The organism is Micromonospora vulcania, assembly GCF_042658605.1.
Classification (GTDB): domain Bacteria; phylum Actinomycetota; class Actinomycetes; order Mycobacteriales; family Micromonosporaceae; genus Micromonospora; species Micromonospora vulcania.
Genome location: NZ_JBHSQS010000019.1, coordinates 1 through 97,220 on the forward strand (window position 1 = coordinate 1; position 97,220 = coordinate 97,220).

Genomic DNA, 97,220 nt, shown 5'->3' on the forward strand with positions numbered 1-97,220 from the left:
CGGGGGGCGCGACGCGGGGGGCGCGACGCGGGGGGCGCGACGCGGGGGGCGCGACGCGGGGGGCGCGACGCGGGGGGGCGCGACGCCGGGGGGGAGGGAGAGAGTCAGGGGCTATGGCCCTGTGCGGACGGACGGGCCCACCCAGGCGAGCAGAGGCGAGGGCGAGGCAGACGCGGCACCCGACTGAGCCCCGACGGCCGGCCGACGGAACGTCGTGAGCGACACCGGCACCGCGGGGAGTTACCCTGATACCATGCAGGCCCTCTCCCCCACCACGACCGGCGTGGCCTTCCTGGCCCGACCGGGTCGTCCTGCCGTGGTGGCGCGGACACTCGCCGAGTTGGCCGGTCCCACCCGGGGCCTGGTGGAGCTACCGGTACGACTGATGTGGAACGCCGAACGCACCTTCGATCTCGGCGACCCCGACCAGTTGCTCTGGATGTACGAGAACGTGCTGCGGGAGACCACCCGCTCCGAGGATCTGCGGGTCCTGATCAACGGGCGCGTCCTGCGCCGAGTGTGGCGCCTGCTCAACCTGCCTCGGGGCGTACGCCAGGCGTGGGAGAGCCGCCACCGGGGCCTACGCGCCGCGTGATCGCACCACACCTGCACGAGTTCTACCGCGAGGTGGCCCGGGTGGCGCTCGCCGCGGCCGGGCCACACCGGTTCGTGCTGGGCGGCGGGGTGGCCTGGGCCGCGCATGGGCTGGTCGCCCGCCCCACCGAGGACGTGGACCTCTTCGCCGACGTGGAAGGCGCCGCCGCGGCGGCCTCCACGGGGGTACGGCTGGCGCTGGAGCGGGCCGGGTTCACCGTCACGGACGCGGACCCGGACAGCGACCTCGCCGACCTGTTCGACGGCTACGGCCGGGACATGAAGGATTTCGTGGTGGGCCGGGACGGGCGGCAGATCCGGCTCAGCCTGGCCCGGCTCGACCGACAGCAGAGCCCGGTGGTGATGGACCTCGGCCCGGTGATGGACGTCCGCGACCTGGTCGCCAACAAGGTCGCGGCGTTGGTCAACCGGCGGGAGGTCCGGGACTACATCGATGTCGCGGCAGCCCTGGAGCAGTACGACGTGACCGAACTGCTGGTGCTGGCTCGGCAGGTCGACCCGGCGTTGGACCCGGCGGACGTCCGCGCCGCCGGCCGCTACCTGGACCGGCTGCCGGACGAGCGCTTCGGCCGCTACGGCCTGGGACCCACCGACGTCGTCCGGGTACGCGAGCGACTCGCCGCCTGGCCACGCTGAGCTGGCCTCCGGCCGGGCCGGCGGAATCGGCGACAACAGTCGGTGCAATCGGCGACAACGGTCGGGGCTGGCGTGGCGGGAGTGAACGGCGCTGGTTATGGTGCGCGAGGCGCCCACGAGGCGCGTCCACCCCCATGGAAAGGCACCTCATGACCTCTCCCTCCGGCCCGTCGCGCCGCCAGGTGCTCGCCGCCGTGACCGCGGCGGCGTCCGCCCCGCTGATCGCCGCCGCGCCCGCGCAGGCAGCCGGCGCGAACCGGTCACGCACCTGGGACCTCACCCTCCTGGGCACGTCGGACACTCACGGCAACGTCTACAACTGGGACTACTACCGCGACGCCGAGTACGACGACAGCAAGCAGAACGACATCGGCGTCGCGAAGCTGGCCACCCTGATCAACAAGATCCGTGCCGAGCGGCGCGGCAAGGCGACGCTGGTGCTCGACGCCGGCGACACCATCCAGGGCACGCCGCTGGCCACGTACTACGCCAAGCAGGAGCCGATCACCACCACCGGCGCGAAGCACCCGATGGCGCGGGCGATGAACATCATCGACTACGACGCGGTGACGCTGGGCAACCACGAGTTCAACTACGGCCTGCCGCTGCTGGACCTGTGGATCCGCCAGCTCGGTTTCCCAGCGCTCGCCGCGAACGCGGTCAACGCGAAGACCGGCAAGCCGGCCTTCCTGCCGTACATCATCAAGAAGGTCTCCCTCGGCTTCGGTGCGCCGACCCTGCGGGTCGGCATCCTGGGTCTGACCAACCCCGGCGTGGCCATCTGGGACAAGGGCAACGTCGAGGGCAAGCTGCGGTTCGACGACATGATCGCGACCGCCGCGAAGTGGGTGCCGATCATGCGGGCGCGCGGCGCGGACCTTGTGCTGATCTCCGCGCACGGCGGTGACAACGGCACCTCCAGCTACGGCCCGGAGCTGCCGAACGAGAACCCGGTCGCGCTGATCGCCCAGCAGGTGCCGGGGATCGACGCGATCCTCTTCGGTCACGCGCACAACGAGGTGGTCGAGCGGTTCGTCACCAACGAGCGGACCGGCGCCCAGGTGCTGCTCTCCGAGCCGTCGAAGTGGGGCCAGCGGCTCACCCGGATGGACTTCACCCTCACCCGCGAGCACGGCCGGTGGACGATCACCAAGAAGGCCGCCACCATGCTGAACACCAACACCGTGGTGGAGGACCCGAAGGTCCTCGCCGCCGTACGGGCCCAGCACCAGAAGACCGTGGCGTACGTCAACCAGGTCGTGGCCAGCGCCACCGTGGAGATGTCCGCCGTCGAGTCGCGGTACAAGGACACCCCGATCCTGGACTTCATCAACCACGTCCAGGCCGAGGTGGTCACCAAGGCACTGGTCGGCACGGCGTACGCCGGTCTTCCGGTGCTGTCGCAGGCCTCGCCGTTCAGCCGGACCGCGGTCTTCCCCGCCGGGGACGTCAAGATCCGCGACGTGGCCGGGCTGTACGTGTACGACAACACCCTCGAAGCGGTCGTGCTCAGTGGCGCCGAGGTGCGGGCATACCTGGAGTACTCGGCGAAGTACTTCCGCACCCTCGCGCCGGGCGCTCCGGTCGACCCGGAGCAGATCAGCGACCCGGCGGTGCCGGACTACAACTACGACGTGATCTCCGGCCTGGACTACGACATCGACATCGCCAAGCCGGTCGGCCAGCGGATCACCCGCCTGGTGCTGGCCGGCACCGACACCCCGGTGGCGGACAACGCGCAGTTCGTGGTGGCGGTGAACAACTACCGGCGCAGCGGCGGCGGCAACTTCCCCGGCATCGTGAAGACCCAGGTCTACAACGCGCAGCAGGAGATCCGCCAACTGCTCATCGACTGGGCGCAGGCCAAGGGAACGATCGACCCGGCCGACTTCTTCCAGCCCAACTGGCGGCTGGTACGCGAGGGCGTGCCGGTCTTCTGACCGAGCCGTACCGGTCGGCTGACCGGGCAGCACCGCAACGGGCCGTGGGTGACGACACCTGCGGCCCGTTGCGCGTTCTCAGGCGCCGTGACGCAGGTGCCACTGCACGGGGTCGTCGTACGGCTCGGGCCGGTCACCCCGCGCCTCGGTCTCGGTCAACTCGACCCGCTCCTCGGGGCGTACGCCGGGCGGCAGCTCGCCGAAACGGACGTGGCGCAGGAACGCGTACTCGTCATCGGTGAACGGTTGCCCGGCCATCGCCACCACCCCCCTGCTCCCCCGCCATTGTCCGGTGTCCGGGCCACCCGGCACCACTGGATCGATCGGCGGGATCGCTCCGCCGTTCGGCATGGGCCGTCACGCCGCGTAAGGCATCCTAGGATCCTGGGTGAATGGTGGAACGGCTGTGCCGCCACGACGCGAGCCGACGGAACCAGGGACCGGCCGCAGACGTGATCGGGGAACGGGCTGCGGCGTGATCAGGAACAGGCCGCAGCGGAGTCAGGGGCGGGCCGGCGTTGGCAGAGCCGGCCGGCGAGGACTGGGCAGCCGGTCCAGCACCGCGAGCGCCGCCCGGATCGGCCAGCGTTCCAGCATCTCGTCGAAGCTCGCCCGGCCCTGACAGAACCGCACGAACATCCGGAACCCGGGCGGCGTCGCCAACAGGGCGTGGAACACCCCCGGGCGGCGGATGAACAGGTCGAGCAGCCGGTACCCCGCCCGCATCGACGGCACGAGGCGCTCACCCACCGCCCGCTCGTACCCGGCCAGTTCGCCGGCGGCGACCGCCGCCCCGGCCAGCTCACCGGAGCGCAGCGCGAAACTGATGCCCTCCCGGCTCCACGGCTCCAGCAGCCCGGCAGCGTCCCCCGCGACCAGCACCCGGCCGTTGCGCAACGGCGAATCCTCCTCGCGACAGCGGGTCAGGTGACCGGAGTCGTGCTCCGCGGGCAGGCCGGTCAGACCCAACCGGTCGACGAACCGTCGCAGGTAGTCCCTCGTCCCCTCCCCCGCGCCCCGGGCCGCGATCACTCCCACGGTCAACCGGTCGCCCTTGGGAAAGACCCATCCGTACGAGCCCGGCATCGCACCCCAGTCCAGCAGCAGCCGCCCCCGCCAGCGCTCCTGCTCCGCGGGCGGCACCGCCACCTCCAACTCCAACCCGAGGTCCACCTGCCGGTAGCGGACCCCGACGTGCCGGGCGGTCACCCCCGAGGAGCCGTCCGCGCCGATCACCGTACGAGCCTCGATCGTCGTACCGTCGGCCAGCCGCAGGCGTACCCCCTCGGGATCCTGCTCGATCGCGCGGACCGCGACCCGCTCGCGCATCTGCGCGCCGGCGGCGACGGCCGCCGCGCGCAGCCGGTCGTCGAACTCCTCCCGGCGCACCATGGTCACCACCGGACTGTCGTGCCGGCGGGTGAACTCCTGGCGGCCCTCCCGGGTGAACGTCACCCGGTCCACCCGGTCGTGCGCGGGCACCTCGATCCGGTCCCGCACGGCGGCCAGCGAGGTGCCGATCAGGCCACCGCCGCAGGTCTTGTACCGCGGGTGCTCGGCCCGCTCGACAACTAGTGTGCGGACGCCAGCGCGGGCGGCGGTGTACGCGGCGGAGAGCCCGGCGGGGCCGGCGCCGACGACGACGAGATCCCAGACGATCACGGGTGCAGCCTAGACGAGTAATTCCTAACCGTGGTTAGTGGTCGTAGGCGATGAGTGACCTGGTCACGGGCTGGCCGGTGGTCCGGTTGTGCCAGATCGCGGCGGTCAGTGCGAGGAGGCGTTGAGCGATGCGGGCGCCGACACCTTCAATCGTGCGGCCGCCGTGCAGTTCGAGGTCGAGTTGGCCTTTCAACGTGTCGTTGACCGACTCGATCAGCTGCCGGACCGGTTTGAGGAGATGTTCGTCCGGCCGCGGGGTCCGGTTGCGATACGACGGCCGCAGCAACCGGACCCCGCGGTCGGCCAGCCACCGGTCAAGTTCGGCGGAGATGTAGCCCTTGTCCGCGATGATCAGCTGCCCGGTCCGGGCCGCGACCAGGCCCGGGTTTTCTTCCAGGACCGCGGTAAGGACTTGCCGGTCGTCGACGTTGGGGCTGGCTAGGCTCCAGGCGATCGGTAGTCCCGATGGCGTGCACACCAGATGCAGGCGCAGGCCCCAGAACCAGCGTGAGTGCGACGCGCAGTAGCCGTATCCCGCCCAGCCGGCCAGATCCGAACGTTGCACGGTCGGTCGTGACCGGCCGCACTCCACGGGGGGTGGAGTCGGTGACCCACACGTCGTCGTGCCACAGATCGGTGTCTGCGGCGACGATTCGGATAGCGGCTTTCAACAGCGGTAACGCCGAACGCAGGCGTTTGTTATAGCCGGACTGGCCCGGCAGATACGGGAACGCGCCGGGCAGGTGTGCGGGCAGGAACCGCAGCCAGCGGGCCTCGGAACGGACCCCGAGCAACGCCTAGGCCACCGCGACCGTCAAGAGTTCGGCATCCGAGAGCCGTGGTGGGCGCCCGGCCCGCCGAGGCCGTCCGAGCCAGTCATCGATCTTCACGTAAAGTGCGGTCAGAAGGGTGTTGATGTCTGTCGTCACAAACGGATCATCGACACCCTTCGTCATGCCCACGACTCAGGGGTAGTTAGGACTTACTCGTCTAGGGCACCACCGGTCACCCGCCCCGGCCACGACCCCCTGCGCGCGCCCACCCGACCGCCCGATCGAGTGGGCATCTTCGGTCAGGCAGGGGGTAACCGGCGGAGCGCAGCCGCCGGCGTGCGGGGCGAGAGGCGGACGAACCAAGGAGGAGATCATGCCGCAGGTGCAACTGTCGGAGGTCGAGCAACGCGTGTACGAGGCGGTCACCACGCTCGAAGTACGCGGACATGTGCCGTATCCGGACCTGATCGCCGAGGAGTGCGGGCTGACCCCGGAGCAGGTCAACGGCCCGCTGCACCTGCTCACCGAGAAGGGCCTGCTGCACCGCGAGGATTCACCGATGGCCGGTCTCGACTTCGGCCCCCGGTTCTGCGCCCGCCAGATGGCGTGAGCCGGAGAACTCCCCGCGACGATTCGCCTTCCGATGACCGGGGTAGCGGTCAGAAATGCATGATCGACGGTCGACGGGAGGGTCGATGAGCGCGGCGCAGACGCCGCAGCCGGTCGACGCGGCGGAGAATCGGCGACGCTGGCAGGCCGTCGGTGTCGGACTGGTGGCCGCGTTCATGACGCTGCTCGACGTGAGCATCGTCAACGTCGCCGTACCGTCGATCGACCGCGCGCTGCACGCCACCCCGAGCGACCTGCAGTGGGTCCTCTCCGGGTACGCGCTCACCTTCGGCCTGGCGCTGGTGCCGGCCGGTCGTTTCGGTGACGCCCGTGGCCGGCGCAACGCGTTCGTCTTCGGCATCGTGCTGTTCACCGCGACCAGCGCGCTCGCCGGCCTGGCCACCTCTCCGGCCTGGCTGATCGCCGCCCGGCTGCTGCAGGGTGCCGCCGCCGGGGTGGTCAATCCCCAGGTGATCGGGATGATCCAGCAGCTGTTCCGTGGGCCGGAACGGGCCCGCCCGTTCGGGCTGCTCGGCGCCACCATCGGTATCTCCACCGCGGTCGGGCCACTGCTCGGCGGCCTGCTCATCGCCATCGGCGGCGAGGAACACGGGTGGCGGTGGGTCTTCTTCGTGAACGTGCCGGTCGGCATCGTCGCGGCGATCCTCGGCTGGCGGCTGCTGCCCGGCCGCCCCCACGGCCAGCCGGGCTGGCGCCGACTCGACCCGGTCGGTGTGCTGCTGCTCGGCGTGGGAGTGGTGCTGATCCTGCTGCCACTCGTGCAGGAACAGCAGTGGCGTACCCCGTGGAAGTGGGCGCTCATCCCCGCTGGCCTCGCCGTCCTGGTCGCCTTCGGGCTCTGGGAGCGGCGGTACGCACAGCACCGCGAACCGCTGTTCGACCTGCGGCTGTTCAGCTTCCAGTCGTACACCCTGGGTTCGCTCATCGCGCTGGTCTACTTCGGCGGATTCACGGCGATCTTCTTCATCTTCACCCTGTTCCTGCAGAACGGCCTGGGCTACAGCGCGCTGATCGCCGGACTGGCCATCACCCCGTTCGCCCTGGGTTCGGCCGCCACAGCCGTACTGGGCGGACGGATCGTCAACCGCTTCGGCCGTCCACTGGTCGCCATCGGCCTGTTCGGCGTGGTGCTCGGGCTGGCCGGAACAGTCGCGGCGCTGCACCTCGCACCGCACGCCCCGGCACCCTGGGTCACCGCCGGGCCGCTCCTGGTTGCCGGCCTCGGTAGCGGACTGGTGATCGCCCCCAACCAGACGCTCACCCTCGCCCAGGTGCCCGTACCGCAGGCCGGCAGCGGCGCCGGCATGCTCCAGACCGGTCAGCGGATCGGAGCCGCAGCCGGCATCGCCGCCGTCGGCTCACTGTTCTTCTCCTCGCTGGCCGACAGCCACGGCAACTGGACCACGGCCTTCGAACAGTCACTCATGCTGGCCACCGGCGTCATCGCGCTGGCGTTGATCGCCGCGCTGGTCGACATCCTGCGCACCCGCAACCACGCCGAACACTGACAAACCCCAGGGTGTACGCCGCTGGCCGGCACCCCTGGGGGTGCCGCCGGCCAGCTTGGTGTGTGGCTTCTAGTGCTGTGGTCAGCTGTTCCAGTGCTGGGCGACCAGGTCGGCGGCCTGCTGTTCCCACTGGGCGTAGGCGTCGGGGTAGGCCGAGACCTGCACGGTCTGCGCGGCCTGGGTCAGCGGCATGTCCTGCCAGCCGTCAACCTGCTTGAGGCCCTTGAGGAACGCGGAGGTGGCGTAGGCGGGGTCGGTGATCTGCTCCGGCGTACCCCAACCCGAGCTGGGGCGCTGCTGGAACAGGCCCAGCGAGTCGTGATCGTTGGCGTCGCCGAGGTGGCCCAGGTTCTCCAGCTTGGATTCCTGCAGGCTGGTAGCGATGGAGATGACCGCGGCCCGCTCGGGCAGACCGGCCTTCTTCGTGGCCGCGATGATGGCCTTGGCGTCATCGGTTCGGTCGGCGGCCTGCGAGCGGGGGAGCTCGTGGCGCCGGGTCCATGTGTAACGACCGCGGGCCGGGGATCATTCCGGGGTCGGCCCATCCGCTAGCAGCCTGTCGGTCGAGGCCGGGGGCCGGGGGCGGGTCGCCTGGGGGCGGCCGGTGGTGCTGCGATCGTCAGGGTATGTAACGCTGCCCGGCGAGCCCCGATTCCAGCCCCCGAGTGCACCCGACCACAGGACACACCACCCCATACCGGGCATCCGGCCGCCGCGTGACGCAGTTCCCCGAGGCCAAACCGAACAGCGGGCCGATGATCGACACGAGGTCACTGATATCGCGGCAGCCGGGCGGCTCGGACATCACGGCATCGCGGCCTTCGTGTCGATCATGCGACCGTGGCCGGTCCGCAGAAGGCAGACGCCGGGCGCAGAGAGCCACAAAGCACGCATACCCGCCCCAGAAAGCCCCAGGACGCTGTGGACCCCTCCTCCCCACCCCGCCCCCGCCCCCTTCCCCGCCCCCAGCCCCGTCGATCTAGGGCATATCGTCGCTAGTTGATCTCCGATCACAGCGATATGCCCTAGATCGACGGGGCTGGGGGCGCGCCGACGCGGCCGGGGGCACGCCGACGCGGCCCGGGGGCACGCCGACGCGGCCCGGGGGCACGCCGACGCGGCCCGGGGGCACGGCGACGCGGCCCGGGGGCACGGCGACGCGGCCCGGGGGCACGGCGGGCTCCACCTCACCCGGCACGGACCTGACACCGAACAACGCACCCCGCACAGGACGGCAGGGCACGGCAGGGCACGGCAATGGGCTGACGCCCGTCGGAGTGGTCCGACGGGCGTCAGCCTTGAAGCGATCCGGGCCCTGCCCGGTGGTGCGGTTAGTTCGCGGTACCGCCGAAGCGCTGGCGGCGGCGCCAGGCCAGGGTCAGCAGCAGCATGACCGCACCGGCGGCGACCAGGCCACCGCCGAGCTTCATGGGCGTGCCGAGGCTGTCACCCGTGACGGGCAGCGGCTGGCGCTTGGGCAGCACCCGCAGTTCGGTGCTGGCGACGCGGCCGGACTCACGCCCGGTGGCGGTGAAGGTCAGCAGACCCGTCACCGACGGCTTGTAGTTCTTGGAGAACCGTCCCTGCGCGTTGGTGAACGCCGTGAAGTTCACCGGCGCGCTCGCCTGGAAGGCGACCGGCGCCATGGCGACGGTGCTGCCGTCGCTGCGGCGGGCCGGCGCCTGGCCGGCGGCCGGAGCGGCCAGCGGAGCCACCGTGACCGCGATGTCGACGGTCTCGGTCGGACCGAAGCCGGTGCCGGTCAGTACGACCGTCTCGCCGAGGAAGATGGTCGGCTGGCTGACGACCAGCGCCGGAGGCTGAGGTGTGTACGGCGGCGGCTGGGTCGGGTCCGTGGTCGTGCTGGGCGTCGGCTGCGGCTGTGCCGCCCCCGCTGCCGTCGGCACGGCCACCACGGCCAGTCCGACCGTGAGCGCCATGATGATGCGGGATAGCCGCATGATTGGTTCCCTCCTACTGGTCACAGCTTGGTGCGGAATGAACTTGGGTGGTCCACGGGCTGGCGGTGGGGGTCAGCCACAACTCGGCCTGCCCGGCGCCGGTCTTGGCGGTCAGGGCTCTGACCTCCAAGACCCGTTCGGCGCCGGGGCCGACGTCGACGCTGGCCGTGGCGACCTGGCGGCGGCGTTCGGTGCCGCTGCCGAGCGCCGTCTCGGTCCCGTCGAGTCGTGCATCGAGCACCGACCCACCGGCCGGGCTGTAGACCGACACCAGCGTGCGAACCGTGTACGGGTCGCCCGCCAGGCCGAGGCCGAGGACCGACTTGGAAAGACCGGACTTCGGCGCCGTGGAGCGCAGGGTCACCCGCAGCCGAAGCTCGCGGCGTCCGTCGGAACGGCATTCGCCGACCGACAGGCTCGCCGCCGGCCGCAGGTAGAAGCCGAGCTTCGCGCCGCTGCCGTCGTTGAGGAACACGCCGACCGTTGGCACGGTGTCCTGCTCCGGAAGCGCTCCGGCCATCCGACTGCTGTCGAATGTCCGTTGCTCTTCCGGTCGGGCACTCCAGAACAATATCCGGCGTTCGGTGATAGCACGGTCAAATGCGGACAACAACACTCGCGAGTTGACATTCTTCTTGAAAAAGGCATCAAACACCGCGGCCGCAGAGGCGGCGAAGAAGTCGTCCTGCTGCTTGAGGTCGAGCCGCTGGTACGTGTCGTTGAGCAGGGTCTGTACGACCTTTTCGCTGGCCAGCGGGACGCCACCGGGTACCAGCACCGGCCCGGTCGCCTTGAGCAGATACGACAGGACCACCGGGTCGACCGCGAGCACACCATCGACCGTGGTGCCGGTCTTGCGGCGGAACATCTCCCGGTACAACGCGGCGGCGGTCGGGAAGTGCGGGGTCAGGTTGACGTCGGCGGGATAGATGCCCGGCAGGTCGGTCCAGATTCTCCGGATTTCGGCGGGCACCTTCAGCGCCGGGGTGAATCGGCCGAGCGAGGCGCTGCTGCCCTGCTGCCCCATCCGGACCTGGCCATTCTCCGCCTCGATCAGCGCGTACGCGCCGAACATGCCGCCGGTGGCCCGCAGCTCGGCGAGATTCTGCGAGACCAACAGGTACCGCCGCGAGCCGCTCGCGCCCAGAAGTGGCGGCAGTAGCCGGGCGCCCTGGTCGGCGGCGGTGGTGAGGCTGGCCAGTCGGTCGATCTCGCCGCGCAGGTCGGTCAGCGCCTGCCGGACCTGCTGGACCAGCCGGTCGGCAGGCACCGCGGCCAGGTCGCGCCGGGTGCGCTGCACGGCGTCGTCCACCTGGGACAGCTCGGTGGAGACGGCGGTGAGCCGGGCCAGGTCCAGCCGGCCCTCGGTCGGCACCAGACTGGTCAGGTCGGTCCGCAGCAGGGCCGGGAACGCCTGACGGGCCAGTTCGTCGATGGCGACGGCGATCTGCCGGACCGCGTCCAGGTCGTCGCCCGCGATCGGGGTGTGCCGGCCGAGCCGCCAGCCCGGACCGGCGGTCGCGGAACGTGCCGCGCTGGCCTGCTCTTGAAGAGCGGAGAGGGTACGCAGGGCACGCTCGGTGTCCCCGCTGACGACCTGTGCGCTCAGCTCCCGGGCCAACCCGGCGGCGTTGAGCAGATGGGCCCGCGCCTGCCAGCCGCGAAAGCCGATCCACCCAGCGGTCGCCAGCAGGAGCGAGCCGACCACCAGCGCACTGAGGAGGGCACGCCGCAGGCGGGCACGTCGACGGCGTCGGGATCGACGCCGTCGCCCACGCGGCCGTTCGCTCTCCGTCACTCCCACACTCCTGTCCCGGAACCCGACAACATGTCTGATTCCCCCTGACGTTCTAGCACGTCTCGGGGTCTCTCGTGCCGTTTTGGCGTGTCGAGTCCCTTACGCGAGGTTTCCTCGTGGATCGGCTGACTCGGTGACCCGGCCGGCCGCCTCGTGCAGCAGCCGCTCGATCCGGTCCACCCCGGTCGGCAACGACATCTCCCGCAGGTACGTCTGCCGGCCACGGCGACCCATCTCGGTACGCGTCGGCGGCGGGATGGTGGCGGCCAACCAGAACCGGTCGGCCAGCGCGGCCCAGTCCTCGGGCGCGCAGGACAGCCCGGCCCGGGCGCGCTCGACCAGCTCGGCGGTGTCCCCGCCGGCCGAGGCCACCACCGGCGCGGCGCAGGAGAGCGCGGCCTGCAGCTTGCCGGGCACCGTGCCGCGCAGCTCCGGCAGGTCGCGCAGCATGATGAGCTGGTAGTCGGCGGCGGCGTACAGCTCGGGCATGTCGACCGGGGACCGTCGCTCCACGAAGCGGACGTTCTGCGCACCCAGTTCGGCGGCGAGCCCCCGTACCCGTCGTTCCTCGGCACCCGAGCCGACCAGGAGCAGGTCCATGGTCTGGTCCAGCGCCGCGGCGGCCCGTACCGCGGTCTCCAGCCCCTGCCGGGCACCGATGGTGCCGGCGTGCATCACCACGCACCGCCCGTCGCGGCGGACCAACTGGCGGGCCGCCCGGCCGGGCGTCGCCGGATGGAAGATCCGCTCGTCGGTCCAGTTCAGCACCAACCGGACCCGGGCCGGATCGGCGCCGGCCGCGACCACCAGGTCCCGCATGGACGGAGCGGCGACGGCGATCCGCGCGGCGGCCCGGTAGATCCGGGTCATCGCGGAGCCCATCCGCGTCACCCAGCGAGCGTGACCGGCTTCGTCGGCGCCGTCACGCGACCAGACGTCCTGCACGTGCAGCACCGTCGGCACCCGGCCGAGCAGCCGCAGCACACCGGCGGCGGCGAACGTGGTGGCGGGCAGTTGAAAGACGTAGAGCGCGTCGACGTCGTCGAGGTACCGGCGCGCGGTCAGCGTCGCGCTGCCGGCGAAGGAGAGGTAGCTGGCCATCCGTGCGCTGGTGGAGGCGCCGCCGGACAAGCGCGGCACCCGCCGGACGGTCAGCCGTTCGCTGTGCGTCTCGTGGTGCCAGCGCTGCCGCCAACCTGGATAGACGTGCCCGCCCGGGTAGTCCGGGAACCCGGTGAGCACCCGTACCTCGTGCCCGCGCGCGGCCAGCTCCTCGGCGAGGCTGCCGGGGATGAACGCCGGTTCCGGCGGGAAGTGGTACGACAGGATGCCGATCTTCACCGGGCCACCGCCGTACGCCGCGGATCGGCGCCGGACGGCGCGGCATCGCGACCGCTGGCCGCCCGGCCCGCGTACGATGCCGGCAACCCCTCTCCGCGCGGCCAGCGGTGACGACGTACCGCCCTCGCGGTGCGCCGAACCGCGTCCGCACCGACGATTGGGGTACCGATGCTCGACCGCGTGCTGTTCGTCTGCCACGCCAACCTGTGCCGGTCACCGATGGCCGAACACCTGGCCCGCAGGATGCTGTCCGACCGTCCGGTCCTGGTGGCCAGCGCCGGCACCGACGCGATGGACGGGCTGGCCATGCACCCGTACGCCAACGAGATCGTGGCCGAGAGCGGCGCGGACCCGGCGGCCTTCCGCAGCCGGGCGTTGCTCCCCGAGCACCTGGCCGACGCGACGCTGGTGCTGACCGCGACCCGGCGCCAGCGCTCGGTGTGCACCGCGCTGGCGCCGGCGGCGCTGCATCGGACGTTCACCCTGCGCCAGTTCGGCCGGCTGGCCGCGGCGGGCGAACCGGCGCCCGAACTGCCCGCCGAGTCGGCCGCCGACCCGCTGCGGGCCGCGATCGCCGCCGCCGCCCAGGCCCGGGGGCGGTTGCAACCCGCCGCCCCGGACGCGGACGACCTGCGGGACCCGATCGGCGGCACCGCCGACGACTTCCGACGCTGTGCCGAGGAAATCGAGCGGTCGCTGCGACCCCTCGCCGCGCTCATCGGTGCAGCCGGGTGAGTTCCTGGGTGCGGTCGCCGTTGACCCCGGTGCTCTCGCCGTGCCGGGCGGTCGTGGCCCGATCGGCCGGTACGGACGGCGTGGCCAACGAGGCGGCCACCCGGTAGGCCTCGTACTGGTACGCCTCGGTCCTGGCCACCTTGGCCATGTTCAGCACGCAGCCGAGCAACCGGACCGAGACCGAGTGCAGCGCGCGGGCCGCCGCGGCCACCTGGGTACGCGAGGTGCGGCCCTGTTGGGTCACCAGCAGCGCGCCGTCGGCCTGCACGGCCACCACCACACCGTCGGTCACCGCGAGCAGCGGCGCGGTGTCGATGATCACGATGTCCGCGGACTCGCGCAGCGCCAGCAGCAGGTCCGCCATCGCCTTGGAGCCGAGCAGCTCGCTCGGGTTCGGCGGGGCGGAGCCGCTGGGCAGTACCAGCAGGGACTTGTCCCCCCAGCGCTGCACCACGTCGCCGACCTGGACGTCGCCGACCAGCACGTCGGTGAGGCCGACTCCGGCGTCCAGGCCCAGGTACTCGTCGACCTTGGGGCGGCGCAGGTCCGCGTCGACCAGCAGTACCCGCCAGCCCGCCTCGGCCAGCGCGATGGCCAGGTTGCAGGAGAGTGTCGTCTTGCCCTCGCCCTGCAGGGCACTGGTGACGGCGATCACCCGGGCCGGCTCGTGCACGTCCACGAAGCGCAGGTTGGTACGCAGCTTGCGGACCGCCTCGGCTCGTGCCGAGGTCGCGGCGTCACCGATGATCAGCGGCTCGGTGCGGGCGCTGCTCTCGAACGGGATCTCGCCGAGCAGCGGGCTGCCGGTGGCCCGTTGCAGACCGGCGGAGTCCCGCAACCGGACGTCGGCGACGCCGCGCAGGATCGCCAGGCCGACGCCGAGCACCAAGCCGATCAGCCCACCGAGGGTGAGGTTGCGCATCGGCTGTGGCGACACGGGGCTGGCGCTGACCCGTGGGCCGCTGACCACCTCGATCTTCACCGGAGCCTTGCCGTCGGAGTTCGTCTCGATCTTCTGGACCAGCTCGACGAACTTCGCGGCGAGAGTTTCCGTCACCTTCAACGCCCGGGTCTGGTCGGTGTCGATGACCGACGCGCGCAGCAGCACCGTGCCCGTCTCGGTGGAGGTGGTCACCCGGCCCCGCACCTCGTCGGCGGTCAGCCCGACCGGGTTCTCGGCCACCACGCTCTGCGCCAGCCGGTCGCTGGTGAGCAGGTCGGCGTACGACTTGACGCGCTGTTGCAGGAAGAGCCCGCCCTGGTAGGCGTCGGTGACGCCGGAGTTGGGGGTGTTGACGAAGAAGGTCACCGAGGCGACGTACCGGGGTTGGGCCCGTACGGTCAGGAACGCCGAGACGCCCAGGACCACCATGACCGTGGCCAGCACGACCCACCAGTGCCGACGCACGTGGCGCAGTTGGCGGAGCAGGTCCATCAGGCGAGCCTCCGTGCCGGTCCGGTTACGCCAAAGAACTTCACGAAAACCCCCAAGGTCGTCTGCAAACTCGTGAAACCATTAAACCGGCTCATACCGCTCATGTCCGGAGTTATGTGTTTTCGGCAGCGTCGAGTACGCCCCGAATGACCAACCCGACAAACGGCCATTCGGCAGCGGCGATAACGGGGAAAAGTCGACAACCGATCGGCCGGCCTTCCGATCGCCCTGCGGTCGCCGTCGTCGACACGCCCGGATAGGGTCGGCGGTGGTGTGCCGGGAAGTCTGGTCGGCGAGTGGATCCCTGCCGTCCGACGACCCCGAGGTGAGCCCCGCAGATGCGCGACCGCACCCCACCGTCCCGCCGGGCTGCCCGGCTGTTCTCCCGGTCGTCCTGGCCCGAGGCCCGGCACCTGGCCGACGTGCTGCGCACCGAGACCGTCGGCGGGGCACTGCTGCTGCTCGGTGCAGTGATCGCGCTGAGCTGGGCGAACTCGCCGTGGGCCGACTCGTACGCCCGACTCGGCGACTGGGTGCCCTGGCCCGGCGGCGTTCGCTGGCACCTCGACCTGGACCTGGCCACCTGGGCCGCGGACGGCCTGCTCGCCATCTTCTTCTTTGTCGTGGGCCTGGAGCTCAAGCGGGAGTTCGTGGCCGGTGAACTACGCGACCCGCGCCGCGCCGCGCTGCCGGTGGTGGCCGCCCTCGGCGGGATGCTGCTGCCCGCGCTGATCTACCTGGCGGTCGTCCGGACCGCCGGCGGACAGGGGCTGCGCGGCTGGGCGATCCCGACCGCCACCGACATCGCCTTCGCGTTGGCCGTGCTGGCGGTGGTCAGCTCGCACCTGCCCCAGGGCCTACGCGCGTTCCTGCTCACCCTCGCCGTGGTCGACGACCTGTTCGCGATCACCATCATCGCGATCTTCTACACGGCCGAGTTCCACCTTGTGCCGCTGCTCGCCGCGCTGGCGGCGATCGGGCTCTTCGCGCTGCTGGTGCAGCGCGGGCGTACCTGGTGGTGGGTGCTGATCCCGCTCGCGGTCACCGCCTGGGCCCTGCTGCACGCCTCCGGTGTGCACGCCACGGTGGCCGGCGTCCTGCTCGGCTTCACCGTGCCGGTGCTGGCCCGCCGTCGGCCGGACGGCAGCGGCACCGCGGCGGATGGCAGCGGCCCGACCGGAGGTACGGGGGCGGACGGCGGCGACGGACTCGCCGCGTATCTGGAGCATCGCTGGCGTCCGGTCTCGGCCGGTCTCGCGGTGCCGATCTTCGCCCTGTTCGCCGCCGGGGTCACGCTACGCGGCACCAACCTGGGCACCCTGCTGACCGACCCGGTGGTGATCGCCATCGTCGCCGGGCTGGTGTTCGGCAAGAGCATCGGGATCTTCGGGTCCACCTACCTGCTGGCCCGGTTCACCCGCGCCGAACTCGACGACGACATCACCTGGGCCGACCTGCTCGGGATCGCCCTGCTGGCCGGAGTCGGTTTCACCGTGTCGCTGCTCATCGGCGACCTGGCGTTCGGCGCCGGCAGCGTGGCCGACGACCGCGTCAAGACGGCGGTGCTCACCGGCTCACTTCTCTCCGCCGCGATGGCCTCGGTCGTGCTGGCCCGGCGAAACGCGGTGTACCGCCGGGTAGCCGAGCGGGAACAACTGGACGCCGACGGCGACGGCGTACCCGACGTGTACCAACGGCCATCCGACGGCTGAGCCGTCCGACGGCTGGTCAGCGGCGGCGCTCGGTGGGCCGGCGCTCCTCGGTCTCCTCGGACAGGGCCTCGGCCGCCGGTGCGGTGAGATCGTCCCCGGGCACCGCCACCTCCTCGGCGAGGTCCTCCTCGTCGGGCTTCGTGTTGCGCGGCGGCTCGGGAGCGGTGGCGCCGCCGGAGTAGCCGTACTCGTTCGGTTCGTCGTGCCGGCTCATGTGGTTATCCCCCCGCTTTTCCCGGTTTCGCCTCTTACCGCCAACGGTAGGTGGTGACCGTCGACGGCGCAGGGCGGCGGGGATTGTCGGCGCGACCACGGCGGCGGGAATTGTCCGCGCGACCACGGCCGCGCGGTGGCCAGCGCCGCTGCGAGCATCTGGCGCAGCGCGACGATCGCCGCCGCGCTGGCCAGGGCGCTCCAGCCCGGCCCACCGGCGAGCCGGAGCAGACCGGCCGCGGTCAGCAGGTCCAACAGCACCCGCACGGCGGTCCGGACGGACCCGGTCGCGAACACGGTGGCCAGCCCCGCGGTCAGGGCCAGCGCGGTGACCGCGGTGACCAACGCGCCGATCACGTCCGGTGCTCCCCCTCGGCGACCTGCCGCTGCTCCTGGCGGATCTCCCGGCCGAGGAAGTAGTTCAGCGCGGTACGGATCGTCGCGATGGCCGCCAACTGGCCGATCTGGGCGAACGACGGCGACACCGCGGTGCGCAACACGTCGGCCGCCAGTTGGAACTCCAGCCCGAGGGTCAGAAACCGGCCCAGCGAGAGCCGGATCGGGGTGAAGACGGCGGCGGTGCGGTGTCGCAGCCCCTCGACCGCGAACCGCACCGCCGTCCAGACCGCACCGACGAAGATCACCACAGCCCCGGCGACCTCCACCACGGCGACCAACGCCTCGTCGCCGTGACGCAGCAGGTCCGCCGGGTCCACCCCGGGCCGTTACCCGCCACCGGGGCGGGTAGTCGGTGCTCAGGTCAGCTCGTGCACCGCTTCGAGGATCAGCCAGAGCCCGGAGATCGCGAAGAGGATCGCGGCGCCGTACTTGATGGTCTTCTCCGGCAGGCGGCGGCCGAGCAGCCTCCCGACCAGGATGGCCAGCGCGTCCGCGGCCACCATGCCGATCGTGGAGCCGAGCCAGGTGCCGAACCAGCCGTACTTGGTGGCCAGGGTGATCGTGGCGAGCATGGTCTTGTCGCCCAGCTCGGCCAGGAAGAACGCCACCGACACCGCGACGATCGCGGTCTTGCTGGTCTTCTCGGCCTTACGCTTCTCCTCCTCGGTGAGCTTGTCCCCGCGCAGGGTCCACGCGCCGAAGGCGAGGAACGCCAGACCGGCCACCAGGGAGATCCACTCGGTGGGCAGTACGGCGCCGAGGCCCGTGCCGATCGCGACCGACGCCAGGTGCACCACCGCCGTGGCGACGGTGATGCCGATCAGCACCGGAATGGGTTTGAACCGCGTGGCGAAGGTCAACGCCATCAGCTGGCTCTTGTCCCCCAGTTCGGCGACGAAGATGACACCGAAGCTGACGACCAGCGCGGCGAGGAATCCCTCCATGACATCCTTCCCGATCACGCCGGGAGGAGGTAAAGAGGCGCCCTCGACCCGGCTGCAACAGCCTGAGTCGAAGGTCTCGCCCGCCCCGGAGACCGGGGCCGCGTGGCCGGGCGCGGAACGCGCCAGTATGTCGACCACGACATTGGGGGCTACTCCCCTTCGCGCGATCAGCCTAGCCGATCATCGTCCCGGGCGGCCGGGGTGGGTGAAGAGGCTCACCGGGCCTGGGCCAGCGTGACCCCGAAGAGCCCCTGCGGATCGGTCCAGAACTCGGTCGTCGTGAAGCCCGCCGTGGCCAGCTCGGCGGCGATCCCCGCCGGGCGGAACTTCGCCGAGATCTCGGTGCGTAGTTCCTCCCCCGCGGCGAACTCCACGGTCAGGTCCAGCACCCGGACCCGCATCGGCCGCTCAGCCCGCAGCCGCATCTCGATCCACTCCCGCTCCGGATCCCAGCGGGCCACGTGCGTGAACGCCGACGGGTCGAAGTCCGCGTCCAACTCCCGATTGATCACGTGCAGCACGTTGCGGTTGAACTCGGCGGTCACCCCGGCCGCGTCGTCGTACGCCGGCACGATCACCGACGGGTCCTTCACCAGGTCGGTGCCGAGCAGCAGCCAGTCGCCGGCCTCCAACGCGGTACGCATCGCGGTCAGGAACTCGGCCCGCTCGGCCGGCAACAGGTTGCCGATGGTGCCGCCGAGGAACACCACCAGCCGTCGACCGCCGGTGGGCAACCGGTCCAACTGCCGGGTGAAGTCCCCGACGATGCCCCGGACCCGCAGCCGCGGATAGTCGGCGGCGATCTGCGCCGTGGACCCCAACAACGCGCTCACCGACACGTCCAGCGGGACGAAGGTGCCCAGCCCACCCTGGCGGGTGAAGGCGTCCAGCAGGAGGCGGGTCTTCTCCGACGAGCCGGAGCCCAACTCGATCAGGGTCTTGGCCCCGGTCAACGCCGCGATGTCCGGTGCGTGCTCGGCCAGCACCGCCCGCTCGGCCCGGGTCGGGTAGTACTCGGGCAGCCGGGTGATCTCCTCGAACAACTCGCTGCCCCGGGTGTCGTAGAACCACTTCGGCGGCAGCCACTTCGCCTCGGCGCTCAGCCCGGCCCGGACGTCCTGACGCAGGCCGCGTTCGAGGTCCTGCTCGTCGAGGTAGATCTCCAGCGGTTCCGCGGTCATCGGCTCGTTCCCTCTCTGCTCGGTCAACAGTCGCGTACCCGACCGGTGCGGGTCACCGGATCGGCAGCGGGCTCACCCGAACCTCGCTCGCCGTTGCGGTCACCAGGTGCCCCTCCGGCACCGGCCGCCACCCGGGGTCGTCGTCATGCGGCTCGGAGGAGAGCAGGACCGAGCCGGCCGCCGCGCGCACCGACAGCGCGTGCCCCACCACGCTGGCCACCACCCGATGCCCGTCGGTGAGCAGCAGGTTGAGCCGCGACCCGGGGGCCGCCGCAGCGACCTCGGCCACCGTCCGCGTGACCGCCTCGGTCGGGTCGGCGCCAGCGCGCAGCCGATGCCGGACCAGCGCCCAGAGCAACGCCGAGTCGGTGGCGGCGTCCAGGGTCAGCAGGTCGCGCACCGGCAGGCCGGCGGCGAGCGGCACCACGGCGTCCGGCCAGCCGCGGACGACCCCGTTGTGGCTGAACAGCCACCGCCCGTCCGCGAACGGCGCGGCCGCGCCGTCCAGCACCGCCATCCCCACCGTGGCCGAGCGGACGGCGGCGAGCACCGCGCCGGCACTGGTCACCGCCGCGAGCTGGGCGATGGTCGGATCGCTCCAGATCGGCTGGGCCCGCCGGTAACGCACCGGCTCGCCGTCGCCCGGATACCAGCCGACGCCGAAACCATCCGCGTTGATCGTGCCGCCGCCGCGCATGTCGCGGGGCGCCCAGGACTGGCGTACGAGCGAGTGCGGCGGTGCGAACAGCAACTCGGCCAGGGTGACCGGTGGCCCCAGGTAGGCCAGGTGTCGGCACATCAGCGGACCCCGCCGGTCGCGCGGCGGCTCACCGCTGCGACTCGTCCGGGTGGACGTCGCGGGCGCAGCGGAAACCGCTGAAGATCTGCCGCCGGATCGGATAGTCCCAGTTGCGGAAGGTGCCCCGGCAGGCGGACCGGTCGGTGCCGAACGAGCCACCGCGCAGCACCCGGTAGTCCTCGCCGAAGAAGACCTCCGAGTATTCCCGGTAGGGGAACGCGCGGAAGCCCGGATGACCGTGGAACGTGGTCGAGGTCCACTCCCAGACGTCGCCGATGAGCTGGTGCACCCCCAGCGGCGAGGCACCGGCCGGGTACGCGCCGACCGGGGCCGGCCGCAGGTGACGCTGGCCGAGATTGGCGTGCGCGTCGGTCGGATCGTCGTCGCCCCAGGGATAGCGGCGGGACCGCCCGCTCACCGGATCCCACCGGGCCGCCTTCTCCCACTCCGCCTCGGTCGGCAGCCGCTTGCCGGCCCACGTGGCGTACGCCTGCGCCTCGTGGAAGCACACATGCACCACCGGCTCGTCGGCACGGACCCGCTCCGCGCGGCCGAAGCGCTGGTATGCCCAGCCGTCGCCGTCGCGATGCCAGTGCATCGGCGCGTCGAGCTGCGCGTGGACCCGGTGCGCCCAACCCGCCGGGCTCCACCACCGCGGGTCGGCGTAACCGCCATCGGCGATGAAGGACAGATAGTCACCGTTGGTGACCGGGGCGGCGTCGATGGCGTACGCGGGCAGGTCGACCCGGTGCGCGGGGCGCTCGTTGTCCAGGGCCCACGGGTCGGTGTCCGTACCCATGGTGAACTCACCGGCCGGCACCAGCACCTCCCCGCCGGTCCGGGACTGCGGCTCCGGCGGCGGCGGCGCGTGCAGGACCGCCAGCCCCGAACGCAGCTGGTGGGTGGCGAGCATCGTCTCGTCGTGCTGCTGCTCGTGCTGGACGATCATCCCGAAGGCGAACCCGTCGGCGACCAGCGGCCGCTCGGTGAACCGCACCGTGTCCAGCAGGTCGTGCACCTTGTCCCGGACCGTACCCAGGTAGGCGCGTGCCTCCGCGGGCGCCAGCAGGGGCAGCGCGGGCCGATCCCGGCGGGGCTGCTTGAAGGCGTCGTACAGCTCGTCGATGTCGCACCGGAGCGGCTCGCGGCCCCCGACGTCACGGACCAACCAGAGCTCCTCCTGGTTGCCCACGTGGGCAAGATCCCAGACCAGCGGCGACATCAGCGGCGAGTGCTGACGCATCAGGTCGGCGTCGTCGACCACCTCGGTCAGCAGCGCGGTGCGAGACCGGGCCCGCGCCAACTCCGTCGCGATCCGGTCGCGCAGTCGCTCTCCGTCGACGTGGCCCACCGCGCTCACCGTGCCGCCTTCCGTTCGCGACTGCGGGGCTCGCAACCCCGGCTCACTCCTCGCGCTCACCGTGCCGCCCCCGTTCGCGACTGCGGGGCTCGCAACCCCGGCTCACTCCTCGCGTTCACCGGTCTCTCCTTTCCGTGGCGGCCAGCCGCCGCCGGAGGCCGCGCTGGACCTCGTCGTCGATGCCGGCCGGCAGGCCCAGCCGGGGCAGGGTGGTCAGGGCCAGGTCGAGCAGCGCCGCCGCAGCGGCGGCCAGCGCCGGGTCAGCCAGGCCGTGCCGGGCCGCCGCCGCCCAGCGGTCCGCCACCGGAGCGGCGATCGAGTGCGCCGTACCCACGGAGCGCGGATCGGCGAACAACGCGGCCAGCACCGCCAACGGGAGCCGCCAGTCCCGGCCCGGCTGGGCGTCCAGGTAACGCAGCTCCAGGTAGCCGCGCGGACGCACCGGTGGAAAGAGGGTGCTGATGTGGTAGTCGAGGTCGTCGGTGGTGGGTGGCTCGGGCAAAGCCCCGTCGAGCCAGTCCGCGAAGGTCACGCCGGGCGGTGGAGTCCAGTCCGGGCCCTGCCGGCGCAGGCAGAGCAACGGCGCGGCGAGCACGTACCGGATCCAGGCGGCCGACGGGTCCTCGTCGGCACGGCCGGGTGTCCAGACCGGACGGGTGCGGGCCGGGTCGATGGCCAGCCAGGCGGCCATTCGGGCAGACACCCAGCCGGTACGGTGCCCGGCGTGTCGGGCGGCGGAGGCGAACACCGCCAGCAGCGGCGGGCCGACGGCGTGGGCCGCGGCCCAGCGTGCCGCGACCTGGTCCGGCTCGCCAGCGTCGAGGCAGACCTGTAGGCCTGCGGTGCTGTACATCATGGTCCGGCCGGCCGGACCGCGCCGATCGAAGGTGTCGCGCATGGCGCGGTAGCGGGGGGTGTCCAGCATCGGGCGGGGGCGGCGGTACGGGTCGATGCCGCTGCGGCCCAGGATCAGCCCGGCCGCAGCCAACAGGTCGGTGACCTGGGCGATGTCGGCCTCGGTGGCCTGGATCAGCGCGGCGAGCGAGGTGCGCGGCGGGGTGGAGATCTCCAACTGGCCGCCCGGCTCCAGGGTCACCGTGCCGCCGTGTCGCAGCGGCTCGGCCGGGCTGGTGGCATCCAGCGTGACGGGGCTGTGCCGCCCCAGCGCCGCCCGCAGCCGCGCCGGGTCGACGCATCGGGCGGGATCGGCGGCGTCGTGCATGGTCCATTCCAGTTCGACGCCCGTGTGGATCGGCGGACCGGTCTTGAAACAGATCCGAGCGAGGTGCCGGCCTGCGGCGGCGGACTCACGCAGAATGGCGCCGCGGTCCAGCTCGGGCGACGTCACCATTGATCGGGCCCCCTCTTCGTGCGCCAGCTCTCGGACACCGGGACACGGTAAACCCACCCACCGACACCGACGGGGCGTCCACGGCGCCACCAACCTCTGTCTAACAGACCAGGATCGGTGGCGCAGGGCGGAACGGACGCGACCGGCGGCCCGGCCCGCTCACTTCGGGGTACGCCGGGTGGTCGCCGCTTGGGACGGGGTGGCCGAAACCGGCCGGGACGGTGTCGCCTCGGGCACCAGCCGCCGGCAGTACGCCTCGACCTGCGCGGGATCGCCCGCTGCGGTCACCAGCCTCTGGAATGCCGGCGTGCGCAACGCCTTCTCCCGCTGGTCGGGCTTCTTGGCCAGCCAGGCTCGGCACAGCCCGTGCACCTGCTTGTCGGACGACGGCGTGGCGGACGGCGTACCGGTGGCGGACGGCGTGGGTATCGCGGACGGTGTCCCGGGCGTCGCCGACCGGCTGGGCGCGGCGGTACGGTCGCCGGTCGGGGTCGCCTCGACGTCGCTGGGTGTGGCCGGCGCGCTGCTCGGCACCGGCGGCACCGGGTCCGGGACGCGATCCAGGGCGACCGCGGCGACGGCGGCACCCGCGGTGGCGGTCGCCGCCACCGCGCCGAGCCAGATCACCGCGCCGCGGGTCAGCCGGCGGCGGTGCGGCCGGCGGGCCGCAGCGGGTGCCGGATCGCCCCGGGCGGCCCGGAACGCGGCCACCGCCGCCTCTTCACCGGCCAGCTCCCGGGGCCGGGCAGGGCCGGCAGCCGCGGCGAGCAGGCGGGCCAGCGGGTCGGCCGAGGTTCCGGCCGGGTCGGCGGCACCGGCGGGCGGCGGCAGCACGTCGGGGTCGGTGGGCGTGGCAGGACCATCCTGCGGCGGCACACCGTCGGCGTGGGCCGCGTCGAGCAGCCGTTCGGTCTCGGCAGGGTCGGCGGGCCGCTCCGGCCGGTGCGGGTTCATCCGGAATTCCCTCACGTCAACCGTCCGCCCGCTCGGTGTGTGACGGCCGCCGGGTCTGGCCGGTGCGTGGACGTGGCGGCGAGATCCCCTCGGAACCCGACGGCAGTACGTCCTTGACCTCGACCGGCGGCGCGACGGCACCGACCGGCGGCGCGACGGCACCGACCGGCGGCGCGACGGCACCGACCGGCGGCGCGACGGCACCAGCACCCGTCCGCGGGCCCGGCTCCTGCCGTTCGAGCAGGGCGGCGAGCCGTCGCAGGCCCCGGTGCGCGGCGGTCCGGACGGCACCAGCCCGGCGGCCCAGCACCCGGCCGGCGGACTCCGCGTCGAGGCCGATCACGGCTCGCAGCAGCACCGCCTCGGCCTCCCGGGGCGGCAGCGTGGCGATCAGTGCCAAGGCCGCCTCGGTGCCGATCGTCTCGCCGGCCCGCTCGGCGGTGTCCGCATCGCCGGCCAGCTCGCTGAGCGCCTGCACCGGAACCGGCGACGACGGTCGGCGACGCAGCCGGCGCAGGTGGTCCATGGCCCGGTTGCGGGCGATGGTGACGGCCCAGGCCCGGAACTCGCCGCCGGTGAAGCTGGGCAGGTCGCGGGAAATCTGCAGCCAGGTCTCCGACGCGACGTCCTCGGCGTCCGAGCCGACCAGTGCGGTCAGATAGCGCAGCAGGCCGGGCTGGAGACTGCGGTACAGGAAACGGAAGGCATCCTCGTCCCCAGCCTGTGCCGCGGTGACCGCCTCCGCCAACTCGCCGGTCATCCGCGGCTCCCGCGTCGCGACCCGGCGGGCGGAACCGGAGCACGCCGCGGCGCACGAACCGCCGGCCCGACCAGTTCCCGCACCCGCACCGCCTCCGCCGATCTGGTCGCGCCCTCCGCCGCCCGAGCCGGGCTAACGCTAGGAGTGGACCACCGGGGCGACAAGGCGGCACGTTGTCACGGAACCGTGACAATTTTCAACTCGGCCGGCCATCGCGCCGCCGTGACCTGCGGACACTCCCCGCGCCGGGGTTCAATCGACCACCATCATCGGATACGCGTACGGCAGCGTGTGTCGGGTTTTGTCACGCGCCGTCGTCAAACCGTCACAGAACGACCACGTTGCCCCAGGTCAGACCGTATGTATCGGTGGATCCAGCCGCCCGGCCGAGCTCCCGCGGCGCGCCGTTCCGGGCCAGTCTGGGTACGGTAAGGCTGTGTTGTCATCGGAGGTCGTGCTCAGCGGTCGGTACCGCCTGGACGAACGTGTCGCCACCGGCGGCATGGGCGACGTCTGGCGTGCCTCGGACGTGGTGCTCGGCCGGCAGGTCGCGGTCAAGGTCCTGCTGCCGGCGCTCGTGTCCGACCCCGATTTCATCGCCCGGTTCCGGGCCGAGGCGCGGATCATGGCGGCGCTGCGGCACCCCGGCATCGTCCAGGTCTACGACTGCGGTGCGGACGACCTGCCCGACGGCGGTCGGGCGGACTACCTGGTCATGGAATTCGTGGACGGCGAGCCGCTGTCCAAGATGATCGAGGCGGCCGGCCGGCTCGAGGTGGCCGAGACGATGTCGATCGTGGCGCAGGCCGCCCAGGCGCTCAACGCGGCACATCGCGGTGGCATCGTGCACCGTGACGTCAAGCCCAGCAACCTGCTGGTGCAGGCCGACGGCACGGTCGTCCTGGTCGACTTCGGCGTGGCCCGCTCCACCAACGTCACCAGCATCACCAGCACCAACGCGGTGCCGGGCACCGCGCTCTACATGGCGCCCGAGCAGGCCGCCGGCCGACCGGTCAGCGGCGCCACCGACATCTACGCTCTCGGCGCGGTCGCCTACTGCTGCCTCACCGGCAGCCCGCCGTTCACCGGCGACAACCCGCTCCAGGTTGCCGTCCGGCATCTGGACGACGAGCCGCCGGAGCTGCCGCACGAGATCCCGGAGGCGGTCCGGGCCCTGGTGTCCCGGGCCCTGGCCAAGGATCCGCTCGAGCGTTTCACCAGTGGCGCGGCGATGGCCGAGGCCGCACGGACCGCGGTGACCGACGGCGAACCACCCACCGCGATGGCACCGGCGGCGTCCCCGCTGCGCGACGCCGGACCGGGCACCCGTACCGACGTGCCGGTCGGCGCGGCGGTGGCTGATCGTCCGCGCCGACGCGGCCCACTGGTCGGCGCGGCGGCGGCCGTGCTGGTCGCGTTGGTCGGGCTGGGCGCGGCACTGGGTGCCGCGCGGAACGCGAATGAGGAGCCGGCGGTCAAGCTGCCGACCACCTCGCCGACCGTGGCACCGAGTGACGAGGTCGACGTGCCGGCCGCGAACGAGGAGATCACCATGGATCCGGCCCGGCCGAACCGGCCGGCCGGCCCCGGCGTGACCCCGTCGGCCTCGGTCACCGCGACACCGAGCGCGCAGCCCAGCGAGACGACCGGCCCGCCGACGCCGACGCCGACGGTCACCACGGCACCGCCGACGACCGCGCCGCCGACCACCGCCCCGCCGACCACCGCCCCGCCCCCCACGCCCGAGCCGACCGACACCGAGACCACGCCGGTCGACCCGGAGGGGCCGCCGCCCGGCTGATCCGATAGGCGACACTGACCCCACCAGCACCGATATCCCCAAAACGGACTTACGTCGCCGAAGACCCCTCTAGGCTCCGAGCAGGTCATTTCCACCGTCTGCCGCAGGAGCCCGGGTGAGCGCTGAGAAGCTGGTCGTGATCGGCCAGGGATACGTCGGACTGCCGTTGGCCATGCGGGCCGTCGAGGCTGGGCTGAATGTGGTCGGCCTCGACGTCGACGCCGATCGGGTGAAGCGGCTCGCCTCCGGCGAGTCGTTCATCGAGGACATCCCGACCGATCGGCTGGGTCGGGCGCTGGGCAGCGGCCGATACAACCCGAGCACCGAGTACACCGACGCCGAGGGCTTCGACATCTGCGTCATCACGGTGCCCACGCCGCTGCGTGACGGCACCCCCGACCTGAGCTTCGTCGAGCAGGCCGGCGTCGGCATCGGGCCGTACGTGCGGCCCGGCTGCACGGTGATCCTGGAGTCGACCACCTACCCGGGGACCACCGAGGAGTTGCTGCGTCCGCTGCTGGAGAAGGCCAGCGGGCTGCGCAGCCCCGGCGACTTCCACCTCGGCTACAGCCCGGAGCGGATCGATCCCGGCAACCCCAACTGGCGGCTGGAGAACACCCCGAAGGTCGTCTCCGGTGTGGACCCCGCGTCGCTGGCCCGGGTGGACGGGTTCTACCGGCGCCTCGTGGAGCGCACCGTGCCGGTGGACTCCACCCAGGTCGCCGAGCTGACCAAGCTGATCGAGAACACGTTCCGGCAGGTCAACATCGCGTTGATCAACGAGCTGACGATGCTCTCGCACCACCTGGACATCGACGTCTGGCAGGCCATCGACGCGGCGGAGACCAAACCGTTCGGTTTCCTGCCCTTCCGGCCCGGTCCGGGGGTGGGCGGGCACTGCCTGCCGATCGACCCCTGCTACCTGTCCTGGCAGGTCAAGCGCCGCCTCGGCCGACAGTTCCGGTTCATCGAGCTGGCCAACGACGTCAACCACGAGATGCCCGAGCACGTCGCGCAACGGATCATGGGCGGGCTGAACCGGGCCGGCCAGGCGGTCAGCGGTGCCCGGCTCCTGCTGCTCGGGCTGGCGTACAAGAAGAACACCGGTGACATGCGGGACTCCCCCGCGGTCGACGTGGCCCGACGGTTGCAGGCCCTCGGCGCCCAGGTGCACGCGGTCGAGCCGTACGCCGAGCCACACCAGATACCCGCCGGGGTGACCGTGGTCGCTCTGACCGAGCGGGAGGTACGGGACGCGGACGCGGTGGTGGTGGTCACCGACCACGACAGCTTCGACTACGACCTGGTGGTGCAGCACGCCCGGTACGTCTTCGACACCCGCAACCGGTGCGTCGGCCCGATGGTCGAGCGCCTGTAGACCCGGCACCGCTGGCCGGTCCCGTCGCCGGGGAAGACGGCGGGGCCGGCCGGCGGATGTCGGACACCACGACACCGCCGGGCATCGTCGGCCGCGCGACCTCGGTGCCGTCACTGGTCGGCGAGCGCCTCGACGACCGGTCGGGACAACGCCCGGCGGGCCGGCAGCACCGAGGCGAGCAGCGCGGCCAGCACCGCGACCCCCAGGAGCAATCCGAGCTGGCCGAGTGGCAGCACCACGTGGAAGTCCCCGCCGAGACGGGCCAGCAGGGCCATCGCGGCGGCACTGACCCCGGTGCCCAACCCGACGCCGAGCACCGCGCCGACCAGTGCCATCAGCACCGCCTCGACGGCGAGCATGGCCCGCATCCGGCCCCTGGTCATGCCGACCGCGCGCAGCACCGCGTTCTCCCTGGTCCGCTCCACCACCGACAGGGTCAGCGTGTTGGCCACCCCCACCAGGGCGATCACCACGGCCAGCCCGAGCAGCGCGGTGACGAAGGCCAGCAGCATGTCGATCGTGCCGGTGAGCATCTTCTTGTACGCGCCCTGGTCCATCAGGTTCACCGTGGGGTAGCGGGCGAGCACCGCCTCGATCGCGTCCCGGGCCCGCTCCGCGCTGACCCCGGCCGCGGGGTCGACCTCGGCCAGGACGCCCCGTTCCCGGGGGAAGAGCGCGCCGAAGTCCGCGTCCGCCATCTCGATCACGTGACCGGCCGGTGCGTCGCTGGCGACCATGGCCCGCGTGTCGTCGGCGACCACCGCGGCCACCCGGAACGTCCGCCCCCGGACCGTGACCGGTGCGCCGACCTGCCAGCCACGCTGCTGCGCCAACTCCCGGTGCACCAGGACCTGCCCCGCCCCGAGCCGACCGACGTCACCGGCCAGCACGTCGGTCACCGTGCGGCCGACCAGCGCCGGATGGGCGGCACGGATCTCGACGCCGGCGCTGACCGTGCTGATCTGCTCGTGCACCACGCCCAACTCGGGTTGGGCCGCCAGCTCACCGGCGAGCGGGGCGGGCAGGGTCTGACCGATTCCGTTGACCGCGAAGTCGGTCCCGATCTCGGCGTCCACACTGCGCTCGATGCCGTCCTTGGTGCTCCGGGCCCCGACCACGAACGCCGAGACCAGTCCGATTCCGATCACCAGGGCGGTGGCGGTCGCGGCGACCCGGCGGGGATTGCGGACCGCGTTGGTCACCGCCAGCCCGGCGGTCGCACCGACCAGCTGGCGGACCGGCCAGCCGAAGACCCGGACCAGTGCCGGGACGAGCACCGGCCCGAACAGCACGATCCCGAAGAAGGCCAGCACCCCGCCGGCCGCCACCAGCACCAGCTGGCCGGCGCTGGCGGCTCCGGCCAGCGCGGCGACGCCGGCCGCCAGCACCACCGCGCCGAGGGCGAGCCGGAGCCGACCCGCGCCCCTGCCGGGCTGCACCTGGGCGTCGGTGAGCGCGGCCACCGGGGCGACCCGGGTGCCCCGCCAGGCCGGCAGCAGGGCGGCGCCCACGGTGAGCGCGGTGCCCAGCAGCAGACCGCTCAGCACGGTCGACGCGGTCACCGTGAGCCCGTCGGAGACCGGCGCGTCCAGCCGGGACATCAACACCCGCAGCCCACCGGCCAGGCCCACCCCGAGCAGCACGCCGAGCGCCGAGGCGACCGCCCCGATCACCGCCGACTCCAGCAGGGTGGCCCGGAAGACCTGCCCCCGGGTGGCGCCAACCAGACGCAGCAGCGCGGTCCGCCGGGTGCGCTGGGCCAACACGATCGCGAAGGTGTTGGCGATCACGAAGCCGGCCACCACCACGGCGACCCCCACGAAGATCATCAGCAGCATCCGGAACTGCTCCACGTTGCGGACCGCCTCCTCGACCGCCTCGTCGAGAATCTGCTGACGGCCCTTCACGGTGGCATCGGTGCCGGCCACGGCGCGCACCCGGTCGGCAAGCGCCGTGCCGGAGGTTCCCGGTCGGGCCGCCACCACGATCCGGCCGTACCCACGCTCGCCGGTCACCGCGAGGGCGTCCGAGCCGACCAGGCCCACGAACGGACCACCGATGTCGCGGACGGTGCCGGCCACGTCGACGGTTCCGACCAGGGTGTACGGGCGGGCAGCGCCGCCGGTGCCGCCGACGCGGACCGCAGCGCCGAGCACGAAGCCCTCCTCGGCGACCGTCGGCGCGTCGAGCACCACCTCCCCCGCGTGGTCGGGCAACCGACCAGCGATGACGTCGTACGAGCGCAGGGCGTCCTCGGTGGGGATCGCGGCGAGCATGGTGTAGCCGAGCACCGGACGACCGTCGGCGCCGACGACACCGCCGGTGCCGGTCAGCTCTCCGGCGGCGGCGGTCACCCCGTCGACGGCCCGGACCCGGTCGACCAGGCTGGCGGGCAGCGGAGTGCTGCCGGTCGGGTAGACCCCGAGGTCGGTGTGCCGGTCGAAGGCACCGGCCCGGTCGTACGCGCCGGCCCGCATTCCGTCGACGAGGATCAGGGTGCCGGCGATGAACGCGACGCCGAGCACGACGGCCAACGCGGAGAGCAGCATGCGCAGCGCCTCGGCACGTAACGAGCGCAGGGTCAGGCGGATCATGTGGGGCTCCCCGGTGCGGGTGTGGATCGCGACCTCTCCGACGCTATGGCCGGTACGGGTCGATCGATCTCCACCTGCGCGCTCGACCCGTGTGCGCCCCGGGTCGCGGTGAGCCCGGCGGCCGGTACGACTCAGGTCGTACGCCGGGTCACCCGCCGGGCGTGACCAGCCCGCTCTCGTACGCCAGCACCACCGCCTGGACCCGGTCGCGCAGGTGGAGCTTGGCCAGGATCCGCCCGACGTGGGTCTTCACCGTCGCCTCGGCCACGTGCACCCGGGCGGCGATCTCCGCATTGGACAGCCCCTGCGCGACCAGCAGCAGCACCTCGCGCTCCCGCTCGGTGAGCTGGGCCAGGCGGGGGTCGGCGGTCGGGCCGGCGCCGAGTTGACCGGCGAACCGATCGAGCAGCCGCCGGGTGATCGACGGCGCGACCACCGAGTCGCCCTGCGCCACCACCCGGATCGCGGCCAGCAGCTCCTCCGGCGGGACGTTCTTGAGCAGGAATCCGCTCGCCCCGGCCTGCAACGCGGCGAACGCGTCCGCCTCGGTGTCGAACGTGGTCAGCACCAGCACCCGGGGTGGGCCGGCGGGACGGTCGGCGCAGAGCCGTCGGGTCGCCTCCACCCCGTCCATGGTCGGCATCCGGATGTCCATCACCACCACGTCGGCCTCGGTGCGGGCGAGCACCCGCAGCGCGTCCGCGCCGTCGATCGCCTCACCGACCACCTCCAGGTCGGGCTGGGAGTCCAGCACCATCCGGAACCCGGCGCGAACCAGCGCCTGGTCGTCCACGATCACCACCCGGACCGTCATGCCGCGATCACCTCCGTTGCCGGGTCCGACGGTAGCGGCAGCCGGGCCTCGACCTGCCAGCCCCCGGCCGGTCGGGGGCCCGCGGTGAGGCTGCCGTCGTACACCGTCACCCGCTCCCGCATGCCGAGCAGGCCGTGACCGCCGGACGGCGCCGGGCTGACCACCGGACGGCCGCGCCCGTCGTCGCGGACCCGGACCACGACGGCGTCGAGGGTGTACGTCAGGGTCAGCTCGACCTCGGCGCCGACGCCGGCGTGCTTGAGCGCGTTGGTCAGCGCCTCCTGCACGACGCGGTAGATGGTCAGCTCCAGGCCCGGCGGCAGCGCCGGCAGCTCGCCGTCGGTGGTGTGCCGGACGCGCAGCCCGGCGGCACGGAACCGGGCCAGCAGTTCGGGCAGCTCGGCCAGGGCCAGCCGACGGTGCTCCGGGTCGGCGGCCACCGCGGGCCCGTCCCCGCCGGCCGGGCCCGCGTCCCGCAGGACGCCGACCAGCCGGCGCATCTCCTCCAGCGCCTGCCGGCCGGTGTCGGCGACCACCTTCACCGCCGTTCGGGCCTGTTCGGGGTCACGGTCGAGCATGAACCGCGCGCCGTCCGCCTGGACGATCATCACCGCCATGCTGTGCGCCACCACGTCGTGCAGCTCGCGGGCGATGCGGGTGCGTTCCTCGGCCACCGCCGCCCGGGACTCGGCCTCGCGCTCGCGTTCCAGGGTGCTGGCCCGCTCCTCGAGGCTGAGCACGTAGAGGCGCCGGGTACGCACGTTCAGCGCGACCAGCCAGACCGCGCCGGTGACCAGCGCGTACCAGATCGCGGTCACCCACCAACTGATGACGCCCGGGGTCTGGGCGGCGGCGAGCAGCACGCCCACCGCTGCGACCCCACCGGCGACCACCCCGTCCCGGAGCCGCTCGGCGTACTTCACCACGCTGTAGAGCGTGATCAGGACGGCGACGTCGTAGGCCTGCGGACCCCACTGGGCGATCACCTGCACCAGGGCGAGCGCCGCGACCACCACGGTCACCGCGCTCGGGTGCGCGCGGCGGAACAGCAGCGCCGCCGCCATCCCCACGCCGACTCCGGTGGCCGCCCAGCCGCCGGGCTGGCTGACCGCGGCGGTCAGGCTGACCAGCGCCACCACGCCGGAGACCGCCACGTCGAAGGCGACGCCGCGCAGCGGGCGACCAAACACGGTGCGTCTCACGATCACCCAGCGTACGTGTGCCGCGGGGCCGGCCTCGCGACGTCAGCTACCGAGGACCTCGCGCAGGCGGTCGATCTCGACGGTCTGCTCGGTGGCGACCGAGTTGGCGAACTCGTTGAGCGTCAGGTCGGCGCCGACCGTGAGCAGGTTGGTGGCCAACTCGATGGCACCCCGGTGGTGTTCGGTCATCATCCGTACGAAGAGACGGTCGAAGTCGGCGCCGCGGGCGGCGGCGAGTTGTCGCATCGCCTCCGGCGACTGCATGCCCCGCATGGCGCCGTGATCGTGCCCCTGGACCTCGGCCGGGAGGCCACGGGTCTGCAGCCAGCCACGCATCAGGCCCATCTCCGGCCCCTGGCTGGCCTGGATCCGGTCGGCGAGGGCGCGGATGTCGGGGTCGGCGGCCCGGTCGGGGGCGAGCCGCGCCATCTCCAGGGCCTGCGCGTGGTGCGGGATCATCATCCGTACGAACTCGACGTCCAACGCGTTGTGCGGGGTCGCGCCGGCACCGCGGACCTCGGTGGCCGGGCGGGTGGCCGCCGACTCGCCCGGGCGGCCGGGGACGATGACCGTGAGGTCGGTGGGGATGGGGCTCGCCGCGGGCGTGGTGGCGACCGGCGTCGAGACCGGCCGCGCGGTGCCCGTTGTCGAGTCTCCCCCGGCGCGGATCACGACGACGGCCACCAGCGGCAACACGAGCGCCAGTGTGACGATCGCCAGGATGCGTGCGCGCCGGTTGGTCATGAGCCACTCCCTGGGGTCGAGGTCACCGCGATGTTATCCATTGACGAAGAGCCTCCGGTGTGACCTGAGTCACATCGATGCTCTTCGTCGGACGGTAACGTGACGCCCATCGTCTCCCCCCTCGCGAAGGGCCTTCGCCGATGATCAGACTCCACAAGCCACGGTTACGACAACTCCGGATCGTGGGCCTCGCCGCGACCGGTCTGCTCGTCGCCAGCGTCCTCGTCGCCCCGGCGAGCAACGCGCAGGTCGCGCCGGAAGCGGCCCCAGCGGCCGCCGTCAACACCATCCCCGGTGTCGACGAGATCGTGAGCAGCCCCAACCTGCGCCAGATCGCCAACGTGCCCAAGGTCGCCCCGCTGGACGCGACCAACAGCGACATCGCCTTTCAGGGCAAGTACGCCTTCGCGGGCAACTACAACGGGTTCGTCATCTACGACATCTCGCGGCCCAGCGCGCCGACGGTCGTGGCCCGGGTGCTCTGCCCGGGGTCGCAGAACGACATCTCCCTCCACGGTGACCTGCTCTTCCTCTCCACCGACTCGTCGCGCAGCGACGACTCCTGCAACAGCACCACGCAGGGAGCGGACGTGAAGGGGTCCTGGGAGGGCATCAAGATCTTCGACATCAAGAACAAGGCCAACCCGCGCTACATCAAGTCCGTCGAGACGGCCTGCGGCTCGCACACCCACACCCTGGTGCCGGGCAAGGACCGCAAGGCGATCTACCTGTACGTGTCGTCGTACAGCCCGCGGGCGGAGTTTCCGGACTGCCAGCCGCCGCACGACTCCATTTCGATCATCAAGGTGCCGGTGAAGAAGCCGACCGAGGCGTCGGTGATCTCGACTCCGAACCTCTTCCCGGACGGCGGCTTCCCGGGCAGCGAGACCGGGTCGGCGACCACGGGTTGCCACGACATCACCGCGTACCCGTCCAAGGACCTGGCCGCCGGTGCGTGCATGGGTGACGGCATCCTGCTGGACATCCGCAACCGGGAAGCGCCCCGCGTGATCAACCGCGTCCGGGACACGACCAACTTCGCGTTCTGGCACTCGGCCACCTTCAACAACTCCGGCACGAAGGTGATCTTCACCGACGAGCTGGGCGGCGGCGGCGCGGCGACCTGCAACGAGGCCATCGGGCCGAACCGTGGCGCGGACGCCATCTACGACATCACCGGTCGCGGCAACTCGCGGACGATGACCTTCCGCAGCTACTACAAGATCCCGCGCGTCAACGCCGACACCGAGAACTGTGTGGCGCACAACGGCTCGCTGATCCCGGTGCTCGGACGGGACATCATGGTCCAGGCGTGGTACCAGGGTGGCATCTCGGTGTGGGACTTCACCGACTCGGCCCACCCGACGGAGATCGCCTTCTGGGAGCGCGGCCCGCTCTCGGCCGACACGTTCGTCGGTGGTGGCACGTGGTCCGCGTACTACTACAACGGCCACATCTACTCCAACGACATGGTCAAGGGCCTCGACGTCCTGGAGCTGAACGACTGGCGTACCTGGACGGCGAAGCTCACCCGCTACCCGGAGCTCAACGTGCAGACCCAGCCCAGCTACCTGGGCTGGTAGGCACCGCGCACCGAGCTGGGCGGCACCGCAGCACGACACCGGGCCCGGTCCCCGATCTCCGGGGGCCGGGCCCGGCCACGTGCGGGGACGACGCTCAGCTCATCGGCAATTGGTAGCGCCGCTCGCCGCCGCCGTTCGCGGTGACGAGGCGGACCTCGCCGCTGCGCAGGCCGTACGTCACCGACCAGCGGGTGTTGCCCTGGCGAACGGTGGTCAGCACCCGGTGCGCCGCGGTGGCGTCCAGCACCCCGTCGGCCTGGCTCAGGGCGGTGGCGAGCAGCCCGTACCGGCGGTCCTCGCGGCGTCGCTGCTCGGGCACCCCGGCGACCGGCACGTTGGTCAGCGCCTGCCAGCGACCCGTGCCCCGCTCGACCCGTAGCGCGCCGTCGACGAACTCGATCACCGCCGAGGCGCCGGTCGCGTCGGCCAGCAGGTAGTGCAGCGGCGGACCGCCGTCGAAGTCGAGGTTGTGCCGGGTGAACAGGGCCACCGCCTCGTCGACGGTGGCGGCCCGGTCCAGCACCAGCCGCAGGATCCGTACCGAACCGACCGTGGGCTTGGCCGGGTCGGGGCGGTAACTCGCCGCGTCGTCGGCCGCCAGGCCCACCGCGAGGCCCCGCTCGTTCATGCCGTCGAACGGCAGCAGCGGCGCGTTCAGCAGCCGCCGGTCGCCGCTCGGATCCGCGCCGACCCCGAGGTACGACAGGTCCACCAGCGAGATGGCGGCGTAGCCGTCCGGCGGGTCGGTCCGCAGCACCATCGCCGGATTGGCGGCCCAGTCGAAGTTGCGGGCGAACAAGGGTCGGGCCGGGTCACCCGAGGCGGCGAACAGGGAACAGCCGAACGGGCTGGGCGGGGTCGCGTCCGTGCCGACCGTCGGGTCGTACGCCCCGAGGTAGGTCATCTCGTACAGCGGCAGGTCGTCGACCCGGCGCAGGCTGGCCAGGGTCCGCTCGGCCTGGCCGGCGTCCTGCCGTGAGGCGGTCGGCGTGCTGCCCGGCGACGGAACGGTCACGCCGTCCGGGCCGAGCGGGGTGGCTGTGGTGCAGGACGTCAGGGCGAGCAGTAGGGCCGTGGTGACGGCCGGCAGGGTCCTCCGCATATCCGTTGGACGCTATGGGAGCGATCGACGGTTGTCCACCGCGAAGGCCCCGTCTGACGGGTTCCGTGCCCGGATGGTCCACACGGCCCGGCGAGTCGACTGGTGGTCATGGTCACCAGGGCCCGGGGTTGGCGGGCGGCCGGGCGCAAGCTGTGCGAGCGTCGTCAGATGTGAAGCCTGCCGCGGGTGCGCCGCCCGCCCCGCCCGAGCCGACCGCGCCCTGGCGTCCCCACCCGCTCGACGTGGTGGCGGTCGTCCTCGCGGCGGTCGGCGCGGCCTGCGCGCTGAGCGGGCTGCTGCCGCGCGCGGAGACCACCGCGACCCTGCACCGGATCCTGCCGCTGCTGCTCTTCCTGGGCACGGTGATCGTGCTGGCCGAGCTGACCGCCGTGGCCGGTGTCTTCGACGTACTGGCCAGTCGACTGGCCATCGCCGCCCGGGGCAGTTGGGCCGCGCTGTTCCTGCTCTGCGGCGGTCTCGCCACGGTGACCACGCTCGTGCTCAACCTCGACACCACCGCCGTGCTGCTCACCCCGGTGCTGCTGGCGCTGGCCCGCACCCTGCGCGTCCCGGCCGGCCCGCTCGCCGTCACCACGGTCTGGCTGGCCAACACGGCAAGCCTGCTGCTGCCGGTGTCCAACCTGACCAACCTGCTGGCCGCCGACCACGTCGGCCTGTCACCGCTGGCGTACGCGGCCCGGATGGCGCTGCCGCAGGCCGCCGCGGTGACGGTGACCATGACGCTGCTCTGGTACTGCTGGTGGCGGCGGGACGCGCCGGCCGGAGGGCGCTTCGTTCCGCCCGCCCGGCACGTACCGCCGGATCCGGTGCTGCACCGCACCGCGCTCGCCGGCTGTCTGCTCTTCGTCGCCGGTATCCTCGCCGGCGTGGAGATCGGCCTCGCCTCCACCGTCGCGCTGGCGCTGGTGCTGGTCGGGTTCGTCGTACGATCCCCCGCCACGCTGCGCCCAGGGCTGGTGCCGCTGCGGCTGCTGTTCTTCGTCACCGGTCTGTTCCTGGTGGTGCAGACCCTCGGCCGGTACGGGCTGGACGACCTGGTGGGCGGCCTGCTCGGCAGCCACGGCGGAACGCTCGGCGAACTGCGCGCGGGCGGTACGGGCGCGCTGCTGGCGAACGCGGTCAACAACCTGCCGGCCTATCTGGCCGGCGAGTCGGTGCTGCCGCCCCACGACCACACCCGCCTGCTGGCCCTGCTCATCGGCACCAACATCGGCCCGCTGGCCGTCCCGTGGGCGTCGCTGGCCACCCTGCTGTGGTTCGAACGCTGCCGCGCGGCCGAGGTGTCGGTGCCGGTACGACGGTTCGTGCTGACCAGCACCCTTCTCGCGGTCACCGGCACGGTGGCGGCGGTCGGCGCGCTGCTGCTAGTGACCTGAGCCCCCTCCCGCCCCCGCGCCCCGCCCCGCCGCGCCCCGCCGCGCCGGGCCCCCGCGCCCCCCGCGCTCCCCGCGCCGATCTAGGGCAAAACCGTGCTTGTTGATCTCCATCCGCAGCGATATGCCCTAGATCGACGCCGGGAGCGCGGGGCGCGGGCGGCGCGGGGGCACGGCGCGGGGGCACGGCGCGGGGGCACGGCGCGGGGGCACGGCGCGGGGGCACGGCGCGGGGAACTAGTTGAGTTGTTTTCGCTGTTCTGCGGTGTTTCGGCACTGGGGACGTGTTATCGACGCATTGGGCTAGATGACCGTTTATGCTGGGCCAACACCGATCCGAGTAGGGAGAACCGATGACATCGCACCGCGAGCTGGACACGCCTCAGACGGCCGTCCCGGACTACCGGCCACCGACGATCCAGCGCCTGGGCACCCTCGCCGAGCTGACCAAGGGCGGCACGGTGGGCCCCGACGACGGTCTGGGTGGCGGGGGCGACGGTTCGCTCTGACCCGCGCCCCGTCGTGGGAGCAACGCCGATGCTCGCCGTACGCCGGGCGCAGCGTCGGTTCGGCCGTCGGGTGATCTTCACCGACCTGGACCTCGACGTCCCGGTCGGTGCCCGAATGTTCCTCGGCGGCAGCAACGGTTCCGGCAAGACCACGCTGTTGCGGTGCCTGTCCGGCACGCTGACCCTCAGCGCCGGGCAGGCCACCGTCGGCGGCCATCCGGTCGGCTCACTGCCCGCCCGGCGGCTGACCGGCGTCTGCCTCGCCCCGGAGCAGGGCCTGTACGAGAAGTTGTCGGCGCGGGAGAACCTGGCCCTCGTCGCCCGACTCCGGCTGCCCCGGCGTGCCGTCGGCCCGGCCGTCGCCCGGATCGAAGAGGAGCTCGACCTGACCGGCTACGCCAGCGTCGCGGTGGAGCGCTGCTCGGCGGGGATGCGGGCCCGGGTGAGCATCGCCCGATCCCTGGTGGCCGAACCCGCGCTGCTGCTGCTCGACGAGCCCGGCCGGTCGCTCGACGACACGTCCCGGCTGCTGCTGTGGGCGGCGCTCGATCGACGTCCCGGGCTGACCTGCGTGATCGCCTCGCACCACGCCGACGACCGGAGCCGGTGCCAGTCCGCCCTGACGCTCTCGGCGGCGCGGTGACGCCGACCGCCCCGGCCGCGACCACCACCCGGCCGCTCGGTCGCCGGGCCGGCGGGGCCAACCCGGCCGGGATGGTCCTCGCCCTGGTCCGCCGCGACCTCGGCGACCCGCGGCAGTTCCGTCTGCCACTGCTGCTGGACCTCGCCTTCGGCGTGGTGAACCTGGTGGTCTTCCTGTTCATCTCCCGGGTGCTGACTCCGTCCGCGGGCACTGACCTGGCCCACTCGCCCAGCTACTTCGACTTCGTGGCGGTCGGCATTACCTTCCTGCTCGTCCTGCAGGCCGCCAGCACCCAGTTGACCAGCCGGGTGATCCGGGAACAGCGCAGCGGGACGCTGGAGCTGCTGGCCGCCCAACCCGTACCGGTCTCCGCGCTGGCCATCGGGACCGCCGGCTACCCGTTCCTGTTCACCCTGCTGCGCGCCGGCGTCTACCTGGCGATCCTCGGCAGCGTGCTCGGCCTGCGCACCGAACACGCCGACTGGTGGGGGGTGACCGTCGTCCTGGTCGCCGGCAGCGCCGCGATGATGGGCGTCGGCATCGCCCTCGCCGCGTTCACCGTCGCCGTCGGGCACGGCGACGGCGCCGCCCGACTCTTCGTCGTCGGGCTCTCCTTCGTCTCCGGCACGTACTTCCCGGTGTCCGAACTACCCGGCCCACTGCCCCAGCTGACGATCGTGCTGCCCAGCCGGATCGCCCTGGACGGCCTGCGCGCCGCGCTGACCGGCGGCGACTGGATCGGCTCGGCCGGCGTCCTGCTCGGTGCCACCGCGCTGCTGCTGCCGCTGTCGAGCTGGGCCTTCGGCCGGGCACTGCGGCTCGCCGCCGGCCGCGGCACCCTGAAGCGCGATTGAGGTGACCGTGCTTCGTCCGACCTCGTTCGACATCGCCACCGGAACCGTGCTGGGTGTCGACCCGCCACCGAGTCGATTCGCACCGACCGGTGTACCGGATCCGCTCGACGCGCTCGACGCCGCGGTGCTGCCCGCCCTGTCCCGGCCACCGTGCGTGGTCAGCTTCTCCGGCGGGTTGGACTCGTCGCTGGTCCTGGCGGTGGCCGTACGGGCGGCCCGTCGGGAGGGGTTTCCTGACCCGGTCCCGGTCACCTGGCGGTTCGTCGGTGCTCCCCGCGCCGACGAGTCGGACTGGCAGGAGCGGGTCATACGGGCGCTGCGGGTCGGCGGGTCGTGGCAGATCCTGCGCGCCGACGACGACCTGGATCTCATCGGGCCGGTGGCCCGTCGCCTGCTGCACCGGTACGGAGTGGTGCATCCGGTGAACCTGCACCTGCACCTGCCCCTGGCCGAGCTGGCCACCGGCGGTTCGCTGCTCACCGGTGGTGGTGGCGACCAGATCCTGGCCGGCTGGCGTCGCCCGCCGGCCACCTCGCTGCGCGCCCGACTGTGGTGGCTGCGGCACACCGCGCGTACCCGGCAGGGGCCGGCGGAGATGTTTCCGTGGCTGCGTCCGACGGTGGCCCGCGAGGTGCACCGGGCGCACCGGGCGGAGCAGCGCGCCGAACCGCGCCGGCTCGGGCACCGGATCGCCTGGCACACCGGGCGTCGGGACCTGCGGACGACCTGCTCGGCACTGTCGACGCTGGCCGCCGAGCACCGGGCCGTGGCAATTCATCCGCTGCTCGACGAGGGATTCCTGGCCGCACTGTCGTCGCGGTACGGCGATCGTCGCGGCATCGGCCGGGACGACCTGCTCGCCGCCATCGTCCGGGACACCCTGCCGGCGGAGATCACCGCGCCGCGCCGTAAGGCCCGGTTCCTCGAGGTGTTCTTCCGAGCGCCGACCCGCGAGTTCGTCCGCTCGTGGGACGGCACCGGCGCCGACCCGGAACTGGTGGACGTGGACGCGTTGCGTCAGCTCTGGACCCGCTGGCCGATCCCCGGCGGTACGGCCAGCCTGGTGCAACAGCTCTGGTTGGCCGCCAACCCTGCCGGGCCGACGGACCCGGCGCGCAGTTCCACCGACGTGGAGGTCACATCATGACGCAGCAGGAGATCGTGCACCGGGTCGACCCGGACCGGGTGGCCTGGCGGATGGCCGGCGACGAGGTGGTCGTACTGGACACCGGCAACTCGGTCTACTTCGGACTGGCGAACTCCGGCGCGCTGCTCTGGCAACGGCTGGTGCACGGTGCCACCGACACCGAACTGGTCAGCACACTGGTGGCTGCCACCGCCGTGGACCGGGAACGGGCCCGCGCCGACGTGGCCGCCTTCCTGGCCGACCTGCGCGGGCACGGGCTGCTGCTTCAGCGGCCCTGAACCGTCCCCGCCATCCAGTGCTCGGGCGTCGGGTGGCGCAGGATCTCCACCATCTCCTCCCGCTCGGCGTCGGTCTCCCCGTCCAGCCAGGCGTGGGCGTGGAAGCCGGCGCTGGGCGCGGTCACCCCGATCACCACGGTGCGGCGGATGCGCTGACCGGCGTACCAGCGTTGCAGCACGAGCGAGCGTTGCAGGCAACTGGCCTCGGTCCGACGCAGCACGCCCAGCACCACCGAGCGGTGTGCGTCCGTGCCCGGTGGCGGGGCCGGCAGCCGGACGGACGCCAGGTCATGTCGGGTGAGCTGACGACGGACCGACCACACCGCGCGGAGGGTCCACAGCGCGGTCCGTACCCCTGGTAGCCCGCCTCGGCGGACCAACCGGACCAGGACGCCCGGCAACGCTCGTGGCTCAGCCACGGTCGCCCCGTTGGGCGGCGCGCAATTCGGCCAGCACGGCCGGCAGCCGCCCGGCGTTGCGGGCGAGCCGGGCCAGATGGGCCAGCACCAGCCCGGCGGGGCCACGCCGGGCCAGTGGGCTGGAGTGCCGCATCGACGCCGCCGTCGGGACCAGTCGCGGGCCGAGGTGCCGCAGCCGGTCGCGCAGCGTCGGCAGCTCGGCGAGCTGGGCCATCGCCAGGGCGGCGGGCGACGCCCGGTGGGCCCGCAACCACAGCGCGGCCGTGCTGCGCCCGGGCAGGCCCAGCGTCACGGCAAGGGCCGCGCCGGCCGGTGCCAGGCGCAGGCCCAGCGCGAACGACGGGGTCGCGCCGACCCGCGCGGCGAGGTCGGCCGCCGTCCGCCAGGTGTCGGCGGGGACGACCTCCAACGCCCGCAGCAAATCGGTACGCGGCCGGTCGGACAGGCCCGGCGCGGCGGCGTGCAGCGCCACCAACAGGGCGGTCCCCGCCTCGTCCGGTACGGCGACCGTGCCGCCGGCCAGCGCCATCCGTTCCGTCGAGGTGGACAGCACGATCCACAGTGCCTCGGGGTCGGTCACGCCGTGAAAACCCCGGTGCAGGTCGACGGTGAGCGGCAGTGGGCCGGGCAGTCGCCACGGCCGTTCGTACCAGTGCGACCGGTGGTCCGGGCGGCCCTCCGGGAGTGCGCTGTGGCAGCCGAGGTCGACCAGCGTCCGCTCCGCGAGGTCGAACGACGCGGGCGCGACCAGCAGGTCGATGTCGGTGTAGACCCGGTGCCGCTCCTGGCCCAGCCGACGGGCCAACCCGGCGCCCTTGAGCAGGATGGCCTCCACGCCGCGTTCGGCCAACGCCGCGCTGACGCTCGCGGCGGCCGTGTCGAGGCTCAGACAGCGGACCGCCTCCGGCAGGGCGGTCACCGGGGTGCTCCCACGACCTGGCCGGTGGCGATGGTCTCGGCGAGCAGCCGGTGGGTGTCGTCGAGGGCGGCCCAGTCGCGCGGCCGGCTCAGCTCCCAGGCCGGCAGGGCCGCGATCGACAGCAGCGCCGCCGGGTCGGAAGGCAGCTCGCCGAACGACCGCAGGCCGGCGAGCCGGGCCAGCAGAGTGGTGCCAGGCAGCCGGGTCAGGGCGAGCGCGCCACCCCAGCACAGGAAGAGCCACCCGCCCAACGGGACGCGGGACGCGATCGGCGGCAACGCGACGCGCAGCCGTTCACCGCCCCGGACCGGTCGGGTGGGCAGCGCCACCCCCGGCACGGCTTGCCGCAGGTCGACGCAGCGAGGGCCGGCGAACGCGTCGCTGCCGTCGACGACCAAGATGTCGTCGGCGAGCACCGGCACACCCCGGGCCGCCAGGGCCGCGAGCAGGCTGCTCTTGCCGGCGGTACGCGGCCCGAGCACCGCCCAGGCCCGACCGTCGAGCACGAACGCGCCACTGTGGAACGTCTCGCGCCCGGCCCACCGGTTGACGGTGGTCGCCACCGGCGCGAGGTACGGGTGGGCCAGCACGTCCGGCGTGAGCGGAGGGCCATAGAAGGTGGCGGTGCCGCGGAGCCGGTCCACGGCGAGGGTCCGCCCGTCGGCGAGGACCCGGGTGCCCCGCCAGTTGTCCAGCGGCACCGGCGGCGGTGGCGGCTGGTCGGTGACCTGTCGGACGAGTACCACCGGCTGACCGGGCCGCGATCCACCCGCTGTAGATAGCTCCGCGACCTCGTCCAGCCCGTACACCCACAGTCCGTAGACGGACCGTCCGCCTGTCCCCATCGCTTCCCCGTTCACTCGTCTCTCAACGACCGGCGACGCGAGCACGGTGTGGGTGGCGCTCGTCGTGACGCGCCACCCACACCGCCGATCGTGGCTCCCGCTCAGCGCAGGGTGCCGCTTTCGACGCTCAACTTGCGCGACTCAGCCAGGCGCTTGGCGTCCGCCGCGCGCTGCTTGGTCGCCTGGGTGCCCTTGGCCGACGCCGCCACGGTCGGGACGGTGCCGCCGCCGATCGCGTCGACGTCGTACGCCACCCAGAACGGCCCGGTCGTGTCCACCGCGAAGGTCAACGCGATGTGCACCGACGCGCCCGGCGCGAGACCACCCAGGTCGAGCGGGATCGACAGGGTGGTGCCCAGTCCGCCACCTGGCGGGTTGGTTGCCGGCGAGTCCATGGACAGGTTCCGGACCAGCAACGTCCGGCCGTCGCTGATGGTGATCGACGTGGTCGCGTTGGCCGGGTTGACCAACCTCAGGTTGGAGTGCACCGCGGGCGACGGCCCACCGGGGTACGGGGCTCCGTTCTCCGCGCTGAGTGACGTGATCCGGATCCTGGCCTGCGTGATCGCAGCATTGGACCGGTTGGTCAGGGTCCGTCGGATCACCAGGCTGCCCGGGTTGCCCGCGGTGCGGACCCGGTTGGGAGCGACCGACACAGCCAGGTTCGGATCGAACAACGTCGACTGCACGGAGGCGTTCTGCTGGTAGGTGCCGAGGGTGTTCTGTGGGGACGGGCTGCCGAGCGTGGACGGGACCCCGTTGATCGGGCCCAGCACGGTGGCGACCAGCCGGAAGTCCGCCAGGTTGTCGGCGGTGTCCTGAAGGTTGCCGCCGACCCTGAGCCGGTTCCAGGAGTGCGGAACGAAGGGCGGCGCGTTGAAGGCCGGCAGTGGTGGGCCTTCGGAGAAGCCCGGCGTCGAACCCGCCCGGTCCGTTACCGTGCCCGCCGCGTCCGGGGCGACCAGCCGCAACCCGCCCTGGCCGAGGCTGGGGACGATGAGGTCGGCCTGGATGTTGAACAGCGAGTAGTTGCTGGCTGCGATCAGGAAGCCCCGTCGGGGAGCCAGCGGCCGGGCGCTGCCCGGGATGGTGACGGTCACCCCGCCGGGAGCCTCGACCTTGAAGCCAGCGATCGGCAGGTTGATCGCGGTCGAGTTGACGAGCGAGACGAACTGGTCGCTGAGCCCGCTGATGCCGGACTGCGCGAACTGGTCGATGACCACCTGGCGGGCCGTCGCCGAGACCTCGATCTCGACCTCGTTGGACACCGCCTCGCCCAACGGCCCGGTCCCGTCGTACTGCGCCCGGAACTGGTTGTGCCCGAACGCCGGGACCTGAACGTCGAAGGAGGCCACGTTGAGAACCAGCGGGAAGGTGCCGAGCGGCGTCTCCACTCCGTTGGGCAACTCGTCGATGAGAGTGACGCTGCCCTCGGCGACACCCGGGCCGACGAACACCTCGAAGTGCACCGCCGTACCGAAGACGGTGGCGTTCGTCGACGCCGTCAGCACGGCCACGCTCTCGGCCTGGATCAGGATCCGAATCGCTTTGGTGGCACTCAGCCCGTTGGCATCGGTCACCCGGACCGTCGACGGGAACGCGCCGACCTGGGTCGGCCGGCCGGACAACAGGCCGGTCGCCGCATCGAGTGTCAACCCGGGCGGCAGAGCCCCGGAGGCCAGCCCCCAGGTGAACGGCGCGCTGCCGCCGACCACGTTGAGCTGGTCGGCGTAGGGCGCGTCGACCTCGCCCAGCGGCGGCGGCGGGAAGGTCAGCGTGGGCGCCCGGTTGACCACCAGCACGATCAGCCGGGTCCCGGTCTGGCCGTTCGCGTCGATGACCCGGATCACCACGGGGTACTCCCCGGGGGTGGTCGGTACGCCCGAGATGCCGTTGGTCTGCGGGTTGAGCAGCATCCCCGGCGGGAGCGTGCCCGAGGCAACGGACCAGGTGAAGGGCGGTACACCGTGGGTGATGTTCAGGGTCGCGACGTAGGCGATCCCGACGGTCGCCTCGGTCGGGTGGTCGAACAGCAGGGTCGGCGACACGTTCGCGATCACCTGGTCGGACAGTGCGGATTCGGGGCCGACGCCCTGGACGGTGCGGGCCGCGACCGTGAACCGGTAGGGGGTGGTCGGAATCAGCCCGGTGACCGTGTTGGTGGTGGCCGCTCCGAAGGACTGGGCGGGCTGACGCACGCCGTTGGTCCAGGGAGTGACGATGTAGCCGGTGATGGGTGACCCGCCGTTGGGGCCGGGGGTCCAGCTCAGCAGCGCGGTTGCGGTGTCGGCGGTGACCGCGATGATGGTCGGCGCGCCGGGCAGCGCCATGATCTTGGCAGCTGTGGAGGGCTTGCTGGCCGGGCCGGTGCCCACCGAGTTCTTCGCCGCGACCGTGAAGGTGTACTTCCCCTTGGCGGTCAGGCCGGAGATCTTCTGGGTGGTCTTCGACGCGTCGAAGGTCACCGCCTTCGCCTTCTTGCCGTTCAGGTACGGCGTGACCACGTAGCCGGTGAGGGCGGCGCCATGGTCAGCCGGCGCCTTCCAGTTCACCGTCGCCGTGCCGGCACGCCAGGACGCGGTGGGCGCGGCAGGGGCGGCCGGTGCCCGCGCCGGGGCGGCCACCGCCGCGGCGATCGGCTCCGTGGTGATGGCCGGCGCTGTCATCGGCGCCGAGGCGGGTATGGGGGTATGACTCGGGGCGCGGGCCGAGGCCGCCGTGGGGGCGACGAGCAGACTGACGAGCAGCGCCAGGATGGCGGCGCATGCCGTAATGGCCCGTGGACGGGCACGGAGCACTGGGGACATGAATGATTTCTCCCTCTCCGGGGGACGTGGACCACCCCGGGAGGAGGAATGAGGCAGGCGACCGTTCTTGTCCACGGCGGCCACGCGCCTGATGCCCCCGAGCCGCAGGGCGACTGGCGGAAATCGGACCGTCCCTCACGTAGTGGCTCTCACGTATTGAGCGACGGATCTCTATTCGGTTCTACCAGTTTCCGCAGTTCAGAGGCACTATCCGTGCGGTGGGAAACCGCCGTGTGCGCAGTGGATGTCCGGAACCCGACTGCCGGTCAGCCGACCGTCGACCGGCGGGGTGGTCGCGGGCCGACCAGTCGACGGACCATCGGCGCGGCGTTCCACTTCGCCGCGCCGACCAGATCGCGGGCGTGCTCCAGGACCGTGTAGTCCGGCCGGGTCTGCCCGTCGGCGATGGCCCGGTCCAGGTCGTTGCCGCACCGGGTCAGCAGGGTGTCGAAGTCGCGGCGGACCGGTTCCAGCAGGTCGTAGCCGAACGAACGGTGCAGCCGGGCGAAGAGCGGCTTGTACAGCCGGACCCGCTCGTGCAACCCGGTGGAGTACGACATCGGATGCTTCGGCCGACGCAGGATGTAGTCCGGCAGCACGTCGGCGAACGCCCGCCGGACGATCCACTTTTCCTGCCCGTCGCGCAGCTTCAGCTCCAGCGGCAGCCGCATCGCCAGCTCCACCACGCTGAGGTCGAGGAACGGCACCCGGGCCTCCACCCCGTGGCCCATGGCGGCCCGGTCGACCCGCTGCAACTCGGTACGGCACAGGTTGCGGATGCGGTGCAGGAACAGTCGACGGGACGCGGCCGGGCCGACCTCGCGGTACATCGGGTACCCACCGAACAACTCGTCCGAGCCGTCGCCGGTGAGCACCACCTTGACGCCCAGATCGCGCAGCCGCCGGAAGATCGGCACCGACACCACCGCGTTGATGATGTCGCCGTACTCGGTCAGCTCGGAGATCCGGATCGCCTCGCGCACGTCGGCGAGCCGGATGTCGCGCGGGCGCAGCTCGATGACCACGTGCGGCACGTCGAGGTCGGCGGCGAGCCGCCGGGCGTACGCGACGTCGGGGCTGTCCGGCACTCCGACGGTCACCGCGACGCAGTCCGGGTGCAGGTCCCGTACCTGCCGCAGGGTGAGCGAGCTGTCCAGCCCGCCGGAGAGCACCACCCCGACGGTGAGGTCGGTGTCCACCCGCATCCGGATGGCGTCGGACAACGCGGCACGGACGAGCAGGGCGGCCTCGTCCGGGTCGTCGATGATCGGCAGCCCCTCGCCGAGGGTGAGCAGGTCGACGTACGGGCGCAGCCGCAGGTGACCGTCGGGCTCGGCCCAGCCGTGGTGCCCCGGCGGCACCTCGTTGATCGGGGCTCCGTGCCCGACCAGCGCCTTGACCTCGGAGGCGAGGTGCAGGCAGCCGGGCCGGCGGGACCAGTAGAGCGGCTTGACTCCGAGCGGGTCGCGGGCCAGGTACGTCCGACCGGTGGCGCGCTCGACGACCGCGAAGGCGTACTCGCCGCGCAGCCGGTTGACCGCCTCGTCGCCCCAGTGCTGGAACGCGGCGAGCAGCACCTCGGTGTCGCTGTCGGTACGGAACACCTGCCCGAGCCGACCGAGCTGTGCGCGCAGCTCCCGATGGTTGAAGATCTCGCCGTTGAAGCAGAGCACCCAGCGCTCGTCGGCCGAGGTCCACGGCTGCACCGCCCGGTCCCGGTCGAGGACGCGCAGCCGCCGGGTGCCGGCGAGCAGCCCCCTCTCGGATCGGGTCTCGGTGACCTCACCCCGGGAGGCCAGGACGGCCAGCATCCGCCGGAAGGTCGCCGGGTCGGCCTCGGGGCCGATGCTCAACGCGATGCCGCACATCGGCTCAGATCCCCATCTCGGCCTCGTACGCCTGGCGCAACCGACGCCGGGCGGCGGGCGCGAGACAGAGGTGCCAGGCCTGCCCCTCGTCGATCACGTTGAGTTCGCCGGCCTCCTGCCGGGCCAGCAGCAGCCCGGCGAGGGTCTCCCGCGCGCCGAATCGCTCGTACCAGGCCAGCTCGACGTCCAACGAGTAGCCGAGGCAGTGCCCGCTGGGCAGCATCGCCGCGTACCCCAGGCGGCGCAGCCGGTACTGGTGCTCGGCGCTGCGGACCAGGCTGGTCACCCAGAGCGGCGGGGTGGCCGGCGGCGCGGCCGCGGCGAACTCCCGACCGATCTCGTTGAGCAGCGCGACCACCTCGCGGCGGGCCCGACGGAACAGCACCCCGGCGGTGTGCGGGGTGGAGTCCGGCCGCAGTCGGCGGCGCAGCCCGCGCGCGGCTCGGCCCAGCATCGTGGCGGGCTGCTCCTGATAACGAAAGCGCAGCAGGTCGCGGCGGCGCAGCCACTCCAGGTCGACCAGGTCGGCGCTGCCGTTGACCTGCTCGTCGGTGAGGAAGGTCGGAGCGTCCTGCCACCACAGCACGTCGATGCGCGAGAGCAGATAGATCCGGACCAGTGCCGTGAGGTCCCGCGCCGAGGTGCGCTCGTTCGGTTGGTAGCGCGCGATCTCCAGCAGCAGCGTCTCGCGCGCGCCGATCAGCCCCTGCGGGGTGGCGTCGAGCACCGCGGCGAGCGCGGGCTCGCGCAGCCGCTCGTCGATGAGCACCTGCCGTGCCCGGGTGCTGGCCGCGTCGGCCAGGGCACCGACCTCGACCAGCAGTTCGGCGACGGCCGTCCGGTAGGCGGCCAGATCCGGCGCGGCGGCGGGGAGGCGGCGAGGGCCGGTGCCGGAGGGCCGGCGGCGAGCCGGAGCGGTGGGCGAGGTCGGCTGCTGTCCCGGGCTACGGCTGGGCACTCGCATGACGGGGTCCTCTCTCCGGTCACGGCATTGGCTGGCTCGCCCTGAAACACACCGTAATCAGCAGGACCTGGGATGGACCGAACAATCCTCCTATTCACCCCGAAGGGAGCGGACGGGCCGCCGTCACCAGGCGCTGCACCTCGGCGTACGAGGGCAGCGTCGGTGGCGCGGTGAACTCCTCGGCGCGTACCGCGTCGGCGCTGGCGACCGCCGCGGCCAGCGCGGCCCGGAACAACAGCGAGCCGGTGCTGACCCGGGCCACCCCGGCTCGACCCAGCTCGTTCAGCCCCGGCCCGCCCGGCTGGTACAGGGCGTTGAGCGGCGCGTCGATCCGCTCGGTGAGCAGGCGCAGCGTCGCCGGCTCGGCGAGGCCGGGCACGAAGATCCCGTCGGCGCCGGCGGCCCGGTAGGCCCGCGCACGCGCCAGGGTCTGCGGCAGCGGATCGGCCACGCCGAGCCACCAGGTGTCGGTGCGAGCGTTGACGAACAGGTCCGGCACCGCCGCCTTCACCGCCGCGATCTTGTCGGCGGTCGCGTCGATGTGGGCGAGGGTGCCGTCGGCGCGTCCGTCCTCCAGGTTGATGCCGACCGCGCCGAGCCCGGCCAGCTCCGCCACGTACCCGGCGACCGCCGCCGGGTCGTCGCTGAACCCGGCCTCCACGTCGACGGTGAGCAGCACCGGCAGTTGGGCGAGCCGGCCGGCCAGGGCCAGGGTCTCCCAGGCGGTGGCAGCCTCGCCGTCGGGTCGGCCGGCGGCAGCGGCGACCCCCAGGCTGGTGGTGCCGACCGCCGGATGCCCGCGCGCGGCGAGCGCCGCCGCCGAGGCGTGGTCCCAGGCGTTGGGCAGCAGCAGGGGACGGGCGGCGTGGTGCAGGGCGCGGAACGCCGCACGGCGGTCGCTCATCGGACGGTCACCTCCAGGTTCGTCGGAACGCGCAGCGTCGGGTGCGGGTCATGGCGCAGGTCGGATCGGGTACGCCGACAGCGCTGGCGCAGCACGTCGAGCACCCCGGCGGCAAGGGCGAGGGCGTGCCGGTCGCCAGGACAACCCCGCTCCCCCGCGCCGAAGGTCAACAGTCCACCGCCCCGGCCCGGCCGGAACTCGTCCGGCTCAGCGAAGACGAGCGGGTCGCGGTTGGCCGCGTCGAACCGGAGCAGCACCGGGCTACCCGGCGGCAGGTCGCGCCCACCCAGTCGTACCCCCGTGGTGGTGACCCGGCGGGTGGCCCGCACCGGCGGGTCGAGCCGCAGGACCTCGGCCAGCAGGTCGACGGTCGCCGCCCGGCCCGGCGGTTCACCACCCGGCGGCAGCAGGCGGTGGGCGGCGGCGCCGATCAGGCCGGCGGTCGCGTCACACGCCTGGACCAGCAGACCGATCAGGTTCGCCCGTACCTCCGGCGGACCCGGCGGCGCGAGCGCCAGCAGCGCCGCCACCGCCCGGTCGGCCCGCCGCACCAGACCCGGATCAACCCCCGGGTGGTACGCCGCGGCGACGACCCGCACCACCGTTCCGGCGGCTACCGGATCGGCGAAGCCGAGCCGCCCGGCCAGCACCCGCAGCGGCACCGGCCTCGCCAGTTCGCGCATCACGTCGAGGCCGTCGGCGGCACCGTCCAGGGCCGTGGCGGTCAGGTGGGCCGTCTCGTGCCGCAGCTCGTCCGGGTCCAGGGCGGCCAGCGCCCGCACCCCGATCGCCCGACGCTCGGCGTGCCGCGCGTGCGGGCTGAACCGACTCACCGTGCCGCGCAGCCAGGCCAGGCTGCCGGGCGGTCCAATGTCGACGGCCGGCACCTGAAAGGCCGGATCGGTCAGCGCCGCCCGCACGTCAGCGTGCCGCGTCACCCACCACCCTCGGTCGGACGCGAAGGTGGGCGCCCCGCACGCCGGCGTACCCACAGCGGGGTCGATGACAGGCCAGGAAAGAGTCACCGCCCGACCGTAGGTCGCCCACCCTTCGGCCCCCACCGAACTGTCCCGGGGTGCCCGCCCCCGCAAGCCCGCACACCCGGACGCCAAGATCGCACTCGATCCTGGATGTAGTGGCCTCGACGATGCTGGGATGCCACTCGATCCAGGATGTTGCGACCGCCGCCACCAAACCGCGCGCCGCCGCAACCCCGTGTTGCGCCCGCCGCCACCAACCGGCGCCGCCGCGCTACGCGGTGCGTTCGGTGGGTCAGGCTCGGCCGCTGGTGGAGAGCGCGGGCGGGGTGGGTGCGAGGGCGTCCTCCTGGATCGCCAGGGTGGCGGCGAGGGCGGACCGGCCGGTCGGGGTGAGGCGGACCGCCCGGCCGGTGCCCGGGGTGGTCCAGCCCAGCTCGGCGAAGCGACGGCAGAGCGCCGCGCCGAGTGACCCGGCCAGGTGCGGGCGGCGCTCAGTCCAGTCCAGGCAGTCGCGGACGACCGGTCGCCGGGCGGTACGCAGCACGTCCACCGGAACGCCCAGCTCTGCCGCCCACGCCCACCCGTCGGGGGTCAGCGCCAACCCGCTGGTCCGGTCGAGCCGCCCGTCCGCCACCAGCGCGTCGTACAACAGCACGCCCAGTCGCCCGGCCAGGTGGTCGTAGCAGGTCCGCGCGTACGCCAAAGCGGCGCTGGCGCTAGCCGCGCGCAGCGACCCGGCCGGCGCGGGTTGAGCCGGCACGTGGCCGGCCAGGTCCTCGATGAGCTGGGCCACCGACGGCCCGGCCAGGCGCAGGTAGCGGTGCCGGCCCTGCCGTTCCTCGACGAGCAGCCCGCCCCGGACCAGCCGGGTGAGGTGGTCGCTGGCCGTCGACGGGGCGACCCCGGCCCGGCGGGCCAACTCCCCTGCCGTCCAGGCACGGTCGTCGAGTAGCGCGAGGCAGATGCCGGCCCGGGTGCCGTCGGCCAGCAGGGCAGCCAACTCGGCCATCCCCCGGCCCTCGATCACAGTGCCCATCGCATCATCATCACCCCGGCCAGCGGCGCGACCCGCGGCCGGCGCCGACCTCCGGTCCCGCTACCGAAACCCGATCTTCGCCGCCCCCGGTGATATTTTCTGCCGCTGAGGCGTCGCGGTGCCGTCCGACCGGGGGTGATCGCCGTTGCCGCTACCCTCTGTCGGATCCCGTGGGCCGAACCGCCGAGCGCGAGCCGTACGCCGGCGCGAACACCACCAGCAGCGAGAGATCCTCGGTCACCTCGTCGAACCGGTGCTCCTCACCCGCCGGAACGAAGATCACTGAGCCGGGGCCAACCTCGGCCGTGCCGTCTGGCGTCACGATCCGGGCCCGCCCCGCGGTGACCACATAGATCTCGTCCTCGGTGTGCGGGCGCTGGTCGTCGAGACCACCGGCCGGTATGCAGTACGTACCCACTGACAGGTCCGGTACCCGCAGGTGCTCCACCCAGTCGTTGGCCACCCCGGCCGGCGGCTGCGTCCACACCCCGGCACCGTCGACGATCCGCATGGCGGAAGCCTAGCGAGCGTTGCGCTCGGCGGCGGCATGCCACCAGCCCGGTGGGGTCGGCCGACCCAGCCGTGCCAATGGCCGTCCGGGGCCGATACCGCAGGCCAGGCCACAGGAGATCGCGCTCGGCTCGAAGGGCATCCAGTCGATGCCCCGATCACGCAGTCAGGCGCGGACAGCGGCCATCGGCGATGGGCAACCACGGGTGTTCTCGTAGGCCGCGATGGTGACCCAGCCAGCGATCGGCTATCCGAGCTGGGTCACCGTCCGGTCGGTACCGTCGTAGCTCCGCGCCGCGACGAACTCGCCGGTCGGCCGCTGCCCACCGGAGACCGCACGAGCCAGCCGCAGGTCCGCGTTGCGGAACCGCAGCGCCAGGCTCAGGTGCGGCACCCACGCCCCCGGCGCGTGCCATGGGCGCTGGCCGTCGGCGTCGGCGAGGATGTCCCAGGCGGCGGCGTGCAGCGCGGCCAGCGCCGGGGCGGGTCGCACCAGCCAGACCAACGGGGCACTGCCGTCCAGGACGACCACGCGCTCGAGCGTGACCGGCACCGGCAGCGCGGCGTCGAACAGCTCGGTCAGGCGCTGCTCGGCCCCGGGAGGAAACTCGTCCACCGCCGCGAGGGTGAGGTGCGGCCGGTTGGTCGGATGGGTGTTGCGGGCCAGACTCGGCAACCCGGCCGCGGCCAGCCGGCCCCAGACCGACCGGACGGCAACGTCCAACCCGGCCGAGCAGACCAATTCCACCGTACGCACGCAGCTCACGCTAGCGGGAAAGGTGCCGTGCTCTACCGCCGGTCCGCGAGCCCGACTGTGCCGGTCGGTCCGCCAGTCGGCGCCGGTAGGCTGCTGGCGTGGGACAGGACGAACGGCACCTGCACGCATCGTCGTTCGGCGCGGCGGCGACCGCGTACGCCGAGCATCGCCCGGACTACGCGCAGGCCGCGGTGCGGTGGGCGCTCGATCCCGCGCCCGGCACGCGGATCCTCGACCTCGGTGCCGGAACCGGCAAGCTCACCGCCGGCCTGGTTGCGGCGGGCGCCGACGTCACCGCGGTCGAACCGGACCGGGCGATGCTGACCGAGCTACGCCGCACCCTGCCGAACGTCCGTGCGCTGTCCGGTAGCGCCGAGGCGATACCGCTGCCGGACGCGTCCGTCGATGCCGTGCTCGCCGGCAACGCCATGCACTGGTTCGACATGGCCGTCGCCGGGCCGGAGATCGCCCGGGTCCTGGCACCCGGCGGCATCCTGGCCGGCCTGTGGAACGTCCTGGACGACCGGGTCGATTGGGTCGCCGGGCTGGCGCGGGTCAGCGGAAGCGCGGCCATCGGCCCGCGTGACACGCCCACAAGTTGGCGTGTTGAGACGGCCAGCGCGCACCTGCCAAAGACTGGCGTGGTCGCCCGATTCGGCTCGCCGGAGCAGGTCGAGTTTCCGCACGGGCAGCGCCGCACCGCCGACTCTCTCGTTGCGACACTTGCCACGAGGGCGGGGATGCTGGTCATGCCGGAGCAGGAACGGGAGGCCACGCTCGGCCGGATCCGCGCATTTCTGGCGAGCAGGCCGGAGACTGCGGACGGCGATTTCACCCTCCCGATGCTGACCTGCGTGCTGCGCGTCCGGCGGCTCTGAGAGAAGGCCATGGCCTTGCGGTTCGAGCATCGCGACACCGAGCTCGGCGTGAGCCTCGTCGACCGCGTGTGGTGCACCCGCTCCGATGCGCAGGAGACGATGACGTCCGCGGCACGCACCTGCACGCATCTGATCCTCTCGCGGGCGCAGGGACGCCTACTCGCCAGCCTGCGCGGGCCGGAGACCAGGGCGACCACGGCGCCGGTCCCGCCGGGCACCGAGTTCCTCGGGGTCCGGTTCGCATTCGGCGCGGTTTTTCGGCCGCATCCTGCGGCCTCGATCGTCGATGGGTCCGTGCCGCTTCCCGTGACGGAATCGGGCAGGATCGTCATCGGCGGCGAGGACTGGGAGGCGCCGACGTTCGAGAACGTCGAGCACTTCGTCCGGCGGTTGCAGGTCGCGGGTCTGGTGGTGCGATCGCATCTGAGGGACGAGGAACAGGTCGCCGAGCATCGCGAGGCCAGCCCGACCGGGCGAACCCTGCAGCGTCGCTACCGAGCGGTCATTGGACTGTCGCCAACCGCCGTACGGCAGATCGACCGCGCGAACGCCGCAGCCACGATGCTGCGCGACGGCCTCGACTGGCGCACGGTCGTCGAGACGTTGGGGTACTTCGACCAGGCCCACCTCGGGCACGCGCTGCGTCGCTACGTCGGGTGCACCGCACGCGAACTGCAGACGGGCCGCCGTGCCGCGATGTCGTTCCTGTACAAGACCCACGCTGGGCCCGGCAGCTAGCGTCCGTCTGCCAGCCAACCCTGGCCGGCCGTTCGCGACCCGAGTTCCAAGGAGAACCGTGCTGCTCAGCGTCAACATCTTCGTCAGTCTCGACGGCGTCATGCAGGGACCCGGAACCCCCGACGAGGACCGCTCCGGCGGCTTCGACCGTGGCGGGTGGCTCGTTCCGCACGCCTCGACGCACACCAACGAGGTCGTCGAAAGCTGGTTCCGTCAGGCCGACGCGTTCCTCTTCGGCCGCACCAGCTTCGGCCTGCTCGGCGGGTACTGGCCGAAGGTCACCGAACCTGACAACCTGATCGCCACCAAGCTCAACACGCTGCGCAAGTATGTCGTCAGCTCCACGCTGACCGACGATGAAGCCGACTGGAGCCCGACGACGGTTCTCCGCGGCGACCTGGCCGACGAGGTACGCCGTCTCAAGGAGCTTCCCGGCGAGGAACTCCAGGTGCACGGGAGCTGGAAACTCGTGCAGACCCTGCACCAGGCAGGGCTCGTCGATGTCTATCGGCTGCTCCAGTACCCGGTCATCGTCGGCACGGGCAAGCGCCTGTTCCTGGACGGATCGACGCCCGCGATGTTCGCACCCGTCGACGAGAGCATGCGCGTACTGCCCGGCGGTGTCGTCTCGCTGACCCTCAAGCCCACGAGCCTCGGCACGATCTCCGCAGGCACGTACACCGTGGACGAAGGGCGTTCGGTGCCGGTCCGCGACTGACATCGGTGCCCGACGACGGCTGGACAGGTGGGCCAGCAGCAGGAGAGTCCGCCGACGCCCACGGCACAGCCGCTGCCCGGGCCCGCGTCAGAGCCAGCCGTTGTCCCGGGCGGTGCGTACCGCTTCGGCCCGGTCGGCCGCGCCGAGCTTCTGCACGGCGGCGGAGAGGTGGTTGCGTACCGTCCCGGTGGACAGGTGCACCCGGCGGGCGATCACCGCGACCGGGGCACCGAACTCGGCCAGCCGCAACGTCTCCAGTTCGCGGGGAGTCAGCGGGCACGCCGGCAGGGTCAGCGCGTCGGCGGCCAGCGACGGATCGACGTACCGGCCACCGGCGTGCACCCGGCGGATCACGTCGGCGAGCGCGCCGCCCGGCGAGCCCTTGGGCAGGAACCCCCGCGCGCCGGCGGTCAACGCCTGCCGGAGGTGGCCCGGTCTGCCGTGCCCGGTGAGAACGACCACCGCGCACTCGGGTCGGGCCCGGGTCAGCTCGGCGGCGACCGCGATCCCGTCCAGGCCCGGCATCTCCAGGTCCACCACGGCCACGTCCGGCCGGTGCGCCAGCGTCGCGGTGACCGCCGCCGGGCCGTCGCCGGCCTGGGCCACCACCTCGATGTCCGGCTCCAGAGCGAGCAGCGCGGCGACCGCGACCCGGACGAGGTCCTCGTCGTCGGCGAGCAGGACGCGGATCACGACGGCACCGGCACGGTGGCTTCCAGGGTGAACACGGTGTCCTCTCGGCGTACCCGCAATGCGCCCCCGACGGCGGTGAGCCGGTCGGCGAGCCCACGCAGGCCGTGGCTGTGCGGGTCGGCACCCCGGTCGTCGGCGCCGTCGTTGACCACCGTCATCCTGGCCACGTCGTCCTCCCGGTCGATGGTGATCCGGCACCAGCCGGCCCGGCTGTGCCGCAGTATGTTCGTTCCCGCCTCGCGCAGCACCGCCGCCAGCTCGGCGGCGGCGGGCTGCGGCTGGTCGACCGGCGGCGGTACGACCGTGCAGCGCACCCCGCAGGAGCGCAGTACGCCCGCCACGGCCGTCAACTGTTCGCCGAGGTCGACGGCACGGTAGCCGTGTACGGTCGCGCGGACCTCGTCCAGCGCGGACGAGGCGAGCCGCTGCACCTCGGTGGCCTCCCGGCCGGCCCGTTCGGGATCGACCGGCGCGAGGCGGGCGGCGAGTTCGGCCTTCAACGCGATCACGGTGAGGCTGTGCCCCAGCACGTCGTGCACGTCCCGGGCGAAGCGCAGCCGCTCCTCGGCGGCGGCCAGCCGAGCGCGGGCGGCCTGTCCCTGCCGGGCCTCCAACAGCAGGTCCCAGAACCACACCTGGAACCCGTTGACCGCCGCGACGCCCACCCCGACCCCTCCGGTCACGGCCAGGTGGCGCCCGAGCGAGCCGCCGGTCCACCAGGCCACCCCCGCCGACACCAGCAGGGTGCCGGCCGCCACCGCCAGCGCGGCCGGAAGGCGGACCAGCAGTGGCGCCATGCCGATCAGCGAGGCGCCCAACCAGGCCCAGGTCGGCCAGGTACCGGCCGCGAGCGGCCCCACCAGCGGGATGGTCAGGACCGCCGCCCCGGCGAGGCTGAGCTGTGCGCGGCGCCGCCAGCGCTGGTCGAGCCACGGCGTGACGGCCGCGTACAGCACGGCGGTCTGGGTGGCCACGAAGGCGAGGATGCCGACGGCGCCGAGCGCGACGCGCCTCGGGTCCGGCTCGTGGGTCAGGCCGACCGCGGGCAGTAGCACGCTCGCCCAGACGCCGGTGACCAGCGACAGCAGCGTTCCCTGCCGGGCCCGGTGCAGTCGGCGGTCCGCCCGGGCAGTCACCGCCTCGCTCGCCACGCACCGATCCTAGGACCGCCGGTCGTCCGGTCCACCCCTGCGGATTGTCACGGTTGGACCGTGCGGACCGCACGGTTATCCGGTGACGGACGAGCCTGCCCGTCGCGCCGGAACGCCGCCAGGGTGGACACATGACGACATTGACGAACGGTGACAGCCACGTACCGTCGACCGGGTCGCTGCCCGCCGAACTGCCGACGAACACGACGACAACCGGGGGTACGCGGCAACTGCTGCGGCACCTCGGCGAGATGGCGCTCGCGATGGTCGTCGGGATGCTGCTGCTCGGCCCGTTGTGGGACGTGGCGGGCACCGTGCTGGGGCTCGCCGACCAGCTGGAACACCCGGCGGTGGCCGCGCTGGTGATGGCCACCAACATGACCATCGGCATGACGGTGTGGATGCGCTACCGGGCACACCACTGGGGCGGGGTCGTCGAGATGGCAGCCGCGATGTACGTCCCGTTCCTGCTGCTGCTCGCGCCGTTCTGGGCCGGCCTGTTGGACGGCGACGCGCTGATGATCGGCGGGCACCTGCTGATGGTGCCGGCGATGGTGCTGGTGGCGGTGCGCCACCGACACGAGTCGCCAGCACCGGTACGCCGGCACCCGGCCGTGGTGGCGCTGGCCCGCCGCTGGCCGACCGGGCTGGCGCTGCTGATGACCGTGGACATGTGGGTCGACCCGGGCGTGCTCAGCCCGTGGACGTTGCTGGTGCTGCCCGGCGGGTACCTGCTGATCGGCGTGGCCCGCCGCACGCTGCGTGGACCGGGCGTGCTCGCCACCCAGCTGGTCGGCCTGGCCGCCTGGGTCGCCCTCGCGCTGATCGCGATCATGGCCGGCGGGCGAACGGCGGCGTGGCTGGTGGCGTTCGGTTGGCTGGCGCACGCCGGCTGGGACGTGGTCCACCACCGCACCGGCCGGGTGGTCCCCCGCGGGTACGCCGAGTGGTGCGGAGTCCTGGACGCCGCGCTCGCCGGCGCCATGATCCTCGCGATCCTCACCACCGACGCCTGACGGTCCCACCAACCCGCCTCGCGCGGGGCCGCCCCGCGCAGCCCCGAGCCGCCCGCGCTGGCCCGCGCCGCCCCCCGCGCGCCGCCCCGCACGCCGCCCCCCGCGCCGCCCAAGATCCGCACTAGAGCAGCGAAATAGTGGCCTCACGCGGTGCCGGAGGCCACTATTTCGCTGTTGTTGTGCGGATCATCGGCGGGGCGCGCACCGAAGGCGCGCGGATCTTGCGCCGTTTGCAGAACGAGGCGCGCGGCGCTGTTGTGCCGGTCGCCTCAGCGGCTGCGACGGCATGATGAAAGGCTTGGCGCATGAGTTCCGCACCTGCACAGCACGACGCACCGACCGAGACCACCCCCGACGGCTCCGACGAGGCGAACGCCTTCACGGAGCTCGGGCTGCGCGCCGAGCTGCTGGGCGCGCTGGCCGCCCTCGGCTACGAGGAGCCGACCCCCATCCAGCGCGAGGCGATCCCTCCGCTGCTGGACGGTCGGGACCTGCTGGGTCAGGCGGCCACCGGCACCGGCAAGACGGCGGCGTTCGCCCTGCCGCTGCTGCACCGGATGCCGGCGCACCGCGAGGGTGGGGACCCGGTGGCGTTGGTGCTGGTGCCGACCCGGGAGCTGGCGGTGCAGGTCTCCGAGGCGTTCCACCGGTACGGCAAGGACCTGGGCGCGCGGGTGCTGCCGATCTACGGCGGGCAGCCGATCGGGCGGCAGCTGCGGGCTCTGGACACCGGGGTCGACGTGGTGGTGGCCACCCCGGGTCGGGCGCTGGACCACATCGCCCGGGGCACCCTGCGGCTGGGTGGCCTTGCCACGGTGGTGCTGGACGAGGCCGACGAGATGCTCGACATGGGCTTCGCCGAGGACATCGAGGCGATCCTGGAGCACGCTCCGGAGCAGCGCCAGACGGTGCTCTTCTCGGCGACGATGCCGTCGCGGATCGACGGGATGGCCCGCCAGCACCTGCGCCAGCCGGTCCGCATCGAGATCGGCCGGGAGCAGCCGGTGGCCGGTGAGGCGCCCCGGGTACGGCAGAGCGCCTACATCGTGACGCGGGCGCACAAACCGGCCGCGCTGGGCCGGGTGCTGGACGTGGAGTCACCCACCGCGGCGATCGTGTTCTGCCGTAGCCGCGAGGAGGTGGACCGGCTGACCGAGACGATGAACGGCCGGGGCTACCGGTCCGAGGCGCTGCACGGCGGAATGAGCCAGGAACAGCGGGACCGGGTGATGAGCCGGTTGCGGGCCGGCACGGCCGACCTGCTGGTGGCCACCGACGTGGCGGCCCGAGGGCTGGACGTCGAGCAGCTCACCCACGTGGTCAACTACGACGTGCCGTCGGCGCCCGAGTCGTACGTGCACCGGATCGGTCGGGTGGGCCGGGCCGGGCGCGAGGGCGTGGCGATCACCCTCGCCGAGCCGCGCGAGCACCGGATGCTCAAGACCATCGAGCGGGTGACCGGCCAGCGGATCACCATCGACAAGATCCCCACCGTGGCGGACATGCGTACCCGCCGGTTGGAGCTGACCCAGGCGGCGTTGCGCGAGAGTCTGCTGGAGGACGACCTCGACCCGTACCGGGTGATCGTGGAGACGCTGACCGACGAGTTCGACCTGATGGAGGTCGCCCTCGCCGCCGTGAAGCTGGCGCACGAGGTGACCTCGCCGGGCTCGGACGACGAGCAGGAGATCCCGCAGGCGCCGGTACGCAGCCCGCGTGAGGGCCGGCCGGAGTCCGGCGGCCGGGGCGGCGACCGGCGCGGTGGTGGCCGGCCGCGCTCGGGCGGCAACGGCGTCCAGATCTTCGTCGGCCTGGGTCGGCGCGCGGGGGTACGCCCGCAGGATCTGGTCGGCGCGATCACCGGCGAGACCGGGATCAGCGGACGGGACATCGGCTCGATCGAGATCGCGGACCGGTTCTCCCTGGTGGAGGTGCCGCAGGGGGTGGCCGACGAGGTGATCGCCGGGTTGCGCGGCAGCACCATCAAGGGCCGCAAGGCCACCGTACGCCGGGATCGCGGCGGCGACGGGCGCTGAGCGCGCCGCCGGCGACCGCCGGGGTACGACGGTCGCCGGCGCACGGATCAGAAGGAGTACGGGCCGAACCGGCCCCACGCCACCACCGCGGCGAGGACGAGCAGCACCACGCAGGTGATCCCGCCCTGGATCTCAAGCTTGCGGCGCTCCGCCACGGTCTCCGTCTTGGCCCGGCGTACGTGCACGAGGATGCCGCCGATCATCACGATGACCAGCCCGACCGCGGCCAACGGGGTGAGCACGGTGGCGATGCCGGTCAGCGGCGGCAGGACGAGCCCGAAGGCGGCCAGCAGTTCGACGGCGCCGAGCGCCTTGACCTGGGAGAGCGGGACCGGGTCCACCCAACCCATCCGTTCGCGCAGCTTCTCCTTGGGCTGCGTCAGCTTCTGTACGCCGATGAGACCGAAGATGCCGGCCAAGAAGATCTGGATGATCCAGAGCACCACGTTCACGGGGGTTTCCTCCAGGGGGACCGCCTCGCGGCGGAGAGGTAGTTGACTCTTCAAGCACGACAGTACGGTTCGGTAACCGGCACGCATAGCGACGAACCCCCACCGTCCGAGGACGGCAGGGGTTCGTCGGGGTGGATGCGTCAGGCCACGAAGAGCGCCGGCCCGTCCAGCGCCTGGACCTCGGCCGGGCGCAGCGCCAGGGCGAGCACGTCCGCCACGTCGGCCAGGGTGTGCACGGTCAGCGCCTCGCGCACCTCGGCCGGCAGGTCGTCCAGGTCCGGCTCGTTGCGCGCCGGGATGATGACCTCGGTGAGGCCGGCCCGGTGCGCGGCGAGCAGCTTCTGCTTCACCCCGCCGATGGGCAGCACCCGTCCGGAGAGCGTCACCTCACCGGTCATTCCGAACTCCGGTCGGACCGGGCGGCCGGTGACCAGCGAGGCCAGGGCGGTCACCATGGTGATGCCCGCGCTCGGGCCGTCCTTGGGTACCGCACCCGCCGGGACGTGCAGGTGGATGCGGCGGCCGGCCAGGGCGTTCGGGTCGATGCCGAGCCGGCGCCCGTTGGAGCGCAGGTAGGAGAGGGCGATGTGCGCCGACTCCTTCATCACGTCACCGAGCTGGCCGGTCAGGGTCAGCCCCGGCTCGCCCTCCATGCTGGTCGCCTCGATGAAGAGCACGTCACCGCCGGCACCGGTGACGGCGAGGCCGGTGGCCACGCCGGGCACCGCGGTGCGCTCGGCCGACTCCGGGGTGAACTTCGGCCGGCCCAGGTAGCCGGTCAGGTTGTCGGTGTCGACGCGTACCGGCGTGGGATCGGTCGCCAGCGCCACCGCCACCTTGCGCAGGATCTTGGCCAGGGCACGCTCGAGCTGCCGGACACCGGCCTCGCGGGTGTACTCCCCCGCGATCAGCGCCAGCGCCTCGTCGGCGACGCCCACCTCGTCGGCGGTCAGCCCGGCCCGCTCGCGCTGCCGGGGCAGCAGGTGGTCGCGGGCGATGGCGACCTTCTCGTCCTCGGTGTACCCGTCCAGGGTGACCAGCTCCATCCGGTCCAGCAGCGGGCCGGGGATGGTCTCCACCACGTTCGCGGTGGCCAGGAAGAGCACGTCGGACAGGTCCAGGTCGACCTCCAGGTAGTGGTCCCGGAAGGTGTGGTTCTGGGCCGGGTCGAGCACCTCCAGCAGGGCGGCGGCCGGGTCGCCGGCGTAACCGGCGGCCAGCTTGTCCACCTCGTCGAGGAGCACGACCGGGTTCATCGAGCCGGCCTCGCGCAGCGCGCGGACGATCCGGCCGGGCAGCGCGCCGACGTACGTGCGGCGGTGACCACGGACCTCGGCCTCGTCGCGGACGCCGCCGAGCGACACCCGGACGAAGTTGCGCCCGAGCGCCCGGGCGACGGACTCGCCGAGGCTGGTCTTGCCGACGCCGGGAGGACCGGCGAGGGCGAGCACCGCGCCGGAGCCGCGCCCGCCGACCACACCGAGGTTGCGCTCGGCACGCCGGTTGCGCACGGCGAGGTATTCCAGGATGCGGTCCTTCACGTCGGCCAGGCCGGCGTGGTCGGCGTCGAGCACCGCACGCGCCGCGGCCAGGTCGGTGTTGTCCTGGGTACGCGTACCCCACGGCATTTCCAGCACGGTGTCCAGCCAGGTACGGATCCAGCCGGCCTCCGGGGAGGCGTCGCTGGCCCGCTCCAGCTTGCCGACCTCGCGCAGTGCCGCCTCGCGGACCTTGTCCGGCAGGTCGGCGCCCTCGACCCGGGAGCGGTAGTCGGCCGAGCCGTCCGGCTCGTCCTCGCCCAGCTCCTTGCGGATCGCGGCGAGCTGCTGGCGCAGCAGGAACTCCCGCTGGGACTTCTCCAGCCCCTCGCGGACGTCGGTGTTGATCTGCTCGGTGACCTCCTGCTCGGCCAGGTGTTCCTTCACCCAGCCGACCAGCAGCTCCAGCCGGGCGGTGACGTCCGGCGCGGCCAGCAGCTCGGTCTTCTGCTCCAGGGTCAGCCAGGGCGCGTAGCCGGCCGAGTCGGCCAGCTCGGACAGGTCGGTCATCCGCTCCATGGCGTCGATGACCTGCCAGGCGCCGCGCTGCTGGAGCACGGAGGTGGTCAGGGCGCGGTACTCGCGAGCGAGTTCGCGGGCCCGGCCGGCGGGAGCGGATTCGTCGAGTTCGGTCGCCTCGACCCAGAGCGCGGCGCCGGGGCCGGGCACGCCGGAGCCGATCCGCGCCCGGGACAGGCCACGGATGACGGCGGCGGGCTCACCATCGGGGAGCCGGCCGACCTTCTCGATGGTGGCGACGACGCCGACCGGGCCGTACTCACCGTCGATGCGGGGTACGGCGAGCAACGTGCGGTCGCCGGTCGCGCGGGCCGCGTCGATGGCGGCCTGCGTGGTCGGGTCGAGGGTCACCGGGATGACCATGCCGGGCAGCAGCACGGCGTCGGTCAGGGGAAGTACCGGAAGAGTTGCCATCGAACACCTACTATCGCGTTGTCTTGAGCGTGTCTGACTCAAGTAACAAAGCGTTCCCCTTGTTCCGATCTGTGACCCAGACCACTTTCCGGCCCCGGCCGGCGTCCCGGCAGCAGCAGTTCGCGGGCCATCCGGCCACCGCCGGCCACCGCCACGGCGAGCGGGATCGCGACGCTGATCAGCGCCAGGGCGACCACGATCCGGCCGGGCAGTCCGACCACGGCGGCCAGGACGGTGAGCGCGGCGAAGACCACCAGCTTGACCCGGGTACGCGACAGCGACACCAGGCCGCTCTCCCGGGTGGGTACGACGACGGACATGGTTCCTCCTACGAGGCGGGACGGTCAGATGGCGTCGGGTCGCCCGCGACGGACGGGCGACCCGACGAGACGCCCTCAGGTGACCTTGCTCTTGACCTTGTTCACGACGCCGCCGACCACACCGGGGTTCGTTCCGTAGAGCCGAGGGTCTCCCGGGGCCAGCACCGGCTCCGGCGCGTTCGCGCGCGGGCTGTCGCCGTTGCGGAACTCGCCCTTGCCATCTGGCGTCGGTCCGGACGCCCAGCGTCCCTGCGCGGCGTCGGTGCCCGAGGAGAAGCCCAGGTAGGTGTAGCTGAACTCCTCGGTGAACTCGGTGGAGTCGGGGAAGGCGTCCGGCACCGGCATCTCCTCCAGGCCGTCCTCCTTGAGCTGCTCGATGGCCGCCAGCCACATGTTCTGGTGCATGGTGTCGCGGGCCAGCAGGAAGCGCAGCAACTGCTTCACACCGGGATCGTCGGTCATGTTGAACAGCCGGGACACCTGCAGCCGCCCCTGCGCCTCGGCGGCCACATTGAGCTGGAAGTCGGCCAGCAGGTTGCCGCTGGCGGTGACGAACGCGCCGTTCCAGGGCACCCCGTTGGCGTCGGCGGGCAGCGCCCCACCCCCGCCGTGGATGAAGTGCGCCGGGTTCGACCCGGCGAAGATCGCCCCGCCCCCGGGGTTGTCCGCGATGGCCTCGGACAACGACAGCGGCGCGTTCTCCAGCAGCCGGGTGATCATCGTGACGATCATCTCGACGTGGCCCATCTCCTCGGTGCCGACGTCGAGCAGCAGATCCTTGTACTTGCCGGGCAGCCGACAGTTCCAGCCCTGGAAGAGGTACTGGTTGGCGACGGTCATCTCGCCGAACTTGCCGCCCAGCACCTCCTGCAGCCGGCGGGCGAAGCCAGCGTCCGGGCCGTCCGGTTTGGCCTCGAACTGCAGCTCCTTGACGTGACTGAACATCTGTCCTCCTCGACACCGCGACGATGGTGTCCAGGAGGCTTCCCGCCACAGTGACCCGGCCGTGCCAACCCGTGTCCCGGTCGGGTCAGAGCACCGGGGCGGCCATCGGCAACAGCACCTCCAGCGCCACACCACGCGGTCGCAACCGGTGCACCCGCAGCACTCCCCCGTCCGCCGCCACGAGCTGTCGCACGATCCACAGCCCGAGCCCGGACATCCCGACGGCCGGCGTCGTGCGGCGCATCGCGGCCAGCAGCGCGTCGTCCACCCGGCCCTCGTCGGTGACCAGAATGCTCAGGTCGGAGCCGCGCAGCGCGGCGTACAACCCGACCTGGCCGTCGGTCGGCCCGTGCCGCAACGCGTTCTCCACCAGGTTCACCAGCACCTGCCGGGTCCGCCCGGCCGGCACCGGGCAGGAGCCGGCCCGCCGGGTGGCGCGGGCCCGTCGCCGGCCGGCCGGCACCAGCGCCGCCGCCTCCCGCATGATCGCCGCCAGTGACACGGTCGGCTCCGGCTGCGCGGTCGATGCCAGCGCGCCGGTGCCGGCCGCCGCGTCGCGGAGCAGGCTCTGCAGGTGTACGGCCTGGTCGCGGGCCAGTTCGGTGATCGCCCGCCGGTCGGCGCCGGTCAACTCCCGGCGCTCGTCGGCCAGCGCCCGGGTCAGCGAGGTCAGGGTGCTGACCGGGGTACGGAACTCGTGGCACAACACGCGCAGCAGCAACTCGGAGTCGGCCTCGGGTGGACGTCGAGCACCGCGTCCGGACTCGGTACGGCTCAACCCTCGCAGTAGGCCCCGCAAACCGTGCCGTGCGCGCATCCACCCGACTCCCCTCGTTCGGTGCGTACCCGCATGATCGGTACCCGCTGGGGAACGGCGCAGACATGCCGGACGCCCCCACCATCAGACTCGCGGTCGTCGACGACCACCCGCTGTTCGTCCGCGGGCTGGAGTTGCTGCTCCCGGTGACCACCGATGGTCGCGCCGAGGTGGTCGGGTCGACCGGGGACGCCGCCGCGGCGGCCGCCATGATCAGCCGCTGCCACCCCGATCTGGCGCTGGTCGACCTGCACATGCCGCCGCCGGGTGGCATCCGGGCCGTGGCCGCCATCCGCCGGACCACCCCACGGGTACGAGTGGTCGCGATGTCCGGTTCCGCCGACCCGGGGCCCGCACTGGACGCGCTGCGGGCCGGCGCCGAGGGCTATCTGCCGAAGACCAGCGAACCGGAGGAGCTGCTGCCGCCGCTGCTGGCCATTCTCGACGGCTGGGCGGTGCTGCCGGCTGAACTGCTCCGCGCCCTCCTGCGTCCCACCCGCGCGGCACCGGTCGACCTGGACGGCGAGGAGAGCCGACTTCTGCGGGCCATCGCCGCCGGCCGCAACACCGTCGACATCGCCGAGGAACTGCACGTCTCGGAACGAACAGTGAAACGGATGACCGCCGCGTTGCTGCGCAAGCTGCGGGTTTCCAGCCGCGCGGAGGCCGCCGCCGTCGCCGGGCACGCCGGCCTGCTGGGCGATTGACGCTCCGACCATCTTCGCTGATTCGGCGCCCGTTCACGGTTTTGCGCGGCATCGAATCGCGACTCGCCGAAATGAGCGGGACGCATATTGTTGCGGTTTCCCCGTGTGGTGGGTCAGACTTTGAAAACGTCCCGCCACACACAGGGAGTAATCGGCAATGGCGAGAAAAGTAATCACGGTACTGACCGACGACCTCGACGGCGGGAAGGCCGACCGGACAGTCGAGTTCAGTCTCGACGGCGTGGCCTACACGATCGACGTCTCGGATGAGAATGCCGGCGTCCTGCGTAAGGCGCTCGACCCGTACATCAATGCGGGCCGGCGGATCGGCCGGGGGCCGGTGGAGAACGCTCGGACGGTGCGCCGGCCGGGGCGACCCGGCGGCGCGGGAATGGATCGCGAGCAGAACCGCGCGATCCGGGAATGGGCCGTCAAGAACGGCTACAAGATTTCCGAGCGGGGCCGGATCCCGGTCGAGGTCGTCGAGGCGTACAAGGGCCGCTGACCGTACGACGCACGAGACGGGGTCCCGCCGGAAACGGCGTGGCCCCGTCAGATGTGTCGGCGGCCGGCCACCCGGGCTGTACGCCCCGGGCGACCGGCCGCCGTTGGTTGACTCCCGCTCAGTTGACCGTGATCCGCACCGAGTCGAACGCCGGGGTCTGGTTCGCCCGCTCCATCATCGGCAGTCGGTGCGAGCCGTCACCGGCCCAGACCGAGCACTGGGCGGTGCCCGACTCCGGCAGGCCCGGGATCTGAATGGTCACCTCGTCCGGCTGGGCACCACCGCGCCCGTCCTCGGTGGCGACGAAGAAGGCGGGCACCTCCTGCGGCTCCGGCGGGGTGGTCAGGCTGTCCAACATCCGGCAGGCGGTGTGGAAGTGGCCCCGGACCAGACCCTGGTCGTTGAGCAGCGAGCTCTCCACGTAGTACCCGCCCTGACCGGCCGCCAGGAAGCGGTCCCGGATCAGGTTGCGGGTGCTGACCCGCAGGGTGAAGGCCTGGTTGCGGCCGATCTGACCGGGGAACTGGGTGATCAGCAGCGACGGGTTGTTGGCGGCGGCGCCGACCTCACCGAACTCGGTGCTCACGCAGCGGTTGCCGATCTGGAAGCCGTCGTGCGGCTGCAGGCGGCTCTCGTCACAGTCGTTGGCCAGTACGCCGAGCCCGGAGCCGGGGGCGGTGCCACCGCCGTTGTTACCGCCGCCGTTGTTGCCACCGCCGTTGTTGCCACCGCCGGTGTTGCCACCGCCGTTGTTGCCACCGCCGGTGTTACCGCCACCGTTGCTGCCGCCACCGTTGTTGCCGGTCGGCTGCACCTGACACTCGGCGAGCTGCGCCAGACCCTGCGGTCGGGGCCCGGCCCGGTCGATGGCCGTCGTGATCCGGTCCAGCGAGGCGCGTCGCTTGGCGGCCAGGGGCTGCAGGATCGCGCTGCGGATGAAGGCCTCACCCTTGCTGCCGTCGGCGGCCAACCGCTTGTCGGCCTCGGCGATCTGGGCCTGCATCTGGGCCAGGTTGCGGTCCACCTCGGTGCGGGCCCGAGCGGGCACCTGCGGGAGCTTGGCTGCGACGTCCGGGCAGGCGACGGCCGAGCCGCTGCCGACCGTGCCGTCCTTGCCGTCCTCGCACTCGGGGACCGACTGCTGCCCGTCACCCCAGTGGTTGCGCACCCACCGACCGTTCTGCCAGGTCCGGGTGGTCGATCCGTCGCCACTCGGCGCGGTCGCGCCCGGGCTCGGCTCCACACATTGTCCGGCGGCCGGTCGGGGCTTGTTCGTCCGCCGGTCCTGGGCCGACGAAATCTGGGTCACGGCGACGACTCCGCCGAAGACCGCGAGCGTGCCGACAACGGCCAGCAGACGCTTGCTCCGCGCGTTGCCGGATGACCGGCGCGCCCGAGTGGACCTGCGCATCGAATTGCTCTCCTTCTCGATCCGGTAGTGGATTCCTGCCCTCGGCGGACCGACGGATTTGAGATGGCACGCTTCGGCAGCGGCCACCACGACCTACCCGGTGATGTGTCGACTGCCGACGATGCCCTTTCCGTACCGTCTCCCGCGTCCGGTCGACGCGGATGGGGAGATCCTGTTCATTCGCGCAGGAGTACGGGACGGTGGACGCGAAGGTTCAACCGATCCACAGGAAATTGCCGAGAATCGGCGCGCAGGGGGAAAAGCCCACGTGGAGCGGGGTCAGCCGGTGCGAAACGGTGTCAGGGAGTGACGGGTACGCCGTTCAGTCGACGCAGAGGTGGTCGAAGGCGAAGCCGCCCACCAACTCGCGCCGGCGCTGACTGAGCGCGACGATCTCCGCGGTCAGCTCGGCACGCGGCAGCAGGTCCGACTCGGCGGGCTGCTCGGCGCGCAGCCGCTCCCCGATGGCGACCGTGGCGAGATCCTCGGCCAGCCGCGCCGCGTCGATGCCGCAGGAGAACCGGTGCTCGGTCACCGAGACCCGCTCCACGAGGCACGCGTCGGGGCGGACCTGCACCCAGCTCCATCCCTGCGCCGGGCCGTCCGCCCAGCGCACGTGCAGACCGCGCACGATGGGGTCGGCCAGCCGCCGACCCACGTACGCCTCGACCGCCGCCGCGCGAGCCAGCGCGCCGAGGTCGTTGACCGGTCCGGTGCGCCCGTCCGGCAGGCGGCCGAGAATGTCCCGGAAGCCCACCGGGGGCGGCTCGTCCCCGGAACCGGACGCCACGGCGCCGCCCGCCGCGTAGTCGCGCGCGGCGATCACGTACTCCACCAGGCGTTGGCCGTGCTCGGCGGCGCGCAACGTGGGCGAACCGATCCGCAGCACCGGCAGCCCGACCGCCGCGCTCACCGCCTCCTTGAGACGTTCCGCGCGCAGCTCCGCCGAGCCGGCGGGCGGGACCGGGCCGATCTGCACGGCGACCACCGGCCGACCGCTGTCGGCGGCACAGAGCACGAAGTCGAAGCGTGCCTGGCTGGCCGAACTCCACTGGCTGCCGGTGACACCCGGCGGGCGTCCCTGGACCAGGTCGCTGAGCCGACGTGCCGGGTACACCCGATGGCCGGCGCGGGTGAGCAGGGCGTCATCGGCGGACGCCGCCCGCAGCCAGCCGCGGGAGTCGGTGCCGGTGCTCGTCATGTGCCTGATCCATCCGCCGGTCGGTCGAGCCGGGCCGAGTCTAGGTGGTCGATCATGACGAGCCGCGTTCCGGCACTACCGCGTCGGTGTGACCGGGATCACAGTCGGTCGACGTTCCGGCGCTGGCCTCAGGTGTATCCAGCGGGATCGCCGGTAGCCGACCCGACCGGGAGGTGATCATGTCGCGACCACAGTCCGGCTCCGCTGTGTCGACGACCGCCCGCCCGTACTCCCCGGCCGCCGCCGACCCGGCGGACGTCGCGCGGATCGCGGTCGACGCCGCCGGCCGGGTGCCGGGCGTGTCCGACGTCCGCCCCGCCACGGTCCGCCCGGACGACCGGTCCGTGACCGTGGACCTACGGCTGATCATTCGGTACGGGCACAGCGTGCCGGCCGTCGCCGAGGCCGTGCGGACGGCGGTCGCCGACCGGGTGGCCGCCGACACCGGGCTCGCCGTGGCGTCGGTGACCGTCACGGTGGACGACCTGCTCGTCCCCGGCGTCGACACCCTCGGGGCCGCCACGACCCGCCGGGCCGAGGACTGAGATGCGGACCGTCAACCGGGTCGCCTCGCTGCTGCTGGCCGCCGCCCTGCTGGTTGGCGGCGCGCTGCTGGCCGTCCAGTCGCTGCTGGTGACCCTGCGCCGGCCGACGCCACTGCTCGACCAGAGCGGCTGGTACGACGCGTTGACCAGCACCCGGTGGCGCGACCCGACGGTCCGGGCGGCGGCCGGTGCGGCCGTGCTGGTCGGCCTGGCCGTCCTGGTCGCCCAACTGCGCCGCTGGACGCCGCTGCGGCTGCGCGTCGACGAGGGGGACGGTTGGTACCTGCACCGTCGCTGCGTGGAGCGCCGGCTGGCCGACGCGGCCGGCGCCGTGCCGGGCGTACGCCGGGCCCGGGTCCGGATCCGTCGGCGCGGCACCCAGTGGCACCCTCGGGTACGCGCGAGTGGCGACCCGGCCGCCCGCGCCGAGGTCGAGTTCGCGGTGCACCAGGAGCTGCACCGCCTCGCCGCGCCCAGGACCGGTCGGATCGACGTTCGCCTGCTACCCCTGCGGCGGCCGGCATGAGCGACGCCGCGCACCGACTGCTGTGGACCATCGTCGCGCTGCTGCTGGTGGCGGGCGGCACGGCCGCGCTGGCGGTCAGCTTCGACCTGCTGCCCTTTGGCGACCCCCGGGCGATGGTGCTCGACGGCGGGCTGCTGCAACGGTGGCGGCTGGCCGCGCCGTGGACGACCCTGGCGGCTGCGGTCGCCGGGGTGCTGCTCGCCCTCGCCGGTCAGCGGCTGCTGGCCCGCGAGCTACGCGGGCCAACGGGCGTGCTGCGCGGCACCCTGAGCCGCACCGGGCACGGCCCCGGCCGCACCCGGCTCGCCGCCGAGGTGCTCGCCCACGCGCTGGAACGCGACCTGGCCGGCGATCCCGGGGTACGCCAGGCCCGGGTGGTGCTCACCGGCGCCCCGCCGCGCCCCGACGTCTGGATCCGGATGGACCTGACCGCCGACGCCCCGACCGCAGGGGTACGCGAGCACGTCCGCGCCGCGGTGCTCCGGTTCGCCGCGACCGCCGGGTGCCAACCGGCCCACCTCGACGTGACCGCCCGGATCGAGCCCGGCCGACCCTGACCCGCGCCGACCCGACCGGACCGGCATGATCGGTACCGGGACGGGCGGACGGAGGTACGCGCAGTGCGGGTCGTGTCGCTGGTGCCGTCGCTGACCGAGGCCGTGGCGCTGACCCTGCCGGGAGTGCTGGTCGGCGCCACCGACTGGTGCAGCCACCCGGCCGGGCTGGACGTGGCCCGGGTCGGCGGGACGAAGTACCCCGATCTGGACCGGGTCCGCGCGCTGCGGCCCGACCTGGTGCTGCTCAACGTGGAGGAGAACCGCCGGGAGGACGCCGAGGCACTGCGGGCCGCCGGCGTACCGGTGCGGGTCACCTATCCGCGTACCGTCCCCGGCGCGTTGACCGAGCTGGCCGAACTGCTGGCCGAGCTGGGCGCGCCGACCGAGCCGGCCTGGCTACGGGACGCCCGACGGGCGTGGGCCGAGCCACCCCGGCTGGCAGCGGCACGCCGCGCCATCGTGCCGGTCTGGCGTCGACCATGGGTGGTGCTCGGCGGCGACACGTTCGCCAGCGACATGCTGCGCCGGCTCGGCGTGGTCAACGCCTACGACCAGCACCCCGAGCGGTATCCCCGCCACAGCCTCGCCGAGTTGCGCGATGTCGAGCCGGAGCTGGTGGTGCTGCCCGACGAGCCGTACCGGTTCACCGCCGAGGACGGGCCGGAGGCGTTTCCCGGCGTACCGTGCGCGCTGCTGTCCGGGCGACACCTCACCTGGTACGGGCCGTCCCTGGCCGAGGCGCCCGCGCTGCTGGCCGATCAGCTGGCCCGGCCGGTGCGGACCGACTGACGCCCCGGCCGGGGCGGGCGGTCAGTCGCCGGACCGGCGGGCGGCCAGGACGCTGGAGGCGATCGAGACGCCCAGGATCAGCACCACCACCGCGAGGGTCAACCAGACCGGCAGCTTGCCGACCGGCGTCTCGGCCAGAATCAGCTTCAAACCCGCGAACGCGAGCAGCACGGCCAGCCCGTAGCGCAGGTGACCGAAGTGCCGCAACAGACCGGCGAGGCAGAAGTACAGGCTGCGCAGTCCCAGCACCGCGAACGCGGTGGCCGTCCAGACCAGGAAGGTGTTGGTGGTGATAGCGAGGATCGCCGCCACCGAGTCGATGGCGAAGACCACGTCGGTGGCCTCGATGGCGACCAGTGTCACCAACAGCAGCGTCGCGCGGCGTCGGCCGGCGACCCGGGCGGTGAACCGGTCCCGGTGGTACCGGGCGTCGGTGGGCACCACCCGCCGGAACAGCCGGACCACCACGTTGCGCTCCGGGTCGACGTCCGGTTCTCCGCGTACGGCCAACCGCCAGCCGGTCCAGATCAGGAACGCGCCCAGCACGAACCCGGCCCAGGTGAGCCGTTCCAGCAGCTCCGCTCCGGCGAAGATGAACAGCAGGCGGAACGCGAGCGCGCCCACGACGCCCCAGAACAGCACCTTGTGCTGGTAGCCCGGCGGCACCCGGAAATAGCCGAACAGCAGGGCGAAGACGAAGACGTTGTCCACCGAGAGCGCCTTCTCCAGCAGGTAGCCGGAGAAGTACGCGATGGCCGGGTCGCCACCGAGGCCGTACCAGACGACCAGGCCGAACAGCAGGCCCGCGCTGATCCAGACGGCGCTCCAGGCCAGCGCCTCGCGCAGCCCGATGACGTGGTTGTCCCGGTGTGCGAGCACGTCCACGGCGAGCATCACGGCGATCACCGTGCCGACGGCCGCCCAGGCCCAGAGCGGCACCGCGATCGTCGCCTCGCCCATCCGGCGCCCCCGCATCGGCCACTGAGCTGTGCAAACGGCCCCGATCAGCCGGCTGGTCGGGGCCGTTTCCGAGCCTAGGCGAGCGCGCGACCCGGGCGGCCGGAAACCCTCATCCACCCCGCGGACGCCGTAGCCGTGGTCAGGGCCGCCGAGCCGGGCCCGAGGGGTCGAAGGTCCCGGGCCGTTGCGGTCCGTCGGCCCTGCCGCCGATCGCGCGGCGGGCGTCCACTGGAGATGCCACCGGGAAGCGCGGTGCGAGGCACGAAGGGACGTGGAGACCATGACCGCGACGATCGACCGGATGACCGCCGACACCACCGCTTTGGCGGCGGAGACCCCCCGGGAGAGGGCCGTGCGGTACCTCCTGGCCGGCACCCGTCTGGCGCTCGGCTGGATCTTCCTCTGGGCGTTCATCGACAAGCTGTTCGGCCTGGGACGGGCCACCGAGGCCAAGAACGCCTGGATCGACGGTGGCAGCCCCACCAAGGGTTTCCTCACCTTCGGCGTGGCCGGACCGTTCAAGGACGTGTACACCGGGATCGCCGGGGCCGCCTGGGCGGACTGGCTGTTCATGGCCGGTTTGGCCGGAATCGGTGTCGCCCTGCTGCTCGGTATCGGCCTGCGGGTCGCCGCCGCGGCCGGTGGAGTGTTGCTGGTCCTGATGTGGACCGCCGTCCTGCCCCCGGAGACCAATCCCTTCATGGACGACCACCTGGTCTACGCGGCGGTGCTGGTGGTGCTGGCGCTGGTCAACGCCGGCGACACCGGCGGCCTCGGGCGATTCTGGGCGCGGCTGCCGATCGTCCAGCGGATGCCCTGGCTGCGCTGAGACTCCCCCGCACCGGCCCTCGGCGGGCGTCACCATCCGGTGGCGCCCGCCGAGGCGTCCGGGGCGTCCTCGGCCAGGTGGCGGGTCCGCCGCACATCGGTGAGGTGCGATCCGGCAGGATCGAGGTGACCGGACACATCACCCAACACGGCAGGAGATCCCCGCATGAACCAGGCAGCAGGCGCCCGATCGGGCAAGCCCGAGGTGGGTCCGATCGAGGGTGCGCCGCCGGCCGACCTCGTGGTCGAGGACATCACCGTGGGCGAGGGCCCGCAGGCCGAGCCGGGCCAGCTGGTCAGCGTGCACTACGTCGGCGTGTCGCACTCCACCGGCGGCGAGTTCGACTCGTCCTGGAACCGGGGCGAGGCGTTCGAGTTCCCGCTCGGCGGCGGCCAGGTCATCGCCGGCTGGGACCAGGGCGTGGCCGGCATGCGCGTCGGCGGCCGGCGCCGCCTCACCATCCCGCCGCACCTGGGGTACGGCGACCGTGGCGCGGCCGGCGTCATCAAGCCGGGCGAGACGCTGATCTTCGTCGTCGACCTGCTCGGCGTGCGCTGACCGAATTCCGTGGGGTCGCCGGCGCACGCCGGCGGCCCCGCGCACGGACCTGGGACGCTGGCCAGGCTGCTGCACGTCCACCCGGAGTATCGGCAGCGCGGCAGCGCCCACGCTGAACGGTCAGGCGGCGAGCGCCAGGTGTGTGGGGATGACCGCCGGGCTGCGCTCGGGCTCGACCGCCCCGGCCGACTCCAGCACCGGCATCACCCGGTGCAGGCCGGTGGCGCGCAGCACCCGGGCCACCACCGGAGTCGGATCGACCAGGACCAGCTCACCACCGCAGGCCCGGACGCGCAGGTGCGCGGCGAGCAGAGCACGCACCCCGGCCGCGGAGAGCAGCCGCAGCTCGGACAGCTCCAGGCGAATAACCGGACGGGCCGGCACGGACCACAACGCGGACCGGAACGCGGCGACGGTGGCGATGTCGACCTCGCCGACAACCCGCACCTGGACCACCCGGTCACCCACGCTGACCTGCACGTCCAACCGGTCGCTGCGCTCTCTCATGCTGACGAATCTATCCGCCACCACCGACAGTTTCGCCCCTCGGCGGAGTGATTCCGGGTACGTCCGGGGGCATACCCCGAGGCCACCCCGATCCCCCTCAGGGTGGAGGCCAGGGTCCCCCGAGGCCCAGCTCAGCGCGTGCTCCGGGCCGAGTCGAGGTCGGCGGTGGAGAATGAGCCGATGCTGATCCCCCGGCCCCGACCGCCCCGGCTGATCCGGCCCGTCCGCGAGGCGCCCACCGTGCCTCCTCCGCTCACCGGCGCGTGGGCCGCCACCGATCTCCGGCTCGACCAGGTCGACCTGCTGCCGCTGCCCGACGGCGCCGTCGGCCCGGAGGACGTGCTGGTCGACCCGAGCGGCCGGGTCATCAGTGGCGACGAGGACGGCCGGCTCTGGTGGTGGCCCTCGGACGCTCCCGCCGGCACCCGTCCTCAGTTGCTGGCCGAGACCGGTGGCCGACCACTGGGCATCGAGCTGGACCCGGGCGGCGAGGCGCTGGTGGTCTGCGACGCGTACCGCGGGTTGCTGCGGGTCACGCCCGACGGCGCGGTACGCGAGCTGACCGGGACGGCGCCCCCGGTGCACCTGGCCAACAACGCGACGGTGGCCCGCGACGGCACCATCTACTTCACCGACTCCTCCGACCGGTTCCCGGTCTCGCACTGGAAGCGGGACCTGCTGGAGCACCGCCCCAACGGTCGGGTGCTCGCCCACCACCCGGCCAGCGGGCGTACCGAGGTGGTGACCGAGGGGCTGTACTTCCCCAACGGCATCGCGCTGACCCCGGACGAGTCCGCGCTGATGCTGGTGGAGACCACCACCCACCGGCTGCTCCGCGTCGAGCTGGGCGGCGGGGTCCGAGAGCTCGCCGACCTGCCGGCCTATCCCGACAACCTCTCCGCGGTGGGCGACGGGACGTACTGGATCGCGCTGCCCAGCCCGCGCGTGCCGGTGGCCGAACGGCTACTGCCGTACCCTCGACTGCGCCAACTCGCCGCGTTGCTGCCCGACGCGATGCAGCCGCAACCACGCCGCTACGGGCTGGTCGCGCTGGTCGACGGCACGGGCGCGGTGCTCCGGACGCTGCACGGCCCCACCGGGACCTACTCGATGATCACTGGGGTACGCCAGCACGACGACCAGCTCTGGCTGGGCAGCCTCACCGGCCCCGGGGTGGCCCGGGTACCCCTGGCCTGAGCGACCGAGTCGGCCCGCCGTGATGGGCCGGGGTGGCCCGCGTACCCCTTGGCTTCAGCGACCGGAGCCGGCCCGCCGCGATGGCGGACCGGCCCGGGGGCGTCGGCGTTGTCTCAGCGGCCACTGACCGAGGGCGCCGGGGCGGGCGATCCGCCGGCCACCGCACCCGGGTGTGCCGGGGCGACCGGCGCGGGCCGGAGCCCGGACGGCACCGGCAGGGCGCTGCCCTTGATGTACTCGTCCCAGCTCACATTCCACGCCGTCCAGCCGTTGCCAGCCTGCAGTGGCACCTCGGTGCCCTTCACGGTGACCAGGTCACCGACCTGGGTCACCCCCATCAACCAGTCCGCCGCCGTCGCGGAGACGTTCGCGCAGCCGTGCGAGACGTTGGTGTAGCCCTGATCCCCCTCCGACCAGGGGGCCGAGTGGATGAACTCACCACCCCAGGTGAGTCGCTGGGCGTCGTCCACGTCGACCACGTAGCCGCCGTTCGGCTCACCGCGCGTGTCGAAGGTGGTCCGCTCGTGCTTCTCCATGATCACCATCTTGCCGCTGGAGCTGGGCGTGCTCGACTTGCCGAGGCTGACCGGGATACGACGGACCTGCTTGCCGTCCCGCAGCACGGTCATCTGCTTGGTGGCGTTGTCGATCTCCAGCGAGACCTGCTTGCCGATCGTGGAGGTCGCCTTGTGTTCGGCGTCGCCGACCCGGTCCTTGCCGATCGGCAGCCCCTGCAATCCGGCCCGGACGCTGATCGTGGTGCCCGGTTTCCAGAAATCGGGCGCCCGGTAATAGACCTGACTACCGTCGTCCAGCCACGACCAGGCACCCGGCTGAGGCGGACTCGTCTTTACGAACAACCGACGCTGGACATCCGCCCTGGCCTCTTTCGGAATTCCCGGGTCGAACGCCACGGTTACCGGCATCGCCGTGCCGTACGTCCGATTACCGACGAAATAGAGGGTGCTGGTGATCTCCGGTTTACTGGATTTGGCCATCGTCGTGAACGTCGTGGTGCGGGTCGTCGTGGCACCGTGGTCACCGGTCGCGGTCACCTCGGCGGTGTACGTCCGCTTCGGCTGCAACGGCGCGTTCGGCACCCAGGCCGAGCCGTCCTCGCGGGGCTCCGCCTTGACCGGCGTGCCCTTGTCGTCGGTGAGCCGTACGGCAGTGATCCGTCCGCCCTTGACCGAGGTGCCCACCTCGGCGCTGACCGGCACCTCCCGGGTCTTGTCACCCGGCGTCACGATGAGTTCCGGCGGGGCGGGGCGTGCCTTGCCCGATCCGGCCCCTGCGTCCCGGTCGGCTGTGCACCCACCCAGGATCAGCGGTGCGGCTGCGATGGTTACCGCCAACAGCGTCAATCGCCGCCTCGACGTCATGTTCAGTCCCCCCGTTTTCGACTTCCCTCTGCCACATTCTCGCTGCCTCGACAGAGGCGTCCAGGCCATTCGGAAATAATCGGCGGCGCATTTATCGGCGCATTTTCCGATACTGCGCCTCAACGGCTCGACCGCCCTTGAATGGGTGCCACCCGCCCACTCCGACCGTCGCCACCCCGCCGCTGCCGCAACGTCCCGTCCGAGCCGTGCCGCGCCGACTCGCCCGTACGTCCACAGTTGCGCGCCTTCCCCCCGGCTACGCCGCGGGCCGCGGGCCGCGGGCCGCGGGCCGCGGGCCGCGGGCCGCGGGCAAGATCGCGCTTGATCCAGGAAGTAGTGGCCTCGACAACGCAACAACCCCACTCGATCCTGGTTCGAGTGGCGTCGGCGGCCACCGCCGCCGTCCAGCTCGACCGGCGACCAGCGACGCCGCCGCCGAGTGGGGTCGGCGGCCAACGCGGTCGTCGGGCTCGACCGGCGGTCGGCGGGGCCGCCCGCGCGCACCGTCGGCGGGCCGGCACGTGGGGAGTTCGGGCCGCTGGCGCACCTCGGGGGCCGACTTTTGTCGGCAGCAGCGAAACTTCTGCCGGTCGGGACGAAGCTTTGCCTTCGTCCGGAGGCAAGGGTAGGGTCCCGAATCAGATAGAAAGTTGCCCATTCGTCGATCAGCCCGCCGCCGCCTTGCCGGGTCGCCGCGCTCCGCTCCCGATGGGTCCGGGCCGCACCCGCGCGCCGTCCGTCATCGTCCCGCCGGATCTTCGGTCCGGCCGGTTCGGCGCGCCCGGCGGTGGCAGCCGGTCGACCCGCCACCGGCGGCGCACCACGCCGTCAGGAAAGGACCACCCCCATGGATCGACAGACCTCCCCGGCGGAGCCCTTACCGGCATCCGGGCCGGTCAGCCGGCGCGGCGTGCTCCGCGCGGCGACCGTTTCCGCCGCCGCGGTCGGCGCCGCCGGCCTGCTCGCCGGTCCCGCCGCCGCGTCGGCCGGGCACTCGCACGGCCGGCGCCGAGTGCCGGTGGACCGGATCAGCATCCAGCTCTACACCCTGCGCGACCAGCTCGCCGCCGACCTGCCCGGCAGCCTCGCCGAGCTGCGCCGGATCGGCTACCGGCGGGTGGAGCACGCCGGTTTCGTCGGGCGTACCGCCGCGCAGTTCCGGGCCGCGCTGGACGCGGCCGGGCTGCGGGCCACCTCCGGGCACACCGGCATCCCCCAGCCGTTCGACGCCGCCGCGTGGGAGCGCGCCCTGGAAGACGCGAACGTGGTCGGCTCCCAGAAGATCGTGCACCCGTACTTCGGTCGGGACGCGAGCGGCCGGCCCTACCGGGACCCCGCCGTCTACCGCGCTCTGGCCCGCGACCTCAACAAGGCCGGCCGGCTCGCCGAGCGCGCCGGACTGGACTTCGGCTACCACAACCACCAGTTGGAGTTCGTGCCGCTGACCGACGGGTCGACCGGCTTCGAGATCCTCACCGGGCAGACCGATCCCCGGCTGGTCCACTTCGAACTCGACCTGTACTGGACCTGGCGGGGCGCGCACGACCCGGTCGACGTGATCGGGGCCAACCGTGGCCGGATCCGTCAGGTGCACGTCAAGGATCTCGACGTCGAGGGCGGGTTCGCCGACCTCGGTGACGGCGTCATCGACTTCGGCCGGATCTTCGCCCACGAACGGGAGGCCGGCCTCGAGGAGTACATCGTGGAACGCGACGACGCGGGCACCGCGCCGCGTACCCCCGCCGACGCCCTGGACACCGCCCGGGTCGGCTTCGAATACCTCGCTTCACTCCGGTACTGACCACCACTCGGGGGACTACCTGATGAACAGGACCGCATTCCTGTCCGCCCTGCTGCTGGTGACCGCCGGCCTGGCCGTGCCGCCGTCCGCGGCGACCGCCGCGCCCGCGCCGGCCGCCGCGCCGCCGGACAGCAGCTTCCAGAAGGTGACGCTGAACGACTTCCCGGGCGAGCCGATGAGCCTCGCCGTCCTGCCCGACCTGCGAGTGCTGCACACCTCCCGCACCGGCGAGGTCCGCATTCACGACCCGCGTACCGGGCTGAACACCCTGGCTGCCGACATCCCGGTGTACGAGCACGACGAGGAGGGTTTGCAGGGGGTCGCCATCGACCCGAACTTCGCCCAGAACAAGTGGGTCTACCTCTACTACTCGCCACCGATGAACACCCCCGTGGACGACCCGGCCACCCCGGACGTCAACGAGGGGGACGCGCCGATGGTCGGCACCGAGGCCGACTGGCAGCGCTTCCGGGGCGCGCTGCGGCTGTCCCGGTTCAAGCTCGACGGGATGAGGCTGAACCTCAGCACCGAGCAGCAGATCATCGACGTGCCCACCGATCGGGGCATCTGCTGCCACGTCGGCGGTCAGATCGACTTCGACAGCAAGGGCAACCTCTACCTGTCGACCGGTGACGACACGAACCCGTTCTTCTCCGACGGCTATATCCCGATCGACGAGCGGGCCGACCGGCATCCGGCGCTGGACGCCCAGCGCAGCTCGGCCAACACCAACGACCTGCGCGGCAAGCTGCTGCGCATCCGGGTCAAGGCTGGCGGCGGTTACACGGTTCCAGCCGGCAACCTGTTCAAGGCGGGCACGGCGCAGACCCGCCCGGAGATCTACGCGATGGGCCTGCGCAACGCGTTCCGGTTCGCCGTCGACCGGCGCACCGACAACGTCTACCTGGCCGACTACTCGCCGGACGCCTCCGCCTCGAACCCCGAGCGTGGGCCGGCCGGGCACGGCCGGTGGATGCTGATCGACAAGCCGGCGAACTACGGCTGGCCGTACTGCCTGACGCCGACCCTGCCGTACCGCGACTACGACTTCGCCACCGGCCTGTCCGGTCCGAAGTTCAACTGCAAGCGGCCGGTCAACGACTCGCCGCACAACACCGGCAAGCGGATCCTGCCGCCGGTCGAGGCGCCGCAGGTCTGGTACCCGTCCGCCGCCTCCGGTGAGTTCCCGCAGCTGGGCACCGGTGGGATCGGGCCGATGGGCGGCCCGGCGTACGACTACGACGGGACCAGCACCTCCCGTACCCGGTGGCCGGCCTACTACGACGGGGTGCCGCTGTTCTACGAGTGGACCCGAGACTACATCAAGGAGTTCCGGCTCGACGAGGACGGCGACGTGCAGGACATCCGGCCGGTGGTGCCCACGACGGTGGTGGACAACCCGATGGACCTGGAGTTCGGACCGGACGGCGCTCTCTACGTGCTGGAGTACGGCGACGGCTACTTCGCCGAGAACCCGGACGCCCAGCTGTCCCGGATCGACTTCGTCCGGGGCAACCGGACGCCGATCCCGAAGATCAGTGCGACCCCGACCGCTGGACAGGCGCCGCTGACCGTCGCCTTCTCCAGCGCGGGCACCACCGACCCGGACGGTGACCCGCTGCGCTACGCGTGGGACTTCGACGCGGACGGCTCGGTGGACAGCACCGCCCCGAACCCGACCTGGACCTACCAGGCCAACGGTTCGTACAACCCGACGGTGAAGGTCACCGACCGTACCGGTCGGTCCGCCGCGGCGACGCTGCCGCTGCTGATCGGGCCACGCGCGCCGATCGTCGAGTTCGTCGCACCGGTGGCCGGGCAGCCCTTCCAGTTCGGGCAGACGGTCGCGTACGAGGTGCGGGTCACCGACGACCTGCCGGTGGACTGCTCCCGGGTGCGGGTCACGTACGTGCTCGGCCACGACGAGCACGGGCACCCGCTGTCCACGTCGACGGGCTGCACCGGCTCGATCCCCACCTTCGTCGACGGCGGCCACAGCGGTGCGGACAACCTCACCGCTGTCTTCGTGGCGGAGTACACCGACGCGCCGACCGACCCGGGCGTACCGCCGCAGACCGGCACGGCCCAGGTCGTGCTGGATCCCGACCCGGTGGCGGGTCTGGCTGGCTGATCAGGTCCCGGCGGCGGCGGTCGGTGTTCCCGGCCGCCGCCGCCGGCTTCCGGTCAGTCCCAGTCGCTGTCGTCGTGGTTGTCGCGCCAGCGCCCGCCCAGTGGCGGGGTGTCCAGCCGCAACCCGTCACTGACGTTGCCGACGAGGTCGTTGTCCTCGACCCGGCAGTCCACGCAGCTGCCCCGGTCGGTGATCCACAGCCCGTGGGTCTGGGTCGGGGTCTCGTGGTTGTCCCAGATCCGGTTGCCCCGGACGGTGGCCGAGTCGAACACCGCGTCGATGGTGATGCCGGCACGCCGCTCCGGGGCCGCGGACAGGTCGTACCGGTGGCCCGGCGGAGGAACGGATCCGCTCCACCCGGTCAGTGCGTCGGGACGGACCGGGGCGAGGGTGAGTTCGTCGCCGCTGTTCGAGGCGACCATCGCCACCGCCTTGCCCACCCGCAGCACCTTGCCCCGGTGTCCGTCGTGCGCCCAGTTCGCTCCCCGGTCCACCAGGGACCGCTCGTTGTAGCGGACGTTCTCGCCGGTGCCGCCGGCGGCCTGTGCGTACTGCCGGCCGTTGTTGCGGATCCGGTTGTTCAACACCACCGCGTCGATCATCGGATGGTCGATGCGGATCGCGTCCAGCCCGTTGCCCCAGAACTCGTTGCTCTCGATCACGATGTCCCGGATCGGGCCCTGGTAGCCACGCCCGAGGTCGTGGGAGCGGTAGCCGTGCTGACCGTTTCCGCTGATCCGGTTACCTCGGACGGTATACGGGCCCGCGGTGTTGCCGAGGCTGACGCCGTCCCGGATGTTGTCGTCGATCACGCAGTCGGTGAGCAGCCCGCCACTGCCGGCCACGCCGGAGGTGCCACGCGCGGAGACGTCGAAGCCGGTCTCCAGGTTGCCGGTCATGGTGCAGGCGGAGACGATCAACCCGTCCGCGCCCCAGTCGGAGATGCCGAACCGGTTCCCCTGACTGTGGCAGCCGATGATCCGGTAGCCGCGCGGTGGGGCCCAGTAATCCTTCTGCAGTTCGAGGAAGATGCCGTTGGTGCCGTTGGCCAGGGCGGTGCAGTTGGCGATGGTCAACCGCTCCACCGCTCCCCAACCGCCGATACCCACGCCGATCCCAGCGCCGCCGATCTGCTCGCCGTTGTCCAGGCGGCCGCAGCCGACCACCACCACGCCGTCGATGAGGCTGTCCTGGAGGAAATCGCAGCCCAGCCCGGTGGCAGCGGTGTGGTGGATGTAGAGGTTGCGGAACACTCCCCGGACCACGTACTGAAGGCCGAGGCCCTTGGCCAGGTAGTTGTACTCGGCCATCGCCACGCCGGAGCCGTCGATCTCGAAGTCGGCGAAGGTGCAGTCGGCGATGTGCCGGCCTCGGTCGGCACCGTGCTGAAGGGTGGTCCAGAACGCCAGCGGGGTCGGATCGGACCGGTTGCCCTCGTTGCTGAGCAGGAAGCGGGTCGCGGCCGACCCGGCCCCGATCAGTGAGACGCCGCTGCGCCACACCGTGCCGGCGTCGCGGATCGAGTAGATACCCGGTGGGCAGTAGATGACCCGGGCGCGGCCGTCCGCGAGGTAGGCGGCACCGAGCCGGTCCACCAGGGCGGCCAGCGCCGGCTGGTCGTTGGTCGCGCCGTCGCCGGTCAGGCCGTATTCCAGCGCGTTGCAGTAGAGCGGAGCGCCGGCCAGGGCGGGGCGTCGTTCGCGGACGTGACTGGGAAGCACCTCGTACAACACGGCCCGGCCCCCTTCGACGCGACGACGCACCACGCCGGGGGCGACTTCCCGCGTACGGGTGCCGGAAACCCCGGACGCCGCCCGGCCCCGGCGCCGCACAGGGCAGCGCCGGGGCCGGGGTACGCCGGGTCAGACGGCGGCGATCAACAGCGCCGGCCGCTCCACGCAGTCGGCGACGTGCCGCAGGAAGCCGCCGGCCACGCCGCCGTCGCAGACGCGGTGGTCGAAGGTGAGGCTGAGCTGGGTCACCTTGCGGACGGCGAGCTGCCCGTCGACGACCCACGGCTTGTCCACGATCCGGCCCACCCCGAGCAGTGCCGCCTCCGGGTGATTGATGATCGGCGTGGAGCCGTCCACGCCGAACACCCCGTAGTTGTTCAGCGTGAACGTGCCGCCGGTCAACCGAGACGGCGCCAGGGTGCCCGCCCGCGCCGCCGCGGTGGTGGCCGTCAGCTCGGCGGCCAGCTCGGCGGTGGTGAGCCGCTGGGCGTCGCGCAACACCGGGACCAGCAGGCCCCGGTCGGTCTGCGCGGCGATGCCCAGGTGCACCCCGGCGGACTGGACGATCTGCTGGGCCTCGGTGTCGACCCGGGCATTGAGCTGCGGGAACCTGCGCAGACCCGCGAGGCAGATCCGGGCCAGGAGGGCCAGGATGCTCACCGGGGCGTCCGGCGTCGCGGCGTTGATCGCGGCCCGCGTCTCCAGCAGCCCGGTGGCGTCTACGTCGACCCAGATGGTCACCTCGGGGATCTCCCGCCGGCTGCGGGAGAGCTTGTCCGCGATGACCTTGCGCACTCCGGTGAGCGGGACGATCACGTCGCCGTCCCCGGTGGGCGCCAGCGCCACGTGCGGGTCCGGCACGGCGGCGAGCCGAGCGGCGGGCACGGCCAGCGCCGCCTCCACGTCCGCGCGGCGGATCACCCCACCGGGTCCGGTGCCGCGCAACGCGGCCAGGTCGACGCCGTTCTCGCGGGCCAGCCGCCGGACGATCGGCGAGATGACCTGAGGAGCCGGGGGGTGGGTCGAATCGGCCGTCGTCGTGGGCCGCGCCGGAGCACCGCCGGTGGCCGGGTCGGTGGCACGGGCCGGGCCGGGAACGCCGCCCGGCACGGTGTCGGCGAGCGCGGCGTCGGTGGGCTCGGGGGCCAGCGCGAGTCGGGGCCGACGCCGACGCCGGGTGCCGCCGCCGTGCCCGGTGCCGTACCCGATCAGAACGTTGCCGGAGCCGGCCCGCTCCTCCTCGCGGTAGGTGGCGTGCCCGGCCGGCTCGTCGCCGCCGTCCAGCGGCGCGATGGTGATCAACGGCTGGCCGACCGGGCGGACCTCGCCCGCCGCGCCGTGCAGGGTGACGACCCGGCCGGCGTACGGGCAGGGCACGTCGACGACCGCCTTGGCGGTCTCCACCTCGACCACGCTCTGGTCGACCGTGACCACGTCGCCCACCGCGACCCGCCACTCGACGATCTCGGCCTCGCTCAGCCCCTCGCCCAGGTCGGGCAGGAGGAAGACCTGCGTCCGCTCGACCGTGGTCATGCCGCGCTGCCCTGCGCCAGCCAACGCGCGTCCGGCTGGTCGTCCCACTGCAACCGGGCCACCGCGTCGAGCACCCGGTCCACCCCGGGCAGGTGGGTGTGCTCCAGCATCGGCGCCGGGTACGGAATGTCCAGCCCGGCGACCCGCAGCACCGGGGCGTGCAGCGCGTGGAAGCAGCGCTCCTGCACCCGGGCGGCGATCTCCGCGCCGACACCGGCGAAGCCGGGCGCCTCCTGGATCACCACGCACCGGCCGGTACGCCGGACCGAGGCGGTGATGGTGGCGTCGTCGAACGGCACGATGGTGCGTACGTCCACCACCTCCAGGTCCCAGCCCTCCTCGCGGGCGGCCTCGGCGGCCTCCAGCGCGACCGGCACCGCCGGCCCGTACGCCACCAGGGTGGCGTCGCGGCCGGGCCGCCGGACGACCGCCCGGCCGAACGGCTCGGTGGTCGCCGGCAGCGCCGCCTCGGCGCTGGCGAAGTAGAGCTTCTTGGGCTCCATGAAGACCACCGGGTCGGGATCGTCGATCGCCTCGCGCAGCAGCGAGTACGCGTCCTCGACGGTCGCCGGGGTGACCACCTTCAGGCCGGGGGTGTGCGCGTAGTACGCCTCGGACGAGTCGCAGTGGTGCTCCACGCCGCCGATCCCACCCGCGTACGGCACCCGGATGACGATCGGCACGCTCAGCGCGCCCCGGGTCCGGTTGCGCAGCTTCGCCACGTGCGAGGCGATCTGCTCGAAGGCCGGGTACGCGAACGCGTCGAACTGCATCTCGACCACCGGCCGCAGCCCGGACATGGCCAGGCCGACGGCGAAGCCGACGATGCCGGCCTCCGCGAGGGGGGTGTCGAAGCAGCGGTTCTCGCCGAATCGGGCCTGCAGGCCGTCAGTGATCCGGAAGACGCCGCCCAGTTGGCCGACGTCCTCGCCGAAGACCATGACCCGCTCGTCGGCGGCCAGGGCATCGGCGAGCGCGGCGTTGAGCGCCTTCGCCATGGTGGTGGCCATCAGGCGTCACCCTCCTCGTCGCGGGCGGCGGCCAACTCGGCGCGGACCTGCTCGCGCTGTTCGATCAGCTGCGGGGTGGGCTCGGCGTAGACGTGCTCGAAGAGGCTGAGCGGGTCGACCGTGGGCTGGTCGTTCATCCGGGTCCGCAGCTGCGCCGCGTACGCCTCGGCCTGCTCGGCGATGTCGGCGACCGCCGCGTCGTCGAGGACCCCGCGGGCCCGCAGGTAGGTCTCCAGCCGGGCGATCGGGTCCCGGTCGCGCCAGGCGTCGACCTCGGCGCCGTCCCGGTAGCGGGTGGCATCGTCGGCGTTGGTGTGCGGCTCCATCCGGTAGGTGTGCGCCTCGACCAGGAACGGCCCGTTACCGGCCCGGGCGTGTGCGACCGCGCGGGTGAGCACGGCGAGCACCGCCACCGGGTCGTTGCCGTCGACCTGCTCGCTGGGCACGCCGTAGCCGACGCCCTTGTACGCCAGCGACGGCGCGGCCGTCTGCCGGGACAGCGGGACGCTGATCGCGTACCGGTTGTTCTGCACGAAGTAGACCACCGGCGCCTTGAACACGGCCGCGAAGTTGATCCCCTCGTGGAAGTCGCCCTCGCTGGTGGCGCCGTCGCCGATGAAGGCCAGCGCCACGGTGTCCCGCCCCTGGTACGCCTCGCCGTGGGCCAGCCCGGCGGCGTGCACACACTGGGTGGCGAGCGGGGTGCACTGCGGTGCGGTCCGTACCGCTGCCGGGTCGTAGCCGCAGTGCCAGTCGCCGCGCAGCAGGGTGAGCACCTCGACCGGGTCGAGGCCCCGGGCGACCAGCGCCATCGACTCGCGGTAGGTGGGGAAGACCCAGTCGGTGTCTCGGACCGCGAGCACCGCGCCGACCTGGCACGCCTCCTGGCCCCGGGACGACGGGTAGACGGCCAGCCGACCCTGCTTGGTCAGCGCGGTCGCCTGGGTGTCGAACCGGCGGCCGAGCACCATCCGGCGGTACATCTCCCGCAGCGCCTCGACAGGCGGCTCCGGGTAGTCGGTGCGGGCGGGCAGCGGCGTGCCGTGCTCGTCGAGCAGGCGGACGGGCTCGGCGTCCGGCAGCAGCGGGCGCGCCGGGTCGGGCGGGGTGGCCGCCCGACGGGTGCGCGGGGATGCCCTGCGGACCGCCTGGGGAGTGGTCGTCACGGCGGAACCTCCTGGGACGTGTTGTGGGCCTATGCTTCCTCCTGTCGGATGATTGACTCAAGATCCACGCCGAACGCGGGACGGTTGGCATACGGAGGTCGTATCGGTGAGCCAGGAGGCCGCAGACGGGGCAGCCCCGGCAGCCGGATCGGGACGATCGGCACGCCCTCTGGACGAGGTGGATCGGCGGATCCTCGACGAGCTGGTCCGCGACGGGCGCACGTCGGTGCGCACCCTGGCCGAACGGATCCACATCTCCCGCACCAACGCGTACGCCCGGGTGGAGCGACTGTTGCGCGACGGCGTGATCACCGGATTCCGCGCGCAGGTGGCACCCGAGGCGGCCGGGCTGGGCACGTCGGCGTACATGGCGTTGACGATCGAGCAGAACACCTGGCGGGAGGTGTCCGCCGAGCTGGCCCGGGTCCGCTATGTCGAGCACGTCGCGCTCCTGAGCGGCGAGCACGACGTGCTGGCCCTGGTCCGGGCACCGGACAACGCCACCCTGCGGGACGTGGTGCTGGACCGGGTGCAGCGCATCGCCGGAGTGTTGTCGACCCGTTCCTGGCTGGTCTTCGAGGAGTACGACGGAACGCAGAGCCCCTGGCAGTAGGCCCATAACACGAGACCGATGACAAATGGGCCAAATGGAGGGCTCTACTCCAAAAGAGCCCTACTATCCGCGACGTGGCTATATCCAACGAGTTGTGGACACAGGCCAGGGCCGCCGCCCCGCCACCGTCGAAGCCCACTCCCACATCGAGCAGCCCGCGGTCCTTCCGGGGGGACATCGAAGGCATGCGCGCGATGGCGGTGCTGTTGGTGCTCCTCGGCCACGCCGGAGTGCCGCACCTACCCGGCGGCTTCGTCGGTGTGGACGTGTTCTTCGTGATCTCCGGCTTCCTCATCACCGGCCTGCTGCTTGAGGAACTCGACCAGCGTGGCCGGCTCTCGCTCACCGACTTCTACGCCCGGCGAGCCAAGCGCCTCCTGCCCGCCGCCGCGACGGTCCTGCTCGTGACCCTGGTGCTGACCTATTTCTTCCTGCCCCGTGGCCGTTGGTTGACGACCGCTTGGGACGTCATCGCCAGTGCGTGCTACGCGATGAACTGGCGCATGGCGGCGCAGTCCCTGGACTACGTCGCCGCCAACGACGCCCCGAGCATCGCCCAACACTTCTGGTCGCTCGCCGTCGAGGAGCAGTTCTACCTGGTCTGGCCACTGCTGCTGATCGCCCTCGGGTGGTTCGCCCGGCGCAGGGGCCGCGGGCATCGCGGCCTCTACCTGTTCGGGCTGGCGTTGATCGCGATCCCCTCGTTCGCGTGGGCGTTGTACGTCTCGCCGACCGACGCGTCGGCGTACTACGTGACCACCACCCGGATGTGGGAGTTGGCGCTGGGCGGTGCCGTCGCCGTCACCGCCATCTGGTTGAGCCGATCCCCACGCCTGGTCGCCGTACCCCTGGCCTGGGCGGGGCTGATCGCCGTCGGCGCCTCGGCCGTGCTGATCCGCACCGAGGCCGGCTTCCCCGGGTACGCCGCTCTCGGCCCCACCCTCGGCACGGCCGCGGTGATCGCCTTCGGCTCGGCGGCCGGCCGGGCCGGGCCCGCCCTCCTGCTGGGCAGGCAGCCGTTGCGCTACGTCGGCGGCATCTCGTACTCGCTGTACCTGTGGCACTGGCCGGTGCTGATCGCCGCGCAGGCGTACTTCGGTGACCTCGGCGTCGGCGCCGCGCTCGCGGTCGTGGCCGCCTCGGTGATCCCCGCCGTGCTGACCTACCACTTCGTCGAGAACCCGGTCCGCCGGTCCCGGACCCTCGCCGATCGGCCGCCGGTCGCTCTGCGCGTCGGAGCCGTGTGCACCGGCGCCGCCGCGTTGGCCGGTCTGGCGTTCCAACTGGTCGTCCCGTCGACGGCTGGCCCGACACCGGCGTCGTCGGTGGTCATGGGCCAGGTGCCGGGGGCGAGCACGCAGGCGGCGCCTCCGCCCGCCCCGGGCGCCGCGGCCCTCGGTTCCTCCCCCCGCACCAGCCGCGCCGGGGTGCCCGTCGACCGGGTCGCCTCGATCACCCCCGACCCCGCGAAGGCGGCTCAGGACGCGCCGCTGGTGCAGGTGACGAAGAGTTGCCATGTGAGCCTGGAATCGTCGAACCCGGAGGTCTGCGTCTATGGAGATGCCAACTCGGCGACCAGGATCGCGCTGGTCGGCGACTCCCACGCGGACCACTGGGTCCCTGCCCTGCGCCGCGCGGCGGAGACGAACGGCTGGCGCCTCGCCACCTACACCAAGGGCGGCTGCCCGTTCCTGACGGCCGAGATCAACCTGAACGGCCGGCCCTACTCCTCCTGCACCGAATGGAACAAGAAGGTACGGGCCGGCCTGCTCGGCGGGAACCGCCCCGACCTCCTGATCGTCACCAACGCCGAGTACCCGGTCCGGGGCGAGCCGCCGGCGAAATGGCGATCCGCGATGGTCCGCGAGCTGAAGGAAACGTGGAGCGGCATGGTCGCGGAGAACGTCCCGGTGGTGGTGCTGCGGGACACGCCGCTGCACCTGAAGGACGTCGCCGAATGCGTGTCGAAGAACCTGAATCGATTGAAGAAGTGCGCCACGCCCCGGGCCGAGGCCCTCAGCCGTGGGGGCGGTCCCGCTCAGGAAGAGGCAGCCGACGGGCTCACCGGCGTCCACCTGATCGACCTGAACGACTGGATCTGTCCCGCCGACCGGTGCGCTCCCGTCATCGGAGGCGTCCTCGTCTGGCGCGACGCGCACCACCTGACCGCCACCTACTCGACGACGCTCGGACCCCAGGTGGGCGCCGCACTCAAACCGGTGATCGCCAAGCTGTGACCCCTTCGGCCGCGACCTGAGGGCGGGAGGGTCAGCGTTCGGGCGGGGCCTGGAGCCCCTCCCGGTCGGCCAGCTCCAGCAGCGGCTCCAGCGAGTGCCGATCGCCGTCCAGGCCGGCGTGCGGGTCACCCCGCTCGGCGAACCGGGCCGGCAGGGACAGCACGTCGAAGTCCTCCGGGCGGGCGTCGTCCAGCTCCGCCCAGGTCAGCGGCGCGGACACCAACGCCCGGGGCGTCGGCCGGATCGAGTACGCCGAGGCCATCGTGTGGTCCCGCGACATCTGGTTGTAGTCGACGAAGACCGGCCGGTCCCGCTGCTCGCGCCACCAGGTGGTGGTGACCAGCTCGGGCAGCCGGCGCTGCATCTCCCGGCCCAGCGCGAGCACCGCCCGCCGGCAGTCGCCGAAGCTCCACCGCGGCTCGATCGACAGATAGATGTGCAGGCCCCGGCCGCCGGTGGTCTTCGGGTAGCCGGTCAGGCCCAACTCGGCGAGGAACGCCCGTACCTCCCGGGCCACCGGCACCACCTGCTCGAACCCGACGCCGGGCATCGGGTCGAGGTCGATGCGCAGTTGGTCGGGGCGCTCCACGTCGGCGGCGACGACCGGCCACGGGTGAAAACGCAGGGTGCCCAGGTTGGCCGCCCAGATCACCACGGCCAGTTCGCTCGGCGCGACCTCGTCGGCGGTACGGCCGCTGGGGAACGTGATGTGCGCGGTGCGCACCCACTCGGGCGCACCGGCCGGCAACCGCTTCTGATAGAACGCGTCGCCCCGGTTGGTCTGCCGGGTGGCGATCGTCGCGCCCTCGAAGACGCCGCGCGGCCAGCGTTCCAGCATGGTCGGTCGGTCCCGCAACGCGCGCAGGATGCCGTCACCCACCGCGAGGAAGTAGCGGACCACGTCCAGCTTGGTCAGCCCACGTTCCGGGAAGTACGGCTTGTCCGGGCTGGAGACGCGGACCAGCCGCTCCCCCACCCGGATCTCCTCCGCCGCTGTGGCCACGCCCCCGAGAGTACGACGCGGGGGCGGGCCAGGCGGCTATCGGCCGCAGACCAGCGCGGCGGCTATCGGCCGCAGACCAGCGCGGCGGCTATCGGCCGGAGAGCAGCGAGGCGCGCTGCTGCGGCAGCTCCTCCGTCGGGCCGCCCGCCGACGGCGTGGGCGTCGAGGTCGGCTCCTCGGCCACCGCGCTCTGCTGTTCGACCGGCACCCGCGGGGCCGAGCGGCGGGCCACGAAGCCCGGCGTCCAGTCCTTGAGCCGCAGCGCCGGCCGCTCGACCAGCTTCCACGAGACGAACGCGGCGGCGAAGGCGACCGCCACCGACATCGCCGCGAACGGCACGTACCCCCAGCGGCTCCAGCCCAGGCTCGCCATCACCTGCTGGAAGATGAACCCGTAGATGTAGATGCCGTACGAGTAGTCGTTCTTGCGGCCCACCCAGTGCAGCTGGCGCGGCATCCGGACCGACAGCCAGATCAGCAGGTACGCGAACGCCGGCAGGCCGATGGCGAAGAAGCCGCCGAAGAGCAGCGACAGCCCGAGGGCCAGTGCCGAGCCGATGCCCAGCGCGTCGTTGATCGGCACCCGCTCCCGGTAGAGGTCCAGCGTCGCGCCGAAGGCGAATAGGAAGCCCAGGTAGACGATGTAGTGGAAGCTCATCACGCCCACCAGGGGCGAGTCGAACGTCCAGCTCGCCGTGGAGGCCGGGCCGCTGAAGTGCCCGGAGCTCCACCAGTCCTGCACGATGCTCAGGTAGAACGCGACGGTCAGGAACAGCACGAACCGGCGGGCGTGACGCAGCACCGCGGTCACCGCCAGCACGCCCACCACGACGTAGCAGAACATCTCGTACTTCAGCGACCACAGCGCGCCGTTGAAGACGCTGGAGTTGCTCTTCTGACCCCACGGGGTGCTCTCCCGCAGCAGGTCCTGGATGCCGTACTGGCGGACACCGGTCCACCAGTTGGCCTGCAGGTAGGCCAGCGGGCCGCCGCGGTCCCACGGGTTGTCGAAGAGGCCGTCGGTGGTGCCGTGCTCGCGCAGCGCGACCAGCGGGGCGACCACCAGCGCGGTGATCAGCAGGCAGACCCAGAGGCCGGGGAAGATGCGCAGGCAGCGGTGCCACGCGTAGCGAATCAGGCCGGTACGCCGGGCGCTGCGGGTGATGAGCAGGCCGGAGAGCACGAAGAAGCCGTACACGGCCATCGTGCCGACGTTGGTCTGCCGACCGAACAGGTGGTAGCCGAGGTCGTTGGCACCGAAGCCGAGTGGCTTGGAGTGCGACAACACGACGCCCACGGCGAGGCAGAGCCGGATCAGACCGATACCGTTGCTGCGGCCGGAAAGGAGGTCGGCCAGCGTGCCGCGGGACCGGACGAGGGCGGGGGTAGTCATGCGGTCAGGAACCTCTCGACCATCAGGCGGGCACCTCGGCGCCGGCGTGCTCCCACAACTGCTTCATCTCAGTGTGCAGATCATCGCTCGGCGACCAGCCGAGCACCGTGGCGGCCAGCCCGACGTCCATCCGCTGCCAACTGGTCTCGGCGGGGCCGGTGCGCTCGGCCTCGACCAGATCGGTCGGCACCTCACTCACGTCGATGAGGAGCTGGACCATATCACGCGCGCTGGCCGCGACTCCCCGACCGATGTTGATCACCTGGCCGGGCGCGTCGGGCCGGGTCGCGGCCAGCAGCACGGCGGCGACCACGTCGCTGAGCCCGACGAAGTCTCGCTGGGAACCGAGGGGCGCGAGCTCCAGGCGGGCCCGCTCGCCGGCCCGCTGAGCGTCCCGAAGCCGGGCGGCGACCACCCCGAGCAGGCTGTGCCCCGGCTGGCCGGCGCCGATCACGTTGCCGACCCGCAGCGTGACGCCGTCGATCCGGCCCTGTCGGGACGCCTCCGCGACCGCCCGGGTGCAGCGCAGCTTGAACTCGCCGTACGGCATCACCGGCGCCGGCGTCAGCTCCTCGGACATCGAGGTGTCGACCGGGACCAGCCCGTACTCGTGCACGCTGCCCAGCTGGATCACCCGGACCCCGCGGGGCAGCCGGGCCACGGCCTCGATCAGCCGCTCGACGAGAGTGACGTTGACCGCGACCATCTGCGCGTCAGTCAGCCCCCACATGCCGCCCGCCGCGTTGACCACGACGTCCGGATCCAGGTCGCGCAGCACCGCGGTGATCTCGTCCACGTCGGCGTCGGCCAGGTCCAGCGCGCGGACCACGACGCCCGAGCCGACCTCGCGCACGTTCCGTGCGAGGGCGACCACGTCGTGACCCTGGTCGGCCAGCGCGTGGCAGATCGGGCGGCCGAGGAAGCCGGTGCCGCCGAGCACGACCACCCGCAGCGGGCTGTCCGCGTCCTCCAGCGGACGCCGCGGTTTGACGATCATGCGCTCCCCCTGGCGGTCGTCGTCGCTCATCGGCCCGGCCCGAACGCGTGCCGGGAGAGGCTGCGGATGCCGGACATCTGCCCGGAGCGGACCGCCGCCGGCAGCAGAGTGATGGCGTGCAGGCGGGACGACGTGTACCGGCGGGCAGCCCGGGCGGCACGAGGCCAGTTCTGCTCGTCCATCCGCCGGGCGACGTCGACGAAGTAGGCCCGCGCCTCGGTGAACCGGGAGCCGTTGACCGCGTCTGCGGCGGACTTGCTGACCGCGTGCCGGCGGTACTGGAAGCAGAGGGTGTTGTCCACCGCCATCTGCTCGCCCCGCTGGATCAGGTCGATCACCAGGGCCAGGTCCTGGATGACCTGGAACTCGTCGCGGAAGTCGACGGCCTTGAGCGCGTCGGTGCGCCAGCAGATCGACGGGAAGTAGAACCAGCAGCCGCGCAGCAGGCTGGCCGCCAGATCCTCGCCGCCCATCAACTCGCGGGAGTCGACGCGAGGGGCGTAGAGCCGCCGCTTGGCCTCGTCGACCATGGTGTTGACGACCGTGCCGTCGGCGTCGATGACCTCGACCCCCGGCTGGATCATGCACACACCCGGGTACTGCTCGATCACCGATCGCACGGTCTCGACATAGTTGGGGTGCATGATGTCGTCCGTGCCCATCATCACCAGGTACTCGTGTTCGGCGAGGCCGACGCACTTGCGGTAGTTGCCGGTGACCCCGAGGTTGTGCTCGTTGCGCTGGTAACTGACCCGCTCGTCGGTGATGCCGGCGAACCATTCCGGCACCCCCGGCTCGGTGCCGTCGTCGACCACCGTCAGCCGCCAGCCTGGGTCACTCTGCGCCATCACGCTGCGCACCGCTGCCTGCATAAGAGGCACACTCCCGTAGTACGGGAGCATGATGTCGACAATCATCGGTTGCGCGAGCCTCACTGTGCGTGGTGGGGGTGGCGATCGGCGCGGCCACGTTACCAGCCTCGCACAGACGTCGCGGTACCGGCGAACGGGCGCGCGGCCCCCCACCGCGACGGCAGCGTCCGGGCCTCGACGACGGGTCCGACCGTGGAACCGGCGGGGGCTATCATCGTCGCGCCCGCACCGCACGCACCCCCGGATCGGACGCCGATGTCAGACCGCGCCGTCGCCACGGACGCGCATCCCGCGCAGACCGACACCGGACCGTCCCCGGCGCCGGCCGGGCCAGACCGTCGGCGGCTTCATACCCTCGTGCGTCGGCTGGTGCGGAGCGTCTGGTTCTGGCCGACTGCGTTCGCCGCGCTCGCGGTCTGCTGGCGGATCGGCGACCCGGAGATGTGGCACGACGAGCTGGTCACCGTGAACGTGGCGACCCGCTCCACCGGTCAGATCCTGGGCATGCTGGCGAACGTCGACGCGGTGCACGGGGCCTACTACCTGTTCATGCACGGCTGGACCACGCTGGCCGGCACCGGGCCAACCGCGGTACGACTGCCCTCGGCACTGGCCATGACCCTGGCCACCGCGTGCGTCGCGCTGGTGGGGCGCCGCGTCTTCGACCGGACGGCCGGCGTCGCCGCCGGATTCGCGTTCGCCCTGGTGCCCACCGTCACCCGGTTCGGGCAGGAGACCCGGTCGTACGCCTTCGTCGTCCTCGCCGCCGCGGCGGCCACGCTGCTGCTGCTGCGCGCGCTGGAGCGGCCCGGGTTGCTGCGCTGGGTGGCGTACGCGCTGGCGGTCGCCGGGATCGGTGTCGTGAACGTGGTGGCGCTGACCCTGCTGCTCGGGCACGGGGTCGCTGTTCTGATCCACTGCTGGCGGGAGCGCCGCTGGTGGTCGCTGGCCTGGTTCGTGCTCAGCGCCGCCGGTGGGGTGGCGATCGCCGCGCCGGTGATCCTGCGGGGCATGAAACAGGCCGGGCGGCAGATCAGCTGGATCCCGGACAGCGCGCCCTGGACGGTCTGGGAGCAGGCCTACGGCTCGCCGCTGATCGCCGCGGCGGTGACCGCGCTGGCCGTCGTGGGTGTGCTGACCCACCTGCGCCGCGACACCGCGGCTCGGACCGCCGTCGCGGCGGTGGTCGCCGCGCTGCCGCTGCCGGTGATCCTGGTGGCCTCCACCGGCGACATCAACTACTTCTTCTCCAAGTACCTGCTGTTCCTGCTGCCGGCCTGGGCGGTGCTGGCCGGCGCGGGCGTCGCCGCGCTGCGCCGTACCCCGCTGGTGGCGGTGGCGCTGGTGGCGCTCGCCGCGCTGTCCGTGCCCGGTCAACTGGCGCTGCGGGCCGAATATTCGCACGGCTGGTACACCTATCCGCAGGCCCGGGCGTTCACGCCGCTGTCCTACTCGGGGGCGGCGCGGATCATCGAGGCGGACTACCAGCCCGGTGACGGGCTGGTCGCGGGTGGCCCATGGTGGTGGATGCACGAGCCCGGGGTGCGCTACTACCTGCCGGCGGACGTCGCACCGCGCAACGTCTTCCAACAGCGATCGGCCGCCCAGCGCGACGAGCTGTTCGGCGCGGACTGCGCCGACCCCGCGCGTTGTCTGCGGGACGAACCGCGCCTCTGGGTGCTGGTGCCCTCGGTCACCGACGCGCCGCTGACCAAGCTGCCGAAGAAGCAGGCCGCCGTGCTCACCGAGAAGTACGACGTGGTCCGGGTCGCGCACGCGCCCGGGCTGACCGTGGCCCTGCTGCAACGGCGCGGCTGAGCACCGGCACCTGGGCGGGCACCCGCTCAGGTGATCAGCAGGACCCCGACCAGGATCAGCGGCAGCCCGACGAAGAGGAAGATGCCGACCCCGGTGAGCACCCGCCCACCGCCGGCCTCCTCGCGCTCGGGCGCGAGCCCGAACGTGGCGCTCGGGCCCAGCATGCCCATCCGGCTCAGCGTCAGGTCGCCGGTCACCCCGAGCAGCGCGCCGACCACCATCAACGCGATCCCCAGCCGGGAGGTGAAGTCGCCCCCGGCGACCGCCACCCAGACCGCCGTCGCGACCGCGACCAGGACCGCGGCGATCACGAACAGCAGCAGTGCTTCCCGCAGACCTCGGACGACCGTCATCGGCGAATACACCCCTTCGTCTCGCGGCGGTCCGCCCGCCCCGGGCGACATTGTTCCCCATCGAACCGTCGCGGCGCTGTCCCGAACCGGACGAGCCGCGCACGCGTACGACACGGGCGCGGTACGCGTCCCGAGACCAGTGGGGTCGGGTCGGGCGGTAGGATCATCGTGGGCCGTTACTGGCGCGTGAAGATGGACAACCATCGGGGAGCGGTCCCGTCACGAGGACGTCTGCCGAGCGCCTGGGCCTTCCGCACGTCTGTAGGAGGTCGCATGTCGCGCAACGCCGAATCCACCGCATTCCGAAGTGCCCTCGAGGTGATCCGGGCCGTCGAGCCGCGGGTGGCCGACGCCATCGGTGCCGAGCTGACCGATCAGCGGGAATCGCTCAAGCTCATCGCCAGCGAGAACTACGCCTCCCCGGCGACCCTGCTGGCGATGGGCAACTGGTTCAGCGACAAGTACGCCGAGGGCACCGTCGGGCGCCGCTTCTACGCCGGCTGCCAGAACGTGGACACCGTCGAGGCGCTCGCCGCCGAGCACGCCCGGGAGCTGTTCGGCGCCGCGCACGCGTACGTGCAGCCGCACTCGGGCATCGACGCCAACCTGGTCGCGTTCTGGGCGGTGCTGGCCGACCGGGTGGAGTCCCCCGCGCTGAAGAAGGCGCAGGTACGCCAGGTCAACGACCTGACCGAGGCCGACTGGTACGCGCTGCGCCGCGAGCTGGGCAACCAGCGGATGCTCGGCATGTCGCTGGACGCCGGCGGCCACCTCACCCACGGCTTCCGGCCGAACATCTCCGGCAAGATGTTCGACCAGCGCAGCTACGGCACCGACCCGACGACCGGGCTGATCGACTACGACCGGGTGGCCGAGGTGGCCCGCGAGTTCAAGCCGCTGATCCTGGTCGGCGGCTACTCGGCGTACCCCCGGAAGGTGAACTTCCGGATCCTGCGGGAGATCGCCGACTCGGTCGGCGCCACCTTCATGGTCGACATGGCACACTTCGCCGGCCTGGTCGCGGGCAAGGTGTTCACCGGCGACTTCGACCCGGTGCCGCACGCGCACATCGTCACGACCACCACCCACAAGTCGCTGCGCGGCCCGCGCGGTGGCATGGTGCTCTGCCAGCCCGAGCTGGCCGACCAGGTGGACCGGGGCTGCCCGATGGTGCTCGGTGGTCCGCTGCCGCACGTGATGGCCGCCAAGGCGGTCGCGCTGGCCGAGGCGCGCCGGCCGGACTTCGCCGACTACGCCCAGCGGATCGTGACCAACGCGCAGGCCCTCGCGGACGGGCTGCTGAACCGGGGCGCGAAGCTGGTGACCGGCGGCACCGACAACCACCTGGTGCTGATCGACGTGTCCGGCTACGGGCTCACCGGCCGCCAGGCCGAGCAGGCTCTGCTGGACTCGGGCATCGTGACCAACCGCAACTCGGTCCCGCAGGACCCGAACGGCGCGTGGTACACCTCCGGCATCCGGATCGGCACGCCCGCGCTGACCACCCGTGGCCTGGGCACGGCCGAGATGGACCAGACCGCGGAGCTGATCCACACGGTGCTCACCCACACCACCGCGGGTGCCAACGCGGACGGCACCCCGTCGAAGGCCAAGTACACCCTGGACCCGGCCGTGGCCGACAAGGTCTCCCGCCAGGCCACCGACCTGCTGGCCCCCCACCCGCTCTACCCCACCGTAGACCTGGCCTAACCACCCCACCCGCCCGCACACCCGCACCCCGCGCGCGCCCGCACCCCGCGCGCCCGCACCCCGCACACCCGCACCCGCACACCCGCACCCCGCACTCGCGCGTCGATCTAGGGCAAATCGTTGTGACTAGAGATCAATGAGCGACGATTTTCCCTAGATCGACGCGGAGGGGGCGGGCGGGG

General features: G+C 72.5%; 89 protein-coding genes, 2 pseudogenes and 1 riboswitch. Of the genes and pseudogenes, 36 read left to right on the top strand and 55 right to left on the bottom strand.

Features of this window, described 5'->3' with window-relative positions; genetic code table 11:
• Window positions 1-253: 253 nt before the first annotated feature.
• The 3 genes from ACFQGL_RS24960 (at window position 254) to ACFQGL_RS24970 (ending at window position 3,191) form a co-directional block, all read left to right on the top strand.
• Window positions 254-595 carry a hypothetical protein gene (locus tag ACFQGL_RS24960; protein WP_377514847.1) on the top strand — a complete coding sequence of 114 codons (342 nt, stop codon included), beginning with the start codon at window positions 254-256 and terminating at the stop codon, window positions 593-595.
• Entirely contained in the window at window positions 592-1,251 is a 660-nt protein-coding gene (locus ACFQGL_RS24965) for a nucleotidyl transferase AbiEii/AbiGii toxin family protein (protein ID WP_377514849.1), read from the top strand. The genes ACFQGL_RS24960 and ACFQGL_RS24965 overlap by 4 nt, the downstream gene beginning before the upstream one ends.
• 149 nt (window positions 1,252-1,400) lie before the next feature.
• Window positions 1,401-3,191, top strand: coding sequence for a bifunctional metallophosphatase/5'-nucleotidase (locus ACFQGL_RS24970; protein ID WP_377514851.1), 1,791 nt, complete (start codon window positions 1,401-1,403; stop codon window positions 3,189-3,191).
• Window positions 3,192-3,269: 78 nt separating this feature from the next.
• Here the strand turns inward: ACFQGL_RS24970 and ACFQGL_RS24975 are convergent, their stop codons facing one another.
• The 3 genes and pseudogenes from ACFQGL_RS24975 to ACFQGL_RS24985 all read right to left on the bottom strand — a co-directional run bounded on the left by ACFQGL_RS24975 (window position 3,270) and on the right by ACFQGL_RS24985 (window position 5,782).
• Complete coding sequence (locus ACFQGL_RS24975; protein WP_377514852.1) at window positions 3,270-3,449, bottom strand: hypothetical protein; 180 nt, start codon at window positions 3,447-3,449, stop codon at window positions 3,270-3,272.
• A gap of 243 nt (window positions 3,450-3,692) precedes the next feature.
• Window positions 3,693-4,853 (bottom strand): geranylgeranyl reductase family protein, encoded by a 1,161-nt coding sequence (locus tag ACFQGL_RS24980; RefSeq protein ID WP_377514853.1) that lies wholly within the window; start codon window positions 4,851-4,853, stop codon window positions 3,693-3,695.
• Between the two features lie 34 nt (window positions 4,854-4,887).
• Window positions 4,888-5,782: pseudogene (locus ACFQGL_RS24985) on the bottom strand (IS982 family transposase).
• 217 nt (window positions 5,783-5,999) lie between these two features.
• Between ACFQGL_RS24985 and ACFQGL_RS24990 the strand changes: the two are divergent.
• Both ACFQGL_RS24990 and ACFQGL_RS24995 read left to right on the top strand, forming a co-directional pair.
• Complete coding sequence (locus tag ACFQGL_RS24990; protein WP_377514854.1) at window positions 6,000-6,236, top strand: hypothetical protein; 237 nt, start codon at window positions 6,000-6,002, stop codon at window positions 6,234-6,236.
• 85 nt (window positions 6,237-6,321) lie between these two features.
• Complete coding sequence (locus ACFQGL_RS24995) at window positions 6,322-7,764, top strand: MFS transporter (protein WP_377514855.1); 1,443 nt, start codon at window positions 6,322-6,324, stop codon at window positions 7,762-7,764.
• Window positions 7,765-7,845: 81 nt separating this feature from the next.
• On the opposite strand, the pseudogene ACFQGL_RS25000 reads toward ACFQGL_RS24995, so the two are convergent.
• The 4 genes and pseudogenes from ACFQGL_RS25000 to ACFQGL_RS25015 form a co-directional block, all read right to left on the bottom strand.
• Window positions 7,846-8,214 (bottom strand): annotated as a pseudogene (locus ACFQGL_RS25000) (hypothetical protein); the annotation flags it as partial.
• Window positions 8,215-9,095: 881 nt separating this feature from the next.
• On the bottom strand, window positions 9,096-9,725 hold the full coding sequence (locus ACFQGL_RS25005; protein ID WP_377514856.1) for a hypothetical protein: 630 nt from the start codon (window positions 9,723-9,725) through the stop codon (window positions 9,096-9,098).
• Between the two features lie 13 nt (window positions 9,726-9,738).
• Window positions 9,739-11,433: a DUF4012 domain-containing protein gene (locus ACFQGL_RS25010; RefSeq protein WP_377514857.1), complete on the bottom strand. Its 1,695-nt coding sequence runs from the start codon at window positions 11,431-11,433 to the stop codon at window positions 9,739-9,741.
• A gap of 189 nt (window positions 11,434-11,622) precedes the next feature.
• On the bottom strand, window positions 11,623-12,864 hold the full coding sequence (locus ACFQGL_RS25015) for a glycosyltransferase family 4 protein (protein WP_377514858.1): 1,242 nt from the start codon (window positions 12,862-12,864) through the stop codon (window positions 11,623-11,625).
• A 168-nt stretch (window positions 12,865-13,032) separates the two neighbouring features.
• Here ACFQGL_RS25015 and ACFQGL_RS25020 point away from each other — a divergent pair, with 168 nt between their 5' ends.
• Entirely contained in the window at window positions 13,033-13,599 is a 567-nt protein-coding gene (locus ACFQGL_RS25020; RefSeq protein ID WP_377514859.1) for an arsenate reductase/protein-tyrosine-phosphatase family protein, read from the top strand.
• Here the strand turns inward: ACFQGL_RS25020 and ACFQGL_RS25025 are convergent.
• Window positions 13,580-15,034 carry a tyrosine-protein kinase domain-containing protein gene (locus ACFQGL_RS25025; RefSeq protein WP_377514860.1) on the bottom strand — a complete coding sequence of 485 codons (1,455 nt, stop codon included), beginning with the start codon at window positions 15,032-15,034 and terminating at the stop codon, window positions 13,580-13,582. The genes ACFQGL_RS25020 and ACFQGL_RS25025 overlap by 20 nt on opposite strands.
• A 338-nt stretch (window positions 15,035-15,372) precedes the next feature.
• Here ACFQGL_RS25025 and nhaA point away from each other — a divergent pair, with 338 nt between their 5' ends.
• Window positions 15,373-16,746, top strand: coding sequence for a Na+/H+ antiporter NhaA (nhaA, locus tag ACFQGL_RS25030; protein ID WP_377514862.1), 1,374 nt, complete (start codon window positions 15,373-15,375; stop codon window positions 16,744-16,746).
• Window positions 16,747-16,762: 16 nt separating this feature from the next.
• Here the strand turns inward: nhaA and ACFQGL_RS25035 are convergent, their stop codons facing one another.
• From ACFQGL_RS25035 to ACFQGL_RS25080, 10 genes are all read right to left on the bottom strand, one after another.
• The gene (locus ACFQGL_RS25035; protein WP_377514863.1) at window positions 16,763-16,960 is read right to left on the bottom strand and encodes a hypothetical protein; all 198 of its coding nucleotides are present in this window, start codon (window positions 16,958-16,960) and stop codon (window positions 16,763-16,765) included.
• Entirely contained in the window at window positions 16,957-17,316 is a 360-nt protein-coding gene (locus tag ACFQGL_RS25040; protein ID WP_377514864.1) for a hypothetical protein, read from the bottom strand. The genes ACFQGL_RS25035 and ACFQGL_RS25040 overlap by 4 nt, the downstream gene beginning before the upstream one ends.
• Window positions 17,313-17,675: a DUF1622 domain-containing protein gene (locus ACFQGL_RS25045; RefSeq protein WP_377514865.1), complete on the bottom strand. Its 363-nt coding sequence runs from the start codon at window positions 17,673-17,675 to the stop codon at window positions 17,313-17,315. Before ACFQGL_RS25045 ends, ACFQGL_RS25040 begins: the two co-directional genes overlap by 4 nt.
• Before the next feature lie 39 nt (window positions 17,676-17,714).
• Window positions 17,715-18,302 carry a TMEM165/GDT1 family protein gene (locus ACFQGL_RS25050; RefSeq protein ID WP_377514866.1) on the bottom strand — a complete coding sequence of 196 codons (588 nt, stop codon included), beginning with the start codon at window positions 18,300-18,302 and terminating at the stop codon, window positions 17,715-17,717.
• A gap of 215 nt (window positions 18,303-18,517) precedes the next feature.
• Window positions 18,518-19,483, bottom strand: a complete 966-nt coding sequence (gene egtD / locus ACFQGL_RS25055; RefSeq protein ID WP_377514868.1) for an L-histidine N(alpha)-methyltransferase — start codon at window positions 19,481-19,483, stop codon at window positions 18,518-18,520.
• 52 nt (window positions 19,484-19,535) lie between these two features.
• Window positions 19,536-20,282, bottom strand: a complete 747-nt coding sequence (gene egtC / locus ACFQGL_RS25060; protein WP_377514869.1) for an ergothioneine biosynthesis protein EgtC — start codon at window positions 20,280-20,282, stop codon at window positions 19,536-19,538.
• A gap of 28 nt (window positions 20,283-20,310) precedes the next feature.
• Window positions 20,311-21,642, bottom strand: a complete 1,332-nt coding sequence (egtB, locus tag ACFQGL_RS25065; protein ID WP_377514870.1) for an ergothioneine biosynthesis protein EgtB — start codon at window positions 21,640-21,642, stop codon at window positions 20,311-20,313.
• Between the two features lie 115 nt (window positions 21,643-21,757).
• Window positions 21,758-22,993: an ergothioneine biosynthesis glutamate--cysteine ligase EgtA gene (gene egtA / locus ACFQGL_RS25070; protein ID WP_377514872.1), complete on the bottom strand. Its 1,236-nt coding sequence runs from the start codon at window positions 22,991-22,993 to the stop codon at window positions 21,758-21,760.
• 159 nt (window positions 22,994-23,152) lie between these two features.
• Complete coding sequence (locus ACFQGL_RS25075; RefSeq protein ID WP_377514873.1) at window positions 23,153-23,947, bottom strand: hypothetical protein; 795 nt, start codon at window positions 23,945-23,947, stop codon at window positions 23,153-23,155.
• A 16-nt stretch (window positions 23,948-23,963) separates the two neighbouring features.
• Complete coding sequence (locus ACFQGL_RS25080; RefSeq protein WP_377514874.1) at window positions 23,964-24,707, bottom strand: RNA polymerase sigma factor; 744 nt, start codon at window positions 24,705-24,707, stop codon at window positions 23,964-23,966.
• 436 nt (window positions 24,708-25,143) lie between these two features.
• Between ACFQGL_RS25080 and ACFQGL_RS25085 the strand changes: the two genes are divergently transcribed.
• On the top strand, window positions 25,144-26,508 hold the full coding sequence (locus tag ACFQGL_RS25085) for a serine/threonine-protein kinase (protein WP_377514875.1): 1,365 nt from the start codon (window positions 25,144-25,146) through the stop codon (window positions 26,506-26,508).
• A gap of 115 nt (window positions 26,509-26,623) precedes the next feature.
• The gene (locus ACFQGL_RS25090) at window positions 26,624-27,886 is read left to right on the top strand and encodes a nucleotide sugar dehydrogenase (protein ID WP_377514876.1); all 1,263 of its coding nucleotides are present in this window, start codon (window positions 26,624-26,626) and stop codon (window positions 27,884-27,886) included.
• 110 nt (window positions 27,887-27,996) lie between these two features.
• On the opposite strand, the gene ACFQGL_RS25095 is transcribed toward ACFQGL_RS25090, so the two are convergent.
• The 4 genes from ACFQGL_RS25095 to ACFQGL_RS25110 form a co-directional block, all read right to left on the bottom strand.
• Complete coding sequence (locus ACFQGL_RS25095) at window positions 27,997-30,480, bottom strand: ABC transporter permease (protein WP_377514877.1); 2,484 nt, start codon at window positions 30,478-30,480, stop codon at window positions 27,997-27,999.
• A 148-nt stretch (window positions 30,481-30,628) separates the two neighbouring features.
• Window positions 30,629-31,294: a response regulator gene (locus ACFQGL_RS25100; RefSeq protein ID WP_377514878.1), complete on the bottom strand. Its 666-nt coding sequence runs from the start codon at window positions 31,292-31,294 to the stop codon at window positions 30,629-30,631.
• Window positions 31,291-32,502 (bottom strand): sensor histidine kinase, encoded by a 1,212-nt coding sequence (locus ACFQGL_RS25105; protein WP_377514879.1) that lies wholly within the window; start codon window positions 32,500-32,502, stop codon window positions 31,291-31,293. The genes ACFQGL_RS25100 and ACFQGL_RS25105 overlap by 4 nt, the downstream gene beginning before the upstream one ends.
• A gap of 36 nt (window positions 32,503-32,538) precedes the next feature.
• Complete coding sequence (locus ACFQGL_RS25110) at window positions 32,539-33,240, bottom strand: DUF305 domain-containing protein (protein ID WP_377514880.1); 702 nt, start codon at window positions 33,238-33,240, stop codon at window positions 32,539-32,541.
• A 140-nt stretch (window positions 33,241-33,380) separates the two neighbouring features.
• Between ACFQGL_RS25110 and ACFQGL_RS25115 the strand changes: the two genes are divergently transcribed.
• Window positions 33,381-34,823 carry an LVIVD repeat-containing protein gene (locus ACFQGL_RS25115; RefSeq protein WP_377514881.1) on the top strand — a complete coding sequence of 481 codons (1,443 nt, stop codon included), beginning with the start codon at window positions 33,381-33,383 and terminating at the stop codon, window positions 34,821-34,823.
• A gap of 94 nt (window positions 34,824-34,917) precedes the next feature.
• Here the strand turns inward: ACFQGL_RS25115 and ACFQGL_RS25120 are convergent, their stop codons facing one another.
• Window positions 34,918-35,925: a linear amide C-N hydrolase gene (locus tag ACFQGL_RS25120; RefSeq protein ID WP_377514882.1), complete on the bottom strand. Its 1,008-nt coding sequence runs from the start codon at window positions 35,923-35,925 to the stop codon at window positions 34,918-34,920.
• Between the two features lie 170 nt (window positions 35,926-36,095).
• Here ACFQGL_RS25120 and ACFQGL_RS25125 point away from each other — a divergent pair, with 170 nt between their 5' ends.
• From ACFQGL_RS25125 to ACFQGL_RS25150, 6 genes are all read left to right on the top strand, one after another.
• Window positions 36,096-37,322: an ArsB/NhaD family transporter gene (locus ACFQGL_RS25125; RefSeq protein WP_377514883.1), complete on the top strand. Its 1,227-nt coding sequence runs from the start codon at window positions 36,096-36,098 to the stop codon at window positions 37,320-37,322.
• Between the two features lie 350 nt (window positions 37,323-37,672).
• A complete protein-coding gene (locus ACFQGL_RS25130) occupies window positions 37,673-37,828 on the top strand; it encodes a lasso RiPP family leader peptide-containing protein (protein ID WP_377514884.1) in 156 nt (51 codons plus the stop codon).
• Window positions 37,829-37,856: 28 nt separating this feature from the next.
• Entirely contained in the window at window positions 37,857-38,471 is a 615-nt protein-coding gene (locus ACFQGL_RS25135; protein WP_377514885.1) for an ABC transporter ATP-binding protein, read from the top strand.
• The gene (locus ACFQGL_RS25140; RefSeq protein ID WP_377514886.1) at window positions 38,435-39,325 is read left to right on the top strand and encodes an ABC transporter permease; all 891 of its coding nucleotides are present in this window, start codon (window positions 38,435-38,437) and stop codon (window positions 39,323-39,325) included. The genes ACFQGL_RS25135 and ACFQGL_RS25140 overlap by 37 nt, the downstream gene beginning before the upstream one ends.
• A gap of 1 nt (window position 39,326) precedes the next feature.
• A complete protein-coding gene (locus tag ACFQGL_RS25145; protein ID WP_377514888.1) occupies window positions 39,327-40,472 on the top strand; it encodes an asparagine synthase-related protein in 1,146 nt (381 codons plus the stop codon).
• Window positions 40,469-40,750, top strand: coding sequence for a PqqD family protein (locus ACFQGL_RS25150; RefSeq protein ID WP_377514889.1), 282 nt, complete (start codon window positions 40,469-40,471; stop codon window positions 40,748-40,750). The genes ACFQGL_RS25145 and ACFQGL_RS25150 overlap by 4 nt, the downstream gene beginning before the upstream one ends.
• Here ACFQGL_RS25150 and ACFQGL_RS25155 read toward each other — a convergent pair.
• The 11 genes from ACFQGL_RS25155 to ACFQGL_RS25205 all read right to left on the bottom strand — a co-directional run bounded on the left by ACFQGL_RS25155 (window position 40,738) and on the right by ACFQGL_RS25205 (window position 52,759).
• Window positions 40,738-41,169: a lasso peptide biosynthesis B2 protein gene (locus tag ACFQGL_RS25155; protein ID WP_377514890.1), complete on the bottom strand. Its 432-nt coding sequence runs from the start codon at window positions 41,167-41,169 to the stop codon at window positions 40,738-40,740. The two genes, ACFQGL_RS25150 and ACFQGL_RS25155, sit on opposite strands and share 13 nt — an antisense overlap.
• Complete coding sequence (locus ACFQGL_RS25160; protein ID WP_377514891.1) at window positions 41,162-42,088, bottom strand: nucleotidyltransferase family protein; 927 nt, start codon at window positions 42,086-42,088, stop codon at window positions 41,162-41,164. The genes ACFQGL_RS25155 and ACFQGL_RS25160 overlap by 8 nt, the downstream gene beginning before the upstream one ends.
• The gene (locus ACFQGL_RS25165; RefSeq protein ID WP_377514892.1) at window positions 42,085-42,834 is read right to left on the bottom strand and encodes a hypothetical protein; all 750 of its coding nucleotides are present in this window, start codon (window positions 42,832-42,834) and stop codon (window positions 42,085-42,087) included. Before ACFQGL_RS25165 ends, ACFQGL_RS25160 begins: the two co-directional genes overlap by 4 nt.
• 200 nt (window positions 42,835-43,034) lie before the next feature.
• On the bottom strand, window positions 43,035-45,599 hold the full coding sequence (locus ACFQGL_RS25170; RefSeq protein WP_377514893.1) for a fibronectin type III domain-containing protein: 2,565 nt from the start codon (window positions 45,597-45,599) through the stop codon (window positions 43,035-43,037).
• Window positions 45,600-46,006: 407 nt separating this feature from the next.
• Window positions 46,007-47,608 carry an asparagine synthetase B family protein gene (locus ACFQGL_RS25175; RefSeq protein ID WP_377514894.1) on the bottom strand — a complete coding sequence of 534 codons (1,602 nt, stop codon included), beginning with the start codon at window positions 47,606-47,608 and terminating at the stop codon, window positions 46,007-46,009.
• 4 nt (window positions 47,609-47,612) lie between these two features.
• Window positions 47,613-48,572, bottom strand: a complete 960-nt coding sequence (locus tag ACFQGL_RS25180; protein ID WP_377514896.1) for a DUF5715 family protein — start codon at window positions 48,570-48,572, stop codon at window positions 47,613-47,615.
• Between the two features lie 94 nt (window positions 48,573-48,666).
• Entirely contained in the window at window positions 48,667-49,476 is an 810-nt protein-coding gene (locus tag ACFQGL_RS25185; RefSeq protein WP_377514897.1) for an isocitrate lyase/PEP mutase family protein, read from the bottom strand.
• Window positions 49,473-50,414 carry a cytochrome P450 gene (locus ACFQGL_RS25190; RefSeq protein ID WP_377514898.1) on the bottom strand — a complete coding sequence of 314 codons (942 nt, stop codon included), beginning with the start codon at window positions 50,412-50,414 and terminating at the stop codon, window positions 49,473-49,475. The genes ACFQGL_RS25185 and ACFQGL_RS25190 overlap by 4 nt, the downstream gene beginning before the upstream one ends.
• Window positions 50,415-50,748: 334 nt before the next feature.
• Window positions 50,749-51,492, bottom strand: coding sequence for an ArsR/SmtB family transcription factor (locus ACFQGL_RS25195; protein ID WP_377514899.1), 744 nt, complete (start codon window positions 51,490-51,492; stop codon window positions 50,749-50,751).
• Window positions 51,493-51,643: 151 nt separating this feature from the next.
• Complete coding sequence (locus ACFQGL_RS25200; RefSeq protein ID WP_377514900.1) at window positions 51,644-52,003, bottom strand: cupin domain-containing protein; 360 nt, start codon at window positions 52,001-52,003, stop codon at window positions 51,644-51,646.
• 246 nt (window positions 52,004-52,249) lie between these two features.
• Window positions 52,250-52,759: a 2'-5' RNA ligase family protein gene (locus ACFQGL_RS25205; RefSeq protein ID WP_377514901.1), complete on the bottom strand. Its 510-nt coding sequence runs from the start codon at window positions 52,757-52,759 to the stop codon at window positions 52,250-52,252.
• A 98-nt stretch (window positions 52,760-52,857) separates the two neighbouring features.
• Between ACFQGL_RS25205 and ACFQGL_RS25210 the strand changes: the two genes are divergently transcribed.
• Genes ACFQGL_RS25210 through ACFQGL_RS25220 form a run of 3 tightly spaced genes read left to right on the top strand, consistent with a single transcriptional unit; the run spans window position 52,858 to window position 55,093 of the window.
• Entirely contained in the window at window positions 52,858-53,637 is a 780-nt protein-coding gene (locus ACFQGL_RS25210; protein WP_377514902.1) for a class I SAM-dependent methyltransferase, read from the top strand.
• A 9-nt stretch (window positions 53,638-53,646) separates the two neighbouring features.
• Window positions 53,647-54,375: a helix-turn-helix domain-containing protein gene (locus ACFQGL_RS25215; RefSeq protein ID WP_377514904.1), complete on the top strand. Its 729-nt coding sequence runs from the start codon at window positions 53,647-53,649 to the stop codon at window positions 54,373-54,375.
• A 58-nt stretch (window positions 54,376-54,433) separates the two neighbouring features.
• A complete protein-coding gene (locus tag ACFQGL_RS25220) occupies window positions 54,434-55,093 on the top strand; it encodes a dihydrofolate reductase family protein (protein ID WP_377514905.1) in 660 nt (219 codons plus the stop codon).
• 87 nt (window positions 55,094-55,180) lie between these two features.
• Here ACFQGL_RS25220 and ACFQGL_RS25225 read toward each other — a convergent pair whose 3' ends face one another.
• The gene (locus ACFQGL_RS25225; RefSeq protein ID WP_377514906.1) at window positions 55,181-55,786 is read right to left on the bottom strand and encodes a response regulator transcription factor; all 606 of its coding nucleotides are present in this window, start codon (window positions 55,784-55,786) and stop codon (window positions 55,181-55,183) included.
• Window positions 55,783-56,937, bottom strand: a complete 1,155-nt coding sequence (locus ACFQGL_RS25230) for a sensor histidine kinase (protein WP_377514908.1) — start codon at window positions 56,935-56,937, stop codon at window positions 55,783-55,785. Before ACFQGL_RS25230 ends, ACFQGL_RS25225 begins: the two co-directional genes overlap by 4 nt.
• Window positions 56,938-57,068: 131 nt before the next feature.
• On the opposite strand from ACFQGL_RS25230, the gene ACFQGL_RS25235 reads away from it, so the two are divergent.
• Together ACFQGL_RS25235 and ACFQGL_RS25240 are read left to right on the top strand one after the other, a co-directional pair.
• Window positions 57,069-57,953: a hypothetical protein gene (locus ACFQGL_RS25235; protein WP_377514909.1), complete on the top strand. Its 885-nt coding sequence runs from the start codon at window positions 57,069-57,071 to the stop codon at window positions 57,951-57,953.
• A gap of 305 nt (window positions 57,954-58,258) precedes the next feature.
• Window positions 58,259-59,989: a DEAD/DEAH box helicase gene (locus ACFQGL_RS25240; protein ID WP_377514911.1), complete on the top strand. Its 1,731-nt coding sequence runs from the start codon at window positions 58,259-58,261 to the stop codon at window positions 59,987-59,989.
• Between the two features lie 47 nt (window positions 59,990-60,036).
• On the opposite strand, the gene ACFQGL_RS25245 is transcribed toward ACFQGL_RS25240, so the two are convergent.
• From ACFQGL_RS25245 to ACFQGL_RS25265, 5 genes are all read right to left on the bottom strand, one after another.
• Window positions 60,037-60,441, bottom strand: a complete 405-nt coding sequence (locus ACFQGL_RS25245; RefSeq protein ID WP_377514912.1) for a DoxX family protein — start codon at window positions 60,439-60,441, stop codon at window positions 60,037-60,039.
• A 140-nt stretch (window positions 60,442-60,581) separates the two neighbouring features.
• On the bottom strand, window positions 60,582-62,912 hold the full coding sequence (gene lon / locus ACFQGL_RS25250; RefSeq protein WP_377514913.1) for an endopeptidase La: 2,331 nt from the start codon (window positions 62,910-62,912) through the stop codon (window positions 60,582-60,584).
• A 38-nt stretch (window positions 62,913-62,950) separates the two neighbouring features.
• On the bottom strand, window positions 62,951-63,232 hold the full coding sequence (locus ACFQGL_RS25255) for a hypothetical protein (RefSeq protein WP_377514914.1): 282 nt from the start codon (window positions 63,230-63,232) through the stop codon (window positions 62,951-62,953).
• Window positions 63,233-63,307: 75 nt separating this feature from the next.
• Window positions 63,308-64,177: a manganese catalase gene (locus ACFQGL_RS25260; RefSeq protein WP_377514915.1), complete on the bottom strand. Its 870-nt coding sequence runs from the start codon at window positions 64,175-64,177 to the stop codon at window positions 63,308-63,310.
• Between the two features lie 85 nt (window positions 64,178-64,262).
• Window positions 64,263-64,994 (bottom strand): sensor histidine kinase, encoded by a 732-nt coding sequence (locus ACFQGL_RS25265; RefSeq protein ID WP_377514916.1) that lies wholly within the window; start codon window positions 64,992-64,994, stop codon window positions 64,263-64,265.
• Window positions 64,995-65,059: 65 nt separating this feature from the next.
• On the opposite strand from ACFQGL_RS25265, the gene ACFQGL_RS25270 reads away from it, so the two are divergent.
• Together ACFQGL_RS25270 and ACFQGL_RS25275 are read left to right on the top strand one after the other, a co-directional pair.
• Entirely contained in the window at window positions 65,060-65,701 is a 642-nt protein-coding gene (locus ACFQGL_RS25270; protein ID WP_377514917.1) for a response regulator, read from the top strand.
• Between the two features lie 157 nt (window positions 65,702-65,858).
• Window positions 65,859-66,206, top strand: coding sequence for a histone-like nucleoid-structuring protein Lsr2 (locus ACFQGL_RS25275; protein ID WP_377514918.1), 348 nt, complete (start codon window positions 65,859-65,861; stop codon window positions 66,204-66,206).
• A gap of 118 nt (window positions 66,207-66,324) precedes the next feature.
• On the opposite strand, the gene ACFQGL_RS25280 is transcribed toward ACFQGL_RS25275, so the two are convergent.
• Both ACFQGL_RS25280 and ACFQGL_RS25285 read right to left on the bottom strand, forming a co-directional pair.
• Entirely contained in the window at window positions 66,325-67,617 is a 1,293-nt protein-coding gene (locus ACFQGL_RS25280) for a hypothetical protein (RefSeq protein ID WP_377514919.1), read from the bottom strand.
• 322 nt (window positions 67,618-67,939) lie between these two features.
• Window positions 67,940-68,818 (bottom strand): DUF2726 domain-containing protein, encoded by an 879-nt coding sequence (locus tag ACFQGL_RS25285; RefSeq protein ID WP_377514921.1) that lies wholly within the window; start codon window positions 68,816-68,818, stop codon window positions 67,940-67,942.
• Window positions 68,819-68,997: 179 nt separating this feature from the next.
• Between ACFQGL_RS25285 and ACFQGL_RS25290 the strand changes: the two genes are divergently transcribed.
• From ACFQGL_RS25290 to ACFQGL_RS25305, 4 genes are all read left to right on the top strand, one after another.
• Entirely contained in the window at window positions 68,998-69,363 is a 366-nt protein-coding gene (locus ACFQGL_RS25290) for an Asp23/Gls24 family envelope stress response protein (RefSeq protein ID WP_377514922.1), read from the top strand.
• Window position 69,364: 1 nt separating this feature from the next.
• On the top strand, window positions 69,365-69,889 hold the full coding sequence (locus ACFQGL_RS25295; RefSeq protein ID WP_377514924.1) for a DUF6286 domain-containing protein: 525 nt from the start codon (window positions 69,365-69,367) through the stop codon (window positions 69,887-69,889).
• Complete coding sequence (locus tag ACFQGL_RS25300; protein ID WP_377514925.1) at window positions 69,886-70,446, top strand: hypothetical protein; 561 nt, start codon at window positions 69,886-69,888, stop codon at window positions 70,444-70,446. The genes ACFQGL_RS25295 and ACFQGL_RS25300 overlap by 4 nt, the downstream gene beginning before the upstream one ends.
• A gap of 63 nt (window positions 70,447-70,509) precedes the next feature.
• Window positions 70,510-71,235: a helical backbone metal receptor gene (locus ACFQGL_RS25305; protein WP_377514926.1), complete on the top strand. Its 726-nt coding sequence runs from the start codon at window positions 70,510-70,512 to the stop codon at window positions 71,233-71,235.
• Between the two features lie 21 nt (window positions 71,236-71,256).
• Here ACFQGL_RS25305 and ACFQGL_RS25310 read toward each other — a convergent pair whose 3' ends face one another.
• On the bottom strand, window positions 71,257-72,180 hold the full coding sequence (locus ACFQGL_RS25310; protein WP_377514954.1) for a TerC/Alx family metal homeostasis membrane protein: 924 nt from the start codon (window positions 72,178-72,180) through the stop codon (window positions 71,257-71,259).
• A gap of 286 nt (window positions 72,181-72,466) precedes the next feature.
• Here ACFQGL_RS25310 and ACFQGL_RS25315 point away from each other — a divergent pair, with 286 nt between their 5' ends.
• Window positions 72,467-73,024 (top strand): hypothetical protein, encoded by a 558-nt coding sequence (locus ACFQGL_RS25315; protein ID WP_377514928.1) that lies wholly within the window; start codon window positions 72,467-72,469, stop codon window positions 73,022-73,024.
• Between the two features lie 165 nt (window positions 73,025-73,189).
• Complete coding sequence (locus ACFQGL_RS25320; RefSeq protein WP_377514929.1) at window positions 73,190-73,582, top strand: FKBP-type peptidyl-prolyl cis-trans isomerase; 393 nt, start codon at window positions 73,190-73,192, stop codon at window positions 73,580-73,582.
• 120 nt (window positions 73,583-73,702) lie between these two features.
• On the opposite strand, the gene ACFQGL_RS25325 is transcribed toward ACFQGL_RS25320, so the two are convergent.
• On the bottom strand, window positions 73,703-74,089 hold the full coding sequence (locus tag ACFQGL_RS25325; protein ID WP_377514931.1) for an STAS domain-containing protein: 387 nt from the start codon (window positions 74,087-74,089) through the stop codon (window positions 73,703-73,705).
• Window positions 74,090-74,269: 180 nt separating this feature from the next.
• Between ACFQGL_RS25325 and ACFQGL_RS25330 the strand changes: the two genes are divergently transcribed.
• Window positions 74,270-75,286 (top strand): SMP-30/gluconolactonase/LRE family protein, encoded by a 1,017-nt coding sequence (locus ACFQGL_RS25330; protein ID WP_377514932.1) that lies wholly within the window; start codon window positions 74,270-74,272, stop codon window positions 75,284-75,286.
• Between the two features lie 113 nt (window positions 75,287-75,399).
• Here the strand turns inward: ACFQGL_RS25330 and ACFQGL_RS25335 are convergent, their stop codons facing one another.
• Window positions 75,400-76,668, bottom strand: coding sequence for a L,D-transpeptidase (locus tag ACFQGL_RS25335; protein ID WP_377514933.1), 1,269 nt, complete (start codon window positions 76,666-76,668; stop codon window positions 75,400-75,402).
• Window positions 76,669-77,515: 847 nt separating this feature from the next.
• On the opposite strand from ACFQGL_RS25335, the gene ACFQGL_RS25340 reads away from it, so the two are divergent.
• Together ACFQGL_RS25340 and ACFQGL_RS25345 are read left to right on the top strand one after the other, a co-directional pair.
• Window positions 77,516-78,469, top strand: a complete 954-nt coding sequence (locus tag ACFQGL_RS25340; RefSeq protein ID WP_377514935.1) for a sugar phosphate isomerase/epimerase family protein — start codon at window positions 77,516-77,518, stop codon at window positions 78,467-78,469.
• A gap of 22 nt (window positions 78,470-78,491) precedes the next feature.
• Entirely contained in the window at window positions 78,492-80,600 is a 2,109-nt protein-coding gene (locus ACFQGL_RS25345; RefSeq protein ID WP_377514936.1) for a PQQ-dependent sugar dehydrogenase, read from the top strand.
• 53 nt (window positions 80,601-80,653) lie between these two features.
• On the opposite strand, the gene ACFQGL_RS25350 is transcribed toward ACFQGL_RS25345, so the two are convergent.
• The 4 genes from ACFQGL_RS25350 to pdhA all read right to left on the bottom strand — a co-directional run bounded on the left by ACFQGL_RS25350 (window position 80,654) and on the right by pdhA (window position 86,042).
• Window positions 80,654-82,333, bottom strand: a complete 1,680-nt coding sequence (locus ACFQGL_RS25350) for a right-handed parallel beta-helix repeat-containing protein (protein WP_377514937.1) — start codon at window positions 82,331-82,333, stop codon at window positions 80,654-80,656.
• Between the two features lie 129 nt (window positions 82,334-82,462).
• The gene (locus tag ACFQGL_RS25355; RefSeq protein WP_377514939.1) at window positions 82,463-83,866 is read right to left on the bottom strand and encodes a dihydrolipoamide acetyltransferase family protein; all 1,404 of its coding nucleotides are present in this window, start codon (window positions 83,864-83,866) and stop codon (window positions 82,463-82,465) included.
• Window positions 83,863-84,879, bottom strand: coding sequence for an alpha-ketoacid dehydrogenase subunit beta (locus ACFQGL_RS25360; protein ID WP_377514955.1), 1,017 nt, complete (start codon window positions 84,877-84,879; stop codon window positions 83,863-83,865). The genes ACFQGL_RS25355 and ACFQGL_RS25360 overlap by 4 nt, the downstream gene beginning before the upstream one ends.
• Window positions 84,876-86,042 carry a pyruvate dehydrogenase (acetyl-transferring) E1 component subunit alpha gene (pdhA, locus tag ACFQGL_RS25365; RefSeq protein ID WP_377514940.1) on the bottom strand — a complete coding sequence of 389 codons (1,167 nt, stop codon included), beginning with the start codon at window positions 86,040-86,042 and terminating at the stop codon, window positions 84,876-84,878. Before pdhA ends, ACFQGL_RS25360 begins: the two co-directional genes overlap by 4 nt.
• Before the next feature lie 106 nt (window positions 86,043-86,148).
• Here pdhA and ACFQGL_RS25370 point away from each other — a divergent pair, with 106 nt between their 5' ends.
• Window positions 86,149-86,655, top strand: a complete 507-nt coding sequence (locus ACFQGL_RS25370; RefSeq protein WP_377514941.1) for an Lrp/AsnC family transcriptional regulator — start codon at window positions 86,149-86,151, stop codon at window positions 86,653-86,655.
• A gap of 74 nt (window positions 86,656-86,729) precedes the next feature.
• Window positions 86,730-88,892 (top strand): acyltransferase family protein, encoded by a 2,163-nt coding sequence (locus tag ACFQGL_RS25375; protein ID WP_377514942.1) that lies wholly within the window; start codon window positions 86,730-86,732, stop codon window positions 88,890-88,892.
• A 31-nt stretch (window positions 88,893-88,923) separates the two neighbouring features.
• On the opposite strand, the gene ACFQGL_RS25380 is transcribed toward ACFQGL_RS25375, so the two are convergent.
• The 4 genes from ACFQGL_RS25380 to ACFQGL_RS25395 all read right to left on the bottom strand — a co-directional run bounded on the left by ACFQGL_RS25380 (window position 88,924) and on the right by ACFQGL_RS25395 (window position 93,202).
• Window positions 88,924-89,895 (bottom strand): DNA polymerase domain-containing protein, encoded by a 972-nt coding sequence (locus ACFQGL_RS25380; protein ID WP_377514943.1) that lies wholly within the window; start codon window positions 89,893-89,895, stop codon window positions 88,924-88,926.
• An 88-nt stretch (window positions 89,896-89,983) separates the two neighbouring features.
• Window positions 89,984-91,288 (bottom strand): acyltransferase family protein, encoded by a 1,305-nt coding sequence (locus ACFQGL_RS25385; protein ID WP_377514945.1) that lies wholly within the window; start codon window positions 91,286-91,288, stop codon window positions 89,984-89,986.
• A 22-nt stretch (window positions 91,289-91,310) separates the two neighbouring features.
• Window positions 91,311-92,285 (bottom strand): NAD-dependent epimerase/dehydratase family protein, encoded by a 975-nt coding sequence (locus ACFQGL_RS25390; protein ID WP_377514947.1) that lies wholly within the window; start codon window positions 92,283-92,285, stop codon window positions 91,311-91,313.
• A gap of 26 nt (window positions 92,286-92,311) precedes the next feature.
• Window positions 92,312-93,202, bottom strand: a complete 891-nt coding sequence (locus ACFQGL_RS25395) for a glycosyltransferase family 2 protein (protein ID WP_377514948.1) — start codon at window positions 93,200-93,202, stop codon at window positions 92,312-92,314.
• A gap of 324 nt (window positions 93,203-93,526) precedes the next feature.
• Here ACFQGL_RS25395 and ACFQGL_RS25400 point away from each other — a divergent pair, with 324 nt between their 5' ends.
• On the top strand, window positions 93,527-94,975 hold the full coding sequence (locus ACFQGL_RS25400; RefSeq protein WP_377514950.1) for a glycosyltransferase family 39 protein: 1,449 nt from the start codon (window positions 93,527-93,529) through the stop codon (window positions 94,973-94,975).
• Between the two features lie 26 nt (window positions 94,976-95,001).
• Here ACFQGL_RS25400 and ACFQGL_RS25405 read toward each other — a convergent pair whose 3' ends face one another.
• Window positions 95,002-95,328 carry a hypothetical protein gene (locus ACFQGL_RS25405; protein ID WP_377514951.1) on the bottom strand — a complete coding sequence of 109 codons (327 nt, stop codon included), beginning with the start codon at window positions 95,326-95,328 and terminating at the stop codon, window positions 95,002-95,004.
• Window positions 95,329-95,493: 165 nt separating this feature from the next.
• A riboswitch (ZMP/ZTP riboswitch) is annotated at window positions 95,494-95,583 on the top strand.
• 18 nt (window positions 95,584-95,601) lie between these two features.
• Between ACFQGL_RS25405 and ACFQGL_RS25410 the strand changes: the two genes are divergently transcribed.
• Window positions 95,602-97,038 carry a glycine hydroxymethyltransferase gene (locus tag ACFQGL_RS25410; protein ID WP_377514953.1) on the top strand — a complete coding sequence of 479 codons (1,437 nt, stop codon included), beginning with the start codon at window positions 95,602-95,604 and terminating at the stop codon, window positions 97,036-97,038.
• Window positions 97,039-97,220: the final 182 nt, after the last annotated feature.

Coding starts and splice junctions, on each gene's coding strand:
- ACFQGL_RS25170 (WP_377514893.1), bottom strand. CDS start 45,599: ATGACAGCGCCGGCCATCACCACGGAGCCGATCGCCGCGGCGGTGGCC.
- ACFQGL_RS24975 (WP_377514852.1), bottom strand. CDS start 3,449: ATGGCCGGGCAACCGTTCACCGATGACGAGTACGCGTTCCTGCGCCAC.
- ACFQGL_RS25410 (WP_377514953.1), top strand. CDS start 95,602: ATGTCGCGCAACGCCGAATCCACCGCATTCCGAAGTGCCCTCGAGGTG.
- ACFQGL_RS24995 (WP_377514855.1), top strand. CDS start 6,322: ATGAGCGCGGCGCAGACGCCGCAGCCGGTCGACGCGGCGGAGAATCGG.
- ACFQGL_RS25235 (WP_377514909.1), top strand. CDS start 57,069: ATGACGACATTGACGAACGGTGACAGCCACGTACCGTCGACCGGGTCG.
- ACFQGL_RS25285 (WP_377514921.1), bottom strand. CDS start 68,818: ATGACGAGCACCGGCACCGACTCCCGCGGCTGGCTGCGGGCGGCGTCC.
- ACFQGL_RS25180 (WP_377514896.1), bottom strand. CDS start 48,572: ATGCGAGTGCCCAGCCGTAGCCCGGGACAGCAGCCGACCTCGCCCACC.
- ACFQGL_RS25340 (WP_377514935.1), top strand. CDS start 77,516: ATGGATCGACAGACCTCCCCGGCGGAGCCCTTACCGGCATCCGGGCCG.
- ACFQGL_RS25390 (WP_377514947.1), bottom strand. CDS start 92,285: ATGATCGTCAAACCGCGGCGTCCGCTGGAGGACGCGGACAGCCCGCTG.
- ACFQGL_RS25275 (WP_377514918.1), top strand. CDS start 65,859: ATGGCGAGAAAAGTAATCACGGTACTGACCGACGACCTCGACGGCGGG.
- ACFQGL_RS24990 (WP_377514854.1), top strand. CDS start 6,000: ATGCCGCAGGTGCAACTGTCGGAGGTCGAGCAACGCGTGTACGAGGCG.
- ACFQGL_RS25265 (WP_377514916.1), bottom strand. CDS start 64,994: ATGCGCGCACGGCACGGTTTGCGGGGCCTACTGCGAGGGTTGAGCCGT.
- ACFQGL_RS25260 (WP_377514915.1), bottom strand. CDS start 64,177: ATGTTCAGTCACGTCAAGGAGCTGCAGTTCGAGGCCAAACCGGACGGC.
- ACFQGL_RS25290 (WP_377514922.1), top strand. CDS start 68,998: ATGTCGCGACCACAGTCCGGCTCCGCTGTGTCGACGACCGCCCGCCCG.
- egtC (WP_377514869.1), bottom strand. CDS start 20,282: ATGTGCCGACACCTGGCCTACCTGGGGCCACCGGTCACCCTGGCCGAG.
- ACFQGL_RS25025 (WP_377514860.1), bottom strand. CDS start 15,034: ATGGACCTGCTCCGCCAACTGCGCCACGTGCGTCGGCACTGGTGGGTC.
- ACFQGL_RS25385 (WP_377514945.1), bottom strand. CDS start 91,288: ATGACTACCCCCGCCCTCGTCCGGTCCCGCGGCACGCTGGCCGACCTC.
- ACFQGL_RS25335 (WP_377514933.1), bottom strand. CDS start 76,668: ATGACGTCGAGGCGGCGATTGACGCTGTTGGCGGTAACCATCGCAGCC.
- lon (WP_377514913.1), bottom strand. CDS start 62,912: ATGGCAACTCTTCCGGTACTTCCCCTGACCGACGCCGTGCTGCTGCCC.
- ACFQGL_RS25115 (WP_377514881.1), top strand. CDS start 33,381: ATGATCAGACTCCACAAGCCACGGTTACGACAACTCCGGATCGTGGGC.
- ACFQGL_RS25195 (WP_377514899.1), bottom strand. CDS start 51,492: ATGGGCACTGTGATCGAGGGCCGGGGGATGGCCGAGTTGGCTGCCCTG.
- ACFQGL_RS25280 (WP_377514919.1), bottom strand. CDS start 67,617: ATGCGCAGGTCCACTCGGGCGCGCCGGTCATCCGGCAACGCGCGGAGC.
- ACFQGL_RS25075 (WP_377514873.1), bottom strand. CDS start 23,947: ATGAACCCGCACCGGCCGGAGCGGCCCGCCGACCCTGCCGAGACCGAA.
- ACFQGL_RS25035 (WP_377514863.1), bottom strand. CDS start 16,960: ATGAGCCGGCACGACGAACCGAACGAGTACGGCTACTCCGGCGGCGCC.
- ACFQGL_RS25300 (WP_377514925.1), top strand. CDS start 69,886: ATGAGCGACGCCGCGCACCGACTGCTGTGGACCATCGTCGCGCTGCTG.
- ACFQGL_RS25080 (WP_377514874.1), bottom strand. CDS start 24,707: ATGACCGGCGAGTTGGCGGAGGCGGTCACCGCGGCACAGGCTGGGGAC.
- ACFQGL_RS25320 (WP_377514929.1), top strand. CDS start 73,190: ATGAACCAGGCAGCAGGCGCCCGATCGGGCAAGCCCGAGGTGGGTCCG.
- ACFQGL_RS25020 (WP_377514859.1), top strand. CDS start 13,033: ATGCTCGACCGCGTGCTGTTCGTCTGCCACGCCAACCTGTGCCGGTCA.
- ACFQGL_RS25405 (WP_377514951.1), bottom strand. CDS start 95,328: ATGACGGTCGTCCGAGGTCTGCGGGAAGCACTGCTGCTGTTCGTGATC.
- ACFQGL_RS25095 (WP_377514877.1), bottom strand. CDS start 30,480: ATGATCCGCCTGACCCTGCGCTCGTTACGTGCCGAGGCGCTGCGCATG.
- egtD (WP_377514868.1), bottom strand. CDS start 19,483: ATGACCGCGGAACCGCTGGAGATCTACCTCGACGAGCAGGACCTCGAA.
- ACFQGL_RS25295 (WP_377514924.1), top strand. CDS start 69,365: ATGCGGACCGTCAACCGGGTCGCCTCGCTGCTGCTGGCCGCCGCCCTG.
- ACFQGL_RS24970 (WP_377514851.1), top strand. CDS start 1,401: ATGACCTCTCCCTCCGGCCCGTCGCGCCGCCAGGTGCTCGCCGCCGTG.
- ACFQGL_RS25130 (WP_377514884.1), top strand. CDS start 37,673: ATGACATCGCACCGCGAGCTGGACACGCCTCAGACGGCCGTCCCGGAC.
- ACFQGL_RS25395 (WP_377514948.1), bottom strand. CDS start 93,202: ATGATTGTCGACATCATGCTCCCGTACTACGGGAGTGTGCCTCTTATG.
- nhaA (WP_377514862.1), top strand. CDS start 15,373: ATGCGCGACCGCACCCCACCGTCCCGCCGGGCTGCCCGGCTGTTCTCC.
- ACFQGL_RS25330 (WP_377514932.1), top strand. CDS start 74,270: ATGCTGATCCCCCGGCCCCGACCGCCCCGGCTGATCCGGCCCGTCCGC.
- ACFQGL_RS25255 (WP_377514914.1), bottom strand. CDS start 63,232: ATGTCCGTCGTCGTACCCACCCGGGAGAGCGGCCTGGTGTCGCTGTCG.
- ACFQGL_RS25325 (WP_377514931.1), bottom strand. CDS start 74,089: ATGAGAGAGCGCAGCGACCGGTTGGACGTGCAGGTCAGCGTGGGTGAC.
- ACFQGL_RS25005 (WP_377514856.1), bottom strand. CDS start 9,725: ATGCGGCTATCCCGCATCATCATGGCGCTCACGGTCGGACTGGCCGTG.
- ACFQGL_RS25150 (WP_377514889.1), top strand. CDS start 40,469: ATGACGCAGCAGGAGATCGTGCACCGGGTCGACCCGGACCGGGTGGCC.
- ACFQGL_RS25135 (WP_377514885.1), top strand. CDS start 37,857: ATGCTCGCCGTACGCCGGGCGCAGCGTCGGTTCGGCCGTCGGGTGATC.
- egtA (WP_377514872.1), bottom strand. CDS start 22,993: ATGGTGACGTCGCCCGAGCTGGACCGCGGCGCCATTCTGCGTGAGTCC.
- ACFQGL_RS25240 (WP_377514911.1), top strand. CDS start 58,259: ATGAGTTCCGCACCTGCACAGCACGACGCACCGACCGAGACCACCCCC.
- ACFQGL_RS25185 (WP_377514897.1), bottom strand. CDS start 49,476: ATGAGCGACCGCCGTGCGGCGTTCCGCGCCCTGCACCACGCCGCCCGT.
- ACFQGL_RS25200 (WP_377514900.1), bottom strand. CDS start 52,003: ATGCGGATCGTCGACGGTGCCGGGGTGTGGACGCAGCCGCCGGCCGGG.
- ACFQGL_RS25100 (WP_377514878.1), bottom strand. CDS start 31,294: ATGACGGTCCGGGTGGTGATCGTGGACGACCAGGCGCTGGTTCGCGCC.
- ACFQGL_RS25120 (WP_377514882.1), bottom strand. CDS start 35,925: ATGCGGAGGACCCTGCCGGCCGTCACCACGGCCCTACTGCTCGCCCTG.
- ACFQGL_RS25345 (WP_377514936.1), top strand. CDS start 78,492: ATGAACAGGACCGCATTCCTGTCCGCCCTGCTGCTGGTGACCGCCGGC.
- ACFQGL_RS24960 (WP_377514847.1), top strand. CDS start 254: ATGCAGGCCCTCTCCCCCACCACGACCGGCGTGGCCTTCCTGGCCCGA.
- ACFQGL_RS25270 (WP_377514917.1), top strand. CDS start 65,060: ATGCCGGACGCCCCCACCATCAGACTCGCGGTCGTCGACGACCACCCG.
- ACFQGL_RS25050 (WP_377514866.1), bottom strand. CDS start 18,302: ATGGAGGGATTCCTCGCCGCGCTGGTCGTCAGCTTCGGTGTCATCTTC.
- ACFQGL_RS25110 (WP_377514880.1), bottom strand. CDS start 33,240: ATGACCAACCGGCGCGCACGCATCCTGGCGATCGTCACACTGGCGCTC.
- ACFQGL_RS25215 (WP_377514904.1), top strand. CDS start 53,647: ATGGCCTTGCGGTTCGAGCATCGCGACACCGAGCTCGGCGTGAGCCTC.
- ACFQGL_RS25355 (WP_377514939.1), bottom strand. CDS start 83,866: ATGACCACGGTCGAGCGGACGCAGGTCTTCCTCCTGCCCGACCTGGGC.
- ACFQGL_RS25175 (WP_377514894.1), bottom strand. CDS start 47,608: ATGTGCGGCATCGCGTTGAGCATCGGCCCCGAGGCCGACCCGGCGACC.